Consider the following 112,318-nt stretch of genomic DNA (forward strand, 5'->3'; position numbering starts at 1 on the left):
TTGCACCGCGCGATGAACGCCTCGGCCGCGGGATCGCCCACCGCGATCGCCTGGGCGATCGGATGGTCGGCGGCGATGGCGACGAAGCTGGCGCCGAAGATCGTGTCGGGGCGGGTCGAGAACACCTCGATCCCGTCGCCCGGCGTCACCCGGCGGGTGTCGCTTTCGGCGGCCAGGGCGAAGCGGAAGGTCAGCCCCTGGCTCTTGCCGATCCAGTTGCGCTGCATCAGCTTCACCTTGTCCGGCCAATGCTCCAGGCCATCCAGGCCCTTCAGCAGATCGTCGGCAAAGGCGGTGATCTTCAGGAACCACTGCGACAGCTTGCGCTTCTCGACCAGCGCGCCCGAGCGCCAGCCGCGGCCGTCGATCACCTGCTCGTTGGCGAGCACGGTCATGTCGACCGGGTCCCAGTTGACCGCGCTCTCCTTGCGATACACGAGGCCGGCAGCGAACATGTCGAGGAACAGCGCCTGTTCGTGGCCGTAATAGTCCGGCTCGCAGGTGGCGAGTTCGCGGTCCCAGTCGAGCGCGAAGCCGAGGCGCTTGAGCTGCGCCTTCATCGTCGCGATGTTCTCGCGCGTCCAGCCGCCGGGGTGGACGCCGCGCTCCATGGCGGCGTTCTCGGCCGGCATGCCGAAGGCGTCCCAGCCCATCGGATGGAGCACTTCGTGGCCGGTCATGCGGCGAAAGCGCGCCAGCACGTCGCCCATCGTGTAGTTGCGCACGTGCCCCATGTGGATCTTCCCCGACGGATAGGGGAACATCTCCAGCACGTAGCTGCGGGGCTTTGCGCTGTTGTCGTCGGCGGCGAAGGTGCGGCGTTCGTCCCACACCTTCTGCCACTCGGCATCCGCCTTCAGCGCGTTGAATCGAGTAGACATGAGCTCTCCGTCAGACCCGGCTGACGCCGGGCGCGGCACCGGCCCTCTCCCCCACCCCGCCTCCCATCAAGGATACACTGAGTGGGAGGCGGGGTGGGGGAGAGGGCCGGTGCCGGTCTTCAACCAGCCAAAGCCTGGCGGCGCAGGTCGCGGGCATGGGTGAGGATGATGTCCTCCAGCTTCTGCACCGTGGCGGCCTGCACCGGGGCATCGACCCACTGGCCGCCCTGGTTCACCTGGCGCAGCGCGGCGACGCGCAGGCCGTCGGCGCGCAGATCCTGGTCGAGGATCGTCACCGTCACCTTCAGCCGCTCGGTGGGCGTGTTGGGGTTCACATACCAGTCGGTGACGATCACGCCGCCGTTCGAATCGGTCTGCAGCAGCGGCATGAAGCCCAGCGTGTCGAGGCTGGAGCGCCACAGATAGGCGTTGACGCCGATGGTCGTCACCTTGGAGGCGGCGAGATCGGCCTTGGGACGCTCCCGGCCGCCTCCGCAGGCAGCCAGCGAAAGAACGAGCGCGGCCGCGGTGGCAGTGCCGAACAGGCGGGTCATGGGCGAAGTTCCTGGAAAAAGCCTTGTGCACGCGCATCTATAGAGGCTCCGGCGCGTCGGGCAAGGACGGTGCCGGGGATGGTGACGGGGTGGCGGGCCTCGCCGGGCGTGTGGACCTGGGGCAACACTCGCCCACAAAGTGGCGCGTCGTCTGTTGCCGGTGCAACGTTTCGTGTTAGGCGCGATTTCGGAGAATACGGATGTCACCGTGCCGATCGACGGGGCGGGCGTCCGAAGGGGACAAGGAACGGTATCGTGGCGATGGGTCGCTGGTTGGCAGGGATCGGGCTGGGGGCATGCGTTGCCGCCGGCATCGCGATCGCGCCCGCGATCGGCGCCGCCGGCCAGGCGGCGCGCGTGGCGCCGCAGGTCGCGGACCGGCTGCCCACCCTGGGCGGCTTCACCCCTGCCGCTGCCGATCCGCGGCTGGCCGCGGTGCTGGCGCGCGGCGGGCTGGACGGCAACGGCTTCCGCTTCACCCCGGCCGAATCCTCGCGCACCAACCGCGCCGTGACCGTGGCGGTGCGCGCCCGGTCGAGCCGCGGGGCGCTGGTCGCCGATCGCGGCACGGCCGCTCCGGCCAGCGTCAGCCTGGCGCCGATCGCCTACAATCTGGGCGTGTCGGTGGGCTGGAAGAAGTTCGCGGTGACGGGCGATCTGGCAAAGGTCGACCTGGCCGGCGCGCCGGGCAGCCGCAATGTCGCGGACCTCGGCCTCAGCTACGTCACCGGCCGCACCAGCGCGCGCCTGAAGGCCACCAGCGAGCGCCCGCTGGAGGATGCGCCTCGCCTGGTCGCCGATACGCCGGCGACCTCGCTTGACCTTGGCGGCTCCTATTCGCTGAGCCGCAACCTCGATGTCACCGCCGGCGTGCGCTACCGCACCGAGCGCGATCGCCTGCGCCCGGTGGACGACCGCCGCGACAGCCAGGCCGTGTATATCGGCACCGCTTTCCGGTTCTGAGTTTCGCGCGGCGCACGTGCCGCGCGTCCGCCCCGCTCAGAGCGGGATCACGCCTTCGTTGCAGACATATTGAACATAAGGGTGTTTGATGTCGCTTGTGTGGGCCGGACCGAAGCCCATGTCGTCGCGGTAGCGCAGCGCCTCCGCAACGCTGGTGCCGTCCCCGACCCAGCGCCATTGCCGCCTGCCGCAATCGATCTCCAGACGCTCGTAGAGTTGCTTGCTGCCGATCGAGACCCGGAAGAGCGCGGTGGACAGATGCCGGGCGGTGGACACCGCCAGCACATCCACCCGCGCCCGGGGCACCTGGGGCAGGGCAAAGGAGGCAAGCGCGCCCTCGGCCGGCGCGACCAGTCGGATCGGCGGGGGCGTCGCCTGTGCGCACAGCGGAGCGGGCGCGAGGGCGAGGATGGCGGCAAGACGGGCAGGGCGCAGGCGCATGGCCTGCCTCTTGACCCATCCGGCTTGCCAAAGACCTAAAACCGCGGACGCTGCAGAAAGGCGTCGATCGCCGCCCAGCCGTGAAACCCCGCCCCCCGCAGCGCGGCGAAGCGGCGGGCGTTCATGCCGCCCAGCGCCACAACGGGAATGTGTGTTCTCTTGGCCAGCGCAGCGGCGCGCGCCGGCCCCAGCGCGCGGGCGCCCGGATGGGAGCGGGTGGCGAAAACCGGCGAGACGAACAGCACCCAGGCGCCCGCCGCCGCGCCGCGCCGGACCTCCACACGGTTGTGGGCCGGCCAGCCATGGCCTTGCCGGAGCCGGCCGGCCCGGCGTCCATGGCTTTCGCCGGCCACCGTCAGCACCAGGCCGCGCCGGGCGGCGATGCGGCGCACCTCCGCCAGCAGGACGCGGCGCTCGGCCGGCGGCGTCGCACGGTGGCGGAACACCACCCCGGTGCCGGCCGGCAGGCGGCGCAGCACCGGGCGCGGATCGCCGGCGCGCTCGTCCGTCAGGAACCAGCGGTGCGGCACGGGGTGGCGGCGGACCATCCCCCTGCCTATAGCACGCGCGCCATGCCAGACCACGCCGCCGATACCCTCGCCCCCCACACCCTCGCTCACGTCACCGGCCGCATCGCCGCCGCCGCCCGGCTGGCAGGCCGCAAGCCGGAGGAGGTCACGCTGATCGCGGTGTCCAAGACGCAGGGCCCGGAGGCGATCCGCCCGCTGCTGGACGCAGGCCAGCGCGTGTTCGGCGAGAACCGGGTGCAGGAGGCGGAGGGCAAGTGGCCGGCGCTGCGCGAGGGCCTGGCCGAGGTCCGCCTGCATCTCGTCGGGCAGCTCCAGTCGAACAAGGCGGAGGAAGCGGTGGCGCTGTTCGATGCGATCCACTCCGTCGATCGCCCGTCGCTGGTCGCCGCGCTGGCCCGGGCGATGGACCGGCAGGGGCGGCGGCCGGACTGCTTCGTGCAGGTGAATATCGGCGAGGAGGCGCAAAAGGGCGGCTGCGCGATCGCGGACCTGCCGGCGCTGCTGGCCAGCGCGCGGGACGCGGAGCTGCCGGTCAAGGGGCTGATGGCGGTGCCCCCCGCCGACGTGGAGCCGGCCCCGTATTTCGCGCTGCTCGCCAAATTGCGGCGCGATCATGGCCTGCCCTGGCTCAGCATCGGCATGTCCGGGGACTTTGAGACGGCGGTGACTTTGGGCGCGACGCACGTGCGGGTCGGCTCCGCGCTGTTCGGGGCGCGGGCATGAAGCCGGCCGGCCTGATCTTCGACTTCGACGGCGTGCTGATCGAGAGCGAGGCGTCCGGCAATCGGCACCTGGCCGAGTATCTGACGGACATCGGCCACCCGATCACGCCGGCCGATTCGATGGCCCGGTTCATGGGGCGGGCGGGGGCGGACTTCCTGGCGGAGGTGGAGGCGTTTCTCGGCCGGCCGCTGCCGGAGGATTTCCACGCCGCGCGCGAGGTGGAGAACCGGCGCGTGCTGGCGGAGGGGATCGAGGAGGTCGCCGGCGCGGTGGCGTTCGTGCGCGCGCTGCCGGCCGATCTGCCCCGCGCGGTGGCGTCGTCCAGCTCGTCCGCCTGGATCCGGCGGCACCTGGACCACCTGGGCCTCGCCGATGCGTTCGGCGAGCACATCTATTCCGGGCGCGAGCATGTGGCGCGCGGAAAGCCGGCGCCCGACCTCTACTGGCATGCGGCCGCCGCCATCGGCGTGCCGATCGAACGGTGCGCGATACTGGAGGATTCGCCGGTGGGCGCGACGGGGGCGGTGGCGTCCGGCGCCTGGGTCATCGGCCTGTGCGCGGGCACGCATTGCGACGTGGACCATGCCGAGCGCCTGCGGGCGATCGGAGTGCAGGCGACCGCGGCGGATTTCCGCGAGGTGGCGCGGCTGCTGGAACTGGCGTGAAGGCGGGCGGCTAGGTCCGGTATTGGGGGAAAGCGGACGTTGGAAGCCGGAAGATGTCGATGTAACCTCGTTCCATGAGAGAGGCCGTCTTCATATTCTCGGCAATTGCCGTCGCCACTGAGGATACCGGCTTCCGTCCAGGCGCGAGACACGCGCTCATGCTCTACGGCAAGGGCGTAGCGGTCGCGTCCGCCCGATCGGTAGCCATTGCTGGAGCTGAAAAACAAGGATGGACCTTCGTTGAGGTTAAGCGGGAAAAGGAACTCCACGCTGACCTGACTGCCATTGAAGACGATATTCTCAGATCGGCAGCGCAAAATGCAACACGGTCGGGACACTCCATGATCGTCTACCGAGACGAGCTGCCCCTCGACGCGTAGGTTTCCCGCCCGACTTTTCAAAGCGACCAGCCCAATGTCCGCTATTGGGCGAAAGCGGATGTTCGATCACCCCAGCCGCTCGATCAGCGCCATCGCACCGTGTGGCGCACGGACCTTTGCGCCCGCGATGAAGAAGACGAAGGTTTCGCGGGGCTGCGCGGAGGGCGCGTCCGTCACGACATAGGGCAGGCCGTCGGGCTGACCGCCGCTCGCCCAGGTTCGTGCCGCCGCCGCCCAGCGATCGAGCGCGGCAGGCGTGTAGCCGGCGGGCTCCTCCTCCACGCCGCTTTCCAGGCGAGCGTAGACGAACGGGCCGGTGATGTCGGCGATCGCCGGATAGTCGACGGAATCGGCATAAACGATCGCCACCCCGGCCTCGCGCGCCATCGCCACGAACTCGGGGACGGCGAAGCTCTCGTGGCGCACCTGCACCGCGTGGCGCAGCGTCACGCCCTCGTAGCTCCCCGGCAGGAGTTGAAGAAAGGCGCGGAAATCGTCCGGCTCGAACTTCTTGGTGGCCATGAACTGCCACAGGATCGGGCCGAGCCTGTCGCCGAGCTCGACGATGCCCTGGCTCACGAACCGCTGCACCGATTCGCCCGCTTCGGCCAGCACCTTGCGATTGGTGCAGAAGCGTGAGGCCTTGAGCGTGAACACGAAGCCATCGGGCACCTGCGACGCCCAGTTGGCGAAGGTGGCGGGCTTGAAGCCGGAATAATAGGTGCCGTTCACCTCGATCGCGGTGAGCTTGCCCGCGGCATATTCCAGCTCGCGCTTGTGCGGCCATTTCTCCGGAAAGAAGGTGCCGCGCCAGGGCTCAAAGGTCCAGCCGCCGATGCCGACGCGAATCGGTGCGTGTGTCATGGGGCGGGGTGTAGCGGATCGGGGGCGGTTCGTCGCCGGAGGGGGGAGCCCCGCCGCGGCAAAGCCGCGTCGTCGGACGCTGCTGGGGCAGCGCCGGCCGGGCGATCGCCCGTGGTTCGTTTTAGCTGTGCTAAAACTCACGCGATCGCTGGAGCGGGCGAAGGGATTCGAACCCTCGACCCCAACCTTGGCAAGGTTGTGCTCTACCCCTGAGCTACGCCCGCTCTGGCGTTCCTGGCCCCCGGCAGGTCGCTGGGGGCGGGTGAGGCGGCGCTACTAGCAACGGCTTTCCGCCTTGCCAAGCACTGTTTTCGCTCCCGGCGAAAGAAAATGCCCGCGGCACCGATGGAGAAAGGCGCCGCGGGCGTGCTGCGGCGGGAGGCACCGCCGCAGCTGGGAGGTTCAGCGCCCGGAAGGGGGTTCCGGTGACGACGGCCGCAGACCGCGGCCGGCACCTGTGCTGGTGCCTGCTAAACGGGAAGGCGGCATCCCTGGAGCTACGGCGCGGCGGTTTCCCCGGCATGTTGCAGCAATAACGTTTTGTTGCCGCGGGCGGTCGCGCCGTTCCCGCAGAATTGACCGGTTCGGCCGCACTGCCTACCTCGACCAGCATGACGGCACCCACCATCCTGCTGGTCGAGGACGACCCGCCGCTTCGCACGCTCACCACCCGCGCCCTTCAGGAGAACGGCTTCATCGTCCGCCCGGCCAGCGCCGCGCCGGAGATGTGGCTGGCGCTGGAAGCAGGCCCGGTGGACCTGGTGCTGCTCGACATCATGCTGCCCGGCACGAGCGGCATCGACCTGTGCCGCGCGCTTCGGGCCAAAAGCGACGTGCCGATCATCTTCGTTTCCGCCAAGGGCAGCGAGACGGACCGCGTGGTCGGGCTGGAGCTGGGCGCGGACGATTACATCGCCAAGCCTTACGGCACGCGCGAGCTGGTGGCGCGGGTGCGCGCGGTGCTGCGGCGGCCGGCGCTGGACCGGCGGGACGGCGCGCGCGACAAGGGCGAGCTGGAGTTCGACGGCTACCGCGTCAGCCTGCCGCGGCGCGAGCTGACCTCGCCCACCGGCGCGATCGTCGACCTGACCGGCGCGGAGTTCGACCTGCTGGTCACGCTGTGCGACCATGCGCAGCGGGTGATCGCGCGCGAGCGGCTGATCGAGCTGTCGCGCACGCGGCTGGGCGACAGCTCCGACCGCTCGATCGACGTGCTCATCAGCCGGCTGCGGCGCAAGCTGTCCTCGGCCGGGCACCCGGCGCCGATCGTCACGGTGCGCGGCGTCGGCTACATGCTCAACGTGCCCGTCGATCGCGCTTGAAGGGGTTCGTCGCGCCCTCGGTCGGCCTGCTCGGCCGGATCGTCGCGATCCTGCTGCTCACGCTGCTGATCGAGTTCGGCGCCAGCACGCTCCTGTACGAGCGGGCGAGCCAGTTCTCGGTCAAGGACGACGAGGCGAACCGGCTGGCCGAGCATCTCGTCATCAGCCGGCGGCTGATGGCCGAGCGCGCGCCGGACGAGCGGCCGATGCTGGCGGCGGAGCTCACCACCAATCGCTATGCGCTGGAATGGGGCATGAAGCTGCCCCCGCCGCCGGTGATCGCGCCGGATCTCGACGCGGTGCGCGGGCAGATCCACGATTGGGAGCCGAGCCTGCGCTCCGCCGACCTGCGCCTGCGGCTCACCTCGCCGGGGCGCAGCTCCGTTATCACCGGCGCGCTCCGGCTGCCGGACAATAGCTGGCTGTATTTCCGCACGCTGGAGCCGGTGACCGACCTCAACCTCGCGCCGGAGCGGATTGCGCTGGCGCTGATCCCGGCGATCGCGCTGATGCTGCTGGGCGGCATGCTGGTGGGGCGCACGCTGAACCCGCTGCGGCGCCTCGCCGAGGCGGCGGACAAGGTGGGCGGCGACGCGGCGGAGCCGGTGCCGGAAGACGGGCCGGGCGAGGTCCGGCGGGTGGTGGTGGCGTTCAACCGCATGCAGGCGCGAATCGCCCGCCTGATCGACGACCGCACCCAGGCGCTGGCGGCGGTCGGCCATGACCTGCGTACGCCGCTGAGCCGCCTGCGCCTGCGCAGCGACGCGATCGAGCGCGACGACGTGCGCGAGGCGGTGGGCGAGGACATTGCCGAGATGGAGGCGATGATCACCTCCCTGCTCGCCTTTCTCGGCGGCGACAGCGATCCGGAAACGCCGATGCGCCACGACCTGGCCGTGCTGTGCGCCACGGTGGTGGACGATGCCGCCGACCATGGCCGCGACGCCTTCTATGACGGGCCGGACCATTGCGAAACGGTGGTGCGGGCGCGCAGCCTGAAGCGGGCGGTGGTGAACCTCCTGAACAACGCACTGCATTACGGCACGCGGGCGACGGTGCGGCTGGAGGATCGCCCGCACGAGATCGTGATCGCGGTGGAGGATAACGGCCCGGGCATCCCGGAGGACCAGCTGGCCAGCGTGGTGGAGCCGTTCGTGCGGCTGGACACGGCACGGGGCCGCGACACGGTGGGGTTCGGCCTGGGCCTGGCCATCGTCAAGCAGGCGGTGGAGCTGGAAGGCGGGCGCCTGTCGCTGGCCAACCGGGAGGAAGGCGGCCTGCGCGCCTGCCTGCACCTGCCGCGGTGACCGTGTCCGTTTGTCGCCCCGGACCCGTTCGGCGGTCCGCCACGCCGCCGGAGGACGATGGGGGCAGGCCAACCCGCCGAGACGAACCGACCGGACGATCGTATCCCGCGGCAACACTTCCTCACGATGGTGCCGCGCCGCAGCAAGAACCGATGCGTACCTAGTTGGCTCCCAAAGTCTCGTTTTGAGTACAGGAGCACCCAGTGAACGAGTTGATCGGCCGCGTTGTCGGCTTCGAGACCCAGGTCTTTCCCCAGCAGAGCGAGCTGTACAACAAGCTCGCCACGCAAGGGCAGAGCCCCAAGGCACTGATGATCTCCTGCGCGGACAGCCGCGTGGTGCCCGAGCACATCATGCAGGCGCAGCCCGGCGACCTGTTCGTGTGCCGCAACGCCGGCAACATCGTGCCCCCGTTCGGCGAGCAGATCGGCGGCGTTTCCGCCACCGTGGAATATGCCGTGATGGCCCTGGGCGTGCGCGACATCATCGTGTGCGGCCATTCGGACTGCGGCGCGATGAAGGGCCTGCTGGACCCCGATGCGACCGCGGCGATGCCCAACGTCACCGCCTGGCTGCGCCATTCCACCGCCGCGCGCGACGTGCTGGCCGGCTATCCGGAAATGGACGAAAAGGCCAAGGTCCGCGCCGCCGCGCTGGAGAATGTCGTGGCGCAGCTCCACCATGTGCGCACGCACCCGTCCGTCGCCGCCGGCATCGCGCGCGGCGAAATCGCGCTGCACGGCTGGTTCGTGGACATCCATGCCGGCCAGATGCTGGCGCTGAACGGCGAGACGGGCCGTTTCGAGGCGGTGTCCGGCGAGAAGCCGCTGCCGGTCGCGCAGCCCGCCGCCACCCGCCGCGCGGCCGACTTCCTGGGCAACGACACGCTGGTCGAGGCGGCGGAATGAGCCTGACCGGCGCCGCTGCCCCGACCGCGGGCGATCTCGCTGCGGAGGCGACCAGGCCGGGCGTCTCGGTGCCCAGCCTGAAGTTCCTGTCGCGCGATCTCACCGCGTCGATCGTGGTGTTCCTGGTGGCCATGCCCCTGTGCATGGGCATTGCGGTCGCCTCGGGCGTGGCGCCGGAAAAGGGCCTCATCACCGGCATCATCGGCGGCTTGGTCGTCGGCATGCTGGCGGGATCGCCGCTGCAGGTCTCCGGACCGGCGGCGGGCCTCGCCGTGATCGTGTTCGAGCTGATCCGCGACAAGGGCCTGAGCGCGCTCGGGCCGATCCTGGTGCTCGCCGGGCTGATCCAGGTGATCGCCGGCGTGGCGAAGCTGGGCGGCTGGTTCCGCGCGATCTCGCCGGCGGTGGTGCACGGCATGCTGGCGGGCATCGGCTGCCTGATCGTCGCCGGCCAGTTCCACGTCCTGTTCGATGCCAAGCCGCTGCCGAGCGGCCTGCAGAACCTGGCGGCGATGCCCGAGCGCGTGCTGGGCCTGACGCCGGGCAACATCTCGGCGACCGAACTCGCCTTTGGCATCGGCATCCTGACGATCGTCGCGATGATCGGCTGGGAAAAGCTGCGGCCGGCGTCCTTGCGGCTGGTGCCGGGCGCGCTGATCGGGGTGGCCACGGGCACGCTGTTCGCGCTGGTGTTCGGGCTTGAAGTGGCCCGCGTGCAGGTGCCGGCCAGCATCACCGCGGCGGTGACGCTGCCGGAAAGCGGCTTTCTGTCCTATTGGACCGATCCGTCGATCCTCGCCGCGGCGCTCGCCATCGCGTTTATCGCGTCGGCCGAGACGCTGCTGTCCGCCGCCGCGGTGGACAAGATGCATGCGGGCGTGCGCACCGACTACAACAAGGAACTGCGCGCGCAGGGCATCGGCAACCTGCTGTGCGGCATGGCCGGCGCCCTGCCGATGACGGGCGTGATCGTGCGCTCCTCGGCCAACGTGCAGGCCAATGCCGCCACCCGCGCTTCCGCGATCCTGCACGGCGTGTGGATCCTCGGCTTCGTGGTTGCGCTGCCGTTCGTGCTGCGGGCGATCCCGATGGCCGCGCTGGGCGCGATCCTGGTGGTGACCGGCTGGCGGCTGGTCAACATCGTCCATGTCCGCCACCTGCTGCGCGACTATGGCGTGCTGCCGGCGGTGATCTGGGCGGCGACCCTGCTGACGGTGGTGGTGGAGGACCTGCTGACCGGCGTGCTGGTCGGCATCGGCCTGTCGCTCCTCGAACTGGTGCCGCATCTCCGCCGCCTGCGCCTGAAGGTGCACGAAAGCGCGGCCGACACGCACCATGCCATCCGGCTGGACGGCGCGGCGACGTTCGTGTCGCTGCCCAAGCTGTCCGACACGCTGGACCGCGTGCCGGCGGGCATGCCGGTGCGGCTGGACGTGACCGGGCTGTCGGCGGTGGACCATACCAGTGCCGAGATGCTGCGCGACTGGTTCCAGCGGCGCAAGGCCGGAGGCTCCAGCGTGGAGGTGACGGGCGAGAGCCCGCGCATCGCCGCGCTCGCCGCCGCGCACTGACCGACAAAACAGGCGAACGCCGGTCGCGCGGGGAAGCGCGGCCGGCGTTGCCGCACCTGCGCACCGGACTGTTGCTGCACTGCAACAGGTATTTTGCCGCAGCGAATTGACGCGGGCCGTGCCCGTGATAGCCTGACCTCCGCCCGATCAGATCGCCGCCCGCCTTTGGCGAGAGCGGTGGCGGCGGGCGGCAGGAGGAGCCTCTTGATGTTCAAAGGAGGTTCCATGAAGTTTCTCGTTGTTGCCGGCGCGCTTGCGCTCGGCCTCGCCGCCACCCCGGCCTTCGCGCAGGAAACCGATCCGCCCAAGGCGATCACCGTCACCGGCAGCGTGGCGGGCGTTTCCGACTATCGCTTCCGCGGCGTCTCCCAATCGGATGAGGAAGCGGCCATCCAGGGCGGCATCACGGTTGCGCACGAAAGCGGCTTCTATGTCGGCACCTGGGCGTCAAACCTGTCCGGCTGGGGCACGTTCGGCGGCGCCAACATGGAGCTGGACCTGATCGGCGGGTACAAGCGCTCGTTCGGCAGCGGCGCGATCGACGTGGGCCTCACCTGGTACATGTATCCGGGCGGCTTCTCGAAGACCGACTTCGCCGAGCCCTATGTCAAGCTGTCGGGCACCTATGGCCCGCTGAGCCTCACCGCCGGCGTTGCCTATGCGCCCAAGCAGGAGGCGCTGGGCAACTGGTCCAACACGCCCGAAAGCCGCATCGGCGACAAGGAGGACAACCTCTACCTGTGGGGAGACGCCGCCGCCGGCATCCCGAACACGCCGATCACCGCCAAGGCGCATATCGGCTATTCGGACGGCAATCCGGGCCTGGGCCCCAACGGCACCTCCGTTGCGCCGACCGGCAGCTACTGGGACTGGATGCTGGGCGCCGACCTGGCGATCAAGGGGACGCCGCTGACGCTGGGCGTCGCTTATGTGGACACCGACATCTCGCGGCGCGGTTCGGCCTATCTGCTGCCGAACTTCTCCTCCACCAAGGATGGCGGCCCGATCGCCGATTCGCAGGTGGTGTTCTCGATCACCGCGGCGTTCTGACCTGAGCGAAACATCGTCACCCCGGCCACCGTGCCGGGGTCCACCGTGCCGCATCGCGCGAGCTGGCGCGGTTGCGGAAGCGTGGATGCCGGCAGGTGGCCGGGGTGACGGTGGAACAAGGGGGCGGGCAATCCGCCCCTTTCCTTCCCGCGGCGGTGCGCCCACATAAGCGCGGCAATTGCCTGGGGAGAATGAAGCTTGGCCACGCTGGGAATGTCGCCCGCCGAGAAGGAAGCCGTGGAGGCGTTCCGCCGCGACGTCGTCGAGCCCTCGATGACTTCCCTCGTCCTTATCGATTTCTGGGCGGAATGGTGCGGCCCGTGCAAGGCGCTGTCGCCGCTGCTGGACAAGATCGCCGCCGCCTATGCCGACAAGGGCGTGGTGCTGGCCAAGATCGACACGGACAAGAACCAGTTCATCGCCGCGCAATTCCAGATCCGCTCGATCCCGACCGTCTATGCGATGTTCCAGGGGCAACTGGTCGCGGACCTGACCAATGCGCGCACCGAATCGCAGCTGCGCGCGCTGCTCGACCAGCTCCTGAAGCAATTGCCGATCCAGTCCAGCGCGGCGGATGCCGAGGCCGAGCTCGAGCCGCTGATCGCAATGGGCGAACAGGTGCTGGGCGAGGGCGATGGCGAGCGGGCGCTGGGCATCTTCACCCAGCTGGCCGAGATGGCGCCGGAGAACGTGGCGGTGCTTTCCGGCCTGCTGCGCGCGCTGGTCGCCACCCAGCAGTTCGACGATGCGGAGGCGCTGCTGGCCGATCTGCCGGAAGAAGCGGCCGGGGCGCCGGAGATCGAGCGGGCGCGCTCCGCCCTTGCGCTCGCCCGCACGGCGCGCCCGGTGGACGATCTTTCCGCGCTGGCGGCGGAGGTGGCCGCCAACCCCGACGACCTCGACAAGCGCTTCGAGCTGGCCGGCGGGCAGATGGCCGCGGGCGACCGCGACGCGGCGGCCGAGACGCTGCTCGGCATCGTTGCCGCCGATCGCGAATGGAACGAGGGCGCGGCGCGCCAGCAGCTCCTGAAGCTGTTCGAAGTGGTCGGGCTGGAAGACCCCTGGGTGTCGCAGCAGCGCCGCAAGCTGTCGGCGATCCTCTTCGGATGAGCCGGCCAGCAAGGCTGTCGATCTTTCCGCTGTCCGGCGCGCTGCTGTTCCCGGGCATGCACCTGCCGCTGCACATCTTCGAGCCGCGCTACCGGGCGATGGTGTCCGACGCGATGGCGCGCGACCGGCGCATCGGCATGATCCAGCCGCGTCCCGTCCTGATCGAGGGCGGGGCGCACGAGGGCGACCGCCCGCCCCTGTTCGACCTCGGCTGCGTGGGCCGCATCGCCGAGGTGGAGGCGCTGGACGACGGCCGCTACAATCTGGTGCTGGAAGGGGTGGCGCTGTTCCGCGTGCTGCGCGAGCTGGACGTCACCACCCCGTTCCGCCAGGTGGAGGCGGAGCTGCTGCCGAACGCCGCGGAGCCGCAGGCGCTGGCGCTGGCCCACCGCGCATCGCTGGAGATGGAATCGCGCCGCTATGCCGAGGCGCAGGGCTATGCCGTCGACTGGGAAGCGGTGAGCCGGCTGGACGACGAGGCGCTGGTCGACGGCATCGCCCAGATCGCGCCGTTCGACGTCGCCGCCAAGCAGGCGCTGCTGGAGGCCCCGGACATCGCGGCGCGGGCGGAGCTGCTGATCCAGCTGATGCAGTTCTTCGGCCGCCATGGCGACGGCGACGAAGCGGTGACGCTGCAATGAGCCGGGCGCTCGATCCGGCGCTGCTGGCGATCCTGGTCTGCCCGGTGACCCGCGGGCCGCTGCGCTGGGAGGCGGAGGCCGGGGAGCTGGTGTCGGATGCGGCCGGGCTGGCGTTTCCGGTGCGGGACCGGCGGCCGGTGCTGCTGGTGGACGAGGCGCGCCGCCTCTAGCCCTTCACCCCCTCGTGACGCGGGCGGAGCTGTCCGATGGTAACATCGTGTCAGGCTTACCCGATCGTCATGCCGGACGTGTTCCGGCATCCACTGTCGGGCGAGCGCCGCGGCTTGGGAGTGTGCGGAAGGGTGGACCCCGGAACAAGTCCGGGGTGACGTTCGCGTTCGTCGTCGGGGCGCGTAAGGCTCAGCCCTCCACCTGCTCCGCCAGTTCCAGCCAGCGCATCTCCGCTGCGTCCTTTTCCTCGCGCGCCGCGCCGATCCCGCGGCTCAACGCGTCGAACTTCGCCGGATCGCGGGTGTAGAGCGCCGGATCGGCCAGCGCCGCCTCGTCGCGGGCGATCTGCGCGTCGAGCGCCTCGATCCGCTTCGGGAGCAGCTCATAGTCCCGCTGGTCCTTGTAGGTCAGCTTGGTGCGTGCGGGCGGCGGCGGGGGCGGTGCGGCGGCGGCCTTTGCGGTGGCCTTCTTCGCCTCGCCGCGCGGCCGGCGCTGGCGCTCCCAATCCTCGTAGCCGCCGACCACCACATCGACATGGCCCGAACCGTCGAGCCCCAGCGTGACGGTCACCGTGCGGTCGAGAAAGTCGCGATCGTGGCTGACGATCAGGACGGTGCCGTCATAATCGGCGATCACCTCCTGGAGGAGGTCGAGCGTCTCGAGATCGAGGTCGTTGGTCGGCTCGTCCAGCACGAGCAGGTTGGAATGCCGGGCGAACTCGCGCGCGAGCAGCAGGCGCGAGCGCTCGCCGCCGGACAGCGAGCCGACCTTCGCGTCGATCAGCGAGGGATCGAACAGGAATTCCTTGAGATAGCCGTGGACATGCTTGCGCACGCCCAGCACGTCGATCCACTCGCCGCCTTCGGCCAGCACGTCGCGCACCGACTTTTCCGGCGCCATCAGCTTGCGCTGCTGGTCGATCACCACGCCGTCCAGCGTCTTGGCGAGCTTCACCGAGCCGCTGTCGGGCTCCACCTCGCCGGTGAGCAGCTTGAGCAGCGTCGACTTGCCCGCGCCGTTCGCGCCGACCAGGCCGATGCGGTCGCCGCGCCGCACGCGCAAGCTGAAGTCGCGGATGATGGTGCGCGGGCCGAAGCTCTTGGACACATGCTCGGCATCGATCACCACCTTGGTGCGGCTGTCGTCGGAGGCGGTGACGAGGTTGGCGGAGCCCTGCGGCCCGGTCATCGCCGCGCGCTCGGCGCGCATCTCCTTCAGCTTGGCGAGGCGCCCCTGGTTGCGGCGGCGGCGGCCGGTGACGCCGCGTTGCAGCCAATGCTCCTCGATCTTCAGCTTGGCGTCGAGCCGGGCGGCGTTGCGCTCCTCCTCGGCATAGACCTGTTCGGTCCAGGCCTCGAACCCGCCAAAGCCGATCTCCGAGCGGCGCAAGCTACCCCGGTCCAGCCACAGCGTCTGCCTGGTCAGGCGGGTAAGAAAGGTGCGGTCGTGGCTGATGACCACGAACGCGCCGCGGAAACGGGTCAGCCAGTCCTCCAGCCAGTCGATCGCGCCGATGTCGAGATGGTTGGTCGGCTCGTCCAGCAGCAGCACGTCCGGGTTCAGCGCCAGCGCGCGGACGATCGCCGCGCGGCGCCGCTCGCCGCCGGACGCGGACGCCGCCTCGCGCGACAGGTCGATGCCGAGCTGGTCGGCGATCGCGTCGGCCTCATGGGCGGAGGGCGCGTCGGCGCCGCTCATCACGTAATCGGCCAGCGTGGCGAAGCCGGCCAGCGCCGGCTCCTGCTCCAGCAGGATCACGCGGGTGCCGGGCACGATGGTGCGCCGGCCCTCGTCGCTGTCGATGGTGCCGGCGATCAGCTTCAGCAGGGTCGTCTTGCCCGCGCCGTTGCGGCCGATCAGCGCCAGCCGGTCGCGCGGGCCGACATGGAGGTCCAGGCCGCGGAACAGCCAGTGCGAGCCTTGCGAGAGGCCGAGATTTTCATAGGAGAGGATGGGGGCAGCCATGGCGCGCGCCTAGCGCTTTAGCGGAGCTAAAGCGAGGCTCAGCGCACGCCCGGCCAGCGGCGCCTGGGCGCCGACTGACGACGCGGCTTTGCCGCGGCGGGCTCTTGAAGCGGACCCATCGCCGTCGCGGGCCGTCATGGGAGTGAATCCCATGACGTCGGACGGGTCGGCTGCGCCGGCCCGCCGGCCGGCCTTGCGTCTGGTGGCGGACGCGGTCCGGCCCCGACGCTGCGGCATGACGTCGGACAGGGCCGGCCTTGCCGCCCCGCCGGCCGGCCTTGCGCCAGGTCGCTGGCGTAGCCAGCCCCTGCGTTACATTCACAGGCTGTTCAACGCGCTAACCCTATGCGACAGCCGATGCGGATGAAGTTCCTTCTTCTGGTTCCCGGCCTCCTCGTGCTTGCCGCGCCGTCGCTGGCGCAGCCGGTGCAGCGTCGCGCCGCGCCGGGAGTGAAGGACGCCATGCGCCGATGCCGCCTGCTGCCGCTGCCGCAGGTGGTGGACGGGGCGCGGGCCAGGATGGGGGACGCGCGCTGGATCGGCGCCGACCTCGATATCCTCAGCTGTGTTTACACATTGAAGTTCCTGCGCGATGGCGCGGTGATCTGGGTCGAGATGGATGGCCAGAGCGGCCGCTATCTCGGCCAGACCGGTAATTGAGAGGGAGCCAGCATGCGCGTTCTGATCGTCGAGGATGAGCCGAACCTGGGCCAGCAGTTGAAGTCCACGCTGGAGGGCGCCGGCTATGCCATCGATCTGGCGACCGATGGCGAGGAGGGGCACTTCCTGGGTTCCACCGAAAGCTACGACGCGATCGTGCTCGACCTCGGCCTGCCGGAGATCGACGGGCTGACCGTGCTCGACCGCTGGCGCAAGGAGGGCAAGACCACGCCGGTGCTGGTGCTCACCGCGCGCGACAGCTGGTCCGACAAGGTGGCGGGGCTGGACGCGGGCGCCGACGATTATGTCGCCAAGCCGTTCCAGTCGGAGGAGCTGATCGCCCGGCTGCGCGCGCTGATCCGCCGCGCCTCGGGCAATGCGTCCAGCGAGCTGACCGCCGGCGACGTGCGGCTGGACACGCGCAGCGGCAAGGTGACGCTGGCGGGCGAGCCGGTGAAGCTGACCGCGCAGGAATACAAGCTGCTTTCCTACCTGCTCCACCACAAGGGCAAGGTGGTGAGCCGGACCGAGCTGATCGAGCATATCTACGACCAGGATTTCGATCGCGATTCGAACACCATCGAGGTGTTCGTCACCCGCATCCGCAAGAAGCTGGGCCAGGACGTGATCACCACCATCCGGGGCCTCGGCTACAGCCTCGAAGACCCGGCCGGCTGACGCCCGCATGACCTCGGACGCGGCGCCCGACGACACCGTGACGCTGGCGCGCGGCTATGTGCGCACCACGGGCTCGCTGTCGCGGCGCATGATCCTGATCGCGGCGGCGTGGATCGCGCTGCTGCTGTCGGGCGGCGGCTTTGCGCTCGATCGCGTGCTGACCGCAGCGATCACGCGCAATTTCGACGACCAGCTCGAATATGTGCTGACGGCGCTCATCACCACGGCGGAGATCGGGCCGGAAGGCGAGGTGATCTTCAACCGGGAGCCGGCCGACCAGCGCTTTCTGGAGCCCTATTCCGGGCTCTACTGGCAGGTGAGCGGGACGCGGCGCGAGCCGTTTCCCTCGCGTTCGCTGTGGGACCGCACGCTGCGCTACGGTGCGCCCCATGACGATCGCGCGGTGCATGCTTATGACAGCGCGCAGTTTGCGGACGAGAAGCTGCGGGTGGTGGAGCGGGACGTGACGCTGCCCGGCAGCCGCGTGCGCTGGCGGTTCCAGGTGGCGCAGAACCGCGCCGGGCTGGACGAGCAGATCAAGGTGCTGCGCCGCACGCTGGTGCGCTCGTTCCTGCTGCTCGGGCTCGGGCTGATCGTGATGGCGGGCCTGCAGACCTTTTACGGCTTGTGGCCGCTGCGCCGCGTACGCGAGGAGATCGCGCGCATGCGGGCGGGCAAGTCGCGCCAGGTGGAGGAAGCGATGCCGGTGGAGGTCGCGCCGCTGGTGGAGGAGCTGAACGGCCTGATCGCGCACAACGAGCGGCAGGCGGAGGAAGCGCGGCGGCATGCCGGCAACCTCGCCCATGCGCTGAAGACGCCGCTGACCGTCATCATGAACGCAGCGACCGCCGGCTCGGACGATCTGGCCGAAACCGTGGTGCGCGAGGCGCGGACCATGCGGCGGCAGGTGGACCACCACCTCGCCCGCGCCCGCGCAGTCGGGCGGCGCGGCTCGGCGCACAGCCGGGCGGACGTATGGCCGAGCCTGGAATCGGTCGAGCGGGCGGTGGCGCGGCTCTATCGCCATGTCCGCATCGACGTGACCGGCCCGCGCGACCTCCAGGTCCATGTCGAGCGGCAGGACCTGGACGAGATGCTGGGCAACCTGATCGAGAATGCCGCGAAATATGGCGGCGGCAGCGTGTTCGTGACGGTGTCCGCGCAGGCCGGCTTTGTCGAGTTCCTGATCGAGGACGACGGCATGGGCATCCCCGGCGAGGAGCGCACGCGCATCTTCGATCGCGGGGTGCGGCTGGACACGGGCAAGCCGGGCACGGGCCTGGGCATGGGCATCACCCGCGACGTGGCGGAGATCTATGGCGGCACGATCGCGCTGGAGGAAAGCGAGGATCTCGGCGGGCTGCTGGTGCGGCTGCGGCTGCCGGCGGCGAACTAGGCAGGCGTCTCCTCTTCCTAGGGAGGCGAGCAAGCTAAAGCGCGTTAACACACGGGCAAGCCGTCATTGCGAGCACAGCGAAGCAATCCAGGGTTTCGCGAGCGGCCCTCGATTGCTTCGCTACGCTCGCAATGACGGTCGAGTAAGCCTCATGTGATCCTGCTACGCCGCGGCCTTCACCCCGTTCAGCTCGGCCATCGCCTCGGCGGTGAGCGTCAGGCTGCGCTTGCGGGCTTCATGGTCGTAGATCGCGCTGGTGATCATCAGTTCGTCCACGCCCGTGCGCTCGACAAAGGCGGCGATCTGGTTGCGCACGGTCTGGCGGCTGCCCACCGCCGAGCAGCTGAGCGTGTGGTTGAGGATCGCGGCACCCTGCGGCCCCAGGCTTTCGCGATAGCCGGCGCGGGGAGGCGGCAACTGGATCGGGTTGCCGGTGCGCAGGGAGACGAAGGTCTGCTGCTGCGAGCTGGCGAGGAGCTCGCCTTCTTCATCCGTCTCCGCGGCGAAGACGTTGAAGCCGGCCATCACATGCGGTCGCTCGAGTTGTGCCGACGGGCGGAAGTCGCGGCGGTAGATGGCGATCGCATTGTCCAGCGCATCGGGCGCGAAGTGCGAGGCAAAGGCATAAGGCAGGCCCAGCGCGGCGGCGAGCTGCGCGCCGTACAGGCTGGAGCCGAGGATCCACAGCTCGGGCTTCGCGCCAGCGCCGGGCGTCGCCTGGATGCCGGTCTGGCCATCGTCGGCGAAATAGCTTTGCAGCTCCATCACGTCCTGCGGAAAGGCATTGGGGTCGCTCACCAGCGTGCGCCGGATCGCCTGCGCCACCCGCTGGTCCGATCCCGGCGCGCGGCCAAGGCCGAGGTCGATGCGGCCGGGGAACAGCGCATCCAGCGTGCCGAACTGCTCGGCGATCTGGAGCGGCGCATGGTTGGGCAGCATGATGCCGCCGGCGCCGATGCGGATGGTGGAGGTGGCGTGCCCGACATGCGCCATCACCACCGAGGTCGCCGCCGAGGCGATGCCGTTCATGCCGTGATGCTCGGCCATCCAGTAACGCTTGAACCCCTGCGCCTCGGCATGGGCGGCAAGGTCCGCGGCGTTGGCCAGGGCCTGGGAAACGGTGCCGCCCTGCACGACGGGCACGAGATCGAGGAGCGAGTAATCGGTCATGGGAGCAAGATGGGGAGGCGCGACAAGCCGTGCCACCCATGTTCGGCTTGGGCGCGCGCCATATTTCCTTGGCGGCCGGGCTTTGCACGCCTGCGCGCAGCCCCTACACGCCCGGCCATGCTCCCGGCGCTTGGTCACATCCGCAACTGGATCTTCGATCTCGACAACACGCTCTATCCGTCGAGCGCGGACCTGTTCGGCCAGATCGACCGGCGCATGACCGATTTCGTCGCCCGCCGGCTGGGCCTTGAGCGCGAGGCGGCGTTCCGCCTCCAGAAGGACTATTTCCTGCACCACGGCACCACCCTGTCCGGCCTGATCGCCGAGCATGGCGTCGATCCGCACGAATTCCTCGGCTTCGTCCACGACATCGAGATGGACGTGCTGGAGGAGAACGCCCCGCTGGCCGCGGCGATCGCCAAGCTGCCGGGGCGCAAGCTCGTCTTCACCAACGGCGACAAGCCCTATGCGCTGAAGGTGCTCGACCGCCTCGGCCTGGGGGAAAGCTTCGAGGCGATCCACGACATCCACGCGATGGATCTGGTGCCCAAGCCGCAGGCGTCCGCCTATGCCGGGCTGTGCGCCGCCTTCGGGCTGGACCCGCGCCAGTCGCTGTTCGCCGAGGACATGGCGCGCAACCTGAAGCCGGCCAAGGCGATCGGCATGGCCACCCTGTGGGTGGACAACGGTTCCGAACAGAGCGCCGACGACGATCGCAGCTTTATCGATTTCACCACCCACGACATCACCGCGTGGCTGGAACGGATACTGGAGGCCTGACGTGACCGACCTTGCAACCCTTATCGACCAGGCATGGGAAGCGCGCGACGGCATCGGGCAGCACACCCGCGGCGAGGTGCGCTCGGCGGTGGAGGAGGCGCTGGCGCTGCTCGACGCCGGCACCGCACGGGTGGCCGAGCCGGACGGGGACGGCTGGCGGGTCAACCAGTGGCTGAAGAAAGCGGTGCTGCTGAGCTTCAGCCTCAACGGCAATGTCGTGATGGAGGGCGGGTATCACGACAAGGTGCCGCTGAAGTTCGCCGGCTGGTCCGATGCGCAGTTCGCCGAGGCGGGCTTTCGCGCGGTGCCGGGCGCGGTGGTGCGGCGCGGGGCCTTTGTCGGCCGCAACTGCGTGCTGATGCCGAGCTTCGTGAACATCGGCGCCCATGTCGGCGAGGGCACGATGGTGGATACCTGGGCAACGGTGGGCTCCTGCGCGCAGATCGGCCGCGGCGTGCATATCTCCGGCGGCGCCGGCATCGGCGGCGTGCTGGAGCCGTTGCAGGCCGATCCGGTGATCATCGGCGACGGCGCCTTCATCGGCGCGCGCTCGGAAGTGGCCGAGGGCGTGCGCGTGGGCGAAGGCGCGGTGCTGTCGATGGGGGTCTATCTCGGCGCCTCGACCAAGATCGTGGATCGCGCGACGGGGCAGGTGCATCGCGGGCAGGTGCCGCCCTTCTCGGTGGTGGTGCCCGGCTCCCTGCCGTCGGAGAGCGGCGGGCCGGCGCTCTATTGCGCGGTGATCGTCAAGACCGTGGACGCGCAGACCCGGTCCAAGACCGGAATCAACGAGCTGCTGCGCGACTGATGCGCGGCGCCTTCCTCCTCGCACTGGCGCTGCTCGCGCCCGCCGCGGCGTTCGCGCAGGACACGGCTCCGGCCGAGGTCGTGCGCCGCTTCCCGCACGATCCGCAGGCGTATACCGAGGGGCTGTTCTTCGACGGCGGTGCCTTGTTCGAGAGCACGGGCGAGGTCGGCCGCTCGTCGGTGCGCGAGGTGGAGCTGGAGACCGGTCGCGTGCTGCGGCAGGTGCCGGTGCCGCCGCCCCTGTTCGGCGAAGGGATCGTGGCCTGGCGCGACCAGATCCTCAGCCTGACCTGGAAGGACGGGATCGGCTTCCGCTGGTCGCGCGACGGTTTCCGCAAGCTCGGCAGCTTCCGCTACGCGGGCGAGGGTTGGGCGCTGACCTCCGACGGGCGCAATCTGATCCTGTCGGACGGCACCCCCACGCTTCGGCTGCTCGATCCACGCACCTTCCGCGTCCGCCGTACGCTGGCCGTTACCGCCGGCGGCGCTCCGGTCGCCAACCTCAACGAGCTGGAATTTGTCGACGGCGAGATCCTCGCCAACATCTGGATGACCGACCGGGTCGCGCGGATCGATCCGAAAGACGGCCATGTGATCGGCTGGATCGATCTCGCCGCGCTGCATGCGCAGGCCGGCGTGTTCGGCGCCGACCAGGTGGCCAACGGCATCGCCTGGGACGCCAAGGGTCGCCGCCTGTTCGTCACCGGCAAGGAATGGCCGACCCTGTTCCAGATCAAGCCGCCCAAAGGACGCTGAGCGCGGACACGGAGCCTCGACATGGCGGCGGCCCTTGCCTAAGCGCGGAAGCGACATCGCACAGGGGGCTCCATGACCGACGCCAGCAACGTTCTTGATCGCGTACTCGTGCTCGAAATGGTGCGCGTCACCGAAGCGGCGGCGATCGCGGCCTCCACCCTGACCGGGCGCGGCGACGAGAAGGCGGCCGATGCCGCCGCGGTGGACGCGATGCGCACCGCGCTCAACACGCTCTACATGGACGGCACCGTGGTGATCGGCGAGGGCGAGCGCGACGAGGCGCCGATGCTGTTCATCGGCGAAAAGGTCGGCTCGGCGATCGGCAAGGGGCCGAAGATCGACATCGCGCTCGATCCGCTGGAAGGCACCACCATCTGCGCCACCGCCGGGCCGAACAGCCTGGCCGTGCTGGCGATCGCCGAGGAAGGCGGGCTGCTCAACGCGCCGGACGTCTACATGGACAAGATCGCGGTCGGACCCGGCTATCCGGAAGGGATCATCGACCTCGACCGCAGCCCGTCCGAGAACGTGCGCGCGGTGGCCGAGGCCAAGGGCGTGGAGCCGAAGGACATCATGGTCTGCGTGCTGGATCGTCCGCGGCACGAGAAGATCATCGCCGAGCTGCGTTCCATCGGCGCAGGCGTGGTGCTGATCGGCGACGGCGACGTGGCCGGCGTGATCGCCACCACCAACCCGGACACGGTGATCGACCTCTACATGGGCGCAGGCGGCGCGCCGGAAGGCGTGCTGGCGGCCGCGGCGCTGCGCTGCGTCGGGGGGCAGTTCAAGGGCCGCCTGCTGTTCCGCAACGACGACGAGCGCGCGCGCGCCGCCAAGTGGGGCGTGACCGACCTCGACAAGCAATATGACCTGACCGAGCTGGCGCGCGGCGACTGCATCTTCGCGGCGACCGGCGTGACGGACGGCTCGCTGCTGGGCGGCGTGAAGCGCAAGGGCCGGGTGATGACCACCGAAAGCGTGGTGATGCGCGCGTCCTCGGGCACGGTGCGCTGGGTCAAGGGCGAGCACCGCCTCTGATCGGCCACTGGCTGCCCGCGCTGCTGCTGGCGGCGGCGCTTGCGATCGTCGCCTCGGGCCTGAGGCGGCGCCCGGGGCGGGCGCTGGACGGGCCGGCGCGCTACTGGAACTGGGCGGCGGCGCTGGGCCTGCGCTACGGCCTGCCGAGCCTGGCGGCGCTGTCGCTGCTGTGCGGTCTGCCCGCGATCGGCCACCTGCCGCGCCTCTTCCTGCCGCTGGCCGAGCCGCTGGGCTTCGATCCGGCGGGCGAGATGCTGCCGGCCTGGCTGGTCGCGGCGGCGCTGGCCGCGGGGACGCTGTTCAATGCCGGCTGGACCTGGGCGCGTGCCCGGCGGGGCAAGCCGGCGCTGGAGCTGGTGCCGCTCGCCTCCATCCTGCCGCGCTGGCGCGAGGAGCTGCCGGCGGCGGCGTTCCTGTCGCTGGTCGCCGGCGTCTCGGAGGAACTGTTCTTCCGCCTGGTCCTGCCGGTGCTGTTCGCGCTGGTCGGCGGGGGGGCGCTGGCCGGCTTCGTTGTCGGCACGGCGGCCTTTGCCCTGCTGCACCGCTACCAGGGCTGGCGCGGGATGCTGGCCACCGCGCTGGTCGGCATCGTGCTGGCGGTGCTCTACCTCGCCAGCGGGCAATTGTGGGTGGCGATGGCCGCGCATGCCGCGATCGACCTCAACGCGCTGGTCGTACGGCCGCTGGCGGGCGGGCGGCTGCGGCGCGGATGGACCCGGCAGGCCGCCGCTGCGTTCCCGCCGGCAAGCAATCAAGAGGACTGAAAGCATGAGCGGACCCAAGCTGTTCCAGCCGGTGGAGGTGGGCGCGATGACGCTGCCCAACCGCATCGTGATCGCGCCGATGTGCCAGTATTCGGCGGAAAACGGCTGCATGACCGACTGGCACCTGATCCATCTCGGCCAGCTTGCGCTGTCGGGCGCGGGGCTGCTGACGATCGAGGCGACGGCGGTGGAGCCGGAAGGGCGCATCACCTATGCCGATGTCGGCCTGTGGGACGACGCCACCGAGGCGGCGATGGCCCGCGTGCTGGACGGGGTGCGGCGCTGGTCCGATATGCCCATCGCCATCCAGCTCGGCCATGCCGGGCGCAAGGCCTCCACCGACCTGCCGTGGAAGGGCGGCGCGCAGCTCGCTCCCGATCACGCGAACGGCTGGCAGACGGTGGCGCCGTCGCCGCTCGCCTTCGGGGCAGGGGACAACGCACCGGCGGCGCTCGACCGCGAGGGGCTGGCGCGGGTGCGCGAGGCGTTCGCCTCCGCCGCGCGGCGGGCGGCGCGGCTGGGGATCGAGGCGGTGCAGCTGCACGGCGCGCATGGCTATCTGCTCCACCAGTTCCTGTCGCCGCTCTCCAACCGACGCGAAGACGATTATGGCGGCAGCCTGGAGAACCGCCTGCGCTTTCCCCTGGAAGTGTTCGACGCGGTGCGCGCGGCGTTCCCGGCGGAGCGGCCGGTGACGATGCGGGTGTCGGGCAGCGACTGGGTGGAGGGCGGCTGGGACGCCGAGCAGACGATCGCCTTCGCCCAGGCGCTGGAAGCACGCGGCTGCGCGGCAATCCATGTCTCCTCCGGCGGACTGGACGCGCGGCAGGACATTCCGGTGGGGCCGAGCTACCAGGTGCCGCTCGCCCGCGCGGTAAAGGCGGCAGTGTCGATGCCGGTGGTCGCGGTGGGCCTCATCACCGATTATGAGCAGGCCGAGGCCATCGTCGGCACGGGCGATGCGGACATGATCGCGCTGGCCCGCACCGTCCTCTACGATCCGCGCTGGCCGTGGCATGCCGCGGCGCATCTGGGCGCACGGGTAAAGGCGCCGGACCAGTATCTCCGCTCGCAGCCGCGCCAATATCGCCACCTGTTCGACGTGAAAGGCAGCGCGGAAAGCTGAAACCGTCACGTCCGTGACGCAATCGGCGGCGAGAGGGCGCGGATGACCCGCTTTCTCGCCCTGTCGCTCGCTCTTCTCGCCTCTGCCTGCGCCACCGTGCCGCCCGTCCATCAGGCGGGGGCGCCGGTGGAGGTGGGGATCGTCGCGATAAACGATTTCCACGGCAATCTCGAGCCGCCGCACAAGTCGGTGCCGCTCGGGCGGCCCGGGGCGAGCACACAGGTGCCCGCGGGCGGCGCGGCCTATCTGGCGAGCGCGGTGGCGCAGACCCGTCGCGGGCAGGCGCACAGCATCGTGGTGTCGGCCGGCGACATGGTCGGCGCCTCGCCGCTCACCTCCTCCCTGTTCCTCGACGAGCCTTCGGTGCTGGCGCTCAACGCCATGGGGCTGGAGCTCGGCGCGGTCGGCAACCATGAATTCGATCGCGGGCAGGGGGAGCTGTTCCGGCTGGCCAAAGGCGGATGCGAGAAGTTCACCCTGCGCGAGCCTTGCCAGGTGGACCGGCCGTTCCCCGGCGCGCGCTTCGGCATGCTGGCGGCGAACGTCCGGCGCGCGGACGGCAGCACCTTGTTCCCCGGCACGGCGCTGAAGCGGTTCGGCGCGGTCACCATCGGCTTTATCGGCGAAACGCTGAAAAGCGCGCCGGACATCGTCTCGGCGCAGAATATCGAGGGGCTACGGTTCGAGGACGAGGCCGACACCGCCAGCGCCGCCGCGGCCGAGCTGCGCCGGCAGGGCGCCGACGCCGTGGTGCTGCTGATCCACCAGGGGCTGCAGCTGGCGCCCGATTATACCGGCGAGGGGTGCGCCGGGCTGAGCGGCAGCCTGATGCCGATCCTGGCGAAACTGGACGGCGTGGACCTGGTCGTCTCCGGCCACAGCCACAACCGCTACATCTGCGACTATCGCGAGATCGATGCCGCCCGCCCGTTTCTCGTCACCAGCGCGGAGGCGTTCGGCACCTTGCTGACGGACATCCGGCTGACGATCGATCCCGTCGCACACCGCGTGGTCGCGCGCACCGCCAGGAACGTGATCGTGCAGGGCGAGGCGTTCACCGGGGCGAGCGGGGCGGTGCCGCTGACCGAGGCCGCGCCGCGCTTTGCCGCCGATCCGGCGGTCGGCGCGATCGTCGCGCGCTATGCCGCGGCGGCGCGAACCCAGGTGGAGCGGAGGGTAGGCACGCTGACCGGCCCCGCCCTGCGCGCCGAACGGGGCGAGCAGGAAGCGCCGCTGAACAACCTCATCGCCGACGCGCAGGTGGCGGCGATCCCCGGCGGGGAGATCGGCTTCATGAACTCGGGCGGCGTGCGCACCGATCTGCTGCCGGCCCCGGACGGGCAGGTGACCTATGGCCAGATCTATGCCGTGCAGCCGTTCGGCAACGTGCTGGAGGCACGCGCGGTGACCGGGCGGCAGTTGCTCGCGCTGCTCGAACAGCAGGTGCGTGACGGGCGCGACACGCCCAACCTGCTCGCTCCGTCGTCGGCGCTGCGCTACACGCTGGACCTGCGCGCGCCAGTCGGCCAGCGGGTGCGCGATGCGACCGTGAACGGCAAGCCGCTGGATCCGGCGCGCACCTACCGGGTGGTGGTCAGCAACTTCGTGGCGCAGGGCGGCGACGGCTTCACCGGCTTGCGCGACGCAGCCGTGGTGGCGCGCGGCGGGACCGATCTGGAAGCGCTGGAAGCCTATCTGCGCGCGCACCCGCGGCTGAGCCCGCCGGCGGCGAACCGGGTGACGGTGAAGGGACTGCCGGCACGCTGACGAGCCGGGCCGGCGGGGACGGCGGCGGCGGGGCGAGGGTGAGCTCAAATTCGGGCTGGGCAGGCCCGGTGGTCCGTCCCTTCGCCTGACGGGCGGGCCGGGGGCGCGGGACGGCGGCGGTTTCGCCGCCTTCCAGCAGCAACTGGGTGGGCGCGAGCGGCACCAGCTCGCCCGCGCCGAGCCGGACCAGGTCCGCCTCCGCCCACGCGGCAGGCTCTGCGGCAAGGCGGGGGGCGAACAGCAGGCGGATGGCTTCCGCATCGCCCACCGCCATGCTGCACTCGGCCGCCAACGCGAAGACCAGGCCGTCGCGGCGAAAGCAGCGCAAGGTGAACCGGCGGCTGCCGGCGACCCGGTCGGCAAGCGCGCCCTCCATGTCCGCAAAGGTGGCGGCGAGGTCGGGCGCGCCTCCGGCAGTAGCGCGCTCCACCTGCAAGGCCGGGACAGGGCGGCGCGGGGCGACCCGCGCGTCCGACCGGCCGAGCAGGCGCGCCAGCGGGTCGGCATGCGCGCGGGCGGCGGGGCCATCGGCAAGGTCGCCGATGCAGCGCAGGCCGGCGGCGCGCAAGGCGTCCTCCTCGTCCGGATCGAGCCCAAGCGCGGCGAGCGGCAGGCGGCGGATCGCGCCCGCTTCGTCGGCGGCGGGCACGGTCTGGAAGCGGGCAAGCGCTTCCGCGGCCTCGGGCGAGGCGCCGGCGGCGGCGCGCACGGTGAGGCCGAGGTGACCGAACCGCGCTTCCGCTTCCTGCGCCACGCTCGCCTCGTCGGCGCCCACGGGCAGGTGGAGGAGCAGCACGTCGCCGCCCCACAAGGCCACGCGCGTCGCATACCGCTCGCACCCGTCGGCGAGCCGCTCCAGCAGCGCCAGCTCGGCCGCGGCGTCGCGCGGCAGCAGCAGGAGGTCCGGCGCCCGGCGGCGCGCCTCCGTCGCGGACTGGCCGGCGCAGACGCCCAGCGCCGTTGCCGGCGGGCTTGCCGCCGTCACCTGTGCGCCGGCCCGGCGCTGTTCCATCACCGCGAACACGCCGCCGGCCGGCACCAGGCCGTCCACCGTCGGGCGCTCGCCCGTCAGGCACGGAAACACGATCGCGAGGAAGCGCCCGGATGGACCGTCGTGCCGGTGGCCGGCGGGAGAGGAAGACTCGGACATGGCGATGGGTTCTTGCTATGTTCGCGTTTCCGCTGCCGAACAAGCGAAGTCAAGCGACCGAGGAGCGCCGAACCCCGCAATCTCCTGCGCACAAGCCAGGCGCGACGCTATTCTTCCTCCGGGTACGCCGCCGATCGCTGTGTGGAGGGTGATCCAACAGCGCTGTTGCCGTTTTCCGAAGTGGCGGTATGGTCCCGCCCACCACGACGGCGGCATCGGGACGCAAGCATGACGATCAAGCGCAAGGCGGCGATTGCCGGAGTGTTCGAGCATCCCACCCGGCTTGCCCCCGACAAGTCCACGCCGCAGCTCCATGCCGAATGCGCCGCCGGCGCCCTGGCGGATGCGGGGCTGAGCAAGGACGACGTGGACGGCTATTTCTGCGCCGGCGATGCGCCCGGCTTCGGCCCGCTCTCCATGGTCGATTACATGGGGCTGCGCCCGCGCCACGTCGATTCGACGGAGACGGGCGGCTCGTCCTACATCCTCCACGTCGCCCATGCGGCGGAGGCGATCGCGCTGGGCAAGTGCCGGGTGGCGCTCATCACGCTGGCCGGGCGGCCGCGATCGGAGGCGATGAACCGTTCTCTCGGCCATGCGCCGGAGGCGGGGTTCGACGGCTGGGTCGGCGTCACCAACCACAACAGCTACGGCATGGTCGCCGCGCGGCACATGCACGAGTTCGGCACCACCTCCGAACAGCTCGCCTGGATCAAGGTCGCCGCCTCCACCCATGCGCAACATAACGAGCATGCGATGCTGCGCGACGTGGTGAGCATGGAGGACGTGCTGTCCTCACCGATGATTTCCGATCCGCTGCACCGGCTGGACTGCTGCGTGGTGTCGGACGGGGGCGGCGCGATCATCGTGGCCGCGCCGGAAGTGGCGCGCGAGCTGGGTCGCCCGATCGTCAACGTGCTGGGCGCGGGCGAGGCGCCGAAGGGGCAGGCAGGCGGCAAGGTGGACCTGACGTATAGCGGCGCGGCGTGGTCCGGCCCGGCCGCCTTTGCCGAGGCGGGCGTGACGCCGCAGGACATGAAATACGCCTCGATCTACGACAGCTTCACCATCACCGTGCTGATGCAGCTGGAGGATCTGGGCTTTTGCAGGAAGGGCGAGGGCGGGCGCTTCGTGGCCGACGGCAACCTCATCTCCGGCGTGGGCAAGCTGCCGTTCAACACCGATGGCGGCGGGCTGTGCAACAACCACCCGATGCATCGCGGCGGCATCACCAAGGTGATCGAGGCGGTGCGCCAGCTGCGCGGGGAAGCGCATCCCAAGGTGCAGGTGCCGAATTGCGACCTTGCCGTGGCGACCGGGATCGGCGGGTCGCTGGGCGTGCGGCACGGCGCCGCCACCCTCGTGATGGAGCGTGTGTGATGACCGGACCTGCCAACGACACCCGCACGCTTGCCCCGCCGGCGGTGAACCCGGAAACGCAGGCCTTCTGGGATGCCGCGGCCGAAGGACGGTTGCTGCTGAAGCATTGCCTGGCCTGCGGAGAGACGCATTATTATCCGCGCAGCCTGTGCCCGTTCTGCTTTTCGGATCGCACCGAATGGCGGGAAGCGGCAGGCACCGGCGAGATCTACACGGTGTCGGTGATGCGGCGCGGGGCGGGGGCGCCGTATGCGGTGGCCTATGTCACGCTGGACGAGGGGCCGCGCATGCTGACCAACCTGCGCGGCGACCTCGACGCGTTCCGCATCGGCGACCGGGTGCGCGTGTCGTTCGAGGCGACGGACGGCGGGCCGACGGTGCCGATGTTCAGGGCTGCGGGGTAAGCGCCTCCGCCTCTGCCTGCGCCGCGTAGCGCCGGGCGAGGATCGTGCACACGAACAATTGCGCCTGGTGGTAGAGCATCACCGGCAGCATGATGAGGCCGAGGCTCGGGCTCTGGCCGAACAGGATCGCGGCCATCGGCGCGCCGTTGGCGAGGCTCTTCTTGGAGCCGCAGAAGACGGCTGCGACCTCGTCCGGCAGGGAGAAGCCGAGCAGGCGCGCGGCGAGCCGGGTGAGCGCCAGCACGACGAACAGCAAGGCGAGCACCGTGACCAGCACGCCGGCGAGGACCAGCGGATCGGTGCGCGTCCAGACGCCGGCGGCGGTCGATTCGCTGAACGCACCGAATACGATCAGCAGGATGACCAGGCGGTCGATGCGGCTCGTCCACGCCTTGTTGCGGGTGATGAACCCGCCGATCCACGCCCGCGCGACCTGCCCGAGCACGAACGGCAGCAGCAGCGTGCGCGCGATGTCCAGCATGGCGGGCAGCAGCGCCATGTGCCCGTGCGCATCGGCGACCAGCGCGACGAGGGCAGGCGTCACCACCATGCCGATCAGCCCGGACAAGGTCGCATCGAAGATCGCGCCCGCCACGTTGCCGCGCCCCAGAGCGGTCATCGCGACCGACGAGGAGATGGTGGAGGGCAGCGCGCAGAGGTAGAAGATGCCGGTGCGCACCTCGAAGCTGGCGACCGGCTCGGCCAGGCGGAACAGCAGAAAGCCGATTGCGGGAAAGAGCACGAACGTGCTGCCATGGACGAGCAGGTGCAGCCGCCAGTTCGCCGCGCCCGCCTTCAGCGCCGCCGGGGCCAGCGCGGCGCCATGAAGGAAGAACACGAAGCCGATGCCGATCGCGGTGACGAGGCCGAGGTGCAGCGGGCCGTTCGCCGTGCCGAGCTGGGGGAAAAGGAGCGCCAGCGCCACCGCGCCCAGCATGCCCAGGAGAAAGCCGTCGATCTTCATGCCCCGCGGAGTAGGCGCAGAGCGCGGAGAAGGGAACCGGCCGCCCATTCCCCCGTGCCGGGGCTACTGCGCGGCGGGGCGAGGCACTCGCGGACAGGGGATCGGGTGAACCCCCGAACAGGTCCGGGGTGACGGGGAGACCTTCGACAGAGGTTGCACTCGGCCGCTCGCCGTCCGAGATGGGGGCGATGGATAGCCAGACCCTGCTCGACCCGCTTGCCCTGCCGGCCTTTTCCCAGATCACGCCCGAGTCGATCGGGCCGGCGATCGACCTTGCCATCGCCGATCACGAAGCCGCCGTCGCCGCGGTGGTGCGGGACCGTCCGACCGACTTTGCGGGCGCCTGGCTGCCGCTGGAGCGGGCGGAGAACGCACTGGACGCGCTGTGGTCTGCGGTGTCGCATCTCCACGGCGTTGCCGACACGCCCGAGCTGCGCGCCGCCCATGCCGAGGCGCAGGAGAAGCTGGTCGCCAATTCGATCCGCGTGGCGCAGAACCGCGACCTGTACGAGGTCCTGACCGCCCTTTCGGCGACGCCTGCCTTTGCCGAGCTGCCGCTCGCCGACCGGGTGGCGGTGGAGCATGCGATCCGCGACTTCACCCTGTCCGGCGTGGCGCTGGAACCGGCGGCGCGCGAGCGTTTCGCGCAAGTGTCCACCGAGTTGTCGGCGCTCGCGACCGAGTTCGCCAGCGCGGTGCTGGACGCGACGGACGGCTGGTCCGAGCATGTCACCGACACAGGCGTGCTTGCCGGCCTGTCCGACGCGGATCTCGCGATGATGGCCGATGCGGCTGCGGCGAAGGGCCTGGAGGGCTGGCTGGTCACGTTGCAGGCGCCCAGCGTGCAGGCGGTGCTGACCTTTGCCGAGAACCGGAGCTTGCGCGCGCGGGTCTATGCCGCGTTCGGCACGCGCGCCTCCGATCAGGGGCCGGATGCGGGCAAGTTCGACAATAGCGACCGGATCGCGCGCATCCTCTCGCTGCGGCAGGAAGCGGCGGGGCTGCTGGGCTTTGCCGATCCGGTGGAGCGGTCGCTGGCGACGAAGATGGCGCCCAATGCCGGCGAAGTGCTCGCCTTCCTGCGCGATCTTGCCGCACGGGCCAAGCCGGCGGCGGAGCGCGACCTGGCCGACCTGCGCGCCTTTGCGGCGGACGAGCTGGGCATCGCCGACCTTCAGCCCTGGGATGTGGGGTTCGCTGCCAACCGCCTGCGCGAGGCGCGCCATGCGCTGGACGAGCAGGAAATCCGCGCGCATTTCCCGGTCGAGCGGGTGATCGAGGGCTGGCAGGCGCTGTTGAAGCGGCTGTTCGGCATCCGGCTGGAGCGGCGCGAGGACGTCGACCTCTACCATCCGGACGCGGCCTATTACGACGTGTCGGACGAGGAAGGGCAGGTGATCGCCGGCCTGTTTCTCGATCTGCATGCCCGCGCCGGCAAGCGCGGGGGGGCGTGGATGGCGCAGGCGCGCTCGCGGTTGCAGGACGGCAACACGGTGGGCGTGCCGGTGGCGTTCCTTACCTGCAACTTCGCGCCGAAATCGGCCGACACTCCGTCGCTGCTGAGCCACAATGACGTGGTCACGCTGCTGCACGAGACGGGGCATTGCCTCCACCACCTGTTCACCCGCGTGAACCGCCCGAGCATCGCGGGCACCAGCGGCTTCGAATGGGACGCGATCGAGCTGCCGAGCCAGCTGATGGAAGACTTCGCCTGGGACGCGCAAGTGCTGACCGGCATGTCCGGCCACCACCGGACGGGCGCGCCGCTGCCGGCCGACCTGTTCGAGCGGATGCTGGGCGCGCGGCGGTTCCAGTCCGGGCTGTTCCTGGTGCGCCAGATCGAGTTCGCCTTGTTCGACCTGCTGCTGCACCTCGGCACGCTGGGCCATGACCCGATGGAGGTGATCGAGGCGGTGCGCGACGAGGTGTCGGTGATCCGCCCGCCCGAATGGCATCGCTTCCCGCATGCCTTTTCGCACATCTTCGCCGGTGGCTATGCGGCGGGCTATTACAGTTACCTGTGGGCCGAGGTGCTGGCGGCGGACGGCTTCCGCCGCTTCGCCGAGGCGGGGCTGGTCGACCGCGCGACGGGCGACGGCTTCCGCGAGGAAGTGCTGAGCCGCGGCGCGACGCGGCCGGCGGCGGAGAGCTTCCGTGCCTTTCGCGGGCGCGATCCGGACCCGGCGGCGATGCTGGAGCGGCACGGCCTGGCGGACGCGGCGCGATGACCGAGATGGCGAACGAGATCCTGCTGCTCACCACCGGGGGCACGATCGACAAGCTCTATTTCGATGCGCTGAGCGAGTATCGGATCGGCGACAGCGTGGTCGGCCGGCTGCTGGCGACGGCACGGGTGGCGCAGCCGTTCCGCGTGGTCGAGCTGATGCGCAAGGACAGCCTGGAGCTGACCGACGAGGACCGGGCGGCGATCGTGCAGGCGGTGCGCGAGGCGCCGAACGCCCGCATCGTCATCACCCACGGCACCGACACGATGGCCGACACCGCCCGCGCGATCGGCGGCATCGGCGCGGCCGAGAACAAGACGGTGGTGCTGGTCGGCGCGCTGGCGCCGGCGCGCTTCGCCGAAAGCGACGCGCCGTTCAATCTCGGCATGGCGGTCGCCGCGGTGCAGACGGCGGCGCCGGGCGTGTGGATCGCGATGAACGGCACGATCTTTCCCGGCGACAAGGTGCGCAAGAACCGCGCGGCCAACACGTTTGAGGCGGCATGAGCGTCGACCGGGCGTGGCTGAGCGAAGCGGTGCGGCGGATCGAGGCGGACTATAACCGCTCCGCCGACACGCACCTGATCCGGCTGGACCTGCCGCGCTTTCCGGGCATCCCGCTGTACCTGAAGGACGAAAGCTCGCACCCGACCGGCAGCCTGAAGCACCGGCTGGCGCGCTCGCTGTTCCTGTATGCTTTGTGCAACGAATGGATCGGGCCGGACACGGTGGTGATCGAGGCCTCGTCCGGCTCCACCGCGGTGTCCGAGGCCTATTTCGCCCGCATGCTCGGCCTGCGCTTCCTGGCGGTGGTGCCGGCGAGCACGGCCGCGCCCAAGCTCGACGCGATCCGCTTTCATGGCGGCGAGATCCACGCGGTGGACGATCCGCGCGCCGTGTACGACGTGGCGCACCGGCTCGCCGCCGAGACGGGCGGGCATTATCTCGACCAGTTCACCTATGCCGAGCGCGCGACCGACTGGCGCGGCAACAACAACATCGCCGAGTCGATCTTCGCGCAGATGGCGGAGGAGGAGCAGCCGGTGCCCGCCTGGATCGTGTGCGGCGCGGGGACGGGCGGCACGTCGGCGACGATCGGGCGCTTCCTGCGCTATCGCCGCCATGCCACGCAATTGTGCGTCGCCGATCCGGTCGCGTCGGTGTTCCACCGCCATTATGCCGACCGCGCGGTGACGACGCTGGACGAAGGCGACGCGACCTGCATCGAGGGGATCGGCCGCCCGCGCGTGGAGCCGAGCTTCGTGCCCGGCGTGATCGACCGCATGATCGCGGTGGCGGACGGCGAGAGCATCGGCGCGATGCGCGCGCTGTCGGCACGGCTGGGGCGCCATGTGGGCGGCTCGACCGGCACCAACCTGTGGGCCTGCCTGCGGCTCGCCGGCGAGATGCAGGCGGCGGGGGAAACCGGCGGCATCGTCACCCTGTTGTGCGATGGCGGCGACCGGTATGGCTGCACCTATCATTGCGACGACTGGCTGGCCGCACGCGGGATCGCGTGGCAGGCGGCGGCGGAGCGGATGGCGACGCTGCTCGGTTAAGTTTCTGTGCTTGCGGGATCGTCCCCCGGCCTGCATCGTTTGATGTGAATGCATCACCCCCGTAACGATATTCTGCCGCCCCCGCCGGCCGACCTGCTGGAAGGCGCCGCCCTTTTCCTCGATTTCGACGGCACGCTGGTGGAGCTGGCGGAACGGCCCGACGCCGTGGCGGTGAGCGCGGAGCTGCGTGACACGCTGCGGCGGCTGCTCGCCAGGCTGGAGGGCCGTGTGGCGATCATCAGCGGGCGTCCGGCGGCGCAGATCCGCGAGCTGTTCGGGCCGGTCGACTTCGCGATCTCCGGCAGCCACGGGGTGGAGCTGGTCCATGCCGATGGTCGCGTGGTGATGGCCGAGCGCCCGGCCGCGCTGGACGAGATCCTGGCGGAGGCGGACGCCTTTGCCGCCGCGAACCCCGGCGTGCTGATCGAGAACAAGCCGCTGGGTGTGGCGATCCACTACCGCCAGGCACCCGAGGTCGAGCAGGAGGCGATCGCGCTGGCCATGCGGCTGGCCGCGGCGCACCAGGTGGCGTTGCAGCCCGGCAAGATGATGGCGGAGCTGCGCGTCGGCGGCGGCGACAAGGGCAGCGCGCTGCGGGCATTGATGGAGGAGCCGAACATGGCGGGCGCGCGGCCGGTCTTCCTGGGCGACGACGTGACCGACGAGCCCGGCCTCGCCGCGGCCGCGGCCCTGGGCGGCGCGGGCGTGCTGGTCGGCCCGGCGCGCGAGACGGCGGCGCGCTACCGGCTGGACGGCGTGGCGGACGTGCTCGCCTGGCTGGCGGCGGCCGCCGTGCGTGGCGAAGGGGCGGCCGCCGCCGCGGGGGACGAGGCGGCGTGAGCGACCTCGATCTCTGGCCGATCGGCAATTGCCAGGTCAGCACGCTGGTGGACCGGGCCGGGCGGTTCGTCTGGGGCTGCGTGCCGCGGGTGGATGGCGACCCGCTGTTCTCCGCGCTGGTCGGCGGGGAAGCGCCGGACGCCGGCTTCTGGGCGATCGAGCTCGACGGCGCGGTGCTGACCGAGCAGCATTACCTGCGCAACACGCCGATCCTGGTCACCCGCCACACCGATGCGCATGGCAACGCGATCGAGGTGATCGATTTCTGCCCGCGCTTCTTCCGGCTCGGTCGCATGTACCGCCCGGTGGCGTTCGTGCGCATCGTGCGCCCGGTGGCCGGCTCCCCGCGCATCCGCGTGAAGCTCCGGCCGACCTGCGGCTGGGGATCGGGATGCGACGTGCGGGCGGGCGGCTCCAACCACCTGCGCTTTCCCAGCACGCTGATGACGCTCCGGCTCACCACCACCGCGCCGGTGGGGCTGATCGAGCAGGAGCGCACGTTCCGCGTCGAGCGCCCGCTGCACTTCTTCCTCGGCCCCGACGAGAGCTTCTCCACCGAGGTCGGCAGCGCGGTGGAGGAGATGCTGGCCGCGACGACCTATTACTGGCAGAATTGGGTGCGTGGCCTCGCCGTGCCGCTGGAATGGCAGGATGCGGTGATCCGCTCGGCGATCAGCCTGAAGCTGTGCCAGCACGAGGAAACCGGCGCGATCGTCGCGGCGCTCACCACGTCGGTGCCGGAACATGCCGGGTCGCAGCGCAACTGGGACTATCGCTATTGCTGGATCCGCGACGCCTATTACACGGTGCAGGCGCTCAACCGGCTCGGCGCGCTGGACGTGCTGGAAGGCTATCTCGTCTACCTGCGCAACATCGTGGACGAGGCGCAGGGCGGGCATATCCAGCCGCTCTACGGCGTGCTGGGCGAGGCGGAGCTGGAGGAGCGGGTGGCCGAGGCCCTGCCCGGCTATCGCGGGATGGGGCCGGTGCGCGTGGGCAACCAGGCCTATGAACAGGTGCAGCACGACGCCTATGGCCAGATCGTGCTGTCGAGCACGCAGGCCTTTTTCGACGAGCGCCTGTTCCGGATGGGCAGCCTGGCCGATTTCGAGGCGCTGGAGCGCGTCGGCGAGCGCGCCTGGGAACTGCACGACCAGCCGGACGCCGGCCTGTGGGAGCTGCGCACGCGCCAGGCGGTGCACACCTATTCCACCGCCATGTGCTGGGCCGCATGCGACCGGCTGGGGAACATAGCGCAGCGGCTGCAACTGCCCGAGCGCCAGGCCTTCTGGCAGAACCGCGCCGACACGATCCGCGCCACCATCGAGGAGCGCGCGTGGCGGCCGGACACCAACCGGCTGTCCGCGACCTTCTCCGGCGACGATCTCGACGCCAGCCTGATCCAGTTGCTGGACCTGCGCTTCCTGAAGCCGGACGACCCGCGCTTCACCGGCACGCTGGCGGCGGTGGAGCAGGGCCTGCGCCGCGGCTCCACCATGCTGCGCTACGACACGGAGGACGATTTCGGCCTGCCGGAAACCGCGTTCAACGTCTGCACCTTCTGGCTGATCGAGGCGCTGTACCTGACCGGGCGATCGGTTGACGCGCGCGCCCTGTTCGAGGAGATGCTGGTCAAGCGCACCGCCGCCGGCCTGCTCAGCGAGGATATCGATCCGAACACGGGCGAGCTGTGGGGGAACTACCCGCAGACCTACTCGCTGGTCGGCATCATCAACTGCGCGGTGCTTCTCTCCAGGCCGTGGAACGCGATACGATGAGTACGGGACGATGAGCCGACTGGTTGTGATCTCCAACCGTGTGGCCGCGCCCAGCGGCTCGCATTCCGGCGCGCAAGGGGGGCTCGCCGTGGCGCTGCAATCGGCGCTGCGCGAGCATGGCGGCCTGTGGTTCGGCTGGTCGGGCGAGCAGACCGAGACGTTCACCGGCGCGCTGCACGAAACGCAAGTGGACGGGGTTACCTATGCCACGGTCGACCTCGAGGAACAGGACGTCGAGGAATATTACGAGGGCTATGCCAACCGCACCCTCTGGCCGCTGTTTCATTATCGCACCGACATCGCCGAATATGAGCGCAGCTTTGCCGGCGGCTATCAGCGGGTGAACGAGCGGTTCGCGCGCACGGTGGCGCCGCTGATCCGGCCGGGCGATGCGGTGTGGATCCAGGACTATCACCTGTTCCCGCTGGGCGCGGAGCTGCGCAAGCTGGGGGTGGAGAACCGCATCGGCTTCTTCCTGCACATTCCCTGGCCGCCGCGGCGCCTGCTGGCCACGCTGCCGGGGGCAAAGGCGCTGGCGGAGACGATGTTCGCCTATGACCTGGTCGGCTTCCAGGCGGACGAATGGCTGCAGGCGTTCAACGAGTTCGCCCTGGAGGACATGGGCGCGCGGATGGAGGGCGACATGCTGCATGTCGGCCATCGCAGGGTGCAGGCCTGCGTGTTCCCGATCGGCATCGATGCGGCCGAATTCGTGGCGATGACCCAGACGACGCGCGCGCGGCTCACCTATCGCCAGATGCGCGATTCCGCGGTGGGGCGCGACCTCATCATCGGGGTCGACCGGCTCGATTATTCCAAGGGGCTGGAAGAGCGGTTCCAGGGGTACGAGCGCTTTCTGGAAGCGCATCCGGAGGAGCAGAAGGAAGTGTTCCTCCTCCAGATCGCGCCGCCCAGCCGCGGCACGGTGGAAAGCTATCGCCGCATCCGCGCCTCGCTGGAAGGCATGGCGGGCCGCATCAACGGCGCGCATGCCGATTACGACTGGGTGCCGATCCGCTACGTCAACCGCGGTTACCCTCGCGACGTGCTGGCGGGCATGTACCGCGCGGCGAAGATCGGGCTGGTCACGCCGCTGCGCGACGGGATGAACCTGGTCGCCAAGGAATATGTCGCCGCGCAGAACCCGGACGATCCGGGCGTGCTGATCCTGTCGCGCTTCGCCGGGGCGGCGGAGCAGCTGACGGAAGCGGTGCTGATCAACCCGCACAGCGCCGACGAGATGGGCGATGCCATCTACACCGCGCTGCGCATGCCCAGGGACGAGCGCATCCGCCGCTGGCGCGCGCTGATGGACGTGGTGGAGCAGAAGGACGTCGCCTGGTGGAGCCGCGCCTTCACCGACGCGCTGCTGACGGTGGAGGTGGCGGGGTAGGGGCGCCAGAAGACCTAAGCTCAGCGACCTGGCTCCCCGGCGAAGGCCGGGGCCCAGGTGGTAGACGCTCATGGGTGAGCTACAGTCTTCTGTTACTCAGGCCTCCCAACTGGGCCCCGGCCTCCGCCGGGGAGCGCGTGGGCCCTAAGCCGCTCATAAGCACACGCCCTAGATCAACCCGCCCGCCGCCGCCGTGCGCCGCGCACGCCGCCGATCAGGCCGGAGGCGAGCAGCTCCTCCGGCCCGGCATACCCAAGGCCGAGATGCGCCGGGCGCACGGCCACCGTGTCGGCAAAGCTCAGCGCGCCCGAGCGCAGGGCGGCGCGGCTGATGCGCGACCAGCGCCGGGCCGTCTCCCACTTGATGAGGCGGCGGCTGTCGCGGTCCGGCGCGCGGGTGGCGATGAAATCCTGCAAGAGCGCGGAGATCGTGTCGCCCAGCAGCTGCAGCGTGGCGCGGTCCGCGACCGGCTGCCCACGCAGCAGGTGGCGCGCGACCAGGCCGGCGATCATGCCCGCATTGTCGCCGAAGCGGGGCGCATAGGCTTCGGCAAGCACGCGGGCCGCGCTGGCGTTCATCGTGTCGGTGAAGCGCTGCGACGCGCCGGCGCCGTGCCGCCGATAGGTGAGCAGCGGCAGGTCGATCCGCGCGAGCCGGCCGATCCGCGACAGCCGGTGGTAGAGGTCGAAATCCTCCGCGTAGAGGATTTCCGGCCGGGTGAAGGGATGAAGGCTGCGCGCCACCTCGCCGCGCACCATCACCGTGGACCAGGCGAGCGGGTTTTCGATCTGGAGCAGCCATTCGAGCAGCAACGGCGTCGTCACCGGCGGATAGGCGGCCCAGGCGCGGGTGATGCCGTTTTCCAGGATGTTCGCCGCGCTGCCCACCAGCACCACGTCCGGGTGCGCATCGAGAAAGGCGACCTGCCGCGAAAGCCGCTCGGGATGGCACAGGTCGTCCTGGTCGAGCCCGGCGACGTGCCGGCCGCGGGCATGAGCGAGCGCCAGGTTGCGCGTGCGCACCGGGCCGCCGTTCTTCTCCGCATGGAGCACGCGAAAGCGCGGGTCGGTCAGGCCCGCGAGCACCTCGCGCGTGTGGTCCGGCGAGCAATCGTCGACGATCACCGCTTCCCAGTTGGTCAGCGTCTGGCGTTGCAGGCTTTCCAGCGTCTCGCCGATCAGGGCCGCGCCGTTGTAGGTCGGGATCAGCAGGCTGACGTCAGGAGTCGCGGGCGGCTGGCTCACGCGACGGCGCGGGCCTCCCCACCCTGTACTTGGCCGCCCAGGATCTGGTCGACGATCATCAGGCCGACATCGTTCTGCCACAGCCACAGGCCGTTGGCCTGGCCACGGAAGCTCTTCTCGCCGCCGAGATGGCCCCAGGGCACGAAGCCGGCGGCAAGGCCGATGCCGTAGAGGCCGGGCACGGGGGCGCCGCCCGCGTCGAGCACGCGGCAGTGCGGGTCCACCATCGGCCGATCATGGGCGGCGGCGAGATCGAGCGGGGTGCCGTCCGCCTGCGCGACCGACAGGGCATAGGGGCGATAGCCGAGCGCGGCGACCACCAGGTCCGCCTCGCGCACGATGGCGCGGGCCGCCTCGTCCTCCTCGCCGGCGATGCGGTGCGTGGCGACGCGCGGATCGGGGGCGCGGCCGTCCACCTGCAACATGCGCAGCACCAGTTCGCGCGCTTCGAGGCGGAAGCCGCCAAGGCGATAGACGAAGCCGGACACCGGGCAGATGTCGTCGTCGGTGAAGTCGGTGAAGCCTTCCGCCCGCGCCGCCTCGACCGAGTGGTAGAAGGGGCGCAGCGGGCGACGGTGCAGCAGGGTGACGCCGCCGGTGCCGAACGGAATGCCCGGCCGGCTGCGCAGCATCAGCGCCACCGCGGTCAGCGCGCTGGTCGAGCCGCCGATCACCGCCACCTTCGGCGCGCGCCTGCCGGCGAGCAGATCGGCGACCTGCGCCAGTCCGCCGAGCGCCAGCACCTCGTCCGACTGCATCAGCCGGTCGGCGGCGAGATCGCGCAAAGGGGCACCGGCCACTTCCATCGTCGCCAGCCGGTCGAGCGGCTGGTGGCCGCCGGTGGCGATCACCACGTTGCGGGACAGTTGCTCGAAGGTGGTGCCGTCCGCGCGGCGGCGAACGGTGGTGGACCACAGGCCGCCGGGAAGCTGGCGCGTGGCGAGCACCTCATGGCCGGTCAGCACGGTGCCGCCATGATGCGTGACGAGCGTGGCGAGCCGGTCGCCCGTTTCGCGCAGCAGCGGCCCCGCCTCGAACAGCGGCACGCCCAGCGCGCCGCTATGCCTGGCCACGGCGCGGCCGACCGGATGATCGACCAGCGCGGCAAGCTCCGGATGGGCATTGTCCTTCACCGCGCTGAGAAAGGTCTCGGCGGTGCTGTCCGAATTGATCGCATAATGGCCGAGCCGCCCGCCGCCGACCACCTCGTCGCGCTCGATCAGCACGAGCCCTCGCGCGAAGCTGGGCAGGAGCCCGCGCTTGGTGGCGGCGGTGAGGAGCGCGGTGCCCGCCGGGCCGCCGCCCACGATCACCACCTCGGCAACGGCCCCGCGCGGCGGCGCGGCAAGCCGGGCGCGCTCGTCCGCGACGATGCGGTTCATGGCGTCGGAGACGATCGCGGCGTCCGCCGGCGCCATCGCGTCGGTGATCGGCAGGGAGACGATGCGGGCGGCGATCTCGTCGGCGACGGGTGTGGCCGTCAGCATCGCGCGGTCACGGAACAGCGGCTGCTGGCCGAGATGCGGGCTGAAATAGGTGGCGGCGCCGATTCCGTCCTCGGCCAGCGCGGCGAGGATCGCGTCGCGGCGGGGGGCAAGCTCGCGCGGCAGCAGCGCCGGCATGAACTGCATCGCCCGGCGCCGGCCGCTGGTCTTCTGAAGGGTGAGACCATCGAGGTGCGCGGCATAGGCGGCGTCGACCGCCGAGCGGTTGGCGCACACCGCGTCGATCTCGGCGAGCTTGGCGCGGGCCATCAGGGCGGTGACCTCCGGCAGCTTGGCGTTGACGCCCAGCACGCTGGCGCTGCGATGGCCCTGGAAGCCGAAATTGATGCGTCCGCGCAGCGAATCGATCAGCGCCGCATTGCCCGAATGGATCAGGCCGCCTTCCGCCACCGCGAAGGTCTTGGTCGCATGCATCGAATAGACGACGGCGAACGGCGCGTCGGCGCCGAAGCCTTCGCCGTCCGCGTCGGTGGTGCCGAGCGAGGCGGCGGCATCGATCACCACGCCCACGCCGAACTCGCGCGACAGCCAGGCATAGCGATCGAGGTCGATGGCGTTGCCGAACGTGGCATAGGGCACGATCACCGCGACGCGCTCGCCATGTTCGGCGAGCAGCCGCTCCTCCGCCCGGGCGCAGGCGCCCCAATCGTCGCGGTCGATGTCGCAGATGAGCGGCGTCAGCCCGGCCCAGAGCGCCGCCTGGCCGGTGGCGGCAAAGGTGAGCGCGGGCATCAGCGCGAGCTTGCCGCCCGAATGCGGGCCTGCCGCCTCGTGAATGGCGACCATCAGGCCCAGGGTCGCGTTGGAGACGGCCAGGCTGGCGCCCTTGCCGCCGAACAGCCGCTCGGTCGCCTCCGCCTCGAACGCGCGGACTTCGGGGCCGTTGTTGGAAAAGGTGCCCGACGCCTCGATCCGGCGCAGGCCGTCCGTCATGTCGCTCAGGCGCGGCGGTTGCGGGGCGATGAGCGGATAACGAAGCATGCGGAAAGCGCCTGACCGTGGAAACCGGCTGCTTCTGCCCCGCGGGTGGCTAAGATTGGGTTACCCTCAGGAGTAACGCTGCTCCGCCCAGGGATCGCCGCGCAGATGGTAGCCGTTCACCTCCCAGAAGCCCGGCTTGTCGGCGCCGAGAAAGTCGATCCTGCTGATCCACTTGGCGCTTTTCCAGAAATACAGGTGCGGGATCACGAGGCGCGCCGGCCCGCCATGCTCGCGCGTCAGCGGCTTGCCCTGCCAGCGATGGGCGACCAGCGCGTGCGGGCTGGCGAAATCCTCCAGCGGAACGTTGGTGGTGTAGCCGTCATAGCCGTGCAGCATCACGAAGCGCGCTTCCGCCTTCGGCTGCACCGCCTCCAGCAGCGTCTGCGTGGAAACGCCCCTCCAGTCATTGTCGTAGCGCGACCAGGTGGTGACGCAGTGGATGTCGCTGCGATCGTCCGCCTGCGGCAGGGCGAGAAAGGCGGGCCAGTCGAGGTCGAGCGGATGCTCCACCATGCCGCCGATGCGCAGGCGCCAGCGATCGGTGGACACGTCCGGCGTGCGGCCAAGATCGAGCACCGGCCAGTTGGCGACGAGGTGCTGGCCGGGCGGCAGGCGGTCGTCGCCGGTGCGGCCGGTCAGGAACCTGTGTTCCCCGGCCCAGCGCTGCTTGGAGCGGGTGAGCTTGCTGTCGGGAGGCAGATCTTCTTCGGCCACGTCAACCTCCGTCAGATGGTGGGGAGGGAAGTGGTGCCCGAGGGCGGAGTCGAACCACCGACACGACGATTTTCAGTCGTCTGCTCTACCACTGAGCTACTCAGGCACATCCGCGAAACCGCGAAGAAGGCGCCTCCTAGTCGCTTCGATCGGGCCTGTCCAGCCCGTTGATGTCGTCCGGATCGACGGGTGGCCCGGGCAGGGCATAGCCGCCGCCCAGCCATTGGAGCAGGTCGCGGTCGCGGCAGCCCTGGCTGCAGAACGGCCGGTGGGCAGGGGCGGCGGGCTTGCCGCAGAGGGGGCAATCGGAGGCGGGCATCAGTCTGTCTCGAACCGGGTGACAACGCCCGTGCGGCGGGCAAGCTCCTCGCTCCATTCCGGATGGCGGGCGAGGGTGGCGGCCATCGCGCGGGTCACGGGCTGGCGCGGCGTGCCGGGCGGAGGCACCCGCTCCAGCCGGCGCAGCAGCGCCCGCAGCGCGGCGGCGGCGGGATCGGCCAGCAGCAGTTCGGGGAGCGACGGCCGGGTGCGCCGGCGGATCAGTTGCAGGAAGCCGAAGCCGTTCACCGCGGTGCGCTCGAACGGTCCGGCGCCGCCGGCCGCCAGTGCGGCATCCAGCGCGGCGGCGACGGCCTGGCGCGGGGCCCGTCCCTCCAGGGTCGGGAAGTCGATGCCGATCGATCCGGTCACGTCGTGGCGGACGATCGCCGCGCCCACAGCGGTGGCGGCGGCCACCGCAAGCGGTTCCAGCGGGGCGGCGCCGTCGACGTCGAACAGGGTCATGGCCGGCGTCACGCTCATGCGCAGCGCGCCGCGACCGAACACGATCTCGCCGTCCGTCGCTTCCTCCAGCACCTCGCCCCAGCCGGCCTGTTCCAGCAGGTCCGGCTCGTGCGGCCGCAGCGTGCGCACGGACAATCCAGTGGCGGCGATGCGGGCGAGCAGGTCCGGGCCGGGGGCGGGAGCGGCGTCGCTCGGCACCGCCCTGGCGCGCTTGGCGCGGCCGCGTTCCGGCATCGCCTCGCGCACGATCTCGACCGTCAGCGCGCCGCCTTCGGGCAGGCCGGCGGGGACGGGGGCGACCAGCGCCTCCTCGCCGCCCTCGAGCTCGACGAGGCCGGTGCCGCGATCGCGCAGCCGGGCGCGGGCGACCGTGCCGGCGCGCAGGCCGGGCAGCTCGATCCGGGCCTGAAGAAGGCGATCGTCCGCCACCAGCGCGGCACGGTTCTCGCCGATGCCCGCTTCGTACAGCCACTCAGCCAAGCGGCAGCCCGGCGGCGGTGAGCAGCGCCCGCGTTTCGAACACCGGCAGGCCGACCACGCCCGAATGGCTGCCGGCGAGATAGCGGACGAACGCCTCGGCACGGCCCTGGATGGCATAGCCCCCGGCCTTGCCCATGCCCTCGCCGCTGGCGACGTACCCGTCGATCTCGGCAGCGGAGAGCGGCTTGAAGGCGACGATCGTGTCCGACAGGCGGGTGCGCAGCGTGCCGGCCGTGTCGATGGCGGCAACGGCGGTGTAGCAATGGTGGCGGCGGCCGGAGAGCAGGCCGAGCATGCGGCGCAGGTCCGCCTCGTCCACCGGCTTTTCGAGGATGCGGCGGCCCACCGCCACGGTGGTGTCGCCGGCGAGCACCACCTCGCCTTCGGCACGCTCCACCGCCTGCGCCTTGCCGATCGCCAGCCGCAGCACATAGTCGCGCGGGCGCTCGCCGGGCAGCGGGCGTTCGTCGATGTCGGGCGCGGCCAGGCGCGCGGGCACGACGCCGATGCGCGCCAGCAACTCGCGACGGCGCGGGCTGGTGGAGGCGAGAACGAGCCGGGGCACGCCGGAATGCGCGCTTATTGCGGGCCGGGTCCGCCGCGGCCGGGCATGAAGCGGTAGGTGATGCGACCCTTGGTGAGATCGTACGGCGTCAGCTCGACCAGCACCTCGTCGCCGACCAGCACGCGGATGCGGTTCTTGCGCATCTTGCCCGCGGTGTGACCGAGGATTTCGTGATCGTTTTCCAGCTGCACGCGGAACATCGCATTGGGCAGCAGCTCGACCACCCGGCCGCGCATTTCGAGAAGTTCTTCCTTGGCCAAACAAACACCCCAGGTTGATTTTGCGCGCGGGGCTGTACCCGCTTGCCGATGAAAAGGGAAGGCGCGGGCGATCGGTGTCGCCGCCGCGCCCGGCCGATATGGGGAGGGGGGCGGATTTTACGAGGGGCGGCGGCTCACAACAGGCTGCCCTGATGCGCGCTTTCCTCGCGCGCCGCGCGCCTGAACGCGGCATGGCCGTCCACCCAGGGGATGTCGGGCTTCTTCCCCTGGAACAGCTCGGCCAGCGTGAGGATCTGGAGGCGCGGATAGCTGCGCCCCGTGGCTTCCGAATGGAAGACGCCCACGGCGACCGCTTCGCGCTCCATCGGCTTGGACGGGAGTGCCTTGGTGAGGAACACGCCGATCGGCGCGCGCTCGCGCTCCATCGCCGAATGCAGGTCGCGGATCATCTGCACGCCGACATTGTCGCCGCCCTTCACCGAGACCAGCGCCTTTTCGGTGCGCCGGCCATCGGGGCGGAAATAGATGATGCCGTCGATCCCGCCGTCCGCGCCCTTCTTTCGGCCGCCAAAGGGCATGGCGTCGACCATGGAGACCGCCCACCACTGGAACTGGTATTTGTCGCGGCGGGCAAGGTCCTCCGCCGAGGCGAGGTCCCTGGGCGTGCCCTCCACGGTGAAGCTCGCGTCCGGGAAGGCGGCCTTCATGCGCTTCTCGATGAGGCTGATGGCGAGGTGGGTGACATCGATGCCGATCCACTGCCGCCCGAGCTTCTGCGCGGCATGCACCGCGGTGCCGCAGCCGCAGAACGGGTCCAGCACGACGTCGCCCTCGTCCGAGGAGGCGGCGATGATCCGCTCGAGCAGGGCAAGCGGCTTCTGCGTGGGATAGCCGAGGCGTTCGGCGTGGCGCTGGCTGAGCGGTGGAATGTCGTCGATGATGTCCTGCGGCGACTGCCCTTCCATGCGATCGAGATAGCGCTTGAAGTGGGGCCAGCCGATCCCGTCGCCGCTCATCGTGACAAGGCCATGCTTGTTCAGCAGGTCGAGCCAGCCCAGCGTCTTCAGGCCGACCGGCGCATCGGCGAACTCTTCCTTGATGATCCCGGGAATGGCCCAGTGCCGGCCGTGGCGCGTCGGATCGAAGCCGTTCCAGGGCTGGCCGCTTTCTCCGTTGCGCGTGCCGCTTGCCGTGAGATCGCTGAGCCGGAAGCGGCGGCCGGCATCGTCCCTGAAGCGGTAATAGCGATCCACATAGGCCTCTTCATACGCCTGAAAGGTGCGGTTCCACCGATAGTCGCCCGATCGCGCATAGAACAGGATAACGTCGTGGATCGGGCCCCAGCGCCTGGCGCTGTTGTGCGCGCTGGTCCGCTTCCAGATCACCTCGCTGCGGAACCGGTCGGCGCTGAACACTCCGTCCAGCAGCAGCTTGAGGTAGTGGCTCGCGGTGGGGTCGCAGTGGAGGTACAGGCTGCCGGTCGGCTTCAGGACGCGGTGCAGTTCGAGCAGGCGCACCGCCATCATCGCCAGATAGGCCATCATGTCGTTCTCGCCGAGAAAGGCGCGCATCGCGTTCAGGAGGTCGAACGCCTTGGTGTTGCCGCTGCGCGCGACCGCGTCGAAGGCGGCTTCCGCCGCGTCGTTCCAGTGCCAGGTGTCCTCGAACGCCTCGATCTGCGCGTCGGCCCGGGTGCCGGTCGGCGACTTGAACAGGATGTTGTAGTTGGCGTTCGAGTTGAACGGCGGATCGAGATAGACGAGGTCCACGCTGGCGTCGGCGATCTCGCGGCGGAGCACCGTCAGGTTGTCGCCGTAATAAAGGTGGTTGGCCGGGCGGTTCTGCATGGCGGCAGAGGAATCACGGCAAGGCGCGCGTGTCTTTCGCGGGCTGGTCCATTGCTGCGGCTTTTCCGGCCCCGGCGGCTCCGCGGTGGAGCCGTTCGCGCTTGACGATAGACGCAGCCGATCAGGGTGATCGCGTCGACCCGGTTGCGCCCGCCGCGGTCCTGTAGTTTGATCTGCGTTACAAGAACGAGAGGATGATAAGGCGTTGGAACAGGTCTATTCCCCCCGCATGCGCATCGCGTTGCTGGGCGCGGCGGCGATCGGCGGCTGGGGGCTTGTGGCGGGCGTGGCGGAAACGCTGGCGATGGTGCTGCGCTAGGGCGGAGCACGGGCGACCGGCGGGAAGCCGGCCGCCTCCGGACAGGCTCGATCAGCCGGCGCCGCCGGCCAGCGCGGCGAGCAGCAGCAAGGCGACGATGTTGGTGATCTTGATCATCGGGTTCACCGCCGGGCCGGCCGTGTCCTTGTAGGGATCGCCCACCGTGTCGCCGGTCACCGCGGCCTTGTGCGCTTCCGATCCCTTGCCGCCGTAATTGCCGTCCTCGATATATTTCTTGGCATTGTCCCACGCGCCGCCGCCGCTCGTCATCGAGATGGCGACGAACAGGCCGGAGACGATCACGCCGAGCAGCATCGCGCCCAGCGCCGCAAACCCCTGTTCGCGCCCGGACACGCCTGAGACGAGGAAGAACACCGCCACCGGCGAGAGCACCGGCAGCAGCGAGGGCACGATCATCTCGCGGATCGCGGCGCGCGTGACGATGTCGACGGTGCGCGCGTAATCGGGGCGGCTGGTGCCTGCCATGATGCCGGGATTGTCGCGGAACTGCGCGCGCACGTCCTCCACCACATGGCCGGCGGCCCGGCCCACCGCGGTCATGCCGAACGCGCCGAACAGATACGGCAGCAGCGCGCCGAGCAGGAGGCCGACGATGACATACGGGTTGTTGAGGCTGAAGTTCACCGGCTCGGTCAGGCCCAGCGCATCGGCATAGCGTTCGAGATCGGTGGTGTAGGCGCCGAACAGCACCAGCGCGGCGAGCGCGGCGGAGCCGATCGCATAGCCCTTGGTCACCGCCTTGGTCGTGTTGCCGACCGCGTCCAGCGCGTCGGTGCGGTGGCGCACGTCGTCGGGCAGGCCCGCCATCTCGGCGATGCCGCCGGCATTGTCCGTCACCGGGCCATAGGCGTCCAGCGCCACCACCATGCCGGCCAGCGCCAGCAGCGAGGTGGCGGCGAACGCCACGCCGATGATCCCGGCGAGCTGATAGGCGGCGACCACCGCGACGACGATCACGAGCGTGGGCAGCGCGGTCGATTCGAGGGAGATCGCCAGGCCCTGGATCACGTTGGTGCCGTGGCCGGTGGCGGAGGCCTTGGCGATCGACTTCACCGGGCGATGGTTGGTGCCGGTATAATATTCGGTGATCCAGACGAGCAGGCCGGTGACGCCCAGCCCGATCATCATGCACCAGAACAGGTCCATTCCGGTAAAGGCGAGCGCGGCGGTGCCGGCGGCGGGCGCCTCGGTGACGGCGGTGTTGGCGCCGTCGAGAAAGGCCGAGGCGTTGAGGTTCACGTTCAGGTCGCCCAGCGCCCATTTCGTGACGCCCCAGATCAGCGGCACGGAGACGATCGCCGTGGTCCAGAAGCCCTTGTAGAGCGCCCCCATGATGCTCTCGCCGCGGCCCAGGCGGACCATGTAGGTGCCGAGGATCGAGGACAGGATGCACGCGCCGCCGACCACCAGCGGCAGCGCCATCAGCGCCGCGAGATGGTCCGAGTTCGGCAGCAGCAGCGCGATGGACACCATCGTCAGGCCGAGCGTGACCACATAGGTTTCGAACAGGTCGGCGGCCATCCCTGCGCAGTCGCCGACATTGTCGCCGACATTGTCCGCGATGACGGCGGGGTTGCGGGGGTCGTCCTCCGGGATGCCCGCCTCCACCTTGCCGACGAGATCGGCGCCGACGTCCGCGGCCTTGGTGAAGATGCCGCCGCCCAGCCGCGCGAAGATCGAGATGAGGCTGGCGCCGAACGCCAGCGCGGTGAGCGCGGCGACGATGCGGTGGTCGCCCGGTGCATAGCCGGCGGGTCCGGTCAGGTACCAGAACACGCCGGCGATGGCGAGCAGCCCGAGCCCCGCCACCAGCATGCCGGTGATCGCGCCGGAGCGGAAGGCGAGGGTGAGGCCACCCTGAAGCGAGGTGCGCGCCGCCTCCGCCGTGCGCACGTTGGCGCGCACGGAGATGTGCATGCCGACATAGCCGGCGACCCCCGACAGCACCGCGCCGAGCACGAAGCCGACCGTCGAAAGCTGGCCAAGGGTGAAGAACAGGATCACCGCCATCACCACGCCGACGATGCCGATGGTGGCGTATTGGCGGCCGAGATAGGCCTTGGCGCCTTCCTGGATGGCGGCGGCGATGTCCTGCATCTTCGCGTCGCCGGGCGAGGCGCGCAGGACCTGGGCGCTGGTGAAGAGGCCATAGATGACGGCGATGGCGCCGCAGATCAGGGCCGCACTGACGAGTGTCATGCTTGTCGTTCCCCTACCTAGATCGGCCGGGTCGGCAGGGTGCCGCCCGCCTTTGTTGTGGGGGAAGCCTATGCGGCCTGCGGCAAGGGCGCAAGCGGCTCAGCCGCCGTGGAGGTAGCCGAGCCGGTCGGGCAGGGGAACGGAGCGGCCGGCGTGCGTCAGCGAAAGGCCGGTGCCCGCGGAGAAAGCGCCGATGCGGGTGGCGGGCACCGGCGGCGCGGCGTCGGCGGCCAGCGCGAACAGCAGCTGGTAATCGTCGCCCCAGGTCGCGGCCCGGATCACCTCGCCGGCCAACGCCTGCGGCACGGGGATGCTGTCCAGCGCGATCGCGACCGCAAGGCCGCTGGCCCCCGCCATGCGCGCGGCATCGAGCAGCAGCCCGTCCGACACGTCCATCATCGCCGGGACGAGGGGCGCCAGGGCGACCCCGTGGGCGATCAGCGGCTCGGGCCGGCGATAGGCGTTGGGCGCGGTTTCCGGCACCTCGAAGCCGAGCAAGGCGGCGCCGATCGTGCCGGTGACCCACAGCGCATCGCCCGCCCGCGCGCCGGTGCGCAGCGGCACCGGCAGGTGCGTCGCGCGCCCGATCGCGGTGCAGCCATGGACGCGCGGCGCGCCCGGCCCGGCGCGGCGCACGGTGTCGCCGCCGAGCAGCGGGCAGCCGAAATGCCGCAGGGCCGCGTCCAGCCCGCCGACGAGCGCCGCGTCTCCCTCGTCCCCGGCGAGCGTGATCGAGAGCAGGACGCCCTCGGGCCGCGCGCCCTTGGCGGCAAGGTCGGACAGCGCCGCGGCGAGGAGCCGCCAGGCGATGTCGGCGGGCGGCAGGTTTGCGGCGAAATGGACATGCTCGACCATGGTGTCGGTGCTGAGAACCAGCGTGTCGTCGCTTGCCCGGAGCAGGGCCGCATCGTCGAGCAGCCCGTGCGCGCCGGGATGCAGGGGCAAGGCGCGCAACGCGGCGATGAACTCGGTTTCGGTCACGCGGGCGGGTGTAGGGGGTCCGGGCGGCGCTCACAACGGGCCGGCGGGCGGAGCGAAGCCCTCGGCTGACGCAGCCTGTCCGGCGCGCCTGCCGTGGCACGCAGTCGGAGAGCGACTTCGCTGCGGCGGGTGGAGGGAGTGCGCCCGCCTTCACACACGTCATCCCCGCGGAGGCGGGGATCCAGATCGGCTGGCGGTGCGGTTGGGGCGGGCGGTGGCGGCTTTGGATTCTCGCCTTAGCGGGAAGGGCGGAAGGTGGTCGCTTGAGGAGGCGCCCCTCCACCAGCCTGCGGCTGGTCCCCCTCCCCGCGGGGCGGGGAGGATACGTGCGGCGGGCGCGCGTGTACGCGGCCCGTGGGAACGAGGGGAAAGGGATCGACCGGCGCGTCCTAGCCACGGTTTTGCACCCGGGGCTCGACGACTTTTGAGACACTCGCTGTAACTACGAAGCGTCGAGACTTCTTGTGTCTGCCGGGTATCGGCGACGCCCCCGGTACTCTGCCGCACCGGCTCTGGCATGGAGGGATGGTCTGGCTGCTCTCACCTAGCCAGCCCGTCCCTCCGGACGTCTTCAAACCTTCCCCGACCCTGATGAACGGACATCCGACTTGTGTTCCCAGATGGCTCCGCGCCGGTCGATCGCCGGGCATGGTGCTTGTGACGGCACCACCACCGGCTGCTTTCGTCCAACCCCGCCGCAGGCCCTTACCGCGGTTCTGAACTGCTGCGGCGTGTAGCCAGATGGGTTCGTGATGTCAAGCTTCTTGTTCCCCGGCGGAGGCCGGGGTCCAGTTGGGGGCGAGGGGTTGGGGTTCGCCGCGCTGCAACTCCGGCCTTCGCAACTGGGCCCCGGCCTTCGCCGGGGAACAGGGAGGGTTGGTTCTCGCGAAGACGCGAAGACGCGAAGAGAAGGGCAGAAGAAGGGTGGTTCACGCGGAGGCGCGGAGGCGCGGAGGAGGGCGCGATCGAGGAGAGCGGGTGGCCGTCTACGGGATTACTGACGCGCTTTGCGCGTCGACTCCCCTCTTCTCTCCGCGGCTTCGCGTCTTCGCGTGAACAGAACCTCCGCGCCTCCGCCTGAAACCTTGCCCGGCGCCGTTCAGCCGCGCGCCTGCTTGCCGATGGCGTCGAGCAGGCCGTTGACGAAGCCGGCCTCGCGCTTGTCGAAAAAGGCGTGAGCGACGTCGACATATTCGGTGATCACCGCCGCGATCGGCACGTCGGGCCGCGCGAGGAGCTCGAACGTGCCCGCGCGCAGGATCGCGCGCATGGAACGGTCGAGCCGCTCCAGCGACCAGTTGGCGGAGAGCTTCTCCTTGATCGCGGCGTCGATCTCGTCGCGGCGCGCGGTGGCGCCGCGCACCAGGTCGTTGAAGAAGTCGACATCCGCTTCGGCATATTCGGCGTCCTCGATCGTGGCGCCGAGGCGATGCTGGTGGAATTCGTGCAGCAGCGAGGGAATGGCGGTGCCTTCCATCTCATGCTGGTAGAGCGCCTGCACGGCGGCCAGCCGTGCGGCCGAACGGGCCTTGGATCGGGATGCGGGTTTCTCGGACATTCGGCGGCCTCTACCGCACGAGGGCGCGGGAGGAAACCTGTCCTCCCGTCCCCGGCGGAGCGGGGAGGATCAGCGGAGGCGCAGCGCGACCGAGCGGGCGTGGGCGGGAAGGCCTTCCGCCTCCGCCAGCGCCACCGCGGCGGGGCCGAGCTGCGCCAGCGCGCCTTCGTCCAGGGCGAGAAAGCTCGTGCGCTTCATGAAGTCGAGCACCGACAGGCCCGAGGAGAAGCGCGCGCGCCGCCCGGTGGGCAGGACATGGTTGGGCCCGGCCACATAGTCGCCGATCGCCTCCGGCGTGTGGCGGCCGAGGAACACGGACCCGGCATGGCGGACGAAATCGAACAGGCGGTGCGCGTCCGCCATCTCGCAGGCAAGCTCGAGATGTTCGGGGGCCAGCCGGTTCACCAGCGGCATCGCCGCGTCCAGGCTGTCCACCACGACGATCGCGCCGTTCGCGTCCCAGCTCTCGCGCGCGACGCGGGCGGTGGCAAGGCGGCCGATCTCCAGCTCCACCGCCTGCGCCACGGCATCGGCGAACACCGCATCGTCGGTGAACAGGATCGACTGGCTGGTGGGGTCGTGCTCGGATTGCGACAGGAGATCGGCGGCGATCACGGCCGCGTCGTTGGCACCGTCCGCCACCACCACGATCTCGGACGGGCCGGCGACCATGTCGATGCCGACCACGCCGTACAGCTGGCGCTTGGCCTCCGCGACCCAGGCGTTGCCCGGGCCGGTGACCACGTCCACCGGCTGGATGCGCCCCGTGCCGTAGGCGAGCGCGGCCACCGCCTGTGCGCCGCCGACGCGCCACACCTCGTCCACCCCGGCAAGATGCGCGGCGGCGAGCACCAGCGGGTTGACCTCGCCGTCGGGCGTGGGCGTCACCATCACCAGCCGCTCCACCCCCGCCGCCTTGGCCGGCAGCGCGTTCATGAGGACGGAGGAGGGGTAGGCCGCGCGGCCGCCGGGCACGTAGATGCCGGCCGCATCCACCGGCAGCCAGCGCGCGCCGAGCCGGGCGCCGGCCGAGTCGGTGGTGTCGGTGTCCTGCGGGATCTGCCCGGTGTGGTAGGCCGCGATCCGCTCGGCGGCGAGTTCGAGTGCGCTCCGCAGCTCGGGCGCGAGCGCCTGATAGGCGAGCAGGCAGTCGGCCGGCTCGATCCGCCAGCCGGTCTCGTTCAGGTCGTGGCGATCGAACTTCTTGGTGAAGGCGTGGAGCGCGGCGTCGCCCTCGTCGCGGACGGCGGCGACAATGGTGCGCACGTCGCGCGCGACGTCGCCGTCCGCCTCGCGCCGCGCGTTGACGAGGCGGGTGAAGGCGGCGTCGAAGCCGGGTTCGGTGGTGGAAAGTCGGATCATATGTTCCTCCCCTCCGTGCAAGGGAGGGGTTGGGGGTGGGTCAGGTCCGGGCGGGACTGAAGAGCAGGGCGTGACGCATCCGTATCACGACACAGCACCGACCCCCAGCCTCTCCCTTCCAGGGAGGGGAGCAGTGTGGCGCTCACGCCGCCACCTTTGCGTCCACCGCGCGGCGGAACGCCTCCACCAGCGGCATGAGCTCGGGCCGGGTCTTGAACGCCGCGCGGTTCACGACGAGGCGGCTCGTCACCTCGGCGATCACCGCCACCTCGACCAGCCCGTTCTCCTTGAGCGTGCGGCCCGACGAGACGAGATCGACGATGCGCGGCGCCAGGCCGAGCGTGGGGGCAAGCTCCATCGCGCCGTTCAGCTTCACGCATTCCGCCTGCACGCCGCGCGCGGCGAAATAGGCCTGGGTGGTGTGCGGGTATTTGGTGGCGATGCGCACATGGCTCCAGCCGCGCGGATCGTCATGCTCGGCCATGGCGGCGGGCTCGGCGACCGAGATGCGGCAATGGCCGATGCCGAGGTCCACCGGCGCGTACAGCTCCGAATAATCGAACTCCGCCAGCACGTCCGAGCCGACGATGCCGAGATGCGCCGCGCCGTGTGCCACGAAGGTCGCGACATCGAACGCGCGCACGCGGATGAGATCAATGCCGGGGTTCGAGGTGGCGAAGCGCAGCGCGCGGCTGCCTTCGTCGGTGAAGGCGGCTTCCGGCTCGATCCCGGCGGCGGCGAGCAGGGGCGCGGCCTCGGCCAGGATACGGCCCTTGGGCACGGCGATGATGAGCGGATCGGACACGGGGGCCGGCTTTACGCGCGCCCTCCCGCGGGTGCAATGCAAGCACGGCAAAGGAGGCAGGCGATGGGCAGTGAGGCGGAGAATCGCGAGGCGTTCCGCATCCAGCAGCACTATTGCGAGACGATGGGCGCGCCGATCACCGCGCGGATCGCGGGCGCGCTGGCGGCGGCGGTGACCCGCGAAAGTCGCACCGGCGCGCGGGTGCTCGACTGGGCGGGGGAGCCGACGCGGGGCGCGCTGCCGTTGCGGCTGGTCGGCGGGCTGCATGCGCTGGCGCTGGCCGGGGCGGACGAGGCGCTGGCGCGTGTCTTTGCCGGGGCGGGCGATGCGGGCGGGATCGAGCCCGTTCTCCGCCGCGTGCTGGTGGCGCAGGACGCGGCGTTGCTGCCGTGGCTGGACGGACCGCCGCAGACCAACGAGCCGGGTCGCTCCGCCGCGCTGATGACCGGGCTGCTCCATGTCGCGCGGCGGCACGGGCCGCGGCTGGAGGTGCTGGAGATCGGCTCCAGCGCGGGGCTCAACCTGCTCCTCGACCGGTTCCGCTTCGACCTGGGCGGGGTTGCCGTCGGCAGTGCGGACGCGCCGCTCCTGATCCGGCCCGAATGGCGGGGCAGCCCGCCGCCGGCGGTGCCGGTCGCCTTCCGATCGGTGCGCGGGTGCGACATCCAGCCGCTCGATGCCACCGACCCGGAGGTGGCGGCGCGACTCGCGGCCTATGTCTGGGCGGACAATCCGGAGCGGCTGGAGCGGCTGCGCACCGCCATCGCCCTGCTGCGCGAGCACGGGGTGGCGCTCGACCGGGCGGATGCGGCGGACTGGCTGGACGCGCGGCTGGCCGAGCCGCAGGAGGCCGGGGTCACCCGCGTGCTGATGCATTCGGTGGTCTGGCAATATCTGCCGGACGCGACGCAGCACCGGGTGCAGGCGGCCATGGCCGGCGCCGCCGCCGTCGCCGCGCCGGTGCGCCCGCTCGCCTGGGTGCGCATGGAGCCGGACCGGCAAACGGCGCAGCAGCATGTGCTGGTGGCGAGCTGGCCGGGCCATGCCGAGCAGGTGACGGTGGCGGATGCGCAGGCCCATGGCGCCTGGATCGCGGGGCGGGCGGGGTAACGGGCAGGGTAACGGGGCGGGCAGCGACTTGCGCCGGGACGCCGCCAACCCATACATATTGCCGCATGCTGATGTCCAACACCGACCGCCCCGCCCGGCTGCACTACATGGCCAACGGTTTCCGCGTGCTGACGCCGGGCGATCACGTGACCTGCGCGGTCAGCGGCGCGCGCATCGCCCTGGAGGACCTGCGCTACTGGAGCGTGGCCCGGCAGGAGGCCTATGCCAGCGCGCAGATCGCCACCGAGCAACTGCGCGAGGCATAATGCGCGTGGGCCGCTGGACGCTGGGACTGGCGACGCTGGTTCTTGCCGGCAGCTGCGCGGAGCCCGCGCCGCCGCCGGTGCGATCGGCATCGGTTCCCGCGCGGGTCGTGCCGGCCGCGCCGCCACCGGCCCCGCCCGTCGCCGCGCCGCCGGTCTTCCGCTATGCCGGCGTCCGGATGCAGGGCGGGCTGCTGATCGGCACCGCGCCTGAAGGGGCGGCGGGCGTCACGGTGGACGGTGTGCCCGTGCCGCTGGCGGAGAACGGTCGCTTCCTGGTCGGGCTGGATCGCGACCATGGGCCCATCGCCGCGCTGGCAGCGACGACCGCCGCCGGGCAGGTGGTGCGCGACACGGTGGCGGTGGCGCCGCGCGCGTGGGACATCTCGCACCTGGCCAGCTTGCGCAAATATCCGGTGCCGCCGGCGCGCTTTGCCGAGTTGCGGCCGATCGAGCTGCAGCAGATCGCCGCTGCCCGCGCGATGCACACCGATGCGCAAGGCTGGCGCCAGCGGTTCCAATGGCCGGCGACGGGCCGCATCTCCACCCTGTTCGGCTCCCAGCGCATCTATCGCGACGGCGAGCAAGGCAGCTACCATTCCGGGATCGACATTGCCCGGCCGACCGGCACGCCGGTGCTGGCGCCGGCCGACGGAGTGGTGACGCTGGCGACGGACCGGCCCTTCACCCTGGAAGGCAACCTGCTGATGCTGGACCATGGCATGGGGCTGAGCAGCGCCTTCATGCACCTGTCGCGCCTCCACGTCGCGGCCGGCGAGCATGTCCGCCAGGGAGAAGTGATCGGCGAGGTCGGGGCGACCGGCCGGGCGACGGGGCCGCACCTCCACTGGGGGCTGCGGTGGCAGGAAGCGCGTATCGACCCGCTGCTGGTGGCCGGGCCGATGCCGTCTGCCCAGTAAACAGGCACAACTGTTCGCAACTGCAAAAAATCTGTGCGACCTAGAGGCGGTTCATTGCGGTTCAAGGACAGCTCTGTGGCTTTTTAGATACAGATGCCAAGAAACCTGTCTCGCAGATGAATGCCGGCTTTACACCGCCCGGCCTTCCCCGCCACCTTGCGTCCATGTTCGTGCGGGACCGCGTTGTGCGGCGCGCAAGGACGAGGCACCCCGGATCGGATCCGCAACAGCGGACCGGAAACGGGCAAGCGAGGGGTATTTCAGTGAGCAATTCCACTTCTTTCGCGCGCAAGGCGTTGCGCGGCGGTTCGGCGCTTCAGGCGCTGGCGCTGCTCGGCGCGGGCGTGATGGGCGCCGCCGCGTTCGCCGCGCCGGCGGCCGCACAGGACACCACTGCCGGGTCGATCAGTGGCGTCGTGCGCGATGTCAACGGCCAGCCGGTTCCCGGCGCCACCATCGTCCTTGAATCGACCGGTCGTGGCTTTCAGCGCACCACCACCAGCAGCTCCAATGGCACCTTTACCGTGCCGCAGCTGCCGATCGGCCCGTACAACGCCACGGTTTCGGCGCCGAACTTCCAGACCACCCGCACGGAGGGCCTCACTTCCGAACTGGGCGGCGCATCGTACAACCTGACCATCGCGGCCGTGGAAGCAGGCGCCGGCGGCGACATCGTCGTGACGGCCGTTCCGGAGCGTACGCTGGACTTCTCCGGCACCGCCACGGGCCAGGTGTTCAACGTGCAGGAAACCGCCCGCACGCTGCCGGTCGCGCGCAACATCACCGCGATCCAGCTGCTCGCCCCGCAGGCGACCTCCGGCGACAGCGCGTTCGGCGGCGTCTCGCTCGGCGGTTCGTCGGTTGCCGAGAACATCTACTACATCAACGGCATGAACGTGACGAACTTCCGCACGGGTGTTGGCGGCACGACCATCCCGTTCGAGTTCTACGATTCGGTGCAGGTGAAGACCGGCGGTTACCAGGCCGAATTCGGCCGCAACACCGGCGGTGCCGTGATCGCCGTGTCCCGCTCGGGCACCAACGAGTTCCATGGCGGCATCAACCTGTACTGGGAGCCGAACGCGCTGCGCAGCGACGTGCCGAACACCTACTCGGCCAACAACTCGCTTGACGCACGCGAGCGGATCGAAGGCAACATCTGGGCGTCGGGTCCGATCATCAAGGATCGCCTGTTCTTCTTCGCTTTCTTCAACCCGCGCGACTTCTACCAGAAGGACGTGGCCCAGGCGGAGACGTTCAACACGGCTGGCACCGTGTCCAACGGCTTCAGCAACACCAGCATCTCCGAGCAGAACCAGAACAATCCGTTCTTCGGCGGCAAGCTGGACCTGAACCTGTTCGACGGCCATCGCCTGGAAGCGACCTATTTCAGCGACAGCTCGGACAATCTGGTTTCGCAGTACACCGTGGGTGCCGCGGCCAACGCGAACCCGGCGCGCGTCCGTAACTTCGCTGGCGGCGACAACTACATCTTCCGCTACACCGGTGCGTTCACCGACTGGCTGACGATCTCGGCGCTGTACGGCAAGTCGAAGTACAACCAGAGCTCGATCGGTACCGACGACGCGATCCCGTACACGGTGGACGCGCGCTCCGGCACGGCTTTTTACGTTGCCGGCAATCCGAATGGCCAGATCGAGAACGGCCGCGACAGCCGCAACAACTATCGCGTCGATGTCGATCTGACGTTCAGCCTGCTCGGGCAGCACCGCGTGCGGTTCGGCGGCGACTATGAGAAGCTGACCGCGGAAGCCAACACCGTCTATTCGGGCGGCTTTTACTATCGTTACGCCCGCACGCCTGCGGCAGGCGCGTTGGTGAACGCCACTGCGGTGGCCGGAAACACCGACTATGTCCGCGTCCGCACCTATGACTCGGGTGGCACGTTCGAATCGAAGAACACCGCCTTCTACATCCAAGATTCCTGGGACATCACGCCCCGCCTGAACCTGAACCTGGGCGTGCGCTACGACAAGTTCGAGAACCTCAACGCGTCGGGTGATACGTTCACCAAGCTGGACAACCAGTTTGCGCCGCGTGTTGGCTTCTCCTACGATCTGTTCGGCGACCGTTCGACCCGTCTGAACGGCTTCTATGGCCGCTATTACCTGCCGGTGGCTGCCAACACGAACATCCGCATGGCCGGTAACGAGTCGTTCCTGGAGCGTTACTATACCTTCAGCGGCCCCCTGGCGAACCCGACCCTGCTCACCCAGCTCGGTGGCCAGAACGTGCTCTCGGACTCGAACAACGTGGATCCGCAGACGCTCGTCAGCCAGAATCTTAAGCCGCAGTATCTCGACGAGTTCCTGCTGGGCATCGAGCGGCGCGTCGGATCGCGCATGAAGGTTACCGTGAACGGTATCTATCGCAAGCTGGGTGCGGTGCTGGAGGACGTGGACACCCGCTATAGCGTCACGGCGTTCTGCCGTACGCAGAACCTCCCGGGCTGCAACGCAACTCGCGCACCGACCGGTGCTCTCGGGACGTCCGGTGCGCTTGTCGGCCAGGTCAATCCGTCGGTGGGCGGCGCGGTGATCGGCAGCGGCGGTTACGTGCTGATCAACCCGGGCAGCGACCTGATCGTGAATGCCGACCTGACCAACTCGGGCACGCTCTCGACGATCACCATTCCTTCGCAGTACCTGGGCTTCCCGAAGGCCGAGCGTATCTACAAGGCGATGGAGTTCAAGTTCGAGCGTGAGTTCGACGGCAAGTGGGGTCTGAACGGCTCCTACGTGCTGGGCCTTTCGAAGGGTAACTACGAAGGCGGCGTGAAGTCGGACAACGGTCAGGACGATACCGGACTGACGCAGGACTTCGACGAGCCGGGCTGGATGGACGGTTCGTACGGCCTCCTGCCGAACCATCGGCGTCACACTCTGAAGCTGTATGGATCGTACAAGCCGTTCGAGAACCTGCTGCTCGGCTTCAACGGCGTGGTGCAGTCGCCCCGCAAGTTCGGCTGCATCGGTACCTACCCGTATGCCGATGGTCGCGCGGCGATCACCTCGGCGGCGTCCTGGTATTGCTCGAATCCCCTCGCCACGGGCTTGCCGCTGGTCGCGGGGTCGACGCCGACGCTGCAGAACCCGGGCCAGACGGCTCCGGTACTCGTCGGCCGCGGTAACGCGTTCCAGAGCGACTGGCTCAAGCAGCTCGACGTCAGCGTCCAGTTCCGCGTTCCGATTGAGGGGCTGAACGGCCTGACGCTGCGCGCCGACGTGTTCAACGTGTTCAACACCAAGTCCGAGCTCGACTACAACGAGACTGGCGACGACGGCACGCTGGCAGGCTCGCTCCGGAACTATGGTCGGGTCACCGGCTATCAGTCGCCGCGCTACGTCCGCTTCGGCATGTCGCTCGACTTCTAAGCGAGCAACAGACTGCAAACAGGAAGGGGCCGGTCTCGCGACCGGCCCCTTTCTTTTTGCCCTCGGCGGATGCGTCAGTTGACGCGGAGCGCCAGCGCGCCGTCGCCTTCGTCGACCCGCACGCTTGTGCCGTCCTTCACCTCGCCGCGCAGGATCAGGTCGGCGAGCGGGTCTTGCAGGTAGCGCTGCACCGCGCGCTTCAGGGGACGTGCGCCATAGACCGGATCGTAGCCGACCCGGCCCAGCCAGGCGCGGGCGGCGTCGGTTAGCTCCACCGTGATCTTGCGATCGGCCAGCAGCTTGCCCAGGCGCGCAACCTGGATGTCGACGATCGGCGCCATCTCCGACTGGCCCAGGCGGTGGAACAGGATGATCTCGTCCAGCCGGTTCAGGAACTCCGGCCGGAAGTGCGCGCGCACCACGTCCATCACCTGCGGCTCCACCGTGGCCACGTCCTCGCCGTCGCCCAGCGTCGTCAGGAACTGCGAGCCAAGGTTCGAGGTGAGGATGATGAGCGTGTTTGAGAAGTCCACGGTTCGGCCCTGGCCATCGGTCAGGCGGCCGTCGTCGAGCACCTGGAGGAGCACGTTGAACACGTCGCCATGCGCCTTCTCCACCTCGTCGAACAGCACGACTTGGTAGGGCCGGCGCCGCACCGCCTCGGTGAGCACGCCGCCTTCCTCATAGCCGACATAGCCGGGAGGCGCGCCGATCAGCCGGGCGACGGCGTGCTTTTCCATGAACTCGCTCATGTCGATGCGCAGCAGGGCGGAGGCGTCGTCGAACAGGAACTCGGCCAGCGCCTTGGTCAGCTCGGTCTTGCCGACGCCGGTGGGGCCGAGGAACAGGAACGAGCCGAGCGGCCGGTTCGAGTCCTGCAAGCCGGCGCGCGCGCGGCGCACCGCGGTGGAGACGGCGCGCACCGCCTCCTTCTGCCCGATCACGCGGCGGCCGATCGCCTCCTCCATGTGCAGGAGCTTCTCGCGCTCGCCTTCCAGCATCCGATCCACCGGAATGCCGGTCCAGCGGCTGACCACGCCAGCGATGTCGTCCGCGGTCACTTCCTCGCGCAGCATCGCGCCCTTGGTCGAGCCCTGCGCTTCCTCCAGCTGCCGGGTGAGCGCGGGAATGGTGCCGTAGGAGAGCTCGCCGGCCTTGGCGAGGTCGCCGGCGCGCTGCGCCTGCTCCAGCTCCAGCCGCGCGGCGTCGAGCTGTTCCTTGATCTTCGCCTCGCCGGCAATCTTGTCCTTTTCCGCCTGCCAGCGCTGCGTGAGTTCGGCGGACTGCTGCTCGAGATTGGCGAGTTCCTCCTCCAGCGTGGCGAGCCGGTCGCGCGAGGCCTCGTCGCTTTCGCGCTTCAGCGCCTCGCGTTCGATCTTGAGCTGGATGATGCGGCGGTCGAGCGTCTCGATCTCCTCGGGCTTGGACTCCACCTCCATGCGGATGCGGCTGGCGGCCTCGTCCATCAGGTCGATCGCCTTGTCCGGCAGGAAGCGATCGGTGATGTAGCGGTTGGACAGCGTGGCCGAGGCGACGATCGCGGCATCGGTGATGCGCACGCCGTGGTGCAGCTCGTACTTCTCCTTCAACCCGCGCAGGATGGAAATGGTGTCCGGCACGGTCGGCTCGTCGGCATAGACCGGCTGGAAGCGCCGCTGGAGCGCGGGGTCCTTCTCGACATATTTGCGATATTCGTCGAGCGTGGTCGCGCCGACGCAGTGCAGCTCGCCGCGGGCAAGGGCGGGCTTCAGCAGGTTGCCGGCGTCCATCGCGCCTTCGGACTTGCCGGCGCCGACCAGCGTGTGCATCTCGTCGATGAACAGGATGATCTGGCCCTCGGCGCCCTTCACCTCGTCCAGCACGCCCTTCAGCCGCTCCTCGAACTCGCCGCGATATTTCGCGCCGGCGATCAGGCTGCCCATGTCGAGCGCCATGAGCTTGCGGTCCTTGAGCGTGTCCGGCACGTCGCCATTGGCGATGCGCAGCGCGAGCCCCTCGGCAATGGCGGTCTTGCCGACGCCGGGCTCGCCGATCAGGACGGGATTGTTCTTGGTGCGGCGCGCGAGGATCTGGATGGTGCGGCGGATTTCCTCGTCGCGGCCGATGACGGGATCGAGCTTGCCGTCGCGCGCGGCTTGCGTGAGGTCGCGGGCGAACTTCTTCAGCGCGTCGTAACGGTCCTCCGCGCCGGCGGTGTCGGCGGTGCGGCCGCCGCGCAGGGCGTTGATCGCGGCGTTGAGCTTTTCCGGCGTCGCACCCGCGGCCTGCAGCGCCTTGCCCGCCGCCGTATTGAGCGACAGGGCGAGCGCGACCAGCAGCCGCTCCACGGTGACGTAGCTGTCGCCCGCCTTGCTCGCGATCTGCTCGGCCGCGTCGAGCACGCGCACGGCATCGTTGTTGAGGCCGGGCGTGGTCTGCGCACCGGAACCGGTCACCGCGGGCAGCTTCGAGAGGGCGAGATCCGTCTCGCTCACCGCCCGGCGCGGGTCGCCGCCGGCGGACTGGATCAGCCCGGCGGCCATGCCCTGCTCGTCCTCCAGCAGCGCCTTCAGCAGATGCTCGGGGGCGATCTGCTGGTGGTTCATGCGAATGGCGACCGTCTGCGCGGACTGGAGGAAGCCCTTGGCGCGGTCGGTGAATTTTTCGATGTTCATGTGGTTCCCCTGCGGTCCTTGCGCACGAAGATGGCGTGATATTTACGCAACACAAGAGTGGCCCGGCGAAACGATTGTGCACCGGAAAGCGGGTGCTATAGTTCGGCGATACGGTTCTCTCGAGCAAGGTTTCCCGCATGAAGAAATTTGCCGTTCTTGCCAGTGTCTCCCCCTGTGCGCTTCTGTTGTGTGCGCTCGCCGTTCCGGCGCAGGCGCAGGTCGCGCCCGCCACGCTCGCGAAGAGCGTCGACATCCCCTACCAGGAGTTCACGCTGAAGAACGGCTTGCGCGTGATCGTGCACACCGATCGCAAGGCGCCGGTGGTGGCGGTCAGCGTGTGGTACGATGTCGGCTCCAAGCACGAGCCCAAGGGCAAGACCGGCTTCGCGCACTTGTTCGAGCACCTCATGTTCAACGGCAGCGAGAACGCGCCGGGCGACTTCTTCGGGCCGATGAAGGAAGTGGGCGCCACCGACATGAACGGCACCACTTATTTCGACCGCACCAACTATTTCGAGACGGTGCCGGTGTCGGCGCTGGACCGCACCCTGTTTCTCGAATCCGACCGGATGGGGCACCTGACCGGGGCGATCACGCAGGCCGTGCTGGATGAACAGCGTGGCGTGGTGCAGAACGAGAAGCGGCAGGGCGACAACCAGCCCTACGGCCTGTCGAGCTACCATCAGCTCGACGCGCTGTTCCCCGCCGGGCATCCTTATGGCCACGACACGATCGGCTCGATGGCCGATCTGGACGCCGCCAGCCTGGCGACGGTGAAGGGCTGGTTCGTCGACCATTATGGCCCCAACAACGCGGTGCTGGTGCTGGCCGGCGACATAGACGCCGCCCAGGCACGCCCGCTGGTGGAGAAGTATTTCGGCGCGATCCAGGCGGGCGCGAAGAGCCCGCGCGTCACCGCGCCGGTGCCGACGCTGCCGGCCGCGGTGAACGAGACGATCAACGACCGCGTCGCCGAAGTGCGCATCGAGCGCAGCTGGGTGGTGCCCGGCCTGTCTTCCGACGACGCCGTGGCGCTGGACGTGGCGGCGGGCGTGCTGGGCGGCCTGTCCAGCTCGCGGCTGAAGACCGCCTTGGTGCGCGAGGAGAAGCTCGCCTCCAGCGTGGATGCCAGCAATTCGACTTTTGCGCAGCTCGGCCTGTTCTCGGTGGAGATGAACGTGCGCCAGGGCGTCGATCCGGCGGCGGCGCTGAAGCGGCTGGATGCGATCGTCGCCGACTTCCTGCGCACCGGGCCGACCGCGGACGAGGTGCAGCGTTATGTCGCGCGCTCGGTGAGCGGACGGATCTCCGGTCTTGAGTCGGTCGGCGGGTTCGGCGGCAAGGCGGTGACGCTGGCCGAAGGCGCGCTCTACGAGAACGATCCGGCGCACTACAAGAAGGAGCTGACCACGCTGGCGGGCGAGACGCCGGCAAGCGTGAAGGCGGCCGCCACCAGGTGGCTGACGCGCCCGGCCTATACGCTGACCACGGTGCCCGGCGCGCGCGCCGCCTATGAGGAGGCGCAGGTGCCCAAGGCCGCCACCGTCGCCCCGGCGCCGGAGCCCGCGCCCAAGAACACCCGCGGCCCCATTCCGGGCATCGGCGCCGCCGCGCCGCTCAGCTTCCCCGCGGTGCAGCGCACGAAATTGTCGAACGGCATCGAGCTGGTCTATGCGCAGCGCAGCGCCGTGCCGCTCACCCGCGCGGTGGTGAGCTTCGATGCGGGCGTGGCGGCCGACGTGCCGAACAAGCTCGGCACGCAGCAGTTGACGCTGTCGATGCTGCAGGAAGGCACCACCAGCAAGAACTCGGTGCAGATCGCCGAGGCGACCGAGCGGCTCGGCGCGACTTTGGGCACGGGCGCGAGCCTCGACCGGACGTTCGTGTCGATCGCCGCGCCCAGCCCCAATGTGCAGCCCGCCTTCGACCTGCTGGCCGACGTGACCCGGCATCCGGCCTTCGCCCCGGCGGAGGTCGCGCGGGTGAAGAACGTGCAGCTGGCGCGGATCGGGCAGGAGCTGACCAACCCCTCGGCGCTGGGCGCGCGCGTGCTGCCGAAGATGCTGTACGGAGCGGGCAATCCGTATGCGAAGTCGTTCGGCAGCGGCGATCCCAAGGCGGTGGCGGCGCTGACCCGCGACGATCTCGTCGGCTGGAGCCAGGCCTGGCTGCGGCCGGAAAAGGCGAAGATCTTCGTCGTCTCCGACCGTCCGCTGGCCGAAGTGAAGGCGGCGCTGGACAGGAGCTTCGGCGACTGGCGCGGCACGGGTGCGGCGGGCGTGAAGGCGGCAAATGCGGCCTCGACACCCAGCGCGGCGAAGATCGTGCTGATCGACCGGCCGGATTCGCCGCAGTCGGTGATCCTGGGCGGCCTGCCGACGGGGCTGAACGGCAGCGACGAGCTGCTTGCCGTCAACACCGCCAACGATGCGCTGGGCGGCAGCTTCACCGGGCGCCTCAACATGGACCTGCGCGAGGACAAGCACTGGTCCTACGGCGTGTACGGCATCTTCCAGCGGTCGGCGGGCGCGGCTCCCTATGTCATCAGCGCGCCGGTGCAGGCGAACCGCACGGGCGAGTCGGTGGCCGCGCTGCGCAGCGACATGCAGGCGTTCACCTCCACCAGGCCGATCACCGATGCCGAGTTTCAGCAGACCATCGCGGAGGCGACCCGCTCGCTGCCCGGCGACTTCGAAACCTCGTCCGCGGTGCTGCAGGCGATGCAGACCAACGACCTGTATCGCCGCCCGGACGATTATTATGCGACGCTGGCGCAAAAATATCGGGCGATGACGAAGGCCGAACTTGACGCTGCGGCACGCAAGGCCTTGGACCCGAACAAGCTGTTCTGGGTTGTTGTCGGCGACGCCAAGACCGTCCGCCCCCAGCTTGACAGCCTGGGGCTGCCGGTTGAGGTCATCCCCGCCGCGTCCGTGGCGGGCGCGAACTGATGGAACGGAGAGCGTAACATGGCGAATATCGACGGCAGCTGGGACGTGACGGTGAAGTCGCCCATGGGCGACCAGAAGTCGACGCTGACGGTGCAGACCTCCGGCGACACCTTCACCGGCAACATGTCCGGTCCGATGGGATCCAGCGACATTTCCGGCAAGGCGGACGGCGACACGATCACCTTCCAGCAGGCGATCACCGTGCCGATGCCGCTGACGCTCGATTTCTCGGTCACCGCCGAGGGCGACCAGGTGACGGGCAATGTCGGCGCCGGCGCGTTCGGCAGCTTTCCGCTGACCGGCTCGCGCGCGTAACACCTACGCCTGAGTTGAAGATGCGCCGTCGCGGGGGAGACCTCGCGGCGGCGTTTTCCTGTTCCCCGGCGGCGGCGGGGGTTCAGCCGGAAGGCGGCCGCGAGGAGCGCTGCGTTTCGCCCTCATCGTTCCGCAACCGGGCGCCCGCCTTCGCAAATCCCGTCATGCCGGACCTGTTCCGGCATCCACGGCTCGGCAGGAACGGCGATCGTTGCTCTTGCGGATCGGTGGACTCCGGAACAGGTCCGGGGTGACGATGTGTCCTGGGCGGCCGCGTCTGGCGAAGGTCACGGTCTCCGCCGGGGAACAAGGTTGCGCTCAGGACGGGGCGCGCTCGTCCTTGCGCAGGGTGAGCACCTCGACGCCGGTGGCGGTCACCGCAACGGTGTGCTCGAACTGGGCGGAGAGTTTCCCGTCGCCGGTCACCACCGTCCAGCCATCGTCCTCGGTCACCGTGCGGCGGGTGCCCTGGTTGATCATCGGCTCGACGGTGAACACCATGCCTTCGCGCAGGCGCTGGCCGGTGCCGGGCTTGCCGAAATTGAGCACCGAGGGCTCCTCGTGCATCTCGCGGCCGATGCCGTGGCCGCAATATTCGCGCACAACGGAATAGCCGTGCCGCTTGGCATGGCGATCGATGGCGGAGCCGACATCACCGAGCGTCGCGCCGGGGCGGACCTGGCGGATGCCGGCCCACATCGCTTCCTGCGCCACGCGGACGAGGCGGCGCGTGGCGGGCGGAACGTCGCCGACCACATAGGTCTTGCTGGAATCGGCGATGAAGCCGTTCTTCTCCAGCGTGATGTCTAGATTGAGGATGTCGCCGTCCCCCACGATCTCGTCCGCGCTCGGCACGCCGTGGCAGACGACGTTGTTGCGCGAGGAGTTGAGGACGAACTGGAAGTCGTACTGCCCCTTGCTGGCGGGGCGCGCGGCGAGGTCGTGCGTGATGAAGCGCTCGACCAGGTCGTTGATCGCCAGCGTGGACAGGCCCGCCATCTCCTGTGCGTCGAGCATCTCGAACACGGACGCGAGCAGCCGGCCGGAAATGCGCATCAGCGCGATCTCGTCGGGGGTCTTCACCATGTCAGGCGGCGACGGCGTCGGCGGGAGTGGGCGCGGGCATTGCGGCGAGCTGGTCGCGGACGATGTCGGTGAAGGAAAGGGCGGGGTTCGCCTCCGCCAGCATGCCGATCTTCATCCAGAACTCGGCCTGGGCGTTGATCGAGCGGCACATCACCGTGCTGGCGCGGCGCACGTGCTCGTGCAGCATGTCGTCGATCTTCACGATGCCCATGGCGGTTCCTTGCAGCGGGTGACTATACGATCCGTATACGGATCGTAGTGCCCGCCGTCAAAGGATCAGCGCGAAACGCGGGTAACGTGGCCCATCTTGCGGCCGGGGCGCGCCTCGCCCTTGCCGTAGAGGTGGAGGTGCGTGCCCGGCTCGGCCAGCAGATCGGCCCAGCGATCGGCCTCGTCGCCGATCAGGTTCCGCATCTCCACCGCGGCGCCCGTCAGGCTCGTCTCGCCCAGCGGCAGGCCGCAGATCGCGCGGACATGGTTCTCGAACTGCGAGCAGGTCGCCCCTTCGATCGTCCAATGGCCGGAATTGTGCACGCGGGGCGCCATTTCGTTGAACACCGGGCCGTCCGCGGTGGCGAAGAACTCGCAGGCGAGCACGCCGGCATATTCGAGCGCCTCGGCGATGCGGCCGGCAAGCGCGGCGGCCTCGGTCCACTGGCTGGCGATCTCGGCGGGGGCGGGCAGGGACGAGCGGGCGAGGATGCCATCCTCGTGCTCGTTCCAGGGCGGGGGGTAGCTGGCGCTGGCGCCATCGGGGCGGCGCGCGAGCAGGATGCTGAACTCGTGGGTGAAGGTGACGAAACCCTCGAGGATCGCCGGGCGTCCGCCGATCGCTTCCCACGCCGCGGCGGCCTCGTCGGCGGAGCGGAGCCGCACCTGGCCCTTGCCGTCATAGCCGAGCCGCAGCGTCTTGAGGATCGCCGGTGCGCCGACCGTGGCGAGCGCGGCTTCCAGCTCGGCCAGGCTCGTCACCTTGGCCCAGGGCGCGGTGCGGCCGCCGAGCCCGCCCACGAACGCCTTTTCGTTGGCCCGGTCCTGCGCGATCTCCAGCGCGCGGGGGGCGGGGTGCACCGGCACCTTGCCCGCCAGATAGGTGACGGGTTCGAGCGCGATGTTCTCGAACTCGTAGGTGACCACGTCGCAGCGCGCGGCCATTTCGTCGAGCACGATGCGGCTGTGATAGTCGGCGCGGGTGAAGCTGGAGGCGGTCTGCGCCGCGACGCTTTCGGCGTCGGGGGCGAGGATGTGCGTATGATAGCCGAGCTCGGCGGCGGCGGAGGCGAGCATGCGGCCGAGCTGCCCGCCGCCCAGGATGCCGATGGTGGAGCCGGGAGGAAGCGTCCTCACGCCGGGTTCTCGGGCACGCTCGCGGTCTGGTCGGCGCGCCAGGCCTTGATCCGCTCGGCGAGCAGCGCGTCGCACGTGGCGAGGATCTGCGCGGCGAGGAGTCCCGCATTCTTCGCGCCCGCCTTGCCGATAGCCAGCGTGCCGACGGGCACGCCGCCGGGCATCTGCACGATCGACAGCAGGCTATCCATGCCCTTCAGCGCCGCGCTTTCCACCGGCACGCCGAGCACCGGCAGGTGGGTGCAGGCGGCGACCATGCCCGGCAGGTGCGCCGCGCCGCCCGCGCCGGCGACGATCACCCGGATGCCGCGCCCGGCGGCGTTTTCCGCATAGTCGACCATGCGGTGGGGCGTGCGGTGGGCGGAGACGACGCGCGTTTCGTGCGGCACGCCGAGCGCGTCCAGCGTCTCGGCGGCGTGCCGCATCGTCTCCCAATCGGAGGTGGAGCCCATGATGATGCCGACCTGCGCCATTTCCCGCGGTTAGCGAGGTGGACGAGGGGAGGCAACGGTGTTAGCGCTACTCTCCCGTTCCCCGGCGGAGGCCGGGGCCCAAGTGCGAGAACGGTTTTGATGGGCGGCGCGCATCATCGCAACCGCCTTCCCAACTGGACCCCGGCCTTCGCCGGGGAACATTTCCTCACCGCGTGGGCACGGGCTCCTCGCCCGAATAATCGTAAAAGCCGCGGCCGGTCTTGCGGCCATACCAGCCGGCCTCGACATATTTGACCAGCAGCGGCGCGGGGCGGAACTTGGGGTCGCCGGTGCCGTGGAACAGCACGCGCGTGATCTCCAGGCAGGTGTCCAGCCCGATGAAGTCGGCGAGCGTGAACGGGCCCATCGGGTGGTTGAGGCCGAGCTGGATCGCGGCGTCGATGTCCGGGATCGTGGCCACGCCCTCGCCGAGCGCGAAGCACGCCTCGTTGAGCATCGGCATCAGCACGCGGTTGACGATGAAGCCGGGCGCGTCGTTGGCATGGACGACGCGCTTGCCGAGCTTCCGGGCATAGGCCTCCACCGCGGCGACGGTCGCGTCGGAGGTGGCAAGGCCGCGGATCAGCTCGATCAGGCCCATGACGGGCACCGGATTGAAGAAGTGCACGCCGACGAAGCGCGCGGGGTCCGGCGCGGCCTGGGCAAGGCGGGTGATGGGGATGGACGAGGTGTTGGAGGCAAGGATCGCGTCCGCGCCCAGCACCTTGCCGACAGTGCCGAAGATCGCGCGCTTGATCTCCTCGCGCTCGGTCGCCGCCTCGATCACGAGGCCGCAGGGCGCCATCGCGGCGATATCGCCGACCGGCTCGATATTGGCGAGGGTGGCGTCGCGGGCGTCGGCGGTGATCTTTTCCTTGGTGACGAGCCGGTCGAGCTGCCTGGCGATGCCCGCCTTGCCGGCGGCGGCGCGCTCCTCCGACACGTCGGACAGCAGCACGCGAAAGCCCGCCTGCGCCGAGACCTGCGCGATGCCCGCGCCCATCTGTCCCGCCCCGATCACGCCGACCGTGTTCATGTTCCGCTCCTCGCCTCCGTTGTCGGCCGCGCCTTAGCCGGAGCGGGGGCGCATCGCCAAGCGCAGCTTTTCGTTACGCGGCGGGATCGAACCATCGGACGCGGCGTTCGGCGCTGGAGCAGATGTTACACTTATCTGTCGAATCGTTGCCGCCAAGGCACGCGCAAGGGGGCCGAGGGTGAGCGACAAGGCGGACAAGCAGCCCGACGACCAGCGCGACGAGGAGGATGAAGGGAACGAGGACAGCCCGTCCGGCACGGACACCGACACGTCCAGGGACGGGCAGTCGGATGACGGCTCCGACGAAGAAGACGGGGACGACGGCAAGCCCCCGCTCTACAAGCGGCCGGTCTTCTGGATCGTGGTGGGCGTGGTGGCCGCCGTGCTGATCGTCGGCGGCGTGCTCTACTGGCTGCATGCCCGCAAATACCAGTCCACCGACGACGCCTTTATCGACGCGCATATCGTGCGCATCGCCGCGCAGACGCAAGGCCAGCTGATCCGCGTGACGCCGGCGGACAATCGCCATGTCGCCGCCGGGACGCTTCTGGCGATCATCGAGCCGAACGGCCCGCAGGCGACGCGCGCGGAGGCGCAGGCGGGGATCGCGGAGGCCGATGCGCAGATCCGGCAGGCGGAGGCGCGCGTGCTGGCGGCGCGCGCGGCGGTGCGCCAGGCGCTGGCCAATGCGGCGGTGCCGCTGGCCGAGGCGTCGCGCGCGCAGGGCGATTACGCCCGCTATGCCGATCTGCGCCGGCTGGACCCGCTGGCGGCCGCGCCGACCCAGATCGACCAGGCGCGCGCGCAGGCGCAAAGTGCCACCGCGCAGGTCCGCGCCAGCCGGCAACAGGTGTCCTCCGCGCGTGCCGACGTGCTGACCGCGCAGAAGCAGGTCGAGGCGGCGCAGGCGCAGCGCAAGGCGGCGGAAGCGCGGCTGGCCCAGGCGGAGGTGACGGTCGGCCACCTCGTCATTCGCGCGCCGATCAGCGGGCAGGTGGTCAACCGCCAGGTCAACCAGGGCAGCTATGTGGCGCCCGGGCAGCAATTGATGGCGATCGTGCCGGACGATCTGTGGGTCACCGCCAATTTCAAGGAAACGCAGCTTGCCCTGATGCGCGCCGGCCAGCATGCCGAGATCACCATCGACGCCTTTCCGAGCGTCCGCTTTCCCGGCCATGTGGAATCGATCCAGCGCGGCGCGGGGCAGGCCTTCGCGCTGCTGCCGCCGCAGAATGCGACCGGCAATTACGTGAAGGTGGTGCAGCGCGTGCCCGTGCGCATCCGCTTCGATACCAATGCCTGGCAACGCTATGCGATCGGGCCGGGCATGTCGGTGGTGCCGCGCGTCACCGTGCGGCCCTGAGCATGCGGACATGAGCTCCGGCTGGACCAACGAGCGGTCCGCGGCGGGGAGCCGCAATCCGTGGCTGATCGTCGGCGTCATCAGCCTGGCGACGTTCATGGAGGTGCTGGACACCTCCATCGCCAATGTCAGCCTCGATCATATCGCCGGCGGGCTGGCCGCGAGCCGCGACGAGGCGACCTGGGTGCTGACGAGCTATCTCGTTTCCAACGCGATCGTGATCCCGATCAGCGGCTGGCTGTCCGACGTGATCGGGCGCAAGCGCTATTACATGATCTCGGTGGCGCTGTTCACGCTGTCGTCGCTGGCCTGCGGCTTCGCGCCCAGCCTGCCGCTGCTGATCGCGGCGCGCGTGCTGCAGGGGATCGGCGGCGGCGGGCTGGCGCCGTCCGAACAGAGTTTCCTTGCCGACACCTTCCCGCCGGAAAAGCGCGGGGCGGCGTTCGCGGCGTACGGCGTCGTCGTCGTCGTCGGCCCGGTGCTGGGGCCGACCCTGGGCGGCATCATCACCGACAACATCTCCTGGCACTGGATCTTCCTCATCAACGTGCCCATCGGCATCGCCTCGCTGCTGCTGGTCAACACCTTCGTGGTCGAGCCGAAAGTGCTGGAGAAGGAGCGCGCCAAGCGGCTGAAGGGCGGGCTGAAGGTGGATTATGTCGGCTTCGCGCTCGTCGCGCTGGGGCTGGGCGGACTGGAACTGGTGCTGGATCGCGGCGAGCGGGAGGCGTGGCTGGAAAGCCCGTTCATCCTGGTCCTCGCCATCACCGTGGTGCTGTCGCTGGCGATGCTCGTCTGGTGGGAGCTGTCGCGCAAGGACCCGATCGTGAACCTGAAGCTGCTCGGCAACCGCAACTTCGCCATCACCCTCGTCTTCATGACCGCCACGGGCGCCGTGCTGTTCGGCACGACCACGCTGATCCCGCAGCTGCTGCAACAGGTGTTCGATTATGACGCGACCACCGCCGGGCTGGCGCTGACGACCGGGGGCATCGCGACCCTGGTGGCGATGCCGGTGGTCGGCGCGTTGACGGGCAAGGTGGACACGCGCTTCCTGCTGGTGCCCGCGATGCTCACGCAGGCGGGATCGTTATGGTATCTGACGGCGCTGAACAGCGACTTCACCTATGGCGCGGCCTCCATGGCGCGCCTGATCTCCGCGGTGGGCCTGCCGTTCCTGTTCGTGCCGATCAACTCGGCCGCCTATGTCGGGCTGAAGCCGAACCAGACCAACGATGCCTCCGCGCTGCTCAACGTCGCCCGCAACCTGGGCGGCAGCTTCGGCATCGGCGTGGCGCAGGCGCTGCTGATCGCGCGGGCGCAATATCACCAGGACCGGATCGTGGAGGGGCTGAACCCGCTCAACCCTTCCTATGTGGAAGGCGTGAACCAGCTGTCGCAGACGCTGGGCGGGGAGGCCGGGCAGACGGGCACGCTGGCGGCGCTGATGCAACAGGTGCAGCAACAGGCGCAGGTGCTGTCGTACATCGATATCTTCTGGGGGTTCATGATCTTCGTGCTGATCGTCACGCCGCTGGGCTTCCTTCTTAAGCAGGGCAAGGGCGGCGGGGAGGCGGCGGCATGAAGCGGATGGTGCCCCTGCTCTCCCTGCTGGCTGCCGCCGCGCTGGCGGGCTGCACCGTCGGCCCGGCGTACCGCGCGCCGGCCGTCCTCACGCCGCCGGCCTTTGGCGAGGCGACCACCGGCGCGCAGCCGGCCCCCGGGCTCAACGGCTGGTGGCGGGCCTATGCAGACCCGGAGCTCGACCGGCTGATCGAGCTGGCGCTGCGCCAGAGCCCGGACCTCGACGCCGCCGTGGCGCGCATCGCGCAGGCCCGCGCGCAGGAGCGGGAAGCGCGATCGGCTTATTACCCGCAGGTCAACGCGCAGGCGGGGACCAATTACCAGCGGTTCAGCAAGAATGCGGGCTTCTCCTCGCTCGCCAGCCTGTTCGGCGGCGGTTCGGGCGGGGGCGCGTCGGGCGGGGGGGCGAGCGGTGGCAGCTCGGGCGGGAGCGGCTCGGGGTCGGGCGGGAGCGGCGGCGGCGTGGCGGCGCCGGGCGGCGCCATCCAGACCTATTCGGCCGGCTTCGACGCCAGCTGGGAGATCGACCTGTTCGGCGGCGTGGCGCGCCAGGTGGAGGGCAGCCGCGCGCGAACCGCCGCCGCCGTCTGGAACGCGCGCGACGCGCAGCTGTCGCTGATCGCCGAGGTGGCGGACGCCTATCTCCAGCTGCGCACGCTGCAGCAGCGCGAGGCGGTGGCGCGCAACGAACTCGCGCGGCAGGAGCGCAATCTCGCGATCGCCGCCAACACCAGCCGCGCGGGGCTGATCGCGGAGGGCGACACGATCCGCCAGCGCGCCGAGCTGGCCAGCGCGCAGGCGGCGATCGGGCCGATCGTGGCGGAGGGCAAGGCGCAGATGCACGCCATCGCGGTGCTCACCGGGGAAACGCCGGACTCGTTGATCGCCGAACTGGCGCGCCCGCGCCCGTCGCTCGGCCTGCCGCCCGCGGTGCCGCCGGGCCTGCCGAGCGAGCTGCTGCGCCGCCGGCCGGACATTCGCGCCGCGGAGCGCAACCTCGCCGCGGCGACGGCGGACATCGGCGTGTCGGTGGCCGACCTCTATCCCCGCTTCAGCCTGACGGGCATGGCGCAGTTCCTTTCCACCGCGCTGTCGAACCTGTTCACCGGCGACAGCCTGCAGCTGACCGGCAATGCGGCCGCGACCTTCCCGATCCTCGACTTCGGCCGGCGTTCGGGCGCGGTGGCGGAGCGTCGGGCGCAGGCGGACGAGGCCTATGCGCAGTATCGCCGCACCGTGCTGATCGCGCTGCGCGACGTGGAGGACGCGCTGATCCGCGTGCGCACCGAGCAGGAGCGGCAGGCGCAGCTCGCCGCCGGGCTCGCCGATGCGCGGCGCAGCGTGGGCGCGGTGGAGGCGCGCTGGCGCACCGGCCTGACCGACTTTGGCGACGTGCTGGCCGCGCGCAAGTCGGTGCTGTCGGGCGAGGACCAGCTGGCGCAGAGCGAGGGCAATTTGCGGCGCGCGCTGGTATCGCTCCACAAGGCGCTGGGCGGCGGGTGGGAGGACCTGCCGCTGGACACCGCGCCCAGGGCCGGCGCGGCGGCCGGGGCGTATACGGCGCCGAAGAGGTGAGGGGGTTCGGGGGAGGGCGCGTTTCCTCGCCCACCCGTCATGCCCGACTGGTTCCGGCATCCACGGCGCCGAACACGCAGCAGCCTTGCGTCTTGCGGCGCGGTGGACCCCGGAACCAGTCCGGGGTGACGACTTTCGCGGGGTAGCCGACGAACCTTCCTCAAAGGTCCCGGGTCAAGCCGGGCCTGACGGTCGCGTCAGCGGTTCTGTTGGGTGCCCCCTTGGCCGCCTTGTTGCCTCAGGCCGGTATCGTCGTAGCGGACGGATTGCTCGCCGGACTGGCTGGAGCCGCCCCCTTGCTGGCTCGACATGCCGCTCGACTGGTCGCTGCTGCCCGTCAGCGTCATCTGGTTGGTGGCGGTGCCGTTCTGGCTCTGGCTCTGGCCTTGGTTCTGGCCCTGACCTTGGTTCTGCCTCTGGGCGCCGGTGCTGATCTGCGGCTGCACCGCGCCCGAGCCGGCGCGCATGGCCGAATTCTGCGGCGGCGGCGAGATCTGGCCGCTCTGCTGCACGAGAAGGAAGGTGAGGAGCGCGATCATGGCGCGACCTCTGCCGGCAGCGCCTCGGCGAGGAACAGGGCGAACCGGCCCTCGGCGTCCGTCCATCGCCGCCGCGGGGTCCAGCCGCCCGCCGCCAGCAGCAGGCGCGCGTCGCGGTCGCCATATTTGTGGCTGTTCTCGGTGTGGAGGGTCTCCCCCGCGGCCATCGTGAAGCGGCGCCCGTCGACGGTGAAGGAGACGTCCTCCACCGCTTCCAGATGCATCTCGATGCGTGCGCGCTCGTCGTTCCACAGGGCCTTGTGGCGGAAGGCCGCCGGCGGGATCGTGCCGTCCAGCTCGCGGTTGATCCGCTCGAGCAGGTTGAGGTTGAACGCGGCGGTGACCCCGGCGGCATCGTCATAGGCGGGAACGAGGACGGACGGGTCCTTGATGCAGTCCATGCCGATCAGCAGGGTCGCGCCGTCGCCCAGCCAGCGCTTCATCGCGCGCAGCAGGTCGACGGCCCCTTCCGGCGCCATGTTGCCGATGGTGGAGCCGGGAAAGAAGCCGAGCTTGGGCAGGGTGCGCACCTCGGCGGGAAGTGCGACGGGCTTGAGGAAATCGGCCTCCACCGGATGCACCGGCAGGCCGGGAAAGCGCGCGGCCAGGGCGGCCGAGGACTGGCGCAGGAAGTCGCCGGAAATGTCGATCGGCACATAGGCGGCCGGCTCGATGCAGCCGAGCAGGACCGGCGTCTTGGTGGACGAGCCGGAGCCGAACTCGACCACGGCACGCCCCCGCCCGATCATGTCGCCGAGCGCCGGGCAGATCTCGCGCAGGAGCGCGGTTTCGGTGCGGGTGGGGTAATATTCGGGCAGGTCGGTGATCGCCTCGAACAGCTCGGAGCCGCGCCGATCGTAGAACCAGCGCGCCGGGATCGCGCGCGGCCGGCGGGAAAGCCCGTCCAGCACGTCGGCGCGGAACTGCGGGTCGGCGAGGCTGGCTTCTCCGTCCTCGATCTCGGGCTTGAGCATCTCAGAGATCCTTTGCCAGGCGCACGCCGGTGAACTGCCAGCGCTGATGCGGGTAGAAGAAGTTGCGGTAGCTGGCGCGCAGGTGCCCGCGCGGGGTGGAGCAGCTGCCGCCCCGCAGCACGAACTGGCTCGACATGAACTTGCCGTTATATTCGCCCACCGCGCCCTCTGCGGCGTGAAAGCCGGGATAGGGGCGATAGGCGCTGCCGGTCCATTCCCACACGTCGCCGAACAGCGCGGGGCCGCCGGGCGAGGGGCGCGGCTCGACCGGCCCGGCGGTGTCGAGCTGGTTGCCGGCGGCGGGATCGTGCGCGGCCGCCGCGGCCTCCCATTCGAATTCGGTGGGCAGGCGCGCGCCGGCCCAGGCGGCATAGGCATCCGCCTCGAAGAAGCTGACATGGGTGACCGGGGCGGCAGGATCGACCGCGCGGCGGCCGTCCAGCCCGAAGCGGGTCCAGGCGCCGTCGCGGCTTTCCCAGTAGAGCGGCGCGTGGATGCCCTCGCGCTGCACCCAGGCCCAGCCGTCGCTCAGCCACCAGCGCGGGTTCGCGTAGCCGCCATCGGCGATAAAGGCGGCCCATTCGTCATTGGTGACGGTGCGATCGGCGAGCGCATGCGCGGAAAGCAGCACGCGATGGCGCGGGCCTTCATTGTCGAAGGCATAGCCGGCGCCGGCATGGCCGATCTCCACCACCGCCTCGTCGCGCTCGATCCAGCCGAGCGGGGCAGGCATCGCCACCGGCTGCTTGCGGAGCGGTGGAAAGAGCGCTGGCTCGAGCGGGTTCTCGGAAAAGAGGTGAAGCAGGTCGGTGACGAGCAGCTCCTGGTGCTGTTGCTCGTGCTGGCAGCCCAGCTCCACCAGCGCACGCCCGTCCGGCCACAGGCCGGGCAGCGCATCGAGCAGCGCCGCGTCGACCGCGGCGCGATAGGCGAGCACCTCGTCGAGATGCGGGCGGGTGAGCATGCCGCGGCGATGGCGGGCATGGCGGCGCCCTTCCGCCTCGTAATAGCTGTTGAACAGGAACGGGAAGCGCGGGTCGTACAGGCGATAGCCGGAAACGTGATCGCGCAGCACGAAGGTTTCGAAGAACCAGCTGCTATGCGCCAGGTGCCATTTCGCCGGCGACGCGTCCGGCATCGACTGAACCGTGGCATCGGCATCGGACAGCGGCGCGACGAGCGCCTCCGTCAGCGCGCGCGTGCGGGCGAAACGCTCCGCCAGCACATCGCCTTGCGGCGGCTCGGCAATCGGGCTGGTGGCCATGCTATCCTCTTCCGGGTGGGGGAAAGCCACCCGTTTTCCCTATCGCCGACGCACCTTGACGCAGGTTAACGGTTGGCTCCGGGCACCCACAGAACGTCATCCGCCCCGTTTCGGTTCAATGTCCGGCAAAACACGAACAGCAGGTCCGACAGGCGGTTGAGATAGGCGAGCGCCTGCGGGTTCACCGGGGCCGCGCGCGCAAGGGCAACCCCGCTGCGCTCCGCCCGGCGGGTAACCGCACGCGCAAGGTGAAGCGCGGAGGCACCGGCGCTGCCGCCGGGCAGGATGAAGGAGGTGAGCGGCGCGAGCGCGGCATTGGCGGCGTCGATCCGCGCCTCCAGCCAGGCCACCTGCGCGGCGACGATGCGCAGGGCGCCGTCGGTCGCGGTGAAATCCTCGCCGGGGGTGGCGAGGTCCGCACCGAGATCGAACAGGTCGTTCTGGATGCGCGTAAGCGTGTCGCGCACGTCCGCGTCCTCGATCGAGCGGAGCGCCAGGCCGATGGCGGAGTTCGCCTCGTCCACATCGCCGATGGCGGCGAAGCGGGCATCGGCCTTGGACAGCCGGCTGCCGTCGGCAAGCCCGCTGCTGCCGGCATCGCCGGTGCGGGTGTAGATGCGGTTCAGCCGGACCAGGGGATCAGGTCCGGCCGGCGAGCATCAGCAGCAACACGCAGAGGACGATGGCGATTGCCTGAAAGAAGATGCGCTTCTGCATCATCTGGTTGGACTTGAGCGCGGAGGCGCTGGGCTGCCCGCCGCGAGCCTCGACGGACGCGCTGTGGAGAAAGGCGACGATGCCGCGCACCAGCATCACCACGGTGGCGATCATCGCTGCGATCAGCAGCAGGACGAGAAAGGTCTGCATGGAAAGGATGTAGGCGTTCAGGTGCCGGAATCCAAGCGCTTCAGCCCGAGCGATAGCCGTGCGGGAGGCGTCCTTCGCGCAGCATCGCGGCAAGCGCCGGCCCGTCCTCCCCCGCCTCGCGCAACGCCGCCAGGGTGGGTGCGCCGTGCCGCTTGGCAAGGCGCCGGCCGTCCGCCCCGGCGAGCAGCGGATGGTGGTGCCAGACGGGAACGGGCAGGCCGAGCAGCGCCTGGAGCAGGCGATGGACGTGCGTCGCCTCGAACAGGTCGGTACCGCGCACGACATGGGTGACGCCCTGCGCCGCATCGTCGATCGTCACCGCCAGGTGGTAGCTGGCGGGCGCGTCCTTGCGCGCGAGGACCACATCGCCGGCGGATCGCGGATCGGCGCGGACCCCGCCTGCCAGCTCGTCCTGCCAGAAAAGCGGCCCGGCGCGGTGCACCGCCTGCGCCATGTCGAGCCGCCAGCAATGCGGCTCCCCCGCCCGCGCGGCGGCTTCCGCCGGTGAAAGGCGGCGGCAGGTGCCGGGATAGAGCTGGCCGTCGGCCCCGTGCGGGGCGCTGAGGCTGGCGGCGATCTCCGCGCGCGTGCAGAAGCAGGGGTAGAGCAATCCCTCGCCGCGCAGCCGCTCCAGCGCCTCGGCATAGACCGGCAGGCGATCGGACTGGTGCCAGACCGGCTCGGCCCAGCGCAGGCCGAGCCAGGCGAGATCGGCCAGGATGGCGCCGACGAACTCTGGGCGCGAGCGGGTGCCGTCGATATCCTCGATGCGCAGCAGGAACCGCCCGGCCTTTCCCGCGCGATCGTGCGAGCGCAGCGCGGAAAAGGCATGGCCCAGATGCAGCCGCCCGGTGGGGCTGGGCGCAAAGCGCGTAACGGCCCCTTGACCGTGTCTCGTGACGCCTGTCATCATGCGGTCATCCATAGGCGGCAGAGCTGCCGGCGGTAAGCACTGGGGAGCGGGCGATGTATCATCCCGATCTGATGCGACATCCGGACGGTTGCCCGGCGCTGGTGCTCAATGCCGATTACACGCCGCTTTCCTATTACCCGCTGAGCGTCTGGCCGTGGCAGACGGCCGTAAAAGCGGTGTTCCTCGACCGGGTGGACATCGTTGCCCAATATGAGCGGGAAGTGCGCTCCTCCAGCGTCGCGCTGAAGCTGCCCTCGGTGATCGCGCTGAAGCAGTTCGTGCGCCCGTCGCAATTTCCCGCCTTCACCCGTTTCAACCTGTTCCTGCGCGATCGCTTCGCCTGCCAATATTGCGGATCGGGCAAGGACCTGACGTTCGACCATGTGGTGCCGCGCGCGCAGGGCGGGCGGACGACATGGGAGAACGTGGCCACCGCCTGTGCCCCGTGCAACCTCAGGAAGGGCGGCCGCACGCCCCGGCAGGCGCACATGCCGCTGCATCTGGAGCCGATCCGGCCGACCAGCTGGCAATTGCAGGAACATGGCCGCAGCTTTCCGCCGGGCTACCTGCACGAAACCTGGCACGACTGGCTTTATTGGGACATCGAGCTGGAAAGCTGATCGTTTCGCAGGCGGATACATTCATGCACTCGTGCATTGGCGGCACCATGCGTGCGCTTCCCCTTCTCCTCCTGCTGGCGCTGGCCGGCTGTGGCCAGAACGACGATCAGCGCGCCGAGGCGCTCGATTTCGAGCCGCCCACCAACATGCCGCGGACGGATTACCGCGCCGCGCTCGACAAGCGCTTCTTCCGGCTGGACAGGAACGGCAACGGCGCCATCGAGGCCGCCGAGTTCCGCCGGCCGGGCCGCGCCGTCGAGCTGGACGCGGACAAGGACGGGCAGGTGACCCGCACCGAATTCGTCGACGGCAATCTCAAGCGGTTCGATCGGGCGGACGCCAACCACGATGGCGTGATGTCCAGCGCGGAGCGGGATGCCTCCGGCCTGTTCGGCCGACGCCCGCAGCCGGCGAAAACTCCCGCGGCATAAACCTGTCCACCGGTTGACCCGAGCCCTGCCGCAGCGCAGCATGGCGGGCATGGCTGACCTCCCCTCGATCACCAACAATCCCGACGTGCGTTTCCTCGGCAGGCTGCTGGGCGACGTGATCCGCGCCTATGGCGGCGAGGAGCTGTTCGCGCGCACGGAGGCGATCCGCGCCGCTTCCGTGGAGCGCCATCGCGGCCTTGCCGGCGAGGAGAAGGTGGGCGTCGAGCTCGGCCAGCTCGACCTGGACGAGACGCTGGATTTCGTGCGCGGGTTCATGCTGTTCTCCATGCTCGCCAACCTGGCGGAGGACCGGCAGGGGGTGACGGCGGAACAGGGCGCGGATGTCGCGTCGGCATTGAAGCGGCTGGAAGCGGACGGGATCGACCGGCCGGCGGTGCTGGCGCTGCTCGGCCGCGCGCTGGTGGCGCCGGTGCTCACCGCCCACCCCACCGAGGTGCGGCGCAAGTCGATGATCGACCATCGCAACCGCATCGCCGCGCTGCTGGCGTTGAAAGATCGCGGGCTCGAACAGACGCCCGAAGGCGACGATGTGGACGAGGCGATCTTCCGCCAGATCGCGCTGCTGTGGCAGACGCGCGTGCTGCGGCGGGAGCGGTTGTACGTGACGGACGAGGTGGAAACCGCTCTGTCCTATCTGCGCGACGTGTTCGTGCCGGCGCTGCCCGCGCTTTACCAGCGCTGGGACCGCGCGGTGGGGGAGCGGGTGCCGAGCTTCCTCAGGCCCGGCACGTGGATCGGCGGCGACCGCGACGGCAATCCCTTCGTCACCGCCGACAGCCTGCGCACCGCCCTGGCGCGCGGCTGCGAGACGATCCTGGCCCATTATATGGAGGCGGTGAACGCGCTCGGCTCCGAGCTGTCCATCTCCACCCATCATTCCAACGTCGCGCCCGAGGTGCAGGCGCTGGCCGAGGCGAGCGGGGACGCGGCCGAGAGTCGCTCGGACGAGCCGTACCGCCGCGCCCTGTCCGGCATCTATGCGCGGCTTGCGGCGACGCACCTGAAGCTCACCGGCAAGCCCGCGCCGCATCCCGCCACGCTGAAGGGCGAGGCCTATCCGGATCCGGCGGCGCTGCGGGCGGACCTCGTCGCCATCGCCCGCGACCTGCGCGGGCAGGCGGGCGGGGCGCTGGCGAGCGGCGGTGCGCTGGGGCGCCTGATCCGCAGCGTGGAGACGTTCGGCTTCCACCTCGCCACGCTCGACATGCGGCAGAACTCGGCGGTGCACGAGCGGGTGGTCGCCGAATTGCTGAAGGTCGCCGGGGTCGAGGCCGATTACGCCGCCCTGCCGGAGGAGGCGCGCGTCGCGCTGCTGCGGCGCGAGCTGTCCAACGCGCGCCCGCTCGTCAGCCCGTTCAACGACTATTCGGAGGAAACCGCGTCCGAACTCGCCATCGTGCGCGCCGCGGCCGAGGCGCACGGCAAGTACGGGCCGGCGTGCATCGCCAACTACATCTGCTCCATGGGCCAGTCCGTTTCCGACCTGCTGGAGATGAACGTGCTGCTGAAGGAGGTCGGCCTGTATGCGCCGGGCGACCCGACCAAGGCCGCGGTGATGGCGATCCCGCTGTTCGAGACGATCGGCGATCTGGAGGCCGCGCCGGGCATCATGCGCGACTGGTTCGCCCTGCCCGAGGCGGGCGCCGCGGCGCGCGCCCGCGGCTTCCAGGAAGTGATGATCGGCTATTCCGACAGCAACAAGGACGGCGGCTATCTCACCTCCACCTGGTCGCTGTCCAAGGCGTCCACCGCGCTGCGCGGCGTGTTCGCGGAGGCGGGCGTCGGCATGCAGCTGTTCCACGGCCGCGGCGGCGCGGTGGGGCGCGGCGGCGGCTCCAGCTTCGCCGCGATCCAGGCGCAGCCGGTCGGCACCGTGCAGGGCCGCATCCGCATCACCGAACAGGGCGAGGTGATCGCCGGCAAATACGGCACCCGCGAAAGCGCGATGACCAACCTGGAGGCAATGGCGTCTGCCACCCTGCTCGCCAGCCTGGAGCCCGATCCGCTGCCCCCGGCCGATGCGGCGCGCTTCGCCGCGGCGATGGACGAGCTTTCGCAGAAGGCGTTCCACGCCTATCGCGACCTCGTCTATGGCGGCGGGGACGAGGCGCGGGGGCAGGCGTTCCGCACCTTCTTCCGCCAGATGACGCCGATCGCCGAAATCGCCGGGCTGAAGATCGGCAGCCGTCCGGCCAGCCGCAAGCAATCGGACGCGATCGAGGATCTGCGCGCGATCCCCTGGGTGTTCAGCTGGGCGCAGGCGCGGGTGATGCTGCCGGGCTGGTACGGCGTTGGGCAGGCGCTGGACGCCTTCGCCGACAAGGGGCTGCTGGCCGAGATGGCCACGCGCTGGCCGTTCTTCGCCGCGACGCTCGCCAACATGGAACAGGTGATGGCCAAGTCCGACATGGGCCTGGCCGCGCGCTATGCCGCGCTGGTGGAGGATCGGAACCTCGCCGATACGCTGTTCGGCCGCATCCGCGACGGCTGGCACCTGGCGCAGGACGGCCTGCTCGGCGCGACGGGGCAATCGCGGCTGCTGGAGAAGCATCCGGCGCTGGAGGCGTCGATCCGGCTGCGCCTGCCCTATATCGAGCCGCTCAACCTGCTGCAGATCGAGCTGATCCAGCGCCACCGCGCGGGCGAGCAGGACGAGCGGGTGGCCGCCGGCATCCTCCTGTCGATCAACGCGATCGCGACGGCGTTGCGGAACTCAGGCTGAGCCCTCCGCCCCTACCTGCTCCCCGGCGAAGGCCGGGGCCCAGTTGGGGAACGTGCGCGAGGAGCGTTGCGCTTTGTTACATCAGCCTTTCCACCTGGACCCCGGCCTGTGCCGGGGAGCGCTGAACGACAGCTAGGCGAACAGCGGACCGGCCGCGTGCTTCGCCTCGTGCGCGAGCAGCCAGCGCTTCGCCGCCAGCCCGCCGGCAAAGCCGGTCAGCGCGCCGCCCGCGCCGACGACGCGGTGGCACGGCGCGATGATCGACAGCGGGTTGCGACCGTTTGCGGCACCCACCGCACGCACGGCGGCGGGTCGCCCGATCGCGCGCGCGATCCCGGCATAGCTGCGGGTTTCCCCGAACGGAATGGCGAGGAGCGCCGTCCAGACCTCGCGCTGGAACGCGGTGCCGCGTGGATCGAGCGGCAGGTCGAACGCCTGCCGCGTGCCCGCGAAATAGGCGGAGAGTTGCCCGGCGGCGGCGGCAAGGATCGGGTGGTCCGCCGCTTCCACCGGCCCGAGCGGCACCCGTGCCGGGCTGTCCTGCTCCCACAGCACCGCGACCAGCCCGGCCTCGCTTGCCACCAGCGTCAGCAGCCCGACCGGGGAGGGCAGGGCGGCCGAGCGAAGCACCGGCCTCAGCGCCCGGTCTGCGCGCGGTGGAGCAGCATCTGGTCGGCCAGGACCAGCGCCATCATCGCCTCCACGACGGGGACGCCACGGATACCGACGCAGGGATCATGGCGGCCGCGCGTGGCGATCTCCGTCGCCTCGCCCGCGCGGGTGACTGTCTCCACCGGCGTCAGGATCGAGCTGGTCGGCTTGAAGGCGACCCGCAGGCGGATCGGCTGGCCGGTGGAAATGCCCCCAGCAATGCCGCCGGCATGGTTGGCGAGGAACCGGGGGCCGTTTTCGCCCGGGCGCATCGCATCGGCATTCTGCTCGCCGGACAGCGCCGCCGCGGCAAAGCCGTCGCCGATCTCCACGCCCTTGACCGCATTGATCGACATGGCGGCGGCGGCCAGCTCGCTGTCGAGCTTGGCGTAGAGCGGCGCGCCCCAGCCGGCTGGCACGCCGGTCGCCTCGCAGGCGATCACCGCGCCCAGCGAGGAGCCCGCCTTGCGCGCCGCGTCCACCAGCGTCTCCCAGCGCGCGGCGGCGGCGGGGTCGGGGCAGAAGAACGGGTTGGCGTCGATCTGGTCGGCGTCGAAGCTGGCCGGATCGATCGCATCGCCGCCGATCGCCTCCACCCAGCCGCGGATACGGACGTGCGGGATCACTGCCCGCGCGACGGCGCCGGCCGCCACCCGCGCCGCCGTTTCGCGCGCCGACGAGCGGCCCCCGCCGCGATAGTCGCGAAAGCCGTATTTGGCGTCATAGGCATAATCGGCATGGCCGGGGCGATAGGCCTTGGCGACCTCGCCATAGTCCTTGGAGCGCTGGTCGACATTGTCGATGTGCAGGGCGATCGGCGTGCCGGTGGTGCGGCCCTCGAAGGTGCCGGACAGGATGCGCACCTGATCGGGCTCGCGCCGCTGCGTGGTGAAGCGCGACTGGCCGGGACGGCGCTTGTCGAGGAACGGCTGGATCCACTCCTCGCTGAGGTCCAGCCCCGGCGGGCACCCGTCGATCACCGCGCCCAGCGCCGGCCCATGGCTTTCGCCCCAGGTGGTGAAGCGGAACACGCGTCCGAAAGTGTTGTAGCTCATCTCAGCTCCTCTCCCCTGCGGGGGAGAGGAAGGGGCCCGCCCGGCGTCGCCGGGTGGGAAGGTGAGGGCGCGAGGGCCGAGGCGATCGCGTGGGCGACGCCGTCGATGTTCTCCAGCACCTCAGCGTTCGAAAACCTCAGCACCCGATATCCCTCGCGTTGCAGGAAGGCGGTACGGCGGGCGTCTTCCTCTGTCGTGTGAACATGCATGTCGCCATCGATCTCGACGACGAGCCGCTGTTGCTGGCAGACGAAGTCGCCATAGAACGGCCCGAGACGTTGCTGGCGGCGGAACTTGTGCCCGTCAAGCGCACTGCCGCGCAGAACCTGCCAGAGCAGCTTTTCCGCCGAGGTGGCGTCGCGGCGCAACTCCCGTGCGCGATCGATCGTGCCGTCGCCGACAGCGTAGCGGGACTTGGCCATGTGCCCTCACCCTCCCACCGCCTTTGGCGGCGGGCCCCTCCCTCTCCCCCGCGGGGAGAGGGTGATCAAGCCAGAGCGATGTCCGGCGCGTCTTCCGCCTTCATGCCGACGACGTGATAGCCGGCATCGACATGGTGGACCTCACCGGTCACGCCCGACGACAGGTCCGAGCAGAAATAGAGGCCGGCGCCGCCGACATCCTCGATCGTCACGTTGCGGCGCAAGGGCGCGTTGAGCTCGTTCCACTTGAGGATCAGGCGGAAGTCGCCGATGCCGCTCGCCGCCAGCGTCTTGATCGGACCGGCGGAGATGGCGTTCACGCGGATGTTGTCGCGGCCGAGATCGGCGGCGAGATAGTGCGTGCTCGTCTCCAGCGCGGCCTTGGCGACGCCCATGACGTTGTAGTGCGGCACCACCTTCTCCGCGCCGTAATAGGTGAGCGTCAGCAGCGAGCCGCCGTTCGGCATCATCGCCGCGGCGCGCTTGGCCACCGCCACGAACGAATAGGCCGAGATGTTCATGGTCATCAGGAAGTTGTCGAGGCTGGTATCGACATAGCGGCCGCGCAGCTCGTTCTTGTCGGAAAAGCCGATCGCATGGACGACGAAGTCGATGGTCGGCCAGCGCGCGGCCAGGGTCTCGAACGCGGTGTCGAGCGCCGCCATGTCCGACACGTCGCAATCGAACACGAAGTCGGAGCCGAGCTGCTCGGCGAGCGGGCGCACGCGCTTTTCCAGCGCTTCGCCCTGGTAGCTGAAGGCAAGTGCCGCGCCCTGTTCGCTGAGCTTCTTGGCGATTCCCCAGGCAAGGCTCTTGTCGTTGGCCAGGCCCATGATGAGCCCCCGCTTGCCTTCCATCAGTCCCGTCACGCCGCCGCTGCCTCCGCTGTCGCTGTGTTGCCTGCCGGCTCCCTTACGCCTGCTTGCGGCGGTTCCGCCAGTGCCGCGTTGAGATGGGCCGCCACCACGATGCCCAGCCCGATGAGATAGAAGAACAGCAGCATCACCACGACGCCCGCCAGGCTGCCATAGGTCAGGCCATAGCCGCCCATGAGGCCGAGCACCGGCGGCAGGAACGCGGTGAGCGATACCCACCAGATCGCGGTGAACAGGGCGCCCGGCCATTTCGGGCATTTCGAATAGCGATATTTGGACGGCGTCACCGAATAGAACAGCATGTACAGCGCGCCGAACATGATGAGGCCGGGGATCAGCCGCGACAGGCCGAGCCAGCTCGCGGCGCTCTCGGCGAAGGGCAGCAGGCGGTAGACGAACTGTTCCGCCGCGGTGAGCACGCCCTGGACGAGGAAGCTCAACAGCGCGAGAACCACCGAGCAGACGATCACCAACATCGAGCCGAGCCGATAGCTCCAGAAAGGCCTGGTCGCGACCACGCCATAGGAGCGGCGGAAGATGTCGCGGATCGTCTCCACGAAGCTGCCCACCGTCCACAGCCCGACCAGCCCGCCCAGCCACAGCAGGGAGCCGGTGCGCGCCACCAGCACCTCGCCGATCGGCTTCTCCAGGATGTCCGCCACATCCCGCGGCAGCACATGGAGAAAGGAGGCGACGGCGCGCTGCGTTTCCGTGGACTGGCCGAACAGGCTGGCGATCGCGGCGGCGGTGATGAAGAACGGAAACACCGTCATCAGCGCCAGATAGGCAAGGTTGCCGGCATGAATGAAGCCGTCGGTGAATACGCCGATGGCCACCCGCTTGGTCACTTCCCAGGAAGAGGACAGCGGGCGCCGCAACCAGTCCAAAGTCGCCGCGCCGCGATGCCGGGCGCGATGTTCGGGAGAAGCAGTGGAAACGTCTGACACGGAAGGTCAGACGCCCATGCGGCTCCGCGGGTTCCCGTTGTCCTCGGCCTGCCAGCCCCCGACAAAGGTTTTCAGCGCCTCGTTGCCGGCCGGCAGCTCGATCATCAGCGTGACGAGCTGGTCGCCGCGGGTGCCGTCCTTGCGCGTGAAGCCGCGGCCGCGCAGGCGCAGGACCTTGCCGGAACTGGCGCCGGCGGGAATGGCCATGCTGACCGGCCCTTCCACGGTGGGCACGCGCACCTTGCCGCCCAGCACCGCCTCGGACAGGGTGATCGGCAGGTCGAGCCGGACATTGTCGCCGTCCCGGGTGAAAAAGGCATGCGGCTGGAGATGGAGGGTGACGATCGCGTCCCCCGCGCCGCCCGGCCCCGGCTGGCCCTTGCCGGAAAGCCGCATCTGCGTGCCCTCCTCCACGCCGGCCGGGAGCTTCAGGTCAATCGTCTTGCCGTCGCCCAGGGTCACCCGCTGGTCGGCGCGGGTGGCGGCGTCCTCGAAGGAGACGTTGAGGGTGTAGGCGATGTTGGCGCCCTTGGGCGGCGGCGCCTGGCGTCCGAAGCCGAAGCCGCTGGCAAAGCCGCCTCCGCCCCCGCCCCCGCCACTGCCGGAAAACAGCCCCTCGAACAGGTCGTCGAGATCGGCCGCGCCCGCCGTGCCGAAATCGGCGCCGCCGGGGCCGGGGCGAAAGCCGCCCCCGCCGCCCGGTCCGCCGCGTCCGCCACCGCCGAAGCCGAACGGAGAGGCGGGATTGCCCTCGCCGTCGATCTCGCCGCGGTCGAAGCGCGCGCGCTTGTCGCTGTCGTTGAGCAGATCATAGGCTTGCGTCGCCTGGCTGAACTTCTCGGCGGCCTTGGGATTGTCCTTGTTGCGGTCCGGGTGCAGCTCCTTGGCGAGCTTGCGATAGGCCTTCTTGATCTCGGCCTCGCTGGCCGTGCGCGAGACACCGAGCGTCGTATAGGGATCGGTGGCCACTTGTTTCCTCGTTCAAATGGTTGCTGCCCCGTTCGGGGCGGATGTTGCTTCTCATGTGGGGCTTTCGGAACGGCCGCGCAATCTTTTGCGCCAGCGCCCGAAACACTCGTCAGGCAAGCGCCCCGGCGAGCGGCGCCACGTCCACGCTCACGTCCATCTTCTGCGCGCCGGCGCCCAGCACGATGCCGTCGATCGGCGCGATCTCGGCATAATCGCGGCCGATCGCCATCACGATATGGTCGCTGGCCATCCAGATGCCGTTGGTGGGATCCACGCCGATCCAGCCCAGCACCTCGCCGCACCACAGGAGCACCCAGGCATGGGTGGCATCCGCGCCGACCAGCCGCGGCTGGCCGGGCGGCGGCAGCGTGCGGATATAGCCGGAGGCATAGGCGGCGGGCAGCCCGGCGGCGCGCAGGCCCGTTATCATGATCTGCGCGAAATCCTGGCACACGCCGCGCCGCTTCGCGAAGGCCTCGTGCGGGGGCGTGTCGACAAAGGTGGCCGAGCCGTCGAACTCGAACTCGCGCTGGATACGCCGGGCAAGGGCGATGGCGGCTTCCAGGCAGGGACGATCGGGATCGAGATCGGGCGCACACCAGTCGGCGATCGCGCGATCGAGCGGGATCAGCGGCGAGGGGAACAGATAGGCGGCGGGGCCGGCCGGCGACGGATCGCGGCTGGCGCGGGCCGCGGCTGCGATCTGCGCAAGGCTGGGGTCGGCGGGCGAGGGGACGGGGACCAGCCGGTCCACGACCATGCGGCTCGCGCTTTCGATCACCAGGTGGCGCACCGGCTCCTCGATCACCAGCCGCACGACGTTGGCGAGCCCCGCCTCGGCCCGCGCGGGGGCGGTGCGGCCGGACGGGCTGATCGACAGCCGGTATTCCTCCAGCCGCTGCCCGGACCAGAAGATCGGCTTCAGCCGGAGGTTGCAGCGCGCGAAGCGGACGGCGCTGCCGTAATCGAAGCGGGTGATGTGGCGGATGTCGTAGATCATGCCAGCGTCAGCCCGGTGGCGCGCAGCGGGTCCGCCCCGTGCAGGAAATACCGCCAGGCGACGAGTTCGGAGAGGCGGAACAGCCGGCGCTCCACGGTGTCCAGCGCTTCCTCGTCCAGCGCGCCGGCGGTGGCGGTGGAGATGGCGGCGACCAGCTTGGCCGCCTGTGCCTGTTGCGGCTCGTCCATGCCGTCGTCGCCCAGCACCGGCAGCGCGCGCAGATGCTCGCAGACCGCGGCGATCTGGAAGGCGAGGCTGCGCGGATTGTTCGGGTCCAGCGCGACGAGATCGACCACCGGCACCCGCGCGATGCCGGTGAGGTAGCGCTGGCGGTAGCTGATCTGGCTGTTGGCAAGCTCCAGCAGGGTGGACAGATCGTCGGCGCTGGCCTGCGCCATGCCGAACGCGCGCACCTGCCGCGCAATGGCGATCGCGCGCTCCACCCGCCGGCCGAGGTCGTGGAAGCGCCAGGCGGCGGTGCGCCCCATATGTTCGGCGGAGAGGCCCGACAGCGCGGCATAGCGGCGCTGCAGCGAGCCCGCGCGGTCGAGCAGGCCACCGCGGCTGGGCACCGGCGCGTCGAGCAGGCGGACCATGTCCGCCGACAGCCGGTCGCGCGAGCCCTGGCCGATGCCGCGCGCAAGGGCGTTAATCGCGCGCACCGAAGACCATTGCGGGTCCTCGGCCTCCATCGCGGTGCGGGCGAGCTGGACGAGATCGGCGCGTTTCAGGCTGGCGGGATGCGGTCCGGCGCCCGCGCCGGTGACGAGGCCGACGAGCCTGCCGACGGTGGCAGGCGCCAGCGCCGCGCCGGCATCGGCCTCGATCGAATTGCCCAGCATCACGCGAATGGCCGCCAGCAGCGCCTCGCCGCGCTCCAGATACCGGCCCAGCCAGAAGAAATTGTCGGCAACCCGGCTGGGCAGCGTGCCCGGATTGCGGCGCACATGGATGGAATCGCTCGGCGGGAGCAGCGACACGGGCGCGACGGGCGAGGGACCATGCACGATCACGTCGGCCGACCAATTGCCCTCGCCCATCACGCTGGCGCGCGCGTCCGCCTGTTCGCCGATGCGGGCAAAGCCGCCGGGGAGCACCCGCCAGCCGCCATCGGGATCGCGCGCGGCGAACACGCGCAGGGTGAACGGGCGGGCGACCAGCGCGCGCCCTCCGCCTTCCTGCACGTCCACCGCCGGCATGGTGGACAGGCGAACGATCTCCTGGCCGACATAGTCCTGCGGACGACGCGCCATGTCCGCGGCGAGAGCGCCGCGCTGTTCCGAGGTGAGCTCGGCGCCGAGCGTCGGCCGTCCATCCGGCAGGCCCAGCGGCGGGCTGCCGAAGGCGGGGGCGATCAGCAGGCTGTCCAGCTCGTCCAGCACATGCGCCGCTTCTTTCGGCCCTCCGCACCACCAGGTGGCGATGTTGGGCAGCTTCAGGTCTTCGCCCAGCAGCCTGGTCGCAAGCTGCGGCAGGAACGCGCCGAACGCGCGGCTTTCCAGCACGCCGACGCCCGGCGCGTTGGCGACCACCACCTCGTGCGCGGCCATCGCGTCCACCAGCCCGGGCACGCCGATGCGCGAATGGGTGTCAAAGGCAAGCGGATCGAGCATGCGCGGATCGGTGCGCCGCCACAGCGCGTCCACCCGCTTGAGCCCGCCGATCGTGCGCACGTACAACCGGTCTTCGCGCACGGCGAGGTCCGCGCCCTCCACCAGCAGCAGGCCGAGATAGCGGGCGAGATGCGCCTGTTCGGCATAGCTCGGATCGTACCGCCCCGGCGTGAGCAGGCCGATGCGCGGCTCCACCCGGCGGCAGGCGGCGGCGAGCCCGTCGCGGAACGCGGCAAAGAAGGGCGCATGCCGCTCGACGTTGAGGCGCGACTGCAGCCCGCCCATCGCGCGGCTCACCGCCAGCCGGTTCTCCAGCGCATAGCCGGCGCCGGCCGGCGCGCGCAGCTGGTCGCCCAGCACGCGCCACTCGCCCGTCGGCCCGCGGCCGAGATCGACGGCAAGGAAGCGCAGGTGAAAGCCGCCCGGCGGCAGGAGCCCGGCCATCGGGCGCAGGAAATAGGGGCTGCCCGCGACCAGCGCGGCGGGGATCAGCCCGCGCGCCACCAGCCGCGCCTCGCCATAGAGATCGGCGAGAATGGTTTCCAGCAGGTCCGCGCGCTGGCGCACGCCGGCGGCGATGCCGGCCCATTCGGGCGCGCCGATCAGCAGGGGAACGGGGGAAACGGGCCAGGGCCGTTCCTCGCTGTCCCCCGCCACGCGAAAGCCGGTGCCGATGTCCTCGGCATGGCGCTGCACCCGCTCGCGGGCATGGGCAAGGTCGTCGCCGGCCACCGCCACCAGTTCCTCGAACATCGCGGTCCAGGCCGGGTCGTGCGCTTGGGCGCAGAGCACGTCGCCGGCATGCTCGCGCGCGCAATAGTCGGCGATCCAGCGCGCCGCGTGCGCCGTGGCGTCCAGCAGCGGCAGGGCGGCTCGGGTCGCCATCAGGCGGAAAGGGGCCGCGCTGCGGTCATGAAAGGGGAGGGACCACAATCGCTTCGCGGGCGCAACATGGATTCGCTCGGATGGCGCCGTTGCCACTCGCGCAGGCGGGCGCCCGACCGGCTGCTCGGTCAGAGATCCGGCAGCACCTGCTCCGCCACGCCCCATCCCGCCAGCGCGCGGCTGCCGGCGCGGGCGATCAGTTCGTCGCGGTCGCGCACGCCCCAGCGGCTCGCCCGGTCGATGTCGCGCAGTTCGGTCCAGCTGACCGGCGCGGCCACCGGCGCGCCGGCGCGGGCGCGCGCGGCATAGGGCATGATCGCCGTCGCCCCGCGCTGGTTGCGCAGGTAATCGACGAAGATGCGGCCCTTGCGCTTGGCCTTGCTCATGTTGGCGACGAAGCGCTCGGGCTCGGCGCCTTCCAGGGCGCGGGCGAAGCGCTCGGCGAAATCGCGCACCGCCGGCCATTCGGCGGCGGGGGTCAGCGGCACGATCACGTGCACGCCCTTGCCGCCGGACAGCATCGGGAAGGTGACAAGGCCGAGCTCGGCAAGGTGGTTCTTCAAGTCCTCCGCCGCTTTCTTCGTGTCCGCAAAGTCGAGCCCTTCGTCCGGGTCGAGATCGAAGACGAGGCGGTCGGGCTTCTCCAGATCGTCCACGCGGCTGCCCCAGCCGTGAAATTCGATGGTGCCCATCTGCACGCAGGCGACGAGCCCGTCGGCATCGTCCACCCACAGATAGTCCTCGGTGGAGCCGTCCTTCTCCCTGACCGGCACCTGGTGCACCTCTTCGCCGAACGAGCCGGCATCGTGCTTCTGGAAGAAGCATTTCTTGCCGCGCCCCTGCGGGCAGCGAACGAGGCTGATCGGGCGGCGGCCGGCCCAGGGCAGCAGGAGCGGGGCCATGGCCGCATAATAATCGGCGAGATCGCCCTTGGTGACGTCCGAGTCCGGGAAGATCAGCCGGTCGCGACTGGACACCTTCACGTGCACTTCGGGCGCAGCGACCTCCGCCACGGGGGCGGGGGTTTCGACCACCACGTCCGCCGCCTTCTTGTCGCCGCGCAGGCCGAGGAAGCTGGGGTGGCGCAGCACGCCGTCGGGCGTCACCTCGGTGAAGGCGATCTCGGCGACGAGCCTGGGGCTGATCCAGTGCGCCCCGCGCACCGCGGCGCGCGGCGCCTGCACGGTGGCGGTCTTGCGCTCCAGCTGTTTCATCCGGGCGGACAGGTCGTTCATGGTTTCGGTATCGAACCCTGTGCCGACCTTGCCGGCATAGCGCAGCTCCCCGTCCTCATGCACGCCGAGCAGCAGGGAGCGGAACCCGCGCGACTTGTCCGACGGGGTCCAGCCGACGATCACGAACTCCTGTCGTTTCAGGCACTTGATCTTGAGCCAGTTCTTCGTCCGCTCCGACTTGTAGGGTGCGTCCGCCTTTTTGGAGACGACGCCCTCGAATCCCTCGCGGCACATGGTTTCGAACAGCTGCTCGCCGGAGCCGAGGATGTGCTCGGCGAATTGCAGGCGCGGATCGATGCCCTTCACCACGGCGCGGAGGCGTTCCTTGCGCTCGAGGTTGGTCAGGGGCGTGAGGTCCTCTGCGTTGCGGGAAAGCAGGTCGAAGGCGAACAAGGTCATCTCGCCGCCGGACGAGATGGCGTCCTTCAGCGTCGAGAAATCCGGCCGGCCATCCTTGAAGGCGACGATCTCGCCGTCGATCAGCGCGGTGCCGTCGATCTTCGCGGCCGCCTCGGCGATGCCGGGGAACTTGTCGGTCCAGTCGAGCCCGGAGCGGGTATGGACCCTGGCCACGCCGTTCGCGACGGCGACAAGCGCGCGATAGCCGTCATACTTGACCTCGTGCAGCCAGGCGCTGCCGGTGGGCACGTGATCCACCAAGGTGCAGAGCTGGGGCGGGGTGAAGGCGGGCAGTTTCGATCCTCCCCGCGCGGAGCGGGGGGAGGGGGAGCGCGGAGCGGCCGGTGGCGGAGCGGTATTTGCCTTCGGAGGGCGCGATACCCCTCCACCACTCGCTGCGCGAGCGGTCCCCCTCCCGCGCCGGGGGAGGATCTTTGGAGATGCGCCTTCCTCGATCTCCGCCATCGTGCGCCCGGTGGCGACGCTGGTGAGCGCCGTTTCCACCAGCGTGTCGGTGCCGCCCGCGTCCGCATCGGCGATCTTGCGCAGCAGCCAGTTCTCGTTCTTTTCGCGGCCGCGCGGCTTCAGGCGGATGAGCAGCCATTCGCCCTTCATCCGCTCGCCCTCCAGGACGAAATGGAGATGGCCCTTTTCCAGGTCGCTGGCCGACTTGCCCTTGATCGGCGACCAGGTGCCGCGATCCCACAGCATCACCGTGCCGCCGCCATATTCGCCCTTGGGGATGGTGCCCTCGAACGTGGCATAGCCGAGCGGATGATCCTCCGTGCGCACGGCAAGGCGCTTTTCGTCGGGGTCGAGGCTGGGGCCGCGGGTGACGGCCCAGCTCTTCAGCACGCCGTCCACTTCCAGGCGGAAATCCCAATGCAGGCGGGTGGCATCGTGCTTCTGGACGATGAAGCTGTTGCCGTGCCCCGGTTCGAGCGTGCCGGCGGGCTCCGCGGTCTTGGAGAAGTCGCGCTTGGCGTTGTAGCGGGCGAGGGGGTTGTCCATCACTCGCCTCCCGCCAGATGTGCTCCCGCGAGGGCGGGAGCCCAGGCTGGGTTCCCGCCTTTGCGGGGACCCAAGGGAGGGAGATCAGGCACGTTTCCTCGCCGGAGCTTTCTTCTCCTCGGGCGCCTTGGCCGGCGCCTTCTTCGCCGCCGTCTTCTTCGCCGTGGCGGTGCTCTTCGCGGGAGCCGCCTTCGCGTCGGGCCGTTCCATCGACTTCTTCAAGGCCGCCATCAGGTCCACCACGTTGGAGCCGGAGCGTCCGCCGCCCTCCTCCTTGTCCTCGATGATCTTGCGGCCCTTCGCCTTGCGCTTCTCCTCGACGAGGTGCTTCAGCGCATCGACATAGCGGTCGTGGAACTCCTGCGGGTCGAAGGCGGCGGACTTGCGGTCGATCAGCGCGGTGGCGAGATCGAGCAGCTCGGGGTCAGGCTCCTCGTCGGGAATCTCGCGGAAATAGCCCTGCGCGCGGTGCACCTCGTCGGCATAGCGCAGCGTTTCCAGGATCATGCCGCGCCCGCACGGCTTCAGGCTGACGATATATTCGCGCCCGCGCATGGCCAGCTGGCCGAGCCCGACCTTCTTCGCGCGGCGCAGCGCCTCGCGCAGGACGATGAACGCTTCCTCCGCCAGATCGTCGGCGGGCACGACGAAATACGGCTTCTCGTAATAAAGGACGTCGATCTCGGAGGCGTCGACGAACTGCGTGAGCTCCAGCGTCTTCTTGGACTCGAGCTTCACCGCGTCGATCTCGTCCTGCTCGAGGAGCACGTACTCGCCCTTCTCGAACTCGAAGCCCTTGACGATCTCGTCCGTGTCGACCGGGCCGATGCCGGGCACGACCTTTTCATACTTGATCCGCTTGCCGCTGGGCTCGTGGATCTGGTGAAAGGCGATCTGCGCGCCGGACTTGGTGGCGGAATAGATTTCCACCGGAATCGACACCAGCGCCAGCCTGATCTGTCCCTGCCAATAGGCCCGCGCGGCCATGAACTGCCTCCTTCCAGGGAGCTTGTTGCGAAGCCGATTCAATCCTCAGCGCGCGGACTCGTTCCGTTCCGCAAAGAAGCGGCGGAGCTGGTCGATGACGGCATCGGGCTGCTCCTCCGGAACGAAGTGGCCGCCGGGCAGCGCGGTGCCCTCCACGTCCTGCGCCCAGCCGCGCCAGGCGGCGAGCGCGTCCTTGCCCTTCAGCGAGCCCTGTTCGCCCCATAGAACGAGAAGCGGCGCCGCGATCTTCTGCCCGCGCGTTTCCTCGTCGATGCCGCGGTCCACTTCCCAGCCGGCGCGATAGTCCTGGCACCAGCCATGGATCGCCTCCGGCGTGGCGCAGGCGATATAGTCGGCGACATGATCCTCCGGAAAGCGGGCATGTTCGCCGCCCTGCTGCCCGAGGATGTAGCGGACGAAGAAGGCGGGATCGGCGCCGATCAGCCGTTCGGGCAGCCCGCCGGTCTGCGCCTGCATCGGCCAGTGCCACATCCTGGCGGCGGCTTCGGCATCCATGTCGCGCCAGACATCGGCGGTGGGCACGATGTCGAGCACCGCCACGCGGCTGACGGCATCTGGATGATCGAAGGCGAGGCGGTAGGCGACACGCCCGCCGCGATCGTGACCGGCGACGGCGAAGCGATCGAAGCCCAGGGCGCGCATCGTCGCCACCTGATCCAGCGCCATCGTGCGCTTGGCGTAGAGCGCGATGTCGTCGCCCGCGTCGGGCTTGTCGCTGCGGCCGTAGCCGCGCAGGTCCGGCACGACGACGGTGAAGTCCTGCGCCAGCGCCGGGGCGACTGCTGCCCAGCACATCCGGGTCTGCGGCCAGCCATGAAGGAGAAGGAGCGGCGGCCCGGAACCGCCCACGGCGGCGTCCACGGCGATGCCGTGGCCGGGCAGGCGGCGGTGCTCGAAGCCGGGAAAGATCGCGTCGGTCATCGGCGGGGAACGAACGAGCGGCCGTGCCGGTCCCTGTCCACCCCGCCCGTTTTGCGCTATGCGCGCGCGGATGACCGATCCCTTTCAGCTGTTCGACGCCTGGTTCGCCGAGGCGCAAGGCAGCGAGCCCAACGACCCGAACGCCATGGCGCTGGCGACCGCGGATGCCGCCGGCCGCCCGTCCGTGCGGATGGTGCTGCTGAAGGGCCACGGGCCGGACGGCTTCGTGTTCTACACCAACCGCGAGGGCCGCAAGGCGGGGGATCTGGCGGAAAACGCGCAGGCGGCGCTGCTCTTCCACTGGAAATCGCTGCGTCGGCAGATCCGTATCGAGGGTCCGGTGAGCCTTGCCGGCGAAGCGGAAAGCGATGCCTATTTTGCCAGCCGCGGGCGCGACTCGCAGCTCGGTGCCTGGGCTTCGAACCAGTCGCGACCGCTGGACCGCCGCGAAACGTTCGAGGCGCGCTTCGCCGAGGTGCAGGCGCGGTTCGAGGGCGGCGATGTGCCGCGCCCGCCGCATTGGGGCGGCTATCGGGTGACGCCGACCGCCATCGAGTTCTGGCAGGATCGCGCGCACCGGCTGCACGAGCGGCGCTTGTTCACCCGCGACGGCGATCGCTGGAACGAAGGGTTGCTGTTCCCGTGACGGGGGACGAACGCCGCCGGCTGATCCCCTTTGCCGTGCGCGCCGCGCTGGCGAGCGTGGCGATGGCGAGCTTCCTGCTGCTGCTGAAAGGGTTCGCTGCCTGGCACACGGGCTCGGTTGCGATGCTGGGCTCGCTGGCGGATACAGGGCTCGACCTGCTGGCGAGCCTGGTTACCCTCTACGGAGTGAAGGTGGCGGCCGAGCCGGCCGATCACGACCATCGTTTCGGCCATGGCAAGGCGGAGGCGCTGGCGGCGCTGTTCCAGGTCGCACTGATCACCCTGTCGGCGGCCGGCATCGCCTGGCGCGCGGTGGAGCGGATCGCCAATCCGGGCATCAGCGAGGATGCGGAGTTCGGCATCGGCGTCTCCGTCGTCGCGATCGCCGCCACGCTGGTGCTGCTGGCCTATCAGCGCAGCGTGATCCGCAAAACCGGATCGGTCGCGATCATGGCCGACAACGTGCACTATCAGTCCGACGTGCTGCTGAACCTGTCGGTGATCGCCGCCTTGGTGCTCGATCAGTTCGTGGGGCTGCACGGCGCGGACCCGATCTTCGGCATCGCCATCGCGCTGTGGCTGGCGTGGGGGGCGTTTCAGGCCTCGTCCAACGCGATCGACCAGTTGATGGACAAGGAATGGTCGGAGAGCGAGCGGCGCGACTATATCGAGGTCGCCGCCAAGCAGGAGGGCGTGCGCGGCATTCACGATTTCCGCACCCGCCATTCGGGCAGCCACCGCTTTGCGCAATTCCACATGGAGGTGGACCCGGCCATGTCGGTGTCCTCCGCGCATCGCATCGTGGAGCGGGTGGAGGGCGCGCTGCAGCACGCCTTTCCGCGGGTGGAGGTGTTGATCCACCTCGATCCCGAAGGGCATGTGGATACCGACAATCCGCTGGTGGAGGCGGACGTGACGCCGCACTGGTTCGGCAAGCGGCTGTAGGAGACCGGCGTGAGAATCCCCTTTGCCCAGATCGATGCCTTTGCCGACGCGCCGTTTGCCGGCAATCCGGCGGCGGTGATGCCGCTGGCCGAATGGCTGGACGATGCCGTCCTCCAGTCGATCGCCGCGGAGAACAACCTGTCGGAAACCGCCTTTCTGGTGCCCGACGCGGAAGGCACGGCCGACTTCGCGCTGCGCTGGTTCACGCCCACCAACGAAGTGGCGATGTGCGGCCACGCGACCCTGGCGAGCGGGCATTTCGTGCTGTTGTCGGACGGCGACCGGCAGCAGGTGCGTTTTTCCACCCGGCAGGCAGGCGTGCTGGAAGTGGCACGTGCGGATGACGGCTATCGCATGAGCCTGCCCGCCTGGGTGCCCGCGCCCAGGCCGCTGCCCGAAGTGCTCGACGCGTTGGGCGTGTCCGGCGCGGTCGAGACCTTGTGGCACGAGAAGCATTATGCGGTGGTGGTGCTGGAGAACGAGGCGGCGGTGCGCGCCGTGGATCCCGATTTCCGCGCGCTGGCGCGGCTGGGCGACTGGCTGGTGATCGTCACCGCGCCGGGCGACCTCACCGACATCGTCAGCCGCGCCTTTGCGCCGGGCGAGGGGATCGACGAGGATCCGGTGACCGGCTCGGCGCATGCGGTGGTGGTGCCCTTCTGGGCCGAGCGGCTGGGTCGCGACCGGTTGACCGCGTCTCAGGCCAGCGCGCGGGGCGGCCGGCTCACCGCCGCGCTGGAGGGCGATCGCGTGGTGCTGGGCGGCACCTGCGCCACGGTGATCGAGGGCACGTTCTTCCTGCCGTGAGCGGATGGCTGTGGGCAGGCATGGGCGCCGGGCTTGCCCTCGCATGCCTTGCCGGATGGCGGTTCTGGCGGCAGCTCGTGTGGATGCGGCCGGCGCCCGCCCGCCTGATCTCGGACGATTACGGCGCCGACGAACAGGCGATAGACCGCGACTGGGCGCAGGTGTCGCCACACGATGTGCGGCTCGGCAAGGAGTGGCGCGCCACGACGTGTCGGGTGGTGTTCGAGGACGAGGACGGCAACGAGCATCGCGCCGACGTGACGCAGCGGCACTGGTATGGCGAGCGGCCGGACACGGCGCTGGTCGTGTGGTACGATCCGCGCGATCCGTCCCGGGTCACGGCCGGGAGCCCCTGGGGCTGGCTGGCGCTGGCGGCCGGTGCGACCGCCGCGGCGGTGGCGTGCGGGTGGTGGCTCCGCTGATCCGCCGGCGAGGCGGGATCAGGCCGCCATCGGCAGGCCGGCGCGCTCGGTTTCCTCGATCCAGCCACCGCCCAGCACGCGGTCCCCGGCATACAGCACCGCCGCCTGGCCGGGCGCGACGCCATATTCGGGCGCGTCGAACATCAGCCGGTCGCCGGTGAGACGTGCCGGCACCGGCTTGGCGAGGCTGCGGACCTTTGCCGACAGCGGCCCATCGGTCGGGCCGAGCAGGTTGAGACCGGACAGCCGCGCCGCGGCGACGCCCAGTGCGGCGCGGGGGCCGACGACGAGCCGCTGCGTTCCCGCATCGAGGCGGAGCACGTAGAGCGGCTCGGCCGTGCCGCCGATCTCGATGCCGCGACGCTGGCCCACCGTGTAATGCACCAGCCCGCGATGGCGGCCGAGCACCCGGCCGGCCTCGTCGACGATCTCGCCGCCGGTCTCCGCCTCCGGGCGCAGCTTCTTGACCAGGGAGGCATAATCGCCGTCCGGCACGAAGCAGATGTCCTGGCTGTCGGGCTTGGCCGCGACGCCCAACCCGAGCTCGGCGGCCAGCTCGCGCACGCGCGGCTTGGGCAGGGCGCCCAATGGAAAGCGCAGGAAATCGAGCTGGCCCTGGGTGGTCGCGAACAGGAAATAGCTCTGGTCGCGGGCCGGATCGGCCGCGCGGTGGAGTTCGGCGCCGTGCGGCCCCTCGACACGGCGGACATAATGGCCGGTCGCCAGGCAATCCGCGCCCAGATCGCGGGCAAGCGCGAACAGGTCGGTGAATTTCGGTCCCATGTTGCAGCGGACGCAGGGGATCGGGGTGCGGCCGGCGAGGTATTCGTCGGCGAACTGGTCGATCACCGTGCTGCGGAAGCTCGATTCATGATCGAACACGTAATGCGCGATGCCCAGCCGGTCGCAGACCGCGCGCGCATCGCGGATGTCGCGGCCGGCGCAGCACGAGCCCGCGCGGCCGACCGCCTCGCCATGGTCGTAGAGCTGGAGCGTGATGCCGATCGTTTCCGCGCCGGAGGCGGCGGCGAGCGCGGCCACCACCGAACTGTCCACGCCGCCGGACATGGCGACGACGATGCGCTTGCCCGCCAGATCGGGCCCGAGCTGGAAATCACCCTGGTTCATCGCCCGCCCACATAGGCGCGCACGGGCCCCTGCGCAAAGTTTACGGAGGTTACGCAAGACTTGCCGGGCGCTTTACCCGGCGTTGACCTCGGCTGCGCTACAGGGGCGATCCCGAGAGTTGGTGTGAGTGGCCTTGCTTGGATCTCAGTTTCTTCCGCTTCGAGGCAGAGCCTCAGGTCACGGCCCTGCCGCCGGACCTGGCGGTGATGCTGGTCGGCGTCGCGGCGCGGCAGGCGGTGAGCCCCACCGCCCGCGTTCAGGCGCTGCTGACGCGGCCGGTGGCGGTTGCCGGCCGCTTCTGCCCGGCGGACGGCGCCTTCAACGGAACGGTCGCGGCCATGCTGCGCCGGTCCTCGGGAAGCGGCGATCAGGGATCGGAAAGACCTGTGAACCCGCTGTTTACCGAGCCGCTTTAGCCGGCGTTCAAGCCGCGGAGCATAGGGTCGTTGCAGAACAAGAATGAACGGGGCCCCCGCCCCGATCGAGGACAAGAATGATCGAGAACCAGAAGATCCGCCCTGCCAAGGTCATCGGTCCGCTCGGCGAGCCGCTGACGCTGGACTCGCTGCCCCCGCCCGATACGACCCGCTGGGTCGTGCGGCGCAAGGCGGAAGTGGTCGCGGCGGTCAATGGCGGCCTCCTGACGGTGGACGAGGTGTGCGATCGCTATGGCCTCACGGTGGAGGAATTCGCCGGCTGGCAGCGCGCGATCGACCGTTCGGGCATGCCGGGCCTGCGCGTGACGCGCATCCAGCATTACCGCTCGCTGTACGAGCGTCAGCAGAAATACTGACCCGGCCGCCACGGTTCGCCGCAACGAGGATACGGGTCCGGAACAAACTTACTTTGTCAAGCGTCCTGCTGACATGGCCCGGCCATTTCGGGTGCGCAACGGAGGCAGGAACATGGGTATCATTCTTTGGCTTATCATCGGCGGCGTCATCGGCTGGCTCGCCAGCATCATCATGCGCACTGATGCGCAGCAGGGCATCTTCCTGAACATCATCGTCGGCATCGTTGGCGCCTTTATCGGCGGCCTGATCATCAACGGCGGTTCGATCAACAATTCGGGTCTGACGGTGCAGTCGTTCCTGGTGTCGCTGCTGGGTGCGGTGATCCTGCTGGCGATCGTCAACCTGGTGCGTCGCGGCTCGGTCCGCTAAGCTTTTCAGGCAAGCGCAAAAAGGGCCGTCCGGGATGCCGGGCGGCCCTTTTTCTTATGTCCGCTATTGCAGCAGAAAGCGGACGGAGAGCGTCACCGTCACGTCCGTCTCGCCGGCCGCGATCTGCGTGTCGGCGCGGGGCGCGGCGGCCATGCGCACCATCGGCATCGGCGGGTTGGGCGAGCCGCCGCGATCCTCGCCGCTCTCGCTGATCGACACGATGCGGGCGACGCGCAGGCCCGCGGCGCGGGCGTAGAGGTCGGCGCGCGCGCGGGCGCGCTTCACGGCATCGGTGCGCGCCTCGTCCAGCGCCGCATCGGGCTGGTCCAGCGACAGGTTGGGGCCGTCGATCTGGTTCGCGCCCTGCGCCACCAGCGCATCCAGGATCACGCCGGAGCGGGCGACGTCGCGGAAGCGGACGGACACGCTGTTGCGCGCCTGGTAGCCGGTGATCGCCGGCGCCTGCCCTTCGGTGTAGCGATATTGCGGCTCCAGCCCGACCTGCGCGGTGGCGATGTCGCGCGGGGCGACGCCGGCCTTCTTCAGCGCGGCCAGCACGCCGGACATGCGCTGCGCATTCTCCGACAGCGCCGCCGCGGCGGTGGTGCCCTGCGTTACGACGCCGGCGCGAATCGTCGCAACGTCGGGCGTGCGGACGGTGCGGCCTTCCGCCGATACCTCGAGCAGCGTGCCGTCCGTCGGGGGCGGCACGGGCACGGTCTGGGCCATGGCAGGCAGCGGCAGCGCCAGGACGAGCAGGGCAAGAGGGGCACGCATGGTCGGTCTCCTTTCAAGTTTCGGCCTCGCAATGACCGAACAAGGCGCAACGTTTCCTGAACAAGTCGGATGAAGCCGCGCTCTCAACTGCAATGCCTCTCCACAAAATCTTGGCAACAGGGCGGCAATCCTTGCGAAATCGGCCCGAAACGGGCATGGCGACACGGGGCAGTTGGGCACTTGAGGCAAGTGCCTTATTCATCTAATACAGCACGAACGACAGGGGTGCGGCCTGAATGGGCCGGGACGGGGATGTGGCACGGATGAACTACGAGGCGGCACAGATCGGCAGCGAGCCCAGGTACGAGCTGACCGGCCCGGAAACCCCGCGCCGGCGGCGGCGCTGGGTGATCGCCGCGGTTGTGGTGATCGTGCTGGCGGCGCTGGCCTTCTTCTTCCTGCGCGGGGGCAAGCACGACGGGGGGAAGGCGGGCGCTCCGGCGGCGCAGCGCGGCGGCGAGCAGCTGCCCAGCGTCAGCGTCGCGGTGCCCGGCCGGCATCTGGTGGCGCGCGTGGTCACCGCCACCGGCAACCTTGCGGCACGTCGCGAAATGCCGGTGGGCGTGGCGGGCGAGGGCGGCATGGTGACGCGCGTGCTGGTGGAGCCGGGCCAATGGGTCGGCGCGGGGCAGGTGCTCGCCACCGTGGATCGCCAGGTGCAGGCGCAAACCGCGCAGAGCCTGGCCGCGCAGATCAACGTCGCGCGCGCCGATGCCGAGATCGCGCAGCAGGAATATGAGCGCGCGCAGCAGCTGGTGGACCGCGGCTTCATCTCCAAGGCCGACCTGCAGCGCAAGGGCGCGACGCTGTCGGCGGCGCAGGCGCGGGTGCGGGTGGCGCAGGCCAGCCTGTCCGAGCAGCGCGCCCGCAACGGCCGGCTCGACATTCGCGCGCCCGCCGCCGGGCTGGTGCTCACCCGCTCGGTGGAGCCAGGCCAGATCGTGTCCTCGGGCTCGGGCGCCCTGTTCCGCATGGCCAAGGGCGGCGAGATGGAAATGCGCGCGCAGCTTGCCGAAGGCGACCTTGCCGGCATGCGGGTGGGCGCGCAGGCGAACGTGACGCCGGTGGGCAGCAGCAAGGCGTTTCCGGGCCAGGTGTGGCAGGTGTCGCCGATCATCGATCCGCAGACCCGCCAGGGCATTGCGCGCGTCGCGCTGAAATTCGCGCCGGAGCTGCGTCCCGGCGGCTTCGCGCAGGCGGCGATCAAGAGCGGCGCGGCCAATCTGCCGCAGCTGCCCAACTCCGCGATCCAGAGCGACGCGGCGGGCAATTACGTGTATGTGATCGGCGACGGCGACAAGGTGGTGCGCCGTGCCGTGACGGTGGGCGAGGTGTCCGATGCGGGCGTGTCGGTCGCCAGCGGGCTGACGGGCCAGGAGCGCGTGGTGCTCTCGGCCGGCGCCTTCCTGTCCGAAGGGCAAAAGGTGAAGCCGGTCCTGCAGAAGCGCGGCGGCTGAGCATCGGCCCGAAGGAGCACGTGACATGAGCTTCCGCAACATTTCCGCCTGGTCGATCCGCAATCCCACGCCGTCGATCGTGCTGTTCTTCATGCTCACGGTGGCGGGGCTCCTGAGCTTCAGCCGGATGGACGTGAACAACCAGCCGGACATCGACCTGCCGATGGTGTTCATCGCCATCAGCCAGCCCGGCGCCGCGCCGACCGAGCTGGAAAACCAGATCACGCAAAAGGTGGAAGCCGCCGTTCGCAGCCTCGAGAATATCGAGGAGATCAACTCCAACGTCACCGAGGGCCAGTCCACCACGCAGGTGCAGCTGGCGATCGGCACCAATATCGACCGCGCGGTGGAGGACGTGCGCAGCGCGATCCAGCAGATCCGCTCCGACCTGCCCGACGGCATCCTCGAGCCGCAGGTGATCCGCATCAACACCAGCGGCAACGATCTCGGCAGCTTTGCCGCGATCGGCACGGACATGACGATCGAGGAGCTTTCCTGGTACATCGACAACACCGTCAGCCGCGAGCTCCTGTCCGTGGCCGGCATGGCGACGGTGAGCCGCAACGGCGGCGTGTCCCGCGAGATCCGCGTGATCCTCGATCCGCTGAAGCTCCAGTCGCAGGGCCTCACCGCAAGCCAGGTCAACCAGCAGCTCCGCCAGGTGAACCTCAACACCGCCGGCGGCCGTGCGGAGATCGCCGGGTCCGAACAGTCGCTGCGCGTGCTGGGCAATGCCAAGAACGCCTATGAACTGGGCCAGACGCAGATCGCGGTGGGCGGCGGGCGTACCGTGCGGCTCGCCGACCTGGGCCGGGTCCGCGACCTCTATGCCGAGCAGCGCTCCTCCTCCGAACTGGACAAGCAGCAGGTGCTGTCGTTCGACTTCCAGCGCTCCAAGGGCGCGTCCGACGTCGCGGTCTACAACGGCGCGGTGGAGAAGCTGAAGGCGCTGGAGAAGCGCAATCCCAAGGTCCACTTCCAGCTGATCGACAACGAGTCGGTCAAGTACACCGAGGACCAGTATCATTCCGCGATCGAGGCGATGATCGAGGGCGCGCTGCTCGCCGTGGTCGTGGTCTACATCTTCCTGCGCGATGCCCGCTCGACGGTGATCTCGGCGCTGGCCATCCCGCTGTCGGCGATCCCGAGCTTCTGGTTCATGGACCTGCTCGGCTTCAACCTGAACCAGATGACGCTGATGGCGCTCAGCCTGGTGGCGGGCGTGCTGGTGGACGATGCCATCGTGGAGATCGAGAACATCGTCCGGCACATGCGCATGGGCAAGTCCGCCTATCAGGCGGCGATCGACGCGGCGGACGAGATCGGCCTGGCCGTGCTCGCCACCACCATGTCGATCGTGGCGGTGTTCCTGCCGGTGGGCCTGATGCCGGGCGTTTCGGGGCAGTTCTTCAAGAATTTCGGCCTCACCGTGGTCGTCTCGGTGCTGATGAGCCTTGCCGTCGCGCGTCTCGTCACGCCGATGATCGCGGCCTATTTCCTGAAGGCGCACGGCACGCAGGAACATGGCGGCGGGCGCCTGATGGACCTGTACATGCGCGTCCTGAACTGGACGCTGATGCATCGCTGGTCGGCGATCGTCGGCGGCGTGGTCGCGTTCTTCGCCACCATCGCCTGCTTCATGATGCTGCCGCAGTCGTTCCAGCCGGACCAGGACAATGACAGCTCCACCGCCAACGTGGAGATGGTGCCCGGCACTACCCTGGCCGAAACGCAAGGCGTGGTGCGCCGGGTGGCGGACCTCCTGTCCAGGCAGCCGGGCGTGGAGCATGTCTACAGCCGCGCCTTTGTCGGCAACGGGCGCGTCACCGCGCTGTTCGAGGACAAGAAGCCGTTCACCAGCATGGAGTTCGAGCGCAACCTCGCGCCGACGCTGGCGGCGATCCCCGATGCGCGCGTGAGCTTCCGCTCGAGCAACGGCTGGGGCGGCAGCGGCCGCGACCTGACGGTGACGCTGGGCGGCGACGATCCCAAGGTGCTGGCCGATACGGCCAACAAGCTGGTGCAGGAAATGGCCAGGCGCCCCGAACTGGTCGCCCCGCGCGTGACCGGCGATCTCCAGCGGCCGGAGATCACCATCCGTCCGCGCATGGATCTTGCCGCGAACCTGGGCGTGACCACCTCCGCGCTGTCCAACGCGATCCGGATCGCGACGCTGGGCGACATCGATCAGAACAGCGCGCGCTTCTCCCTGTCCGACCGGCAGATCCCGATCCGGGTGGCGCTGGACCAGAATGCGCGCCAGCGGCTGTCGACGATCCAGAACCTGCCGGTGCAGACGGCAACCGGCGGCTCGGTGCCGCTGGGTCTCGTCGCCGAGATCGGTTTCGGCGCGGGGCCGACCAAGATCCAGCGCGTGGCACAGCAGCGCCAGATCACCATCGGCGCCGATCGCGGCCTGGATGCCAAGGGCAAGCAGATCGTGTCGGGCGAGGCGATGAAGATCATCGACGCGCTGCCGACGATGAAGGCGCTGCCGATGGGCGTGACGCGGCTGACGCTGGGCCAGCAGAAGTGGCAGGCCGAGATGATCAGCAACTTCATGGTCGCGGTGGTCGCCGGCATCTTCCTGGTGTTCGCGGTGCTGGTGCTGCTTTATCGCCGCATCCTGCCGCCGTTCGTGAACATGATGTCGCTGCTGGTGGCGCCGCTCGGCGGGCTGATCGGCCTGATGATCTGCGGCATGGCCGTGTCCATGCCGGTCTATATCGGCCTCATCATGCTTGTGGGCATCGTCGCCAAGAATTCGATCCTGCTGATCGACTTCGCGCTGGAGGAAATGACCAAGGGCGTGCCGGTGATGGAGGCGATCCTCGATGCCGGGCACAAGCGCGCGCAGCCGATCGTGATGACCACGGTCGCGATGGTCGCGGGCATGATCCCCACGGCGCTGTCGCTGAACGGCGACGGCTCGTTCCGCGCGCCGATGGGCGTGACGGTGATCGGCGGCCTGACCATCTCCACGCTGCTGACGCTGCTGATCGTGCCGGCGACGTTCAGCCTGGCGGTGGGGATCGAGCGCTGGGTCGGACCGCGGCTCGGCCGGCGCCTGCTCACCTATCGCCCGGGCGACAACGGCGAGCCGGTGGTGATCGACCATGTGCCCGGCGGCGGTCCGCTGCCGGCGCCGCAAGGCAAGCTTCCGCCCGCACCGGCGGAGTGACCGGAGCCGCCGGTCGCGCTGCGGCCATGCTACCGGCCTCGACGCCGAGGGGCGGACGGGGAACGATCCGGCCCGGGCGGCTGTGTCGGGGGGGCAGTCGGGACTGGCCTGGAGCCTCGCCCGGTCGTTGCCGCAGCGAGTCGGAGGCCGGCAAGGCGCTCCGGAGGGTGGAGGCAGGGGCCTTGCTCCGGGGCCCGCCCGTAAACGCGCGCGGGGTGCGCGCATGACGTCGGCCGTGTTCCGAAAAACCGCCGCCGCGACGATCCACCGGGCCCCTGACCCGGCGACCGGCCACCCGCGGGTCGGCGGTACCGGATCGGCAGGGTGGCCGGGGTCAGCGTCTCGGCGGCGGCTCTCGGACGAGGATGGCTTAGTTGCTGTCGCTATCGTCGTCGTCGTCGCTCACCACCGCGACGACCGGAATGGCGATCACGCCGGCGGCGATGATCAGCGCGAAGATGCCGGCACCGCCGAGCACGTTGTTCTTCTTGCCGGCCGGGGTCGAGGCGCGAACGCTGCTGGCGACCGAGAGCGACGCGGCGGGGTTGGTGGCGGCTTCAGCCATCGTCGGGGCGGCAAGCACGGCGGCGCCGGCGAGCGACAGGAGGAAACGGTTCCGGATCATGGGCAAATTCCTTTCGAGAACGCGGAAAGGACACAAAACTGTCTCTGCCGCGCTTCCCGCAACGCGAGCCGCGCAAATAGTTTCCCTGTCAGCAGCGCGAAGATGGTGAACGGCACGACTTTCGCCTTCTCTCGTCCATACAGGTTGAACCATCCGCGGCTTCAGGAATTGTTTCGCACATGAATCCACCTTCCCGAGCGATCCGTCTCAGCGACGCGACCCCGCCCGGGCTGATTCGCATGCGTCTGGTCGCCACGGGGCTGCTGCTCATGATGGCGGCGCTGTTCCTGCTGGCCCGCACGCAACCGGGCGGGCACCCCGCCTGGGGGTTCCTGCGTGCCTTTGCGGAGGCGGCCATGGTGGGCGGGCTCGCCGACTGGTTCGCCGTCACCGCCCTGTTCCGCCATCCGCTGGGACTGCCGATCCCGCATACGGCCATTGTGCCGCGCAACAAGGATCGCATCGGCGACACGCTGGCGACCTTCCTGCGGGACAACTTCCTGATCCCCGGCGTGGTCGCGCGGCGGATGAACCGGCTGGATGTGGCCGCGGCCGCCGGCCGCTGGCTTGCCGCGCCGAAGGATGCCGGTGGCGGCCGGATCAAGCGCGGCGTTTCCCGGCTGTTCGCCAGCTGGCTGGAGGCGTTCGACCCGGAACGGCTCGGCGGCATGGTGAAGTCCGCCATCGGCGGCCGGCTGCGCACCACGGACGTGGCGCCGCTGCTGGGGCAGAGCCTGCGCGCGGCGATGGCGGAGGGGCGGCACCTGCCGTTGCTCGATTCGGTGCTGCAATGGGCCGCCCGTGCGCTGGCCGGCAACGAGCATCTGATCCGCAACATGGTGCATGAGCGCGCCGGCAGCATCCTGCGCTGGACCGGGCTGGACGAGACGCTGGCCAACAAGATCATCGACGGGCTGCAGGGGCTGATCGACGATGTCGCGGCGGATCCCGGCCACCCCTTGCGCCTGAAGGCCGAAGAAAGCCTCGAACTGCTCGCCTATGACCTGCAGCACGATCCCGAGATGCGCGCCAAGGTGGAGGCGTTCAAGGCCGAGCTGATCGACAACCCGGCGATGCAGCGCTGGCTGGACGGCTTGTGGGAGGCGGCCCGGCGCGGCCTGCTGGAGGTCGCGCGCAATCCCGATGCGGCGCTCACCGGCAAGCTGGGCGAGATGCTGCGGCAGCTGGGCGAGACCTTGCAGGCCGACCCCCGCCTTCGCCTCACGATCAACCGTTTCGTGCGCCGGGCGGCGGTGGGCGTGGCGGCGGATTACGGCGACGGCATCGTGCGGCTGGTCAGCGAAACGGTGCGCGGGTGGGACGCGCGGACGATCACGCGACGGCTGGAAAATGCGGTCGGCCGCGACCTGCAATATATCCGGGTGAACGGCACGCTGGTTGGCGGACTGGTCGGCCTCGTCATCCACGCCGTGGACGTGGCGCTTTGATCGCCCTTATCTCGCTCAGGTCGGGATTCGGGTCGAGCGAGGGCCGGCGGGACGGATCAGCGCTCCCAGTCGAGCACCTGCCAGCCGCGCTCCGCCGCCAGCGCGCGCAGCGGCCTGTGCGGGCGTACCGCATAGCCCTCGTCGGCCCAGCCGAGCGCCGGCGCATCGGAAACATGATCCGAGTAGAAGCGGATGTGCGCGTCCCCCCGCGCGATGCCCTGCTGCGCCATCCAGGCCTCGATCATCCGCAGCTTGTTCGCCCCGTAGCAATTCTCGCCTTCGATGCGCGCCAGCAGGTTGCCCGCCTTGTCCAGGCGGCTTTCGGTGCCGATGGCATCGTCGAAGCCGAGCCGTTCCGCGATCGCGGCGGCGTAGAAGCGGTAGGACGCGGTCGCCATGACCAGGCGGTAGCCGGCGGCCTTGTCGGCGGCGAGCCGCGCGCGGGCGCCGGCAAAGATGCCCTTGTGCGTCACCGCCTCCGCAAAGGCACGGGCGGCGGCATCGGCGTCGGCGCGTGTCAGGCGATGACCGAGCAGCAGCCGCTGGGTAAGCTGCTTCAGCCGGGCGCGATCGTAGAGCTTCGCGCCGTAGCCGAGCGTGGCGAGCCCGGCGGCGGGCAACAGCGCCAGCCGCCAGGGCGCGCGGGCGCGGGCGGTGGCGAGCAGGAAGCTCGTCCAGGTCGGCGCCAGCGTCACCGTCTTGTCCATGTCGTAGATCGCCAGTCTGTGCATCAACTCGCCTCGTTTTTCGGGAGGCTTGCCGGAGAGCGGGCAAAGCCTCTAGGAGGGAGCCGATGACCGCAAAGGCCGCCTTCACGCAAGACAAGGATGCGCTGCGGTTCACCGGGCCGCTGACGCTTGCCGCCATCGGCGACCTGCCGGACCGCCTGCGGGAAGTCGACGGAGCCATTGCGCGGGTGGACCTGTCCGGGATCGACCGGATCGACACGGTGGGCGCGTGGCTGGTTCATCGATTCGCTGCCGAGCACAAGGCCGAGATCGACGGGCTGAGCCCGGATGGCGAGCACCTCCTCCACCAGGTGGAGCATGCCAACCAGGCGGTGGACGTCCGCCAGCGCCGCCAGACCGGCTTTATCCGCGTGGTGGACGAGATCGGCGAGGCGACGATCGGCGCGGGCAAGACGCTGATCGGCCTGCTCGGGTTCCTTGGTGCCACCGCCATCGCCTTCTGGTCGGTGATGGTCAGCGTGGTGCGTCCGCCCAATCGCTTCCGGTTCAATGCCACGATCCAGCGGTTCGAGGTGGTCGGCGTGCAGGCGCTGGCCATTGTCGGGCTGATGAGCTTCCTAATCGGCATCGTCATCGCGCAGCAGGGCGCGGTGCAGCTGCGCCAGTTCGGCGCGGAGGTGTTCACCATCAACCTGATCGGCCGCATCACCCTGCGCGAGCTGGGCGTGCTGATGACGGCGATCATGGTGGCGGGCCGGTCGGGCTCGGCCTTTGCCGCGCAGATCGGCACCATGAAGCTGACGGAGGAGGTGGACGCGATGCGCACCATCGGCGTCTCGCCGATGGAGGCGCTGGTGCTGCCGCGCGTGATCGCCACCATCGTGATGATGCCGCTGCTAGGCTTCTATGCCAGCGTGATCGCGATCATCGGCGGCGGCCTGCTGTGCTGGACCAGCCTGGGCATCCCGCCGGTCACCTATGTGCAGCGCATCCGCGAAGTGGTGCCGATCACCGACCTGTATGTCGGGCTGGTCAAGGCGCCGGTGTTCGGCGCGATCATCGCGGTGGCCGGCTGTTTTCAGGGCATGCTGGTGGAGGCGGACGCCGAGCAGGTGGGCACGCGCACAACCTCGGCGGTGGTGCAGGCGATCTTCCTGGTCATCGTGCTGGACGCGTTCTTTGCCGTGTTCTTCACCTGGGTCGGCTGGATATGAGCACCCCCAAGGACCTCGCGCCGACAGGCGGGGAGCGTGACGAGAACGCCGTCATTTCCGTGCGCGGCCTGAAGAACGCGTTCGGCGAGCAGGTGGTGCACGAGAAGCTCGATCTCGACGTGCGCCGGGGCGAGATCCTGGGCGTGGTCGGCGGCTCGGGCACCGGCAAGTCGGTGCTGATGCGCTCGATCATCGGCCTGCAGACGCCGGTTGCGGGCGAAGTGCATGTGTTCGGCGAGCCGACCATCGGCCGCGAGGAAACCGAGGCGACGAACATCCGCAAGCGCTGGGGCGTGCTGTTCCAGGGCGGCGCGCTGTTCTCCACGCTGACCGTCGCCGAGAACGTGCAGGTGCCGCTGAAGGAATTCTATCCCAATCTCGATCAGGCGCTGATGGACGAGATCGCCGGGTACAAGGTGGTGATGACCGGCCTTCCCGCCGATGCCGGCCCCAAATATCCGGCCGAGCTGTCCGGCGGCATGAGAAAGCGCGCCGGCCTTGCCCGGGCGCTGGCGCTGGACCCCGAGCTCCTGTTCCTCGACGAGCCGACCGCGGGCCTCGATCCGATCGGTGCGGCGGCGTTCGACGATCTCACCAAGGCGCTCCAGAAGACGATGGGGCTCACCGTGTTCCTCATCACGCACGATCTGGATACGCTGTACGCGATCTGCGACCGGGTGGCCGTGCTCGCGGACAAGCGGGTGATCGCGGTGGGCACGATCGACGAGCTGCTCGCCCTCGACCACCCGTGGATCCAGGAATATTTCAACGGCCCGCGCGGCCGGGCGGCGATCGACAGCAAGGATCGCCAGCAGGCACCAGCAGAGGCGGCACAATAATGGAAACCCGCTCCAATCACGTCCTCGTTGGCACGGTGGTGCTGATCCTGCTCGCCATGCTGGCGCTGTTCACCGTGTGGATCGCGCGGCTGAGCGCCACCGAGGACAAGGAATACGACATCTTCTTCAAGCAGGCGGTGGACGGCCTCTCCAAGGGATCGGTGGTCGCCTATTCGGGCGTGCCGTCCGGCCAGGTGAAGGACATCGTGCTGTGGAAGCCCGATCCCCAATATGTTCGCGTGCGGATCAGCGTGAACCCGGACACGCCGATCCTGGAGGGCACCACCGCCAGCGTGCAGGGCAGCTTCACCGGCACCAGCACGGTGTCGCTGGACGGCGCCAGCAAGGGCGCGCCCGCGATCACCTGCCCCGAGCGGAACCCGCAGGTGCTGTGCCCTTATGGCGTGCCGGTGATCCCGACCAAGCCGGGCGGCATCGGCGCCATCCTGTCCTCGGCCCCGCGCCTGCTGGAGCGGTTCACGACGCTGACCGAGCGGCTGACGGAGCTCCTGTCCGATCGCAACCAGGCCTCGATCGCGGGCATCCTGGCCAACACCAACCGGCTGACCGACGCGCTGGCGGATCGCGGGCCGGAGATCGCGGCGACGCTGGCGCAGACGCGGATCGCCATCCAGCAGGCGGGCAATGCGGCGGAGCAGATCGGCCAGCTGGCCAACACCACCAACGGCGTGCTGGCCAACGATGTGCAGCCGACCATGGCCAATCTGAACCGGGCGATCGCCTCGGCGCAGAAGAGCGCGGAAACGCTGAACGATGCGATCGGCGATGCGCGGCCGGGCTTGCAGAACTTCTCCAAGCAGACGGTGCCGGAAGTGGGCCAGCTGGTTCACGACCTGCGCACCATGTCGGCGGCCCTGACGTCGGTGGCGGAACGCTTCGACCAGGGCGGCGCCGGATCTCTGGTCGGCTCGCCGCGGCTGCCGACGTACAAGGGCAAGAAGTGATGAGGGCATCCATGACCAAGCGCTTTCTCCTTGCCGCGGCGCTGATCGGCGCGGCGCCGCTGGCCGGCTGCATCAGCTTCGGCGCCAAGCCGCCGCCCTCGCTCCTGACGCTGGATGCCGCCGCGTCCGTGCCGGCCGGGCAGGTGCAGAGCTCGGCCACCGCCAAGACGATCACCATCGCGGTGCCGGCTGTGCCGCAGGCGCTCGCGACGCAGCGCGTGCCGGTGCAGACCGGCGAAACGCAGGTCGCCTATATCGACGAGGCTTTGTGGGTGGAGCAGCCGGCGCGCCTGTTCGCGCGGCTGATGGCGGACACCGTCTCTGCCCGCACCGG

104 protein-coding genes and 2 tRNA genes (2 of these 106 only partly in view) are annotated in these 112,318 nt (G+C 69.8%); 56 read left to right on the forward strand and 50 right to left on the reverse strand.

All coding sequences use genetic code 11. The features are described from left to right. Positions 1-881, reverse strand: the beginning of a protein-coding gene (gene leuS, locus DVW87_RS14885; protein ID WP_114688592.1) for a leucine--tRNA ligase. The gene continues 1,654 nt to the left of window position 1, outside the view; the window shows 881 of its 2,535 coding nt (coding positions 1-881); the start codon lies at positions 879-881; its stop codon lies beyond the left edge, outside the window. 119 nt (positions 882-1,000) lie between these two features. Continuing rightward, positions 1,001-1,435, reverse strand: coding sequence for a DUF3576 domain-containing protein (locus DVW87_RS14890; protein WP_114688593.1), 435 nt, complete (start codon positions 1,433-1,435; stop codon positions 1,001-1,003). A gap of 261 nt (positions 1,436-1,696) precedes the next feature. Here DVW87_RS14890 and DVW87_RS14895 point away from each other — a divergent pair, with 261 nt between their 5' ends. Next, entirely contained in the window at positions 1,697-2,398 is a 702-nt protein-coding gene (locus DVW87_RS14895) for a porin (RefSeq protein ID WP_181814865.1), read from the forward strand. 36 nt (positions 2,399-2,434) lie between these two features. On the opposite strand, the gene DVW87_RS14900 is transcribed toward DVW87_RS14895, so the two are convergent. After that, positions 2,435-2,839: a hypothetical protein gene (locus DVW87_RS14900; RefSeq protein ID WP_114688594.1), complete on the reverse strand. Its 405-nt coding sequence runs from the start codon at positions 2,837-2,839 to the stop codon at positions 2,435-2,437. A gap of 35 nt (positions 2,840-2,874) precedes the next feature. Next, positions 2,875-3,387, reverse strand: coding sequence for a thiamine phosphate synthase (locus DVW87_RS14905; RefSeq protein ID WP_114688595.1), 513 nt, complete (start codon positions 3,385-3,387; stop codon positions 2,875-2,877). A 24-nt stretch (positions 3,388-3,411) separates the two neighbouring features. On the opposite strand from DVW87_RS14905, the gene DVW87_RS14910 reads away from it, so the two are divergent. The 3 genes from DVW87_RS14910 (at position 3,412) to DVW87_RS14920 (ending at position 5,137) form a co-directional block, all read left to right on the forward strand. Beyond that, a complete protein-coding gene (locus tag DVW87_RS14910) occupies positions 3,412-4,092 on the forward strand; it encodes a YggS family pyridoxal phosphate-dependent enzyme (protein ID WP_114688596.1) in 681 nt (226 codons plus the stop codon). After that, entirely contained in the window at positions 4,089-4,757 is a 669-nt protein-coding gene (locus DVW87_RS14915) for an HAD family hydrolase (RefSeq protein ID WP_114688597.1), read from the forward strand. The genes DVW87_RS14910 and DVW87_RS14915 overlap by 4 nt, the downstream gene beginning before the upstream one ends. 74 nt (positions 4,758-4,831) lie before the next feature. Continuing rightward, complete coding sequence (locus tag DVW87_RS14920; protein WP_114688598.1) at positions 4,832-5,137, forward strand: hypothetical protein; 306 nt, start codon at positions 4,832-4,834, stop codon at positions 5,135-5,137. A gap of 66 nt (positions 5,138-5,203) precedes the next feature. Here DVW87_RS14920 and DVW87_RS14925 read toward each other — a convergent pair whose 3' ends face one another. Together DVW87_RS14925 and DVW87_RS14930 are read right to left on the reverse strand one after the other, a co-directional pair. Next, on the reverse strand, positions 5,204-6,001 hold the full coding sequence (locus DVW87_RS14925) for a DUF72 domain-containing protein (protein WP_114688599.1): 798 nt from the start codon (positions 5,999-6,001) through the stop codon (positions 5,204-5,206). 149 nt (positions 6,002-6,150) lie between these two features. Continuing rightward, positions 6,151-6,225 (reverse strand) — tRNA-Gly (locus tag DVW87_RS14930). Between the two features lie 387 nt (positions 6,226-6,612). On the opposite strand from DVW87_RS14930, the gene DVW87_RS14935 reads away from it, so the two are divergent. The 8 genes from DVW87_RS14935 to DVW87_RS14970 all read left to right on the forward strand — a co-directional run bounded on the left by DVW87_RS14935 (position 6,613) and on the right by DVW87_RS14970 (position 14,080). Next, positions 6,613-7,323 (forward strand): response regulator, encoded by a 711-nt coding sequence (locus tag DVW87_RS14935; RefSeq protein ID WP_114688777.1) that lies wholly within the window; start codon positions 6,613-6,615, stop codon positions 7,321-7,323. Continuing rightward, positions 7,320-8,630 (forward strand): ATP-binding protein, encoded by a 1,311-nt coding sequence (locus tag DVW87_RS14940; protein ID WP_114688600.1) that lies wholly within the window; start codon positions 7,320-7,322, stop codon positions 8,628-8,630. Before DVW87_RS14935 ends, DVW87_RS14940 begins: the two co-directional genes overlap by 4 nt. A gap of 203 nt (positions 8,631-8,833) precedes the next feature. Then, on the forward strand, positions 8,834-9,538 hold the full coding sequence (locus tag DVW87_RS14945; RefSeq protein WP_114688601.1) for a carbonic anhydrase: 705 nt from the start codon (positions 8,834-8,836) through the stop codon (positions 9,536-9,538). After that, entirely contained in the window at positions 9,535-11,109 is a 1,575-nt protein-coding gene (locus DVW87_RS14950) for a SulP family inorganic anion transporter (protein WP_114688602.1), read from the forward strand. The genes DVW87_RS14945 and DVW87_RS14950 overlap by 4 nt, the downstream gene beginning before the upstream one ends. A gap of 225 nt (positions 11,110-11,334) precedes the next feature. Further along, on the forward strand, positions 11,335-12,159 hold the full coding sequence (locus DVW87_RS14955) for a TorF family putative porin (RefSeq protein ID WP_114688603.1): 825 nt from the start codon (positions 11,335-11,337) through the stop codon (positions 12,157-12,159). Positions 12,160-12,372: 213 nt separating this feature from the next. Further along, positions 12,373-13,269: a tetratricopeptide repeat protein gene (locus tag DVW87_RS14960; protein ID WP_114688604.1), complete on the forward strand. Its 897-nt coding sequence runs from the start codon at positions 12,373-12,375 to the stop codon at positions 13,267-13,269. After that, on the forward strand, positions 13,266-13,910 hold the full coding sequence (locus DVW87_RS14965) for an LON peptidase substrate-binding domain-containing protein (RefSeq protein ID WP_114688605.1): 645 nt from the start codon (positions 13,266-13,268) through the stop codon (positions 13,908-13,910). Before DVW87_RS14960 ends, DVW87_RS14965 begins: the two co-directional genes overlap by 4 nt. Continuing rightward, positions 13,907-14,080: a Trm112 family protein gene (locus tag DVW87_RS14970; RefSeq protein WP_114688606.1), complete on the forward strand. Its 174-nt coding sequence runs from the start codon at positions 13,907-13,909 to the stop codon at positions 14,078-14,080. The genes DVW87_RS14965 and DVW87_RS14970 overlap by 4 nt, the downstream gene beginning before the upstream one ends. 190 nt (positions 14,081-14,270) lie before the next feature. On the opposite strand, the gene DVW87_RS14975 is transcribed toward DVW87_RS14970, so the two are convergent. Then, complete coding sequence (locus DVW87_RS14975) at positions 14,271-16,046, reverse strand: ABC-F family ATP-binding cassette domain-containing protein (protein WP_114688607.1); 1,776 nt, start codon at positions 16,044-16,046, stop codon at positions 14,271-14,273. A 363-nt stretch (positions 16,047-16,409) separates the two neighbouring features. On the opposite strand from DVW87_RS14975, the gene DVW87_RS14980 reads away from it, so the two are divergent. From DVW87_RS14980 to DVW87_RS14990, 3 genes are read left to right on the forward strand one after another with little or no spacing between them, the layout of a single operon-like run. Beyond that, entirely contained in the window at positions 16,410-16,706 is a 297-nt protein-coding gene (locus tag DVW87_RS14980; protein WP_147276279.1) for a hypothetical protein, read from the forward strand. Positions 16,707-16,718: 12 nt separating this feature from the next. Then, a complete protein-coding gene (locus DVW87_RS14985; RefSeq protein WP_114688609.1) occupies positions 16,719-17,384 on the forward strand; it encodes a response regulator transcription factor in 666 nt (221 codons plus the stop codon). A gap of 7 nt (positions 17,385-17,391) precedes the next feature. Further along, positions 17,392-18,780: a sensor histidine kinase gene (locus DVW87_RS14990; protein ID WP_114688610.1), complete on the forward strand. Its 1,389-nt coding sequence runs from the start codon at positions 17,392-17,394 to the stop codon at positions 18,778-18,780. A gap of 162 nt (positions 18,781-18,942) precedes the next feature. Here DVW87_RS14990 and DVW87_RS14995 read toward each other — a convergent pair whose 3' ends face one another. Continuing rightward, on the reverse strand, positions 18,943-19,950 hold the full coding sequence (locus tag DVW87_RS14995; RefSeq protein WP_114688611.1) for an LLM class flavin-dependent oxidoreductase: 1,008 nt from the start codon (positions 19,948-19,950) through the stop codon (positions 18,943-18,945). A 117-nt stretch (positions 19,951-20,067) separates the two neighbouring features. Here DVW87_RS14995 and DVW87_RS15000 point away from each other — a divergent pair, with 117 nt between their 5' ends. From DVW87_RS15000 to DVW87_RS15040, 9 genes are all read left to right on the forward strand, one after another. After that, complete coding sequence (locus DVW87_RS15000) at positions 20,068-20,730, forward strand: pyrimidine 5'-nucleotidase (RefSeq protein ID WP_114688612.1); 663 nt, start codon at positions 20,068-20,070, stop codon at positions 20,728-20,730. Position 20,731: 1 nt separating this feature from the next. Further along, the gene (gene dapD / locus DVW87_RS15005) at positions 20,732-21,538 is read left to right on the forward strand and encodes a 2,3,4,5-tetrahydropyridine-2,6-dicarboxylate N-succinyltransferase (RefSeq protein ID WP_114688613.1); all 807 of its coding nucleotides are present in this window, start codon (positions 20,732-20,734) and stop codon (positions 21,536-21,538) included. Beyond that, positions 21,538-22,293 (forward strand): glutaminyl-peptide cyclotransferase, encoded by a 756-nt coding sequence (locus DVW87_RS15010; protein WP_114688614.1) that lies wholly within the window; start codon positions 21,538-21,540, stop codon positions 22,291-22,293. Before dapD ends, DVW87_RS15010 begins: the two co-directional genes overlap by 1 nt. A 72-nt stretch (positions 22,294-22,365) precedes the next feature. Next, complete coding sequence (gene glpX / locus DVW87_RS15015; RefSeq protein ID WP_114688615.1) at positions 22,366-23,331, forward strand: class II fructose-bisphosphatase; 966 nt, start codon at positions 22,366-22,368, stop codon at positions 23,329-23,331. Positions 23,332-23,582: 251 nt separating this feature from the next. Then, the gene (locus DVW87_RS15020; RefSeq protein ID WP_114688616.1) at positions 23,583-24,095 is read left to right on the forward strand and encodes a CPBP family intramembrane glutamic endopeptidase; all 513 of its coding nucleotides are present in this window, start codon (positions 23,583-23,585) and stop codon (positions 24,093-24,095) included. Positions 24,096-24,099: 4 nt separating this feature from the next. After that, positions 24,100-25,221 (forward strand): NADH:flavin oxidoreductase/NADH oxidase, encoded by a 1,122-nt coding sequence (locus tag DVW87_RS15025; RefSeq protein WP_114688617.1) that lies wholly within the window; start codon positions 24,100-24,102, stop codon positions 25,219-25,221. A 42-nt stretch (positions 25,222-25,263) separates the two neighbouring features. Beyond that, on the forward strand, positions 25,264-26,988 hold the full coding sequence (locus DVW87_RS15030) for a bifunctional metallophosphatase/5'-nucleotidase (protein ID WP_114688618.1): 1,725 nt from the start codon (positions 25,264-25,266) through the stop codon (positions 26,986-26,988). Between the two features lie 1,378 nt (positions 26,989-28,366). Continuing rightward, the gene (locus DVW87_RS15035; protein WP_114688778.1) at positions 28,367-29,518 is read left to right on the forward strand and encodes a thiolase domain-containing protein; all 1,152 of its coding nucleotides are present in this window, start codon (positions 28,367-28,369) and stop codon (positions 29,516-29,518) included. Then, positions 29,518-29,922: a Zn-ribbon domain-containing OB-fold protein gene (locus DVW87_RS15040; protein WP_114688619.1), complete on the forward strand. Its 405-nt coding sequence runs from the start codon at positions 29,518-29,520 to the stop codon at positions 29,920-29,922. The genes DVW87_RS15035 and DVW87_RS15040 overlap by 1 nt, the downstream gene beginning before the upstream one ends. Here DVW87_RS15040 and DVW87_RS15045 read toward each other — a convergent pair. Further along, positions 29,906-30,886, reverse strand: coding sequence for a bile acid:sodium symporter family protein (locus tag DVW87_RS15045; protein ID WP_114688620.1), 981 nt, complete (start codon positions 30,884-30,886; stop codon positions 29,906-29,908). The genes DVW87_RS15040 and DVW87_RS15045 overlap by 17 nt on opposite strands. A gap of 188 nt (positions 30,887-31,074) precedes the next feature. Between DVW87_RS15045 and DVW87_RS15050 the strand changes: the two genes are divergently transcribed. Genes DVW87_RS15050 through DVW87_RS15075 form a run of 6 tightly spaced genes read left to right on the forward strand, consistent with a single transcriptional unit; the run spans position 31,075 to position 38,680 of the window. Then, on the forward strand, positions 31,075-33,114 hold the full coding sequence (locus DVW87_RS15050) for a M3 family metallopeptidase (protein WP_420822350.1): 2,040 nt from the start codon (positions 31,075-31,077) through the stop codon (positions 33,112-33,114). Continuing rightward, a complete protein-coding gene (locus tag DVW87_RS15055; protein WP_114688622.1) occupies positions 33,111-33,617 on the forward strand; it encodes an asparaginase domain-containing protein in 507 nt (168 codons plus the stop codon). The genes DVW87_RS15050 and DVW87_RS15055 overlap by 4 nt, the downstream gene beginning before the upstream one ends. Then, positions 33,614-34,669, forward strand: a complete 1,056-nt coding sequence (locus tag DVW87_RS15060) for a PLP-dependent cysteine synthase family protein (protein WP_114688623.1) — start codon at positions 33,614-33,616, stop codon at positions 34,667-34,669. The genes DVW87_RS15055 and DVW87_RS15060 overlap by 4 nt, the downstream gene beginning before the upstream one ends. A gap of 48 nt (positions 34,670-34,717) precedes the next feature. Continuing rightward, positions 34,718-35,509: a trehalose-phosphatase gene (gene otsB / locus DVW87_RS15065; RefSeq protein ID WP_114688624.1), complete on the forward strand. Its 792-nt coding sequence runs from the start codon at positions 34,718-34,720 to the stop codon at positions 35,507-35,509. Continuing rightward, complete coding sequence (locus DVW87_RS15070) at positions 35,506-37,287, forward strand: glycoside hydrolase family 15 protein (protein WP_114688625.1); 1,782 nt, start codon at positions 35,506-35,508, stop codon at positions 37,285-37,287. Before otsB ends, DVW87_RS15070 begins: the two co-directional genes overlap by 4 nt. Before the next feature lie 10 nt (positions 37,288-37,297). After that, positions 37,298-38,680 carry an alpha,alpha-trehalose-phosphate synthase (UDP-forming) gene (locus DVW87_RS15075; RefSeq protein WP_114688626.1) on the forward strand — a complete coding sequence of 461 codons (1,383 nt, stop codon included), beginning with the start codon at positions 37,298-37,300 and terminating at the stop codon, positions 38,678-38,680. A 173-nt stretch (positions 38,681-38,853) separates the two neighbouring features. Here DVW87_RS15075 and DVW87_RS15080 read toward each other — a convergent pair whose 3' ends face one another. The 14 genes from DVW87_RS15080 to hisG form a co-directional block, all read right to left on the reverse strand. Then, entirely contained in the window at positions 38,854-39,924 is a 1,071-nt protein-coding gene (locus tag DVW87_RS15080; RefSeq protein WP_114688627.1) for a glycosyltransferase family 2 protein, read from the reverse strand. Then, positions 39,921-42,410 carry a DegT/DnrJ/EryC1/StrS family aminotransferase gene (locus DVW87_RS15085; protein WP_114688628.1) on the reverse strand — a complete coding sequence of 830 codons (2,490 nt, stop codon included), beginning with the start codon at positions 42,408-42,410 and terminating at the stop codon, positions 39,921-39,923. Before DVW87_RS15085 ends, DVW87_RS15080 begins: the two co-directional genes overlap by 4 nt. 66 nt (positions 42,411-42,476) lie before the next feature. Then, complete coding sequence (locus DVW87_RS15090) at positions 42,477-43,124, reverse strand: sulfite oxidase-like oxidoreductase (protein ID WP_114688629.1); 648 nt, start codon at positions 43,122-43,124, stop codon at positions 42,477-42,479. Between the two features lie 31 nt (positions 43,125-43,155). Next, positions 43,156-43,230: transfer RNA gene (locus DVW87_RS15095), tRNA-Phe, on the reverse strand. Positions 43,231-43,260: 30 nt separating this feature from the next. Then, on the reverse strand, positions 43,261-43,443 hold the full coding sequence (gene yacG / locus DVW87_RS15100; RefSeq protein WP_114688630.1) for a DNA gyrase inhibitor YacG: 183 nt from the start codon (positions 43,441-43,443) through the stop codon (positions 43,261-43,263). Further along, the gene (locus DVW87_RS15105; protein ID WP_114688631.1) at positions 43,443-44,387 is read right to left on the reverse strand and encodes a ribonuclease; all 945 of its coding nucleotides are present in this window, start codon (positions 44,385-44,387) and stop codon (positions 43,443-43,445) included. Before DVW87_RS15105 ends, yacG begins: the two co-directional genes overlap by 1 nt. Beyond that, positions 44,380-44,952 carry a Maf family protein gene (locus tag DVW87_RS15110; protein ID WP_114688632.1) on the reverse strand — a complete coding sequence of 191 codons (573 nt, stop codon included), beginning with the start codon at positions 44,950-44,952 and terminating at the stop codon, positions 44,380-44,382. Before DVW87_RS15110 ends, DVW87_RS15105 begins: the two co-directional genes overlap by 8 nt. Before the next feature lie 14 nt (positions 44,953-44,966). Next, a complete protein-coding gene (gene infA / locus DVW87_RS15115; RefSeq protein ID WP_017977808.1) occupies positions 44,967-45,212 on the reverse strand; it encodes a translation initiation factor IF-1 in 246 nt (81 codons plus the stop codon). Positions 45,213-45,346: 134 nt separating this feature from the next. Next, a complete protein-coding gene (locus tag DVW87_RS15120) occupies positions 45,347-47,020 on the reverse strand; it encodes a DNA methyltransferase (RefSeq protein WP_114688633.1) in 1,674 nt (557 codons plus the stop codon). Between the two features lie 370 nt (positions 47,021-47,390). Beyond that, a complete protein-coding gene (locus tag DVW87_RS15125; RefSeq protein WP_114688634.1) occupies positions 47,391-49,559 on the reverse strand; it encodes a sodium-translocating pyrophosphatase in 2,169 nt (722 codons plus the stop codon). Positions 49,560-49,658: 99 nt separating this feature from the next. Beyond that, positions 49,659-50,540 (reverse strand): thiamine-phosphate kinase, encoded by an 882-nt coding sequence (gene thiL, locus DVW87_RS15130; RefSeq protein ID WP_114688635.1) that lies wholly within the window; start codon positions 50,538-50,540, stop codon positions 49,659-49,661. A gap of 1,099 nt (positions 50,541-51,639) precedes the next feature. After that, positions 51,640-52,098 (reverse strand): transcription antitermination factor NusB, encoded by a 459-nt coding sequence (gene nusB / locus DVW87_RS15135; protein ID WP_114688636.1) that lies wholly within the window; start codon positions 52,096-52,098, stop codon positions 51,640-51,642. Between the two features lie 69 nt (positions 52,099-52,167). Next, the gene (hisD, locus tag DVW87_RS15140) at positions 52,168-53,460 is read right to left on the reverse strand and encodes a histidinol dehydrogenase (RefSeq protein ID WP_114688637.1); all 1,293 of its coding nucleotides are present in this window, start codon (positions 53,458-53,460) and stop codon (positions 52,168-52,170) included. Between the two features lie 142 nt (positions 53,461-53,602). Continuing rightward, a complete protein-coding gene (gene hisG / locus DVW87_RS15145; protein WP_114688638.1) occupies positions 53,603-54,265 on the reverse strand; it encodes an ATP phosphoribosyltransferase in 663 nt (220 codons plus the stop codon). Positions 54,266-54,328: 63 nt separating this feature from the next. On the opposite strand from hisG, the gene DVW87_RS15150 reads away from it, so the two are divergent. From DVW87_RS15150 to DVW87_RS15165, 4 genes are all read left to right on the forward strand, one after another. Next, a complete protein-coding gene (locus DVW87_RS15150) occupies positions 54,329-55,375 on the forward strand; it encodes a DUF2332 domain-containing protein (protein ID WP_114688639.1) in 1,047 nt (348 codons plus the stop codon). Between the two features lie 65 nt (positions 55,376-55,440). After that, positions 55,441-55,641, forward strand: coding sequence for a DUF2093 domain-containing protein (locus DVW87_RS15155; protein ID WP_114688640.1), 201 nt, complete (start codon positions 55,441-55,443; stop codon positions 55,639-55,641). After that, complete coding sequence (locus tag DVW87_RS15160; protein ID WP_114688641.1) at positions 55,641-56,558, forward strand: M23 family metallopeptidase; 918 nt, start codon at positions 55,641-55,643, stop codon at positions 56,556-56,558. The genes DVW87_RS15155 and DVW87_RS15160 overlap by 1 nt, the downstream gene beginning before the upstream one ends. A 263-nt stretch (positions 56,559-56,821) precedes the next feature. Further along, positions 56,822-59,953: a TonB-dependent receptor gene (locus tag DVW87_RS15165; RefSeq protein WP_181814852.1), complete on the forward strand. Its 3,132-nt coding sequence runs from the start codon at positions 56,822-56,824 to the stop codon at positions 59,951-59,953. A 74-nt stretch (positions 59,954-60,027) separates the two neighbouring features. On the opposite strand, the gene clpB is transcribed toward DVW87_RS15165, so the two are convergent. Beyond that, positions 60,028-62,607 (reverse strand): ATP-dependent chaperone ClpB, encoded by a 2,580-nt coding sequence (gene clpB, locus DVW87_RS15170; RefSeq protein WP_114688643.1) that lies wholly within the window; start codon positions 62,605-62,607, stop codon positions 60,028-60,030. Between the two features lie 137 nt (positions 62,608-62,744). Between clpB and DVW87_RS15175 the strand changes: the two genes are divergently transcribed. Both DVW87_RS15175 and DVW87_RS15180 read left to right on the forward strand, forming a co-directional pair. Further along, the gene (locus DVW87_RS15175) at positions 62,745-65,558 is read left to right on the forward strand and encodes a M16 family metallopeptidase (RefSeq protein WP_114688644.1); all 2,814 of its coding nucleotides are present in this window, start codon (positions 62,745-62,747) and stop codon (positions 65,556-65,558) included. A gap of 18 nt (positions 65,559-65,576) precedes the next feature. Then, complete coding sequence (locus tag DVW87_RS15180) at positions 65,577-65,873, forward strand: hypothetical protein (RefSeq protein WP_114688645.1); 297 nt, start codon at positions 65,577-65,579, stop codon at positions 65,871-65,873. Positions 65,874-66,191: 318 nt separating this feature from the next. On the opposite strand, the gene map is transcribed toward DVW87_RS15180, so the two are convergent. The 5 genes from map to DVW87_RS15205 all read right to left on the reverse strand — a co-directional run bounded on the left by map (position 66,192) and on the right by DVW87_RS15205 (position 69,815). Then, positions 66,192-66,959: a type I methionyl aminopeptidase gene (gene map / locus DVW87_RS15185; protein ID WP_114688646.1), complete on the reverse strand. Its 768-nt coding sequence runs from the start codon at positions 66,957-66,959 to the stop codon at positions 66,192-66,194. Between the two features lies 1 nt (position 66,960). Further along, entirely contained in the window at positions 66,961-67,170 is a 210-nt protein-coding gene (locus tag DVW87_RS15190) for a ParD-like family protein (protein ID WP_114688647.1), read from the reverse strand. 65 nt (positions 67,171-67,235) lie between these two features. Next, the gene (locus DVW87_RS15195) at positions 67,236-68,306 is read right to left on the reverse strand and encodes a 5-(carboxyamino)imidazole ribonucleotide synthase (RefSeq protein WP_114688648.1); all 1,071 of its coding nucleotides are present in this window, start codon (positions 68,304-68,306) and stop codon (positions 67,236-67,238) included. Further along, complete coding sequence (gene purE / locus DVW87_RS15200) at positions 68,303-68,779, reverse strand: 5-(carboxyamino)imidazole ribonucleotide mutase (protein ID WP_114688649.1); 477 nt, start codon at positions 68,777-68,779, stop codon at positions 68,303-68,305. Before purE ends, DVW87_RS15195 begins: the two co-directional genes overlap by 4 nt. Before the next feature lie 166 nt (positions 68,780-68,945). Then, the gene (locus DVW87_RS15205) at positions 68,946-69,815 is read right to left on the reverse strand and encodes a 3-hydroxybutyryl-CoA dehydrogenase (protein WP_114688650.1); all 870 of its coding nucleotides are present in this window, start codon (positions 69,813-69,815) and stop codon (positions 68,946-68,948) included. 178 nt (positions 69,816-69,993) lie between these two features. On the opposite strand from DVW87_RS15205, the gene DVW87_RS15210 reads away from it, so the two are divergent. From DVW87_RS15210 to DVW87_RS15220, 3 genes are read left to right on the forward strand one after another with little or no spacing between them, the layout of a single operon-like run. Next, positions 69,994-71,178: an HlyD family secretion protein gene (locus DVW87_RS15210; protein WP_239017938.1), complete on the forward strand. Its 1,185-nt coding sequence runs from the start codon at positions 69,994-69,996 to the stop codon at positions 71,176-71,178. Positions 71,179-71,188: 10 nt separating this feature from the next. Then, positions 71,189-72,763, forward strand: coding sequence for a DHA2 family efflux MFS transporter permease subunit (locus DVW87_RS15215; RefSeq protein WP_114688652.1), 1,575 nt, complete (start codon positions 71,189-71,191; stop codon positions 72,761-72,763). Continuing rightward, positions 72,760-74,337 (forward strand): efflux transporter outer membrane subunit, encoded by a 1,578-nt coding sequence (locus tag DVW87_RS15220; RefSeq protein WP_181814853.1) that lies wholly within the window; start codon positions 72,760-72,762, stop codon positions 74,335-74,337. Before DVW87_RS15215 ends, DVW87_RS15220 begins: the two co-directional genes overlap by 4 nt. 197 nt (positions 74,338-74,534) lie before the next feature. Here the strand turns inward: DVW87_RS15220 and DVW87_RS15225 are convergent, their stop codons facing one another. The 6 genes from DVW87_RS15225 to gluQRS all read right to left on the reverse strand — a co-directional run bounded on the left by DVW87_RS15225 (position 74,535) and on the right by gluQRS (position 78,894). Next, on the reverse strand, positions 74,535-74,876 hold the full coding sequence (locus DVW87_RS15225; protein WP_114688653.1) for a hypothetical protein: 342 nt from the start codon (positions 74,874-74,876) through the stop codon (positions 74,535-74,537). Then, on the reverse strand, positions 74,873-75,850 hold the full coding sequence (egtD, locus tag DVW87_RS15230; RefSeq protein ID WP_114688654.1) for an L-histidine N(alpha)-methyltransferase: 978 nt from the start codon (positions 75,848-75,850) through the stop codon (positions 74,873-74,875). Before egtD ends, DVW87_RS15225 begins: the two co-directional genes overlap by 4 nt. 1 nt (position 75,851) lies before the next feature. Next, positions 75,852-77,114 (reverse strand): ergothioneine biosynthesis protein EgtB, encoded by a 1,263-nt coding sequence (egtB, locus tag DVW87_RS15235; RefSeq protein WP_114688655.1) that lies wholly within the window; start codon positions 77,112-77,114, stop codon positions 75,852-75,854. Between the two features lie 65 nt (positions 77,115-77,179). Beyond that, on the reverse strand, positions 77,180-77,749 hold the full coding sequence (locus tag DVW87_RS15240) for a cob(I)yrinic acid a,c-diamide adenosyltransferase (protein WP_114688656.1): 570 nt from the start codon (positions 77,747-77,749) through the stop codon (positions 77,180-77,182). A 4-nt stretch (positions 77,750-77,753) separates the two neighbouring features. Continuing rightward, the gene (locus DVW87_RS15245) at positions 77,754-77,981 is read right to left on the reverse strand and encodes a twin transmembrane helix small protein (protein WP_114688657.1); all 228 of its coding nucleotides are present in this window, start codon (positions 77,979-77,981) and stop codon (positions 77,754-77,756) included. Positions 77,982-78,021: 40 nt separating this feature from the next. Then, positions 78,022-78,894: a tRNA glutamyl-Q(34) synthetase GluQRS gene (gluQRS, locus tag DVW87_RS15250; RefSeq protein WP_239017939.1), complete on the reverse strand. Its 873-nt coding sequence runs from the start codon at positions 78,892-78,894 to the stop codon at positions 78,022-78,024. 53 nt (positions 78,895-78,947) lie between these two features. On the opposite strand from gluQRS, the gene DVW87_RS15255 reads away from it, so the two are divergent. The 3 genes from DVW87_RS15255 to ppc are packed head-to-tail and all read left to right on the forward strand — an operon-like array spanning position 78,948 to position 82,688. After that, positions 78,948-79,514 carry an HNH endonuclease gene (locus DVW87_RS15255; RefSeq protein ID WP_114688658.1) on the forward strand — a complete coding sequence of 189 codons (567 nt, stop codon included), beginning with the start codon at positions 78,948-78,950 and terminating at the stop codon, positions 79,512-79,514. Between the two features lie 47 nt (positions 79,515-79,561). Next, entirely contained in the window at positions 79,562-79,945 is a 384-nt protein-coding gene (locus DVW87_RS15260) for an EF-hand domain-containing protein (RefSeq protein ID WP_181814854.1), read from the forward strand. A gap of 49 nt (positions 79,946-79,994) precedes the next feature. Then, positions 79,995-82,688, forward strand: coding sequence for a phosphoenolpyruvate carboxylase (ppc, locus tag DVW87_RS15265; protein WP_114688781.1), 2,694 nt, complete (start codon positions 79,995-79,997; stop codon positions 82,686-82,688). Between the two features lie 132 nt (positions 82,689-82,820). Here ppc and DVW87_RS15270 read toward each other — a convergent pair whose 3' ends face one another. The 11 genes from DVW87_RS15270 to DVW87_RS15320 form a co-directional block, all read right to left on the reverse strand. Beyond that, the gene (locus DVW87_RS15270) at positions 82,821-83,318 is read right to left on the reverse strand and encodes a methylated-DNA--[protein]-cysteine S-methyltransferase (protein WP_239017940.1); all 498 of its coding nucleotides are present in this window, start codon (positions 83,316-83,318) and stop codon (positions 82,821-82,823) included. Positions 83,319-83,323: 5 nt separating this feature from the next. Then, complete coding sequence (aroC, locus tag DVW87_RS15275; protein ID WP_114688661.1) at positions 83,324-84,394, reverse strand: chorismate synthase; 1,071 nt, start codon at positions 84,392-84,394, stop codon at positions 83,324-83,326. Further along, positions 84,391-84,816, reverse strand: a complete 426-nt coding sequence (locus DVW87_RS15280) for an endonuclease domain-containing protein (RefSeq protein WP_114688662.1) — start codon at positions 84,814-84,816, stop codon at positions 84,391-84,393. The genes aroC and DVW87_RS15280 overlap by 4 nt, the downstream gene beginning before the upstream one ends. 65 nt (positions 84,817-84,881) lie before the next feature. Next, positions 84,882-85,685, reverse strand: a complete 804-nt coding sequence (gene fabI, locus DVW87_RS15285; protein ID WP_114688663.1) for an enoyl-ACP reductase FabI — start codon at positions 85,683-85,685, stop codon at positions 84,882-84,884. Next, positions 85,682-86,638: a YihY/virulence factor BrkB family protein gene (locus DVW87_RS15290; RefSeq protein WP_114688664.1), complete on the reverse strand. Its 957-nt coding sequence runs from the start codon at positions 86,636-86,638 to the stop codon at positions 85,682-85,684. Before DVW87_RS15290 ends, fabI begins: the two co-directional genes overlap by 4 nt. 6 nt (positions 86,639-86,644) lie before the next feature. Next, positions 86,645-87,607: a DnaJ C-terminal domain-containing protein gene (locus DVW87_RS15295; RefSeq protein ID WP_114688665.1), complete on the reverse strand. Its 963-nt coding sequence runs from the start codon at positions 87,605-87,607 to the stop codon at positions 86,645-86,647. A 109-nt stretch (positions 87,608-87,716) separates the two neighbouring features. Continuing rightward, complete coding sequence (locus DVW87_RS15300; protein ID WP_114688666.1) at positions 87,717-88,607, reverse strand: transglutaminase family protein; 891 nt, start codon at positions 88,605-88,607, stop codon at positions 87,717-87,719. Then, on the reverse strand, positions 88,604-91,105 hold the full coding sequence (locus DVW87_RS15305; protein ID WP_114688667.1) for a circularly permuted type 2 ATP-grasp protein: 2,502 nt from the start codon (positions 91,103-91,105) through the stop codon (positions 88,604-88,606). The genes DVW87_RS15300 and DVW87_RS15305 overlap by 4 nt, the downstream gene beginning before the upstream one ends. A gap of 128 nt (positions 91,106-91,233) precedes the next feature. Further along, positions 91,234-93,750, reverse strand: a complete 2,517-nt coding sequence (gene ligD, locus DVW87_RS15310; RefSeq protein ID WP_114688668.1) for a DNA ligase D — start codon at positions 93,748-93,750, stop codon at positions 91,234-91,236. 84 nt (positions 93,751-93,834) lie between these two features. After that, the gene (ku, locus tag DVW87_RS15315; protein ID WP_114688669.1) at positions 93,835-94,737 is read right to left on the reverse strand and encodes a non-homologous end joining protein Ku; all 903 of its coding nucleotides are present in this window, start codon (positions 94,735-94,737) and stop codon (positions 93,835-93,837) included. 45 nt (positions 94,738-94,782) lie between these two features. Continuing rightward, positions 94,783-95,679: an alpha/beta fold hydrolase gene (locus tag DVW87_RS15320; protein WP_114688670.1), complete on the reverse strand. Its 897-nt coding sequence runs from the start codon at positions 95,677-95,679 to the stop codon at positions 94,783-94,785. Positions 95,680-95,749: 70 nt separating this feature from the next. On the opposite strand from DVW87_RS15320, the gene pdxH reads away from it, so the two are divergent. From pdxH to DVW87_RS15340, 4 genes are read left to right on the forward strand one after another with little or no spacing between them, the layout of a single operon-like run. After that, positions 95,750-96,325: a pyridoxamine 5'-phosphate oxidase gene (pdxH, locus tag DVW87_RS15325; protein ID WP_114688782.1), complete on the forward strand. Its 576-nt coding sequence runs from the start codon at positions 95,750-95,752 to the stop codon at positions 96,323-96,325. Continuing rightward, positions 96,322-97,269 carry a cation diffusion facilitator family transporter gene (locus DVW87_RS15330; protein WP_114688671.1) on the forward strand — a complete coding sequence of 316 codons (948 nt, stop codon included), beginning with the start codon at positions 96,322-96,324 and terminating at the stop codon, positions 97,267-97,269. Before pdxH ends, DVW87_RS15330 begins: the two co-directional genes overlap by 4 nt. Before the next feature lie 9 nt (positions 97,270-97,278). After that, positions 97,279-98,076, forward strand: coding sequence for a PhzF family phenazine biosynthesis protein (locus tag DVW87_RS15335; RefSeq protein ID WP_114688672.1), 798 nt, complete (start codon positions 97,279-97,281; stop codon positions 98,074-98,076). Further along, positions 98,073-98,498 (forward strand): DUF3592 domain-containing protein, encoded by a 426-nt coding sequence (locus DVW87_RS15340; RefSeq protein WP_147276280.1) that lies wholly within the window; start codon positions 98,073-98,075, stop codon positions 98,496-98,498. Before DVW87_RS15335 ends, DVW87_RS15340 begins: the two co-directional genes overlap by 4 nt. A gap of 18 nt (positions 98,499-98,516) precedes the next feature. On the opposite strand, the gene mnmA is transcribed toward DVW87_RS15340, so the two are convergent. Next, positions 98,517-99,626, reverse strand: coding sequence for a tRNA 2-thiouridine(34) synthase MnmA (gene mnmA / locus DVW87_RS15345; protein ID WP_114688674.1), 1,110 nt, complete (start codon positions 99,624-99,626; stop codon positions 98,517-98,519). Between the two features lie 137 nt (positions 99,627-99,763). Between mnmA and DVW87_RS15350 the strand changes: the two genes are divergently transcribed. From DVW87_RS15350 to DVW87_RS15360, 3 genes are all read left to right on the forward strand, one after another. Continuing rightward, complete coding sequence (locus DVW87_RS15350; protein WP_114688675.1) at positions 99,764-100,042, forward strand: hypothetical protein; 279 nt, start codon at positions 99,764-99,766, stop codon at positions 100,040-100,042. 77 nt (positions 100,043-100,119) lie between these two features. Further along, positions 100,120-100,419: a CtrA inhibitor SciP gene (gene sciP, locus DVW87_RS15355; protein WP_114688676.1), complete on the forward strand. Its 300-nt coding sequence runs from the start codon at positions 100,120-100,122 to the stop codon at positions 100,417-100,419. A 112-nt stretch (positions 100,420-100,531) separates the two neighbouring features. Beyond that, complete coding sequence (locus DVW87_RS15360; protein WP_114688677.1) at positions 100,532-100,789, forward strand: GlsB/YeaQ/YmgE family stress response membrane protein; 258 nt, start codon at positions 100,532-100,534, stop codon at positions 100,787-100,789. 63 nt (positions 100,790-100,852) lie between these two features. On the opposite strand, the gene DVW87_RS15365 is transcribed toward DVW87_RS15360, so the two are convergent. Further along, entirely contained in the window at positions 100,853-101,566 is a 714-nt protein-coding gene (locus DVW87_RS15365) for an SIMPL domain-containing protein (protein ID WP_114688678.1), read from the reverse strand. Between the two features lie 263 nt (positions 101,567-101,829). Between DVW87_RS15365 and DVW87_RS15370 the strand changes: the two genes are divergently transcribed. Together DVW87_RS15370 and DVW87_RS15375 are read left to right on the forward strand one after the other, a co-directional pair. Next, on the forward strand, positions 101,830-103,023 hold the full coding sequence (locus DVW87_RS15370; protein ID WP_114688679.1) for an efflux RND transporter periplasmic adaptor subunit: 1,194 nt from the start codon (positions 101,830-101,832) through the stop codon (positions 103,021-103,023). Between the two features lie 25 nt (positions 103,024-103,048). Beyond that, entirely contained in the window at positions 103,049-106,204 is a 3,156-nt protein-coding gene (locus tag DVW87_RS15375) for an efflux RND transporter permease subunit (protein WP_114688680.1), read from the forward strand. A 370-nt stretch (positions 106,205-106,574) separates the two neighbouring features. Here DVW87_RS15375 and DVW87_RS15380 read toward each other — a convergent pair whose 3' ends face one another. Then, positions 106,575-106,829: a hypothetical protein gene (locus tag DVW87_RS15380; protein ID WP_114688681.1), complete on the reverse strand. Its 255-nt coding sequence runs from the start codon at positions 106,827-106,829 to the stop codon at positions 106,575-106,577. A 179-nt stretch (positions 106,830-107,008) separates the two neighbouring features. Here DVW87_RS15380 and DVW87_RS15385 point away from each other — a divergent pair, with 179 nt between their 5' ends. Beyond that, complete coding sequence (locus DVW87_RS15385) at positions 107,009-108,277, forward strand: DUF445 domain-containing protein (RefSeq protein WP_239017941.1); 1,269 nt, start codon at positions 107,009-107,011, stop codon at positions 108,275-108,277. 56 nt (positions 108,278-108,333) lie between these two features. On the opposite strand, the gene DVW87_RS15390 is transcribed toward DVW87_RS15385, so the two are convergent. After that, a complete protein-coding gene (locus tag DVW87_RS15390; protein WP_114688683.1) occupies positions 108,334-109,008 on the reverse strand; it encodes an HAD family hydrolase in 675 nt (224 codons plus the stop codon). A 62-nt stretch (positions 109,009-109,070) separates the two neighbouring features. Between DVW87_RS15390 and DVW87_RS15395 the strand changes: the two genes are divergently transcribed. The 4 genes in view from DVW87_RS15395 to DVW87_RS15410 are tightly spaced (at most 11 nt apart) and all read left to right on the forward strand, a layout consistent with a single transcriptional unit that may run on beyond the window. Beyond that, positions 109,071-110,180 carry an ABC transporter permease gene (locus tag DVW87_RS15395; protein ID WP_114688684.1) on the forward strand — a complete coding sequence of 370 codons (1,110 nt, stop codon included), beginning with the start codon at positions 109,071-109,073 and terminating at the stop codon, positions 110,178-110,180. Further along, positions 110,177-111,019 (forward strand): ABC transporter ATP-binding protein, encoded by an 843-nt coding sequence (locus DVW87_RS15400; protein ID WP_114688685.1) that lies wholly within the window; start codon positions 110,177-110,179, stop codon positions 111,017-111,019. Before DVW87_RS15395 ends, DVW87_RS15400 begins: the two co-directional genes overlap by 4 nt. Then, positions 111,019-111,984: an MlaD family protein gene (locus tag DVW87_RS15405; protein ID WP_114688686.1), complete on the forward strand. Its 966-nt coding sequence runs from the start codon at positions 111,019-111,021 to the stop codon at positions 111,982-111,984. Before DVW87_RS15400 ends, DVW87_RS15405 begins: the two co-directional genes overlap by 1 nt. Positions 111,985-111,995: 11 nt before the next feature. Further along, positions 111,996-112,318 carry the 5' portion of an ABC-type transport auxiliary lipoprotein family protein gene (locus DVW87_RS15410; RefSeq protein ID WP_114688687.1) on the forward strand. It continues 289 nt past the right edge of the window, so 323 of the gene's 612 nt are visible here — the first part of the coding sequence; it begins with the start codon at positions 111,996-111,998; its stop codon lies off the right edge, out of view.

The organism is Sphingomonas aracearum, from assembly GCF_003345355.1.
Taxonomy (GTDB): Bacteria; Pseudomonadota; Alphaproteobacteria; order Sphingomonadales; family Sphingomonadaceae; genus Sphingomonas; species Sphingomonas aracearum.

What these genes read in the sequence shown, in the direction of transcription:
- DVW87_RS14890 (WP_114688593.1), bottom strand. Translation starts at nt 1,435, where the DNA reads ATGACCCGCCTGTTCGGCACTGCCACCGCGGCCGCGCTCGTTCTTTCG.
- DVW87_RS14895 (WP_181814865.1), top strand. Translation starts at nt 1,697, where the DNA reads ATGGGTCGCTGGTTGGCAGGGATCGGGCTGGGGGCATGCGTTGCCGCC.
- DVW87_RS14900 (WP_114688594.1), bottom strand. Translation starts at nt 2,839, where the DNA reads ATGCGCCTGCGCCCTGCCCGTCTTGCCGCCATCCTCGCCCTCGCGCCC.
- DVW87_RS14905 (WP_114688595.1), bottom strand. Translation starts at nt 3,387, where the DNA reads ATGGTCCGCCGCCACCCCGTGCCGCACCGCTGGTTCCTGACGGACGAG.
- DVW87_RS14910 (WP_114688596.1), top strand. Translation starts at nt 3,412, where the DNA reads ATGCCAGACCACGCCGCCGATACCCTCGCCCCCCACACCCTCGCTCAC.
- DVW87_RS14915 (WP_114688597.1), top strand. Translation starts at nt 4,089, where the DNA reads ATGAAGCCGGCCGGCCTGATCTTCGACTTCGACGGCGTGCTGATCGAG.
- DVW87_RS14920 (WP_114688598.1), top strand. Translation starts at nt 4,832, where the DNA reads ATGAGAGAGGCCGTCTTCATATTCTCGGCAATTGCCGTCGCCACTGAG.
- DVW87_RS14925 (WP_114688599.1), bottom strand. Translation starts at nt 6,001, where the DNA reads ATGACACACGCACCGATTCGCGTCGGCATCGGCGGCTGGACCTTTGAG.
- DVW87_RS14935 (WP_114688777.1), top strand. Translation starts at nt 6,613, where the DNA reads ATGACGGCACCCACCATCCTGCTGGTCGAGGACGACCCGCCGCTTCGC.
- DVW87_RS14950 (WP_114688602.1), top strand. Translation starts at nt 9,535, where the DNA reads ATGAGCCTGACCGGCGCCGCTGCCCCGACCGCGGGCGATCTCGCTGCG.
- DVW87_RS14955 (WP_114688603.1), top strand. Translation starts at nt 11,335, where the DNA reads ATGAAGTTTCTCGTTGTTGCCGGCGCGCTTGCGCTCGGCCTCGCCGCC.
- DVW87_RS14960 (WP_114688604.1), top strand. Translation starts at nt 12,373, where the DNA reads ATGTCGCCCGCCGAGAAGGAAGCCGTGGAGGCGTTCCGCCGCGACGTC.
- DVW87_RS14965 (WP_114688605.1), top strand. Translation starts at nt 13,266, where the DNA reads ATGAGCCGGCCAGCAAGGCTGTCGATCTTTCCGCTGTCCGGCGCGCTG.
- DVW87_RS14970 (WP_114688606.1), top strand. Translation starts at nt 13,907, where the DNA reads ATGAGCCGGGCGCTCGATCCGGCGCTGCTGGCGATCCTGGTCTGCCCG.
- DVW87_RS14975 (WP_114688607.1), bottom strand. Translation starts at nt 16,046, where the DNA reads ATGGCTGCCCCCATCCTCTCCTATGAAAATCTCGGCCTCTCGCAAGGC.
- DVW87_RS14980 (WP_147276279.1), top strand. Translation starts at nt 16,410, where the DNA reads ATGAAGTTCCTTCTTCTGGTTCCCGGCCTCCTCGTGCTTGCCGCGCCG.
- DVW87_RS14985 (WP_114688609.1), top strand. Translation starts at nt 16,719, where the DNA reads ATGCGCGTTCTGATCGTCGAGGATGAGCCGAACCTGGGCCAGCAGTTG.
- DVW87_RS14990 (WP_114688610.1), top strand. Translation starts at nt 17,392, where the DNA reads ATGACCTCGGACGCGGCGCCCGACGACACCGTGACGCTGGCGCGCGGC.
- DVW87_RS14995 (WP_114688611.1), bottom strand. Translation starts at nt 19,950, where the DNA reads ATGACCGATTACTCGCTCCTCGATCTCGTGCCCGTCGTGCAGGGCGGC.
- DVW87_RS15000 (WP_114688612.1), top strand. Translation starts at nt 20,068, where the DNA reads ATGCTCCCGGCGCTTGGTCACATCCGCAACTGGATCTTCGATCTCGAC.
- DVW87_RS15010 (WP_114688614.1), top strand. Translation starts at nt 21,538, where the DNA reads ATGCGCGGCGCCTTCCTCCTCGCACTGGCGCTGCTCGCGCCCGCCGCG.
- glpX (WP_114688615.1), top strand. Translation starts at nt 22,366, where the DNA reads ATGACCGACGCCAGCAACGTTCTTGATCGCGTACTCGTGCTCGAAATG.
- DVW87_RS15020 (WP_114688616.1), top strand. Translation starts at nt 23,583, where the DNA reads ATGCTGCCGGCCTGGCTGGTCGCGGCGGCGCTGGCCGCGGGGACGCTG.
- DVW87_RS15025 (WP_114688617.1), top strand. Translation starts at nt 24,100, where the DNA reads ATGAGCGGACCCAAGCTGTTCCAGCCGGTGGAGGTGGGCGCGATGACG.
- DVW87_RS15030 (WP_114688618.1), top strand. Translation starts at nt 25,264, where the DNA reads ATGACCCGCTTTCTCGCCCTGTCGCTCGCTCTTCTCGCCTCTGCCTGC.
- DVW87_RS15035 (WP_114688778.1), top strand. Translation starts at nt 28,367, where the DNA reads ATGACGATCAAGCGCAAGGCGGCGATTGCCGGAGTGTTCGAGCATCCC.
- DVW87_RS15040 (WP_114688619.1), top strand. Translation starts at nt 29,518, where the DNA reads ATGACCGGACCTGCCAACGACACCCGCACGCTTGCCCCGCCGGCGGTG.
- DVW87_RS15045 (WP_114688620.1), bottom strand. Translation starts at nt 30,886, where the DNA reads ATGAAGATCGACGGCTTTCTCCTGGGCATGCTGGGCGCGGTGGCGCTG.
- DVW87_RS15050 (WP_420822350.1), top strand. Translation starts at nt 31,075, where the DNA reads ATGGATAGCCAGACCCTGCTCGACCCGCTTGCCCTGCCGGCCTTTTCC.
- DVW87_RS15055 (WP_114688622.1), top strand. Translation starts at nt 33,111, where the DNA reads ATGACCGAGATGGCGAACGAGATCCTGCTGCTCACCACCGGGGGCACG.
- DVW87_RS15060 (WP_114688623.1), top strand. Translation starts at nt 33,614, where the DNA reads ATGAGCGTCGACCGGGCGTGGCTGAGCGAAGCGGTGCGGCGGATCGAG.
- otsB (WP_114688624.1), top strand. Translation starts at nt 34,718, where the DNA reads ATGCATCACCCCCGTAACGATATTCTGCCGCCCCCGCCGGCCGACCTG.
- DVW87_RS15075 (WP_114688626.1), top strand. Translation starts at nt 37,298, where the DNA reads ATGAGCCGACTGGTTGTGATCTCCAACCGTGTGGCCGCGCCCAGCGGC.
- DVW87_RS15085 (WP_114688628.1), bottom strand. Translation starts at nt 42,410, where the DNA reads ATGCTTCGTTATCCGCTCATCGCCCCGCAACCGCCGCGCCTGAGCGAC.
- yacG (WP_114688630.1), bottom strand. Translation starts at nt 43,443, where the DNA reads ATGCCCGCCTCCGATTGCCCCCTCTGCGGCAAGCCCGCCGCCCCTGCC.
- DVW87_RS15120 (WP_114688633.1), bottom strand. Translation starts at nt 47,020, where the DNA reads ATGCAGAACCGCCCGGCCAACCACCTTTATTACGGCGACAACCTGACG.
- DVW87_RS15125 (WP_114688634.1), bottom strand. Translation starts at nt 49,559, where the DNA reads ATGACACTCGTCAGTGCGGCCCTGATCTGCGGCGCCATCGCCGTCATC.
- nusB (WP_114688636.1), bottom strand. Translation starts at nt 52,098, where the DNA reads ATGTCCGAGAAACCCGCATCCCGATCCAAGGCCCGTTCGGCCGCACGG.
- hisD (WP_114688637.1), bottom strand. Translation starts at nt 53,460, where the DNA reads ATGATCCGACTTTCCACCACCGAACCCGGCTTCGACGCCGCCTTCACC.
- DVW87_RS15150 (WP_114688639.1), top strand. Translation starts at nt 54,329, where the DNA reads ATGGGCAGTGAGGCGGAGAATCGCGAGGCGTTCCGCATCCAGCAGCAC.
- DVW87_RS15155 (WP_114688640.1), top strand. Translation starts at nt 55,441, where the DNA reads ATGCTGATGTCCAACACCGACCGCCCCGCCCGGCTGCACTACATGGCC.
- DVW87_RS15160 (WP_114688641.1), top strand. Translation starts at nt 55,641, where the DNA reads ATGCGCGTGGGCCGCTGGACGCTGGGACTGGCGACGCTGGTTCTTGCC.
- clpB (WP_114688643.1), bottom strand. Translation starts at nt 62,607, where the DNA reads ATGAACATCGAAAAATTCACCGACCGCGCCAAGGGCTTCCTCCAGTCC.
- DVW87_RS15175 (WP_114688644.1), top strand. Translation starts at nt 62,745, where the DNA reads ATGAAGAAATTTGCCGTTCTTGCCAGTGTCTCCCCCTGTGCGCTTCTG.
- DVW87_RS15180 (WP_114688645.1), top strand. Translation starts at nt 65,577, where the DNA reads ATGGCGAATATCGACGGCAGCTGGGACGTGACGGTGAAGTCGCCCATG.
- map (WP_114688646.1), bottom strand. Translation starts at nt 66,959, where the DNA reads ATGGTGAAGACCCCCGACGAGATCGCGCTGATGCGCATTTCCGGCCGG.
- DVW87_RS15190 (WP_114688647.1), bottom strand. Translation starts at nt 67,170, where the DNA reads ATGGGCATCGTGAAGATCGACGACATGCTGCACGAGCACGTGCGCCGC.
- purE (WP_114688649.1), bottom strand. Translation starts at nt 68,779, where the DNA reads ATGGCGCAGGTCGGCATCATCATGGGCTCCACCTCCGATTGGGAGACG.
- DVW87_RS15205 (WP_114688650.1), bottom strand. Translation starts at nt 69,815, where the DNA reads ATGAACACGGTCGGCGTGATCGGGGCGGGACAGATGGGCGCGGGCATC.
- DVW87_RS15215 (WP_114688652.1), top strand. Translation starts at nt 71,189, where the DNA reads ATGAGCTCCGGCTGGACCAACGAGCGGTCCGCGGCGGGGAGCCGCAAT.
- DVW87_RS15220 (WP_181814853.1), top strand. Translation starts at nt 72,760, where the DNA reads ATGAAGCGGATGGTGCCCCTGCTCTCCCTGCTGGCTGCCGCCGCGCTG.
- DVW87_RS15225 (WP_114688653.1), bottom strand. Translation starts at nt 74,876, where the DNA reads ATGATCGCGCTCCTCACCTTCCTTCTCGTGCAGCAGAGCGGCCAGATC.
- egtD (WP_114688654.1), bottom strand. Translation starts at nt 75,850, where the DNA reads ATGCTCAAGCCCGAGATCGAGGACGGAGAAGCCAGCCTCGCCGACCCG.
- egtB (WP_114688655.1), bottom strand. Translation starts at nt 77,114, where the DNA reads ATGGCCACCAGCCCGATTGCCGAGCCGCCGCAAGGCGATGTGCTGGCG.
- DVW87_RS15245 (WP_114688657.1), bottom strand. Translation starts at nt 77,981, where the DNA reads ATGCAGACCTTTCTCGTCCTGCTGCTGATCGCAGCGATGATCGCCACC.
- gluQRS (WP_239017939.1), bottom strand. Translation starts at nt 78,894, where the DNA reads ATGATGACAGGCGTCACGAGACACGGTCAAGGGGCCGTTACGCGCTTT.
- DVW87_RS15255 (WP_114688658.1), top strand. Translation starts at nt 78,948, where the DNA reads ATGTATCATCCCGATCTGATGCGACATCCGGACGGTTGCCCGGCGCTG.
- DVW87_RS15260 (WP_181814854.1), top strand. Translation starts at nt 79,562, where the DNA reads ATGCGTGCGCTTCCCCTTCTCCTCCTGCTGGCGCTGGCCGGCTGTGGC.
- ppc (WP_114688781.1), top strand. Translation starts at nt 79,995, where the DNA reads ATGGCTGACCTCCCCTCGATCACCAACAATCCCGACGTGCGTTTCCTC.
- aroC (WP_114688661.1), bottom strand. Translation starts at nt 84,394, where the DNA reads ATGAGCTACAACACTTTCGGACGCGTGTTCCGCTTCACCACCTGGGGC.
- DVW87_RS15280 (WP_114688662.1), bottom strand. Translation starts at nt 84,816, where the DNA reads ATGGCCAAGTCCCGCTACGCTGTCGGCGACGGCACGATCGATCGCGCA.
- DVW87_RS15300 (WP_114688666.1), bottom strand. Translation starts at nt 88,607, where the DNA reads ATGATCTACGACATCCGCCACATCACCCGCTTCGATTACGGCAGCGCC.
- DVW87_RS15305 (WP_114688667.1), bottom strand. Translation starts at nt 91,105, where the DNA reads ATGGCGACCCGAGCCGCCCTGCCGCTGCTGGACGCCACGGCGCACGCG.
- ligD (WP_114688668.1), bottom strand. Translation starts at nt 93,750, where the DNA reads ATGGACAACCCCCTCGCCCGCTACAACGCCAAGCGCGACTTCTCCAAG.
- ku (WP_114688669.1), bottom strand. Translation starts at nt 94,737, where the DNA reads ATGGCCGCGCGGGCCTATTGGCAGGGACAGATCAGGCTGGCGCTGGTG.
- DVW87_RS15320 (WP_114688670.1), bottom strand. Translation starts at nt 95,679, where the DNA reads ATGACCGACGCGATCTTTCCCGGCTTCGAGCACCGCCGCCTGCCCGGC.
- pdxH (WP_114688782.1), top strand. Translation starts at nt 95,750, where the DNA reads ATGACCGATCCCTTTCAGCTGTTCGACGCCTGGTTCGCCGAGGCGCAA.
- mnmA (WP_114688674.1), bottom strand. Translation starts at nt 99,626, where the DNA reads ATGAACCAGGGTGATTTCCAGCTCGGGCCCGATCTGGCGGGCAAGCGC.
- sciP (WP_114688676.1), top strand. Translation starts at nt 100,120, where the DNA reads ATGATCGAGAACCAGAAGATCCGCCCTGCCAAGGTCATCGGTCCGCTC.
- DVW87_RS15360 (WP_114688677.1), top strand. Translation starts at nt 100,532, where the DNA reads ATGGGTATCATTCTTTGGCTTATCATCGGCGGCGTCATCGGCTGGCTC.
- DVW87_RS15365 (WP_114688678.1), bottom strand. Translation starts at nt 101,566, where the DNA reads ATGCGTGCCCCTCTTGCCCTGCTCGTCCTGGCGCTGCCGCTGCCTGCC.
- DVW87_RS15370 (WP_114688679.1), top strand. Translation starts at nt 101,830, where the DNA reads ATGAACTACGAGGCGGCACAGATCGGCAGCGAGCCCAGGTACGAGCTG.
- DVW87_RS15375 (WP_114688680.1), top strand. Translation starts at nt 103,049, where the DNA reads ATGAGCTTCCGCAACATTTCCGCCTGGTCGATCCGCAATCCCACGCCG.
- DVW87_RS15380 (WP_114688681.1), bottom strand. Translation starts at nt 106,829, where the DNA reads ATGATCCGGAACCGTTTCCTCCTGTCGCTCGCCGGCGCCGCCGTGCTT.
- DVW87_RS15385 (WP_239017941.1), top strand. Translation starts at nt 107,009, where the DNA reads ATGAATCCACCTTCCCGAGCGATCCGTCTCAGCGACGCGACCCCGCCC.
- DVW87_RS15390 (WP_114688683.1), bottom strand. Translation starts at nt 109,008, where the DNA reads ATGCACAGACTGGCGATCTACGACATGGACAAGACGGTGACGCTGGCG.
- DVW87_RS15395 (WP_114688684.1), top strand. Translation starts at nt 109,071, where the DNA reads ATGACCGCAAAGGCCGCCTTCACGCAAGACAAGGATGCGCTGCGGTTC.
- DVW87_RS15400 (WP_114688685.1), top strand. Translation starts at nt 110,177, where the DNA reads ATGAGCACCCCCAAGGACCTCGCGCCGACAGGCGGGGAGCGTGACGAG.
- DVW87_RS15405 (WP_114688686.1), top strand. Translation starts at nt 111,019, where the DNA reads ATGGAAACCCGCTCCAATCACGTCCTCGTTGGCACGGTGGTGCTGATC.